Origin of the sequence: Actinomadura sp. NPDC047616, assembly GCF_040642915.1 — a bacterium.
GTDB classification, from domain to species: Bacteria; Actinomycetota; Actinomycetes; order Streptosporangiales; family Streptosporangiaceae; genus Spirillospora; species Spirillospora miaoliensis.
Map to the genome: position 1 here is coordinate 1 of NZ_JBEYTB010000016.1, position 112,143 is coordinate 112,143.

General features: G+C 73.3%; 106 protein-coding genes and 2 riboswitches (1 of these 108 only partly in view). Of the genes, 35 read left to right on the forward strand and 71 right to left on the reverse strand.

Annotated elements, in window-relative coordinates:
* The first annotated feature begins 650 nt into the window (after window positions 1-650).
* Both ABZ801_RS31400 and ABZ801_RS31405 read left to right on the forward strand, forming a co-directional pair.
* Complete coding sequence (locus ABZ801_RS31400) at window positions 651-944, forward strand: CD225/dispanin family protein (RefSeq protein WP_344943858.1); 294 nt, start codon at window positions 651-653, stop codon at window positions 942-944.
* 30 nt (window positions 945-974) lie between these two features.
* Window positions 975-1,412 carry a DUF2752 domain-containing protein gene (locus ABZ801_RS31405; protein ID WP_360704734.1) on the forward strand — a complete coding sequence of 146 codons (438 nt, stop codon included), beginning with the start codon at window positions 975-977 and terminating at the stop codon, window positions 1,410-1,412.
* 857 nt (window positions 1,413-2,269) lie between these two features.
* On the opposite strand, the gene ABZ801_RS31410 is transcribed toward ABZ801_RS31405, so the two are convergent.
* A complete protein-coding gene (locus ABZ801_RS31410) occupies window positions 2,270-2,659 on the reverse strand; it encodes a RidA family protein (protein WP_344943864.1) in 390 nt (129 codons plus the stop codon).
* 73 nt (window positions 2,660-2,732) lie between these two features.
* On the opposite strand from ABZ801_RS31410, the gene ABZ801_RS31415 reads away from it, so the two are divergent.
* The gene (locus tag ABZ801_RS31415) at window positions 2,733-3,683 is read left to right on the forward strand and encodes a LysR family transcriptional regulator (protein WP_360704738.1); all 951 of its coding nucleotides are present in this window, start codon (window positions 2,733-2,735) and stop codon (window positions 3,681-3,683) included.
* A gap of 15 nt (window positions 3,684-3,698) precedes the next feature.
* On the opposite strand, the gene ABZ801_RS31420 is transcribed toward ABZ801_RS31415, so the two are convergent.
* The 5 genes from ABZ801_RS31420 to ABZ801_RS31440 form a co-directional block, all read right to left on the reverse strand.
* Entirely contained in the window at window positions 3,699-5,093 is a 1,395-nt protein-coding gene (locus ABZ801_RS31420; protein ID WP_360704741.1) for a nucleobase:cation symporter-2 family protein, read from the reverse strand.
* 224 nt (window positions 5,094-5,317) lie between these two features.
* Window positions 5,318-5,809, reverse strand: coding sequence for a metallophosphoesterase family protein (locus ABZ801_RS31425; RefSeq protein ID WP_360704744.1), 492 nt, complete (start codon window positions 5,807-5,809; stop codon window positions 5,318-5,320).
* Window positions 5,806-7,017 (reverse strand): cytochrome P450, encoded by a 1,212-nt coding sequence (locus ABZ801_RS31430; protein ID WP_360704747.1) that lies wholly within the window; start codon window positions 7,015-7,017, stop codon window positions 5,806-5,808. Before ABZ801_RS31430 ends, ABZ801_RS31425 begins: the two co-directional genes overlap by 4 nt.
* Window positions 7,018-7,034: 17 nt before the next feature.
* Window positions 7,035-8,036 (reverse strand): PDR/VanB family oxidoreductase, encoded by a 1,002-nt coding sequence (locus tag ABZ801_RS31435; protein ID WP_360704750.1) that lies wholly within the window; start codon window positions 8,034-8,036, stop codon window positions 7,035-7,037.
* Window positions 8,037-8,137: 101 nt separating this feature from the next.
* The gene (locus tag ABZ801_RS31440; RefSeq protein WP_360704753.1) at window positions 8,138-8,899 is read right to left on the reverse strand and encodes an IclR family transcriptional regulator; all 762 of its coding nucleotides are present in this window, start codon (window positions 8,897-8,899) and stop codon (window positions 8,138-8,140) included.
* Between the two features lie 236 nt (window positions 8,900-9,135).
* On the opposite strand from ABZ801_RS31440, the gene ABZ801_RS31445 reads away from it, so the two are divergent.
* From ABZ801_RS31445 to ABZ801_RS31465, 5 genes are all read left to right on the forward strand, one after another.
* Window positions 9,136-9,579: a hypothetical protein gene (locus ABZ801_RS31445; RefSeq protein ID WP_360704756.1), complete on the forward strand. Its 444-nt coding sequence runs from the start codon at window positions 9,136-9,138 to the stop codon at window positions 9,577-9,579.
* 124 nt (window positions 9,580-9,703) lie between these two features.
* On the forward strand, window positions 9,704-10,435 hold the full coding sequence (locus ABZ801_RS31450) for a TetR/AcrR family transcriptional regulator (protein WP_360704759.1): 732 nt from the start codon (window positions 9,704-9,706) through the stop codon (window positions 10,433-10,435).
* Window positions 10,436-10,644: 209 nt separating this feature from the next.
* Window positions 10,645-11,562 carry an ABC transporter ATP-binding protein gene (locus tag ABZ801_RS31455; protein ID WP_344943892.1) on the forward strand — a complete coding sequence of 306 codons (918 nt, stop codon included), beginning with the start codon at window positions 10,645-10,647 and terminating at the stop codon, window positions 11,560-11,562.
* Complete coding sequence (locus ABZ801_RS31460) at window positions 11,559-13,190, forward strand: ABC transporter permease (RefSeq protein WP_360704762.1); 1,632 nt, start codon at window positions 11,559-11,561, stop codon at window positions 13,188-13,190. The genes ABZ801_RS31455 and ABZ801_RS31460 overlap by 4 nt, the downstream gene beginning before the upstream one ends.
* A 444-nt stretch (window positions 13,191-13,634) precedes the next feature.
* The gene (locus tag ABZ801_RS31465) at window positions 13,635-14,912 is read left to right on the forward strand and encodes an ArsB/NhaD family transporter (protein ID WP_360704765.1); all 1,278 of its coding nucleotides are present in this window, start codon (window positions 13,635-13,637) and stop codon (window positions 14,910-14,912) included.
* A 70-nt stretch (window positions 14,913-14,982) separates the two neighbouring features.
* Here the strand turns inward: ABZ801_RS31465 and ABZ801_RS31470 are convergent, their stop codons facing one another.
* From ABZ801_RS31470 to ABZ801_RS31480, 3 genes are all read right to left on the reverse strand, one after another.
* Window positions 14,983-15,645, reverse strand: a complete 663-nt coding sequence (locus ABZ801_RS31470; RefSeq protein ID WP_360704768.1) for a TrkA family potassium uptake protein — start codon at window positions 15,643-15,645, stop codon at window positions 14,983-14,985.
* Window positions 15,638-16,978, reverse strand: coding sequence for a potassium transporter TrkG (locus tag ABZ801_RS31475; RefSeq protein WP_360704770.1), 1,341 nt, complete (start codon window positions 16,976-16,978; stop codon window positions 15,638-15,640). Before ABZ801_RS31475 ends, ABZ801_RS31470 begins: the two co-directional genes overlap by 8 nt.
* 176 nt (window positions 16,979-17,154) lie before the next feature.
* Window positions 17,155-17,487, reverse strand: a complete 333-nt coding sequence (locus ABZ801_RS31480) for a YnfA family protein (protein ID WP_360704773.1) — start codon at window positions 17,485-17,487, stop codon at window positions 17,155-17,157.
* Window positions 17,488-17,580: 93 nt separating this feature from the next.
* Between ABZ801_RS31480 and ABZ801_RS31485 the strand changes: the two genes are divergently transcribed.
* Window positions 17,581-18,216, forward strand: a complete 636-nt coding sequence (locus ABZ801_RS31485) for a helix-turn-helix transcriptional regulator (RefSeq protein ID WP_344943910.1) — start codon at window positions 17,581-17,583, stop codon at window positions 18,214-18,216.
* Window positions 18,217-18,325: 109 nt separating this feature from the next.
* The gene (locus ABZ801_RS31490) at window positions 18,326-18,697 is read left to right on the forward strand and encodes a hypothetical protein (protein WP_344943913.1); all 372 of its coding nucleotides are present in this window, start codon (window positions 18,326-18,328) and stop codon (window positions 18,695-18,697) included.
* A 96-nt stretch (window positions 18,698-18,793) separates the two neighbouring features.
* Here the strand turns inward: ABZ801_RS31490 and ABZ801_RS31495 are convergent, their stop codons facing one another.
* Together ABZ801_RS31495 and ABZ801_RS31500 are read right to left on the reverse strand one after the other, a co-directional pair.
* Window positions 18,794-19,681 (reverse strand): phosphatase PAP2 family protein, encoded by an 888-nt coding sequence (locus ABZ801_RS31495; protein ID WP_360704777.1) that lies wholly within the window; start codon window positions 19,679-19,681, stop codon window positions 18,794-18,796.
* A 159-nt stretch (window positions 19,682-19,840) separates the two neighbouring features.
* Window positions 19,841-20,785 (reverse strand): glycoside hydrolase family 16 protein, encoded by a 945-nt coding sequence (locus ABZ801_RS31500; RefSeq protein WP_360704780.1) that lies wholly within the window; start codon window positions 20,783-20,785, stop codon window positions 19,841-19,843.
* Between the two features lie 414 nt (window positions 20,786-21,199).
* Here ABZ801_RS31500 and ABZ801_RS31505 point away from each other — a divergent pair, with 414 nt between their 5' ends.
* On the forward strand, window positions 21,200-22,195 hold the full coding sequence (locus ABZ801_RS31505) for a LacI family DNA-binding transcriptional regulator (protein ID WP_344943921.1): 996 nt from the start codon (window positions 21,200-21,202) through the stop codon (window positions 22,193-22,195).
* 16 nt (window positions 22,196-22,211) lie between these two features.
* On the opposite strand, the gene ABZ801_RS31510 is transcribed toward ABZ801_RS31505, so the two are convergent.
* The 18 genes from ABZ801_RS31510 to gcvP form a co-directional block, all read right to left on the reverse strand.
* The gene (locus ABZ801_RS31510; protein WP_360704783.1) at window positions 22,212-22,970 is read right to left on the reverse strand and encodes an HAD family phosphatase; all 759 of its coding nucleotides are present in this window, start codon (window positions 22,968-22,970) and stop codon (window positions 22,212-22,214) included.
* On the reverse strand, window positions 22,967-23,899 hold the full coding sequence (locus tag ABZ801_RS31515; RefSeq protein ID WP_360704786.1) for a hypothetical protein: 933 nt from the start codon (window positions 23,897-23,899) through the stop codon (window positions 22,967-22,969). The genes ABZ801_RS31510 and ABZ801_RS31515 overlap by 4 nt, the downstream gene beginning before the upstream one ends.
* Window positions 23,896-24,834: a hypothetical protein gene (locus tag ABZ801_RS31520; protein ID WP_360704788.1), complete on the reverse strand. Its 939-nt coding sequence runs from the start codon at window positions 24,832-24,834 to the stop codon at window positions 23,896-23,898. Before ABZ801_RS31520 ends, ABZ801_RS31515 begins: the two co-directional genes overlap by 4 nt.
* The gene (locus ABZ801_RS31525) at window positions 24,831-25,460 is read right to left on the reverse strand and encodes a bifunctional 4-hydroxy-2-oxoglutarate aldolase/2-dehydro-3-deoxy-phosphogluconate aldolase (RefSeq protein WP_360704791.1); all 630 of its coding nucleotides are present in this window, start codon (window positions 25,458-25,460) and stop codon (window positions 24,831-24,833) included. The genes ABZ801_RS31520 and ABZ801_RS31525 overlap by 4 nt, the downstream gene beginning before the upstream one ends.
* A 39-nt stretch (window positions 25,461-25,499) precedes the next feature.
* Entirely contained in the window at window positions 25,500-26,468 is a 969-nt protein-coding gene (locus tag ABZ801_RS31530; RefSeq protein WP_344943936.1) for an NAD(P)-dependent oxidoreductase, read from the reverse strand.
* Window positions 26,465-27,955 carry a xylulokinase gene (xylB, locus tag ABZ801_RS31535; RefSeq protein ID WP_360704794.1) on the reverse strand — a complete coding sequence of 497 codons (1,491 nt, stop codon included), beginning with the start codon at window positions 27,953-27,955 and terminating at the stop codon, window positions 26,465-26,467. Before xylB ends, ABZ801_RS31530 begins: the two co-directional genes overlap by 4 nt.
* Window positions 27,952-29,073 (reverse strand): ABC transporter permease, encoded by a 1,122-nt coding sequence (locus ABZ801_RS31540; protein ID WP_360704797.1) that lies wholly within the window; start codon window positions 29,071-29,073, stop codon window positions 27,952-27,954. Before ABZ801_RS31540 ends, xylB begins: the two co-directional genes overlap by 4 nt.
* Entirely contained in the window at window positions 29,070-30,671 is a 1,602-nt protein-coding gene (locus ABZ801_RS31545; RefSeq protein ID WP_360704800.1) for a sugar ABC transporter ATP-binding protein, read from the reverse strand. The genes ABZ801_RS31540 and ABZ801_RS31545 overlap by 4 nt, the downstream gene beginning before the upstream one ends.
* A complete protein-coding gene (locus ABZ801_RS31550) occupies window positions 30,668-31,708 on the reverse strand; it encodes an ABC transporter substrate-binding protein (protein ID WP_344943946.1) in 1,041 nt (346 codons plus the stop codon). The genes ABZ801_RS31545 and ABZ801_RS31550 overlap by 4 nt, the downstream gene beginning before the upstream one ends.
* A gap of 97 nt (window positions 31,709-31,805) precedes the next feature.
* On the reverse strand, window positions 31,806-32,363 hold the full coding sequence (locus ABZ801_RS31555; protein ID WP_344943949.1) for a glucose-6-phosphate isomerase family protein: 558 nt from the start codon (window positions 32,361-32,363) through the stop codon (window positions 31,806-31,808).
* A gap of 102 nt (window positions 32,364-32,465) precedes the next feature.
* On the reverse strand, window positions 32,466-33,275 hold the full coding sequence (locus ABZ801_RS31560) for a GntR family transcriptional regulator (RefSeq protein WP_360704803.1): 810 nt from the start codon (window positions 33,273-33,275) through the stop codon (window positions 32,466-32,468).
* A gap of 137 nt (window positions 33,276-33,412) precedes the next feature.
* The gene (locus ABZ801_RS31565; protein WP_360704806.1) at window positions 33,413-34,096 is read right to left on the reverse strand and encodes an alpha/beta fold hydrolase; all 684 of its coding nucleotides are present in this window, start codon (window positions 34,094-34,096) and stop codon (window positions 33,413-33,415) included.
* Window positions 34,093-35,055: an NADP-dependent oxidoreductase gene (locus ABZ801_RS31570; RefSeq protein WP_360704809.1), complete on the reverse strand. Its 963-nt coding sequence runs from the start codon at window positions 35,053-35,055 to the stop codon at window positions 34,093-34,095. The genes ABZ801_RS31565 and ABZ801_RS31570 overlap by 4 nt, the downstream gene beginning before the upstream one ends.
* A 55-nt stretch (window positions 35,056-35,110) precedes the next feature.
* Window positions 35,111-35,740 carry a helix-turn-helix domain-containing protein gene (locus tag ABZ801_RS31575; RefSeq protein WP_344943961.1) on the reverse strand — a complete coding sequence of 210 codons (630 nt, stop codon included), beginning with the start codon at window positions 35,738-35,740 and terminating at the stop codon, window positions 35,111-35,113.
* A 109-nt stretch (window positions 35,741-35,849) separates the two neighbouring features.
* Window positions 35,850-37,304, reverse strand: a complete 1,455-nt coding sequence (locus ABZ801_RS31580) for a M28 family peptidase (protein WP_360704812.1) — start codon at window positions 37,302-37,304, stop codon at window positions 35,850-35,852.
* A 407-nt stretch (window positions 37,305-37,711) separates the two neighbouring features.
* Window positions 37,712-38,557, reverse strand: a complete 846-nt coding sequence (locus tag ABZ801_RS31585) for an SMI1/KNR4 family protein (protein WP_360704815.1) — start codon at window positions 38,555-38,557, stop codon at window positions 37,712-37,714.
* A 225-nt stretch (window positions 38,558-38,782) separates the two neighbouring features.
* Complete coding sequence (locus ABZ801_RS31590; protein ID WP_344943970.1) at window positions 38,783-39,943, reverse strand: tetratricopeptide repeat protein; 1,161 nt, start codon at window positions 39,941-39,943, stop codon at window positions 38,783-38,785.
* A gap of 126 nt (window positions 39,944-40,069) precedes the next feature.
* Window positions 40,070-42,949, reverse strand: a complete 2,880-nt coding sequence (gcvP, locus tag ABZ801_RS31595; protein ID WP_360704819.1) for an aminomethyl-transferring glycine dehydrogenase — start codon at window positions 42,947-42,949, stop codon at window positions 40,070-40,072.
* 178 nt (window positions 42,950-43,127) lie between these two features.
* Window positions 43,128-43,224, reverse strand: a riboswitch (glycine riboswitch).
* A gap of 272 nt (window positions 43,225-43,496) precedes the next feature.
* Between gcvP and ABZ801_RS31600 the strand changes: the two genes are divergently transcribed.
* Window positions 43,497-45,989, forward strand: coding sequence for a flippase-like domain-containing protein (locus ABZ801_RS31600; protein WP_344943975.1), 2,493 nt, complete (start codon window positions 43,497-43,499; stop codon window positions 45,987-45,989).
* A 53-nt stretch (window positions 45,990-46,042) separates the two neighbouring features.
* On the opposite strand, the gene ABZ801_RS31605 is transcribed toward ABZ801_RS31600, so the two are convergent.
* The 10 genes from ABZ801_RS31605 to ABZ801_RS31650 all read right to left on the reverse strand — a co-directional run bounded on the left by ABZ801_RS31605 (window position 46,043) and on the right by ABZ801_RS31650 (window position 56,103).
* Window positions 46,043-46,642 carry a MerR family transcriptional regulator gene (locus ABZ801_RS31605; RefSeq protein WP_360704822.1) on the reverse strand — a complete coding sequence of 200 codons (600 nt, stop codon included), beginning with the start codon at window positions 46,640-46,642 and terminating at the stop codon, window positions 46,043-46,045.
* Window positions 46,643-47,588: 946 nt separating this feature from the next.
* The gene (locus tag ABZ801_RS31610) at window positions 47,589-48,059 is read right to left on the reverse strand and encodes a bifunctional nuclease family protein (RefSeq protein WP_285494683.1); all 471 of its coding nucleotides are present in this window, start codon (window positions 48,057-48,059) and stop codon (window positions 47,589-47,591) included.
* A 142-nt stretch (window positions 48,060-48,201) separates the two neighbouring features.
* Window positions 48,202-48,924 carry a MerR family transcriptional regulator gene (locus ABZ801_RS31615; RefSeq protein ID WP_344943983.1) on the reverse strand — a complete coding sequence of 241 codons (723 nt, stop codon included), beginning with the start codon at window positions 48,922-48,924 and terminating at the stop codon, window positions 48,202-48,204.
* Window positions 48,925-49,045: 121 nt separating this feature from the next.
* Window positions 49,046-49,585: an FHA domain-containing protein gene (locus ABZ801_RS31620; RefSeq protein ID WP_344943986.1), complete on the reverse strand. Its 540-nt coding sequence runs from the start codon at window positions 49,583-49,585 to the stop codon at window positions 49,046-49,048.
* A gap of 286 nt (window positions 49,586-49,871) precedes the next feature.
* Window positions 49,872-50,642, reverse strand: coding sequence for a DUF881 domain-containing protein (locus tag ABZ801_RS31625; protein WP_360704826.1), 771 nt, complete (start codon window positions 50,640-50,642; stop codon window positions 49,872-49,874).
* Entirely contained in the window at window positions 50,639-50,971 is a 333-nt protein-coding gene (locus ABZ801_RS31630) for a small basic family protein (RefSeq protein WP_344943991.1), read from the reverse strand. The genes ABZ801_RS31625 and ABZ801_RS31630 overlap by 4 nt, the downstream gene beginning before the upstream one ends.
* A 31-nt stretch (window positions 50,972-51,002) precedes the next feature.
* Complete coding sequence (locus tag ABZ801_RS31635; protein WP_360704829.1) at window positions 51,003-51,872, reverse strand: DUF881 domain-containing protein; 870 nt, start codon at window positions 51,870-51,872, stop codon at window positions 51,003-51,005.
* Window positions 51,873-52,040: 168 nt separating this feature from the next.
* The gene (locus tag ABZ801_RS31640) at window positions 52,041-52,691 is read right to left on the reverse strand and encodes a LysE family translocator (RefSeq protein ID WP_360704832.1); all 651 of its coding nucleotides are present in this window, start codon (window positions 52,689-52,691) and stop codon (window positions 52,041-52,043) included.
* A gap of 95 nt (window positions 52,692-52,786) precedes the next feature.
* On the reverse strand, window positions 52,787-55,285 hold the full coding sequence (locus ABZ801_RS31645) for a mannose-1-phosphate guanyltransferase (RefSeq protein WP_360704835.1): 2,499 nt from the start codon (window positions 55,283-55,285) through the stop codon (window positions 52,787-52,789).
* Window positions 55,282-56,103: a CDP-alcohol phosphatidyltransferase family protein gene (locus ABZ801_RS31650; RefSeq protein WP_360705172.1), complete on the reverse strand. Its 822-nt coding sequence runs from the start codon at window positions 56,101-56,103 to the stop codon at window positions 55,282-55,284. Before ABZ801_RS31650 ends, ABZ801_RS31645 begins: the two co-directional genes overlap by 4 nt.
* Before the next feature lie 208 nt (window positions 56,104-56,311).
* Here ABZ801_RS31650 and ABZ801_RS31655 point away from each other — a divergent pair, with 208 nt between their 5' ends.
* From ABZ801_RS31655 to ABZ801_RS31675, 5 genes are all read left to right on the forward strand, one after another.
* Entirely contained in the window at window positions 56,312-56,848 is a 537-nt protein-coding gene (locus ABZ801_RS31655; protein ID WP_360704838.1) for an NUDIX hydrolase, read from the forward strand.
* A 7-nt stretch (window positions 56,849-56,855) separates the two neighbouring features.
* Window positions 56,856-56,967, forward strand: a riboswitch (TPP riboswitch).
* Entirely contained in the window at window positions 56,965-58,716 is a 1,752-nt protein-coding gene (thiC, locus tag ABZ801_RS31660; RefSeq protein WP_360704841.1) for a phosphomethylpyrimidine synthase ThiC, read from the forward strand. It overlaps the preceding riboswitch by 3 nt.
* A gap of 134 nt (window positions 58,717-58,850) precedes the next feature.
* On the forward strand, window positions 58,851-59,957 hold the full coding sequence (locus ABZ801_RS31665; protein WP_360704844.1) for an FUSC family protein: 1,107 nt from the start codon (window positions 58,851-58,853) through the stop codon (window positions 59,955-59,957).
* 204 nt (window positions 59,958-60,161) lie between these two features.
* On the forward strand, window positions 60,162-61,148 hold the full coding sequence (locus tag ABZ801_RS31670; RefSeq protein ID WP_360704847.1) for an SDR family oxidoreductase: 987 nt from the start codon (window positions 60,162-60,164) through the stop codon (window positions 61,146-61,148).
* 16 nt (window positions 61,149-61,164) lie between these two features.
* A complete protein-coding gene (locus ABZ801_RS31675) occupies window positions 61,165-61,683 on the forward strand; it encodes an inorganic diphosphatase (protein WP_360704849.1) in 519 nt (172 codons plus the stop codon).
* A 72-nt stretch (window positions 61,684-61,755) separates the two neighbouring features.
* Here the strand turns inward: ABZ801_RS31675 and ABZ801_RS31680 are convergent, their stop codons facing one another.
* The 5 genes from ABZ801_RS31680 to nuoH form a co-directional block, all read right to left on the reverse strand.
* A complete protein-coding gene (locus ABZ801_RS31680) occupies window positions 61,756-62,721 on the reverse strand; it encodes a PDR/VanB family oxidoreductase (RefSeq protein ID WP_360704852.1) in 966 nt (321 codons plus the stop codon).
* Between the two features lie 130 nt (window positions 62,722-62,851).
* Window positions 62,852-63,442: a TIGR03086 family metal-binding protein gene (locus ABZ801_RS31685; RefSeq protein ID WP_360704855.1), complete on the reverse strand. Its 591-nt coding sequence runs from the start codon at window positions 63,440-63,442 to the stop codon at window positions 62,852-62,854.
* Between the two features lie 114 nt (window positions 63,443-63,556).
* Complete coding sequence (locus tag ABZ801_RS31690; RefSeq protein ID WP_360704858.1) at window positions 63,557-64,855, reverse strand: cation:proton antiporter; 1,299 nt, start codon at window positions 64,853-64,855, stop codon at window positions 63,557-63,559.
* Between the two features lie 7 nt (window positions 64,856-64,862).
* Window positions 64,863-65,345: a cation:proton antiporter regulatory subunit gene (locus ABZ801_RS31695; RefSeq protein WP_344944026.1), complete on the reverse strand. Its 483-nt coding sequence runs from the start codon at window positions 65,343-65,345 to the stop codon at window positions 64,863-64,865.
* A gap of 201 nt (window positions 65,346-65,546) precedes the next feature.
* A complete protein-coding gene (gene nuoH / locus ABZ801_RS31700; protein ID WP_360704861.1) occupies window positions 65,547-66,818 on the reverse strand; it encodes an NADH-quinone oxidoreductase subunit NuoH in 1,272 nt (423 codons plus the stop codon).
* Window positions 66,819-66,944: 126 nt separating this feature from the next.
* Between nuoH and ABZ801_RS31705 the strand changes: the two genes are divergently transcribed.
* Window positions 66,945-69,734, forward strand: a complete 2,790-nt coding sequence (locus tag ABZ801_RS31705) for a BTAD domain-containing putative transcriptional regulator (RefSeq protein ID WP_360704863.1) — start codon at window positions 66,945-66,947, stop codon at window positions 69,732-69,734.
* Here ABZ801_RS31705 and ABZ801_RS31710 read toward each other — a convergent pair.
* The 6 genes from ABZ801_RS31710 to ABZ801_RS31735 all read right to left on the reverse strand — a co-directional run bounded on the left by ABZ801_RS31710 (window position 69,710) and on the right by ABZ801_RS31735 (window position 75,577).
* On the reverse strand, window positions 69,710-70,213 hold the full coding sequence (locus ABZ801_RS31710) for an anthrone oxygenase family protein (RefSeq protein ID WP_360704866.1): 504 nt from the start codon (window positions 70,211-70,213) through the stop codon (window positions 69,710-69,712). The genes ABZ801_RS31705 and ABZ801_RS31710 overlap by 25 nt on opposite strands.
* A gap of 130 nt (window positions 70,214-70,343) precedes the next feature.
* A complete protein-coding gene (locus ABZ801_RS31715; protein WP_360704869.1) occupies window positions 70,344-71,336 on the reverse strand; it encodes an ABC transporter substrate-binding protein in 993 nt (330 codons plus the stop codon).
* Entirely contained in the window at window positions 71,333-72,208 is an 876-nt protein-coding gene (locus ABZ801_RS31720; protein WP_360704872.1) for an ABC transporter permease, read from the reverse strand. Before ABZ801_RS31720 ends, ABZ801_RS31715 begins: the two co-directional genes overlap by 4 nt.
* Window positions 72,192-73,004, reverse strand: coding sequence for an ABC transporter ATP-binding protein (locus tag ABZ801_RS31725; protein WP_360704874.1), 813 nt, complete (start codon window positions 73,002-73,004; stop codon window positions 72,192-72,194). The genes ABZ801_RS31720 and ABZ801_RS31725 overlap by 17 nt, the downstream gene beginning before the upstream one ends.
* Window positions 73,005-73,106: 102 nt before the next feature.
* Window positions 73,107-74,324 (reverse strand): threonine synthase, encoded by a 1,218-nt coding sequence (locus ABZ801_RS31730; protein ID WP_360704877.1) that lies wholly within the window; start codon window positions 74,322-74,324, stop codon window positions 73,107-73,109.
* Entirely contained in the window at window positions 74,321-75,577 is a 1,257-nt protein-coding gene (locus ABZ801_RS31735; RefSeq protein ID WP_360704880.1) for an amidohydrolase, read from the reverse strand. The genes ABZ801_RS31730 and ABZ801_RS31735 overlap by 4 nt, the downstream gene beginning before the upstream one ends.
* 142 nt (window positions 75,578-75,719) lie before the next feature.
* Between ABZ801_RS31735 and ABZ801_RS31740 the strand changes: the two genes are divergently transcribed.
* Window positions 75,720-76,661, forward strand: coding sequence for an AraC family transcriptional regulator (locus ABZ801_RS31740; protein ID WP_360704883.1), 942 nt, complete (start codon window positions 75,720-75,722; stop codon window positions 76,659-76,661).
* On the opposite strand, the gene ABZ801_RS31745 is transcribed toward ABZ801_RS31740, so the two are convergent.
* Entirely contained in the window at window positions 76,646-77,968 is a 1,323-nt protein-coding gene (locus ABZ801_RS31745) for a hypothetical protein (RefSeq protein WP_360704886.1), read from the reverse strand. The genes ABZ801_RS31740 and ABZ801_RS31745 overlap by 16 nt on opposite strands.
* A 104-nt stretch (window positions 77,969-78,072) precedes the next feature.
* Complete coding sequence (locus tag ABZ801_RS31750) at window positions 78,073-78,615, reverse strand: hypothetical protein (protein WP_344944056.1); 543 nt, start codon at window positions 78,613-78,615, stop codon at window positions 78,073-78,075.
* A gap of 138 nt (window positions 78,616-78,753) precedes the next feature.
* On the opposite strand from ABZ801_RS31750, the gene ABZ801_RS31755 reads away from it, so the two are divergent.
* Both ABZ801_RS31755 and ABZ801_RS31760 read left to right on the forward strand, forming a co-directional pair.
* Window positions 78,754-79,095, forward strand: coding sequence for a hypothetical protein (locus tag ABZ801_RS31755; RefSeq protein ID WP_360704888.1), 342 nt, complete (start codon window positions 78,754-78,756; stop codon window positions 79,093-79,095).
* Window positions 79,096-79,221: 126 nt separating this feature from the next.
* Window positions 79,222-79,473, forward strand: coding sequence for an EF-hand domain-containing protein (locus ABZ801_RS31760; RefSeq protein WP_344944062.1), 252 nt, complete (start codon window positions 79,222-79,224; stop codon window positions 79,471-79,473).
* Window positions 79,474-79,538: 65 nt separating this feature from the next.
* Here the strand turns inward: ABZ801_RS31760 and pgi are convergent, their stop codons facing one another.
* Both pgi and ABZ801_RS31770 read right to left on the reverse strand, forming a co-directional pair.
* Entirely contained in the window at window positions 79,539-81,185 is a 1,647-nt protein-coding gene (gene pgi / locus ABZ801_RS31765) for a glucose-6-phosphate isomerase (RefSeq protein ID WP_344944065.1), read from the reverse strand.
* Window positions 81,186-81,459: 274 nt separating this feature from the next.
* Entirely contained in the window at window positions 81,460-82,446 is a 987-nt protein-coding gene (locus tag ABZ801_RS31770; RefSeq protein WP_360704892.1) for a WYL domain-containing protein, read from the reverse strand.
* 167 nt (window positions 82,447-82,613) lie between these two features.
* Here ABZ801_RS31770 and ABZ801_RS31775 point away from each other — a divergent pair, with 167 nt between their 5' ends.
* From ABZ801_RS31775 to ABZ801_RS31790, 4 genes are all read left to right on the forward strand, one after another.
* A complete protein-coding gene (locus tag ABZ801_RS31775; protein WP_360704895.1) occupies window positions 82,614-83,036 on the forward strand; it encodes a VOC family protein in 423 nt (140 codons plus the stop codon).
* A gap of 89 nt (window positions 83,037-83,125) precedes the next feature.
* Window positions 83,126-84,676: an aldo/keto reductase gene (locus ABZ801_RS31780; RefSeq protein WP_360704897.1), complete on the forward strand. Its 1,551-nt coding sequence runs from the start codon at window positions 83,126-83,128 to the stop codon at window positions 84,674-84,676.
* 337 nt (window positions 84,677-85,013) lie between these two features.
* The gene (locus ABZ801_RS31785; protein ID WP_360704900.1) at window positions 85,014-85,436 is read left to right on the forward strand and encodes a PPOX class F420-dependent oxidoreductase; all 423 of its coding nucleotides are present in this window, start codon (window positions 85,014-85,016) and stop codon (window positions 85,434-85,436) included.
* A 646-nt stretch (window positions 85,437-86,082) separates the two neighbouring features.
* Entirely contained in the window at window positions 86,083-86,727 is a 645-nt protein-coding gene (locus tag ABZ801_RS31790) for a hypothetical protein (RefSeq protein WP_360704902.1), read from the forward strand.
* Between the two features lie 146 nt (window positions 86,728-86,873).
* Here ABZ801_RS31790 and ABZ801_RS31795 read toward each other — a convergent pair whose 3' ends face one another.
* Entirely contained in the window at window positions 86,874-87,257 is a 384-nt protein-coding gene (locus ABZ801_RS31795) for a cupin domain-containing protein (protein ID WP_360704905.1), read from the reverse strand.
* Window positions 87,258-87,347: 90 nt separating this feature from the next.
* On the opposite strand from ABZ801_RS31795, the gene ABZ801_RS31800 reads away from it, so the two are divergent.
* Complete coding sequence (locus ABZ801_RS31800; protein ID WP_360705174.1) at window positions 87,348-87,524, forward strand: hypothetical protein; 177 nt, start codon at window positions 87,348-87,350, stop codon at window positions 87,522-87,524.
* A 267-nt stretch (window positions 87,525-87,791) separates the two neighbouring features.
* Here the strand turns inward: ABZ801_RS31800 and ABZ801_RS31805 are convergent, their stop codons facing one another.
* The 3 genes from ABZ801_RS31805 to ABZ801_RS31815 all read right to left on the reverse strand — a co-directional run bounded on the left by ABZ801_RS31805 (window position 87,792) and on the right by ABZ801_RS31815 (window position 90,343).
* Window positions 87,792-88,421: an MBL fold metallo-hydrolase gene (locus tag ABZ801_RS31805; RefSeq protein WP_360704908.1), complete on the reverse strand. Its 630-nt coding sequence runs from the start codon at window positions 88,419-88,421 to the stop codon at window positions 87,792-87,794.
* Window positions 88,422-88,549: 128 nt separating this feature from the next.
* Window positions 88,550-88,876, reverse strand: coding sequence for a hypothetical protein (locus tag ABZ801_RS31810; RefSeq protein WP_360704910.1), 327 nt, complete (start codon window positions 88,874-88,876; stop codon window positions 88,550-88,552).
* Window positions 88,877-88,900: 24 nt separating this feature from the next.
* Window positions 88,901-90,343, reverse strand: a complete 1,443-nt coding sequence (locus tag ABZ801_RS31815; protein WP_360704913.1) for a hypothetical protein — start codon at window positions 90,341-90,343, stop codon at window positions 88,901-88,903.
* 289 nt (window positions 90,344-90,632) lie between these two features.
* On the opposite strand from ABZ801_RS31815, the gene ABZ801_RS31820 reads away from it, so the two are divergent.
* From ABZ801_RS31820 to ABZ801_RS31835, 4 genes are all read left to right on the forward strand, one after another.
* Complete coding sequence (locus ABZ801_RS31820; RefSeq protein WP_360704916.1) at window positions 90,633-91,367, forward strand: ATP-binding protein; 735 nt, start codon at window positions 90,633-90,635, stop codon at window positions 91,365-91,367.
* Between the two features lie 122 nt (window positions 91,368-91,489).
* Window positions 91,490-92,338 carry an LLM class F420-dependent oxidoreductase gene (locus ABZ801_RS31825; RefSeq protein WP_360704919.1) on the forward strand — a complete coding sequence of 283 codons (849 nt, stop codon included), beginning with the start codon at window positions 91,490-91,492 and terminating at the stop codon, window positions 92,336-92,338.
* A 101-nt stretch (window positions 92,339-92,439) separates the two neighbouring features.
* Entirely contained in the window at window positions 92,440-93,852 is a 1,413-nt protein-coding gene (locus ABZ801_RS31830) for an NADP-dependent succinic semialdehyde dehydrogenase (RefSeq protein WP_344956818.1), read from the forward strand.
* 22 nt (window positions 93,853-93,874) lie between these two features.
* Window positions 93,875-94,903, forward strand: coding sequence for a lactonase family protein (locus ABZ801_RS31835; RefSeq protein ID WP_360704922.1), 1,029 nt, complete (start codon window positions 93,875-93,877; stop codon window positions 94,901-94,903).
* Here the strand turns inward: ABZ801_RS31835 and ABZ801_RS31840 are convergent, their stop codons facing one another.
* Window positions 94,904-95,110 (reverse strand): hypothetical protein, encoded by a 207-nt coding sequence (locus ABZ801_RS31840; protein ID WP_360704924.1) that lies wholly within the window; start codon window positions 95,108-95,110, stop codon window positions 94,904-94,906.
* Between the two features lie 45 nt (window positions 95,111-95,155).
* Between ABZ801_RS31840 and ABZ801_RS31845 the strand changes: the two genes are divergently transcribed.
* Entirely contained in the window at window positions 95,156-95,728 is a 573-nt protein-coding gene (locus tag ABZ801_RS31845; RefSeq protein WP_360704927.1) for a helix-turn-helix domain-containing protein, read from the forward strand.
* A gap of 107 nt (window positions 95,729-95,835) precedes the next feature.
* Here the strand turns inward: ABZ801_RS31845 and ABZ801_RS31850 are convergent, their stop codons facing one another.
* The 8 genes from ABZ801_RS31850 to ABZ801_RS31885 form a co-directional block, all read right to left on the reverse strand.
* Entirely contained in the window at window positions 95,836-97,260 is a 1,425-nt protein-coding gene (locus tag ABZ801_RS31850; RefSeq protein ID WP_360704930.1) for an aldehyde dehydrogenase (NADP(+)), read from the reverse strand.
* Window positions 97,261-97,262: 2 nt separating this feature from the next.
* Entirely contained in the window at window positions 97,263-98,741 is a 1,479-nt protein-coding gene (locus tag ABZ801_RS31855) for an amino acid permease (RefSeq protein ID WP_360704933.1), read from the reverse strand.
* 109 nt (window positions 98,742-98,850) lie between these two features.
* A complete protein-coding gene (locus ABZ801_RS31860) occupies window positions 98,851-99,852 on the reverse strand; it encodes a proline racemase family protein (protein WP_360704936.1) in 1,002 nt (333 codons plus the stop codon).
* Between the two features lie 4 nt (window positions 99,853-99,856).
* Window positions 99,857-100,783, reverse strand: coding sequence for a dihydrodipicolinate synthase family protein (locus tag ABZ801_RS31865; RefSeq protein ID WP_344956807.1), 927 nt, complete (start codon window positions 100,781-100,783; stop codon window positions 99,857-99,859).
* A complete protein-coding gene (locus ABZ801_RS31870; RefSeq protein WP_360704938.1) occupies window positions 100,784-102,289 on the reverse strand; it encodes an FAD/NAD(P)-binding oxidoreductase in 1,506 nt (501 codons plus the stop codon).
* Complete coding sequence (locus tag ABZ801_RS31875; protein ID WP_344956803.1) at window positions 102,286-102,597, reverse strand: (2Fe-2S)-binding protein; 312 nt, start codon at window positions 102,595-102,597, stop codon at window positions 102,286-102,288. The genes ABZ801_RS31870 and ABZ801_RS31875 overlap by 4 nt, the downstream gene beginning before the upstream one ends.
* Window positions 102,594-103,775 carry an FAD-dependent oxidoreductase gene (locus tag ABZ801_RS31880; protein ID WP_360704941.1) on the reverse strand — a complete coding sequence of 394 codons (1,182 nt, stop codon included), beginning with the start codon at window positions 103,773-103,775 and terminating at the stop codon, window positions 102,594-102,596. The genes ABZ801_RS31875 and ABZ801_RS31880 overlap by 4 nt, the downstream gene beginning before the upstream one ends.
* Window positions 103,776-103,851: 76 nt before the next feature.
* The gene (locus ABZ801_RS31885) at window positions 103,852-104,475 is read right to left on the reverse strand and encodes an XRE family transcriptional regulator (RefSeq protein ID WP_360704943.1); all 624 of its coding nucleotides are present in this window, start codon (window positions 104,473-104,475) and stop codon (window positions 103,852-103,854) included.
* Between the two features lie 166 nt (window positions 104,476-104,641).
* Here ABZ801_RS31885 and ABZ801_RS31890 point away from each other — a divergent pair, with 166 nt between their 5' ends.
* The 3 genes from ABZ801_RS31890 to ABZ801_RS31900 are packed head-to-tail and all read left to right on the forward strand — an operon-like array spanning window position 104,642 to window position 105,816.
* Entirely contained in the window at window positions 104,642-105,061 is a 420-nt protein-coding gene (locus ABZ801_RS31890; RefSeq protein WP_360704945.1) for a hypothetical protein, read from the forward strand.
* A 48-nt stretch (window positions 105,062-105,109) separates the two neighbouring features.
* Window positions 105,110-105,562 (forward strand): YbhB/YbcL family Raf kinase inhibitor-like protein, encoded by a 453-nt coding sequence (locus ABZ801_RS31895; RefSeq protein ID WP_360704948.1) that lies wholly within the window; start codon window positions 105,110-105,112, stop codon window positions 105,560-105,562.
* A gap of 2 nt (window positions 105,563-105,564) precedes the next feature.
* Window positions 105,565-105,816: a DUF6343 family protein gene (locus tag ABZ801_RS31900; RefSeq protein ID WP_360704950.1), complete on the forward strand. Its 252-nt coding sequence runs from the start codon at window positions 105,565-105,567 to the stop codon at window positions 105,814-105,816.
* Between the two features lie 77 nt (window positions 105,817-105,893).
* Here the strand turns inward: ABZ801_RS31900 and ABZ801_RS31905 are convergent, their stop codons facing one another.
* Both ABZ801_RS31905 and ABZ801_RS31910 read right to left on the reverse strand, forming a co-directional pair.
* A complete protein-coding gene (locus ABZ801_RS31905; protein WP_360704953.1) occupies window positions 105,894-107,735 on the reverse strand; it encodes a transketolase in 1,842 nt (613 codons plus the stop codon).
* Between the two features lie 73 nt (window positions 107,736-107,808).
* On the reverse strand, window positions 107,809-108,717 hold the full coding sequence (locus ABZ801_RS31910; protein ID WP_360704956.1) for a helix-turn-helix transcriptional regulator: 909 nt from the start codon (window positions 108,715-108,717) through the stop codon (window positions 107,809-107,811).
* Between the two features lie 109 nt (window positions 108,718-108,826).
* On the opposite strand from ABZ801_RS31910, the gene ABZ801_RS31915 reads away from it, so the two are divergent.
* A complete protein-coding gene (locus ABZ801_RS31915) occupies window positions 108,827-110,275 on the forward strand; it encodes an MFS transporter (protein ID WP_360704959.1) in 1,449 nt (482 codons plus the stop codon).
* Between the two features lie 64 nt (window positions 110,276-110,339).
* Here ABZ801_RS31915 and ABZ801_RS31920 read toward each other — a convergent pair whose 3' ends face one another.
* Together ABZ801_RS31920 and ABZ801_RS31925 are read right to left on the reverse strand one after the other, a co-directional pair.
* Window positions 110,340-111,536, reverse strand: coding sequence for a zinc-dependent alcohol dehydrogenase (locus ABZ801_RS31920; RefSeq protein WP_360704962.1), 1,197 nt, complete (start codon window positions 111,534-111,536; stop codon window positions 110,340-110,342).
* A 157-nt stretch (window positions 111,537-111,693) separates the two neighbouring features.
* Window positions 111,694-112,143 carry the 3' portion of a hemerythrin domain-containing protein gene (locus tag ABZ801_RS31925; protein ID WP_360704965.1) on the reverse strand. Its footprint extends 114 nt past the window's final position, so only the last 450 of its 564 coding nucleotides appear in the window; the start codon falls outside the window, past its right edge; the stop codon is at window positions 111,694-111,696.

The window sequence follows — 112,143 nt, forward strand, 5'->3', positions numbered from 1 at the left end:
AACGGACACCCACCGCGCGGTTCCCGCTTTCGCGTTTCCCGCCCCCGGGGCGACTCTTCTAATTTACCAGATCCGATCGGGCTGTCAATTTCCCGTTCTTTTCCGGTATCCGTCCTTCCGGCGCCACTTTCGCGGCGACTTCCGGGCGGCCGTGCTATTTCATCAGATCCGGCTCGATTGTCAAATTCGGGCCGCTCCCGACAGTCCACCCACACGCGTGCGTGACACGCGTAGAAGGATCTTGCCAGGGAGAGATGGATGATGGTCCCCTTGGGACGGCCGCCGCACGTGGGCGTCTCGCTTCCCCTAGGGCCGAACGTACAAGTTACGTCGTCTGAGACCAGACGTCAAATCGACGCCCGCGCCGCCCTCAGCAAGTCCCCACCGTCCTCACGAGCACCAGGACGGCCGGCCTGCGAAGCCGGGGCATCCGGCCGTCTCACGCCCTGCGACCTGCGGCAACGTGCTCCCTCAGGTAACCGCGCGACGTCCCCCCGGAGGCACGGCGTCGCACGGAGGGGCCTCCCCACCAGGGCTGTGACAGTTACGGCCATGGCCGAGGACGGTCCGTTGTCTCTAGGATCAAGAACCGCGCAAAGTGCTCAACCATCTACAAGGGTGATCCATTCCCCGGGTACCGGAGGTGCTCCATGAGCTACTACGGGCAGCAGCCAGGCTACGGCGGCTACCAGCCGCCGTCCTCTCCGCCCCCCAACCACCTCGTGTGGGCGATCCTGACCACGATCCTCTGCTGCCTGCCCGCGGGCGTGGTGTCGATCGTCTACGCCGCCCAGGTCAACTCCAAGTGGCAGTCGGGCGACTACCAGGGCGCGCAGAGCGCCTCCAACAACGCCAGGACGTGGGCGATCGTTTCCGCGGTCGTCGGTGTCGTGGTGGGCGTCGTGTACTTCATCGTGACGCTCGCCGCCGCGAGCAACACCTGACGGCATCCCCCTCACACGGCACGTGTTCCGATGACGAACGATCGCTGGTCCGCTCTGCCGATGCCGGGCGGACTGGCCGGCCGACTCGCCGCTCCGATCGGTGTTCTGCTGCTCACCGGTGCGGTGGTGTCGTACGTGGCGGCCGTCGACCCCAACGAGGACGGCCACTACCCGACCTGTCCGTTTCTGGCCCTGACCGGGTACCAGTGCCCCGGCTGCGGTGCGCTGCGAACGGTGCACGCGCTGGCGCACGGGCAGCTCGGGCAGGCGCTCGGGCTCAACGTGTTCGTGGTGGCCATGTTGCCGGTGCTGGCGTTCTTCTGGCTCCGTTGGACGATCGCCCGCGCCGGTGACCGGCCGACCCGCACCAAGGCGGGGGATCCACGGCTCATCTGGGCTCTGTTCGCGCTTGTCATGGTCTTCTGGCTGGTGCGCAACCTGCCGTTCGGCGCGTTCCTCGCCGCCTGAGCCGCCCTCTGCCGAGCGGTACGACGGTCTCGACGATCCGCACCTCACCGATCCCCGCTCGTCCCCGCGAGGATGCCGGCACGCCCCTGCGCTCCTTCCGCGCCCTGGGGCTCGCAGGCAGAGGCGCCTTTCCGGGCAGAGATACCGTGCTTGCGAGTGCCGACCGCAAGCTCTCACTCCCCGTCGCATGGCGCCGACCTTCACCGCCTCATGCTTGCCGGACGGCCACAGTGCGCTTACCCCCCTGCTGACGTGCCGACCAGGCCGCCACGACGCTGAACGACACCTCGACAACCGGCGCAGCAGGAGGCCACGACCACCGCCCCGGCATGGGCACACAGCCCAGTCGACGCCGCCAACCCCCGCGGCAGCCCCACCTCACACCGCCAACCACTCATCCCGACAACCGTCGGCTCCCCGGCAACCACTGCGTCAGAGGCTTACACCAGCGCAACGGGACGCGACGGCTGTCGCCACCAGGGCGAGCACTGCACAGAGCTTGACGGCCGCCAGCGAGAACCAGTGCATCAAGCCCGGCCCAAGCGCAGCAGGGAGCGACACCGTCGGCTGGCGTTTCACCAGCCACGACGTCGCCCACGCCTGGGGCACCGACGGCCTGCGGTGCAGTCGTGCTGCAGTGGTGTGCGGTAGCGCTGGGGGGTGGTCGAGTGCGGCGACGGCGGCAGCCAGGCGGAGCGGACGGGGTGACGCTGCGGATGCTGGGGAGTGTCCAAGGGGGCAGGGTGTCGGCGACGACCGGCGAGGCCGCGGGACAGCCGTGCCGCTGGTCCGTGGCAGGGACGGAGTGTTTGTGCCGGGCGCTGCGGTGGGGCGGTGGCTGGTTTCTGCGGCGTGGGTCAGGGGTGGCGGCGGTGGGCTGTGACTTCTATCTCGATGCGCATCCGGGGGTCGGCGAGGCCGCAGACGATCATGGTGGCGGCGGGGCGGGCGGGGGCGAAGTGGTGGCGGAGGGTGGGCCAGCAGGGCTCGAAGTCGGTGCGGTCCGGGAGCATGTAGCGGACGCGGACGACGTCCTCGAAGCCGCAGCCCGCCTCCGCCAGCGCGGCGCCGATGTTCTTCAGGCACTGTTCGGCCTGTTCGACGACGTCGTCGGAGATGGTCATCGTCGTGTAGTCGAAGCCGGTGGTGCCCGACACGTGCACCCAGTCGCCGTCCACGACGGCGCGTGCGTAGCCGATGTTCTCCTCGAACGTCGATCCGGAGAGGATCGCCCTGCGTTCTGCCATGTCCGCGACCCTAGGGGCGGGCGTTCCGATACGTCCAATACTCCAGGAGCGGGCCGGTGATATCAGTTGGCGTATGACGCCGCCGCCACCGGAGCTGGATCTCCGTCAGTTGCGCGCGTTCGTGGTGGTGGCGGAGGTGCTGCACTTCGGACGGGCCGCGCAGGTTCTCGGCATCGCGCAGCCGCCGCTCAGCCAGCAGATCGGCCGGCTGGAGAGGCGGGTGGGGCACAAGCTGTTCGAGCGGCATGCCCGAGGGGTGACGCTGACCCCGGCCGGGCGGGAGCTGCTGCCGGCGGCCCGCGGCGCGCTGGAGCAGGTGTCGGGCGGGCTTGACGCGGCTCGGCGGGTGGCCGGTGGCAAGGCGGGGCGGCTGCGCGTCGGGTTCGCCGCGTCGCTGGCGTTCACCGTGCTGCCGGAGGCGATCCGCGGGTATCGGCGGCGGTGTCCGGACGTGGAGCTCGATCTCCGGGAGCTGACGAGCGCTCCGCAGGTCGACGCGCTGCGGGCGGGCGCGCTGGACGTCGGGCTCGTTCGCGAGGCGCCGGCCGGGCCGGATCTGGCCGTCGTCCCCGTACAGCGTGAGCCCTTCGTGGTGGTGTTGCCGGACGGCCATCCGCTGGGCCGCGACGAGGCCGTCGCGGTGGAGGCGCTGGCCGACGAGCCGTTCGTGTTGTTCCCCCGGGCGGCGGGTCCCGCCTTCCACGACCGGGTCACCGGGGTGTGCGGCGACGCGGGGTTCACGCCGAGGGTGGTCCAGCGGGCGGTGGAATGGCAGACGTTGGTGGCGTTCGTCGGGGCGGGGCTGGGGGTCACCATCGCCCCTGCCGGGGTGTCGCGGCTGCGGCTGGACGGGGTGGTCTACCGGCGGCTGACGCCTGAGCCCGCGCCCACGGTCGTCGCGCTGTGCTGGCGTGAGGGTGACACGCGGCCGTTGCTGCGCGGGTTCGTGGAGACCGTGCGGGCCTTGGGGTCGTGCGACGATCAGGCGCCGCCTCGGCGGCCTCACCGGCGCGGGGGCCGGTGAGGCGCCGGGCAGGGGTCAGGAGGCCGGGGCGGTCTCCGTGGCGCGGGGGCCGGAGCCGGGTTCGTCGGCCTGCCGCGGGGGCCTGCGGGTGAGCACGTTGAACACCAGGTTCAGGATGATGGCCGTCAGGCTGCCGAGGGTGATGCCGCTGTTGAGGATGGCGGCGACGTCGCGGGGCATGTTCTCGCCGAAGGCGGGGACGGTCGCGGGCAGCAGCGCGACGCCGATGCTGATGCCCACGACCAGGGCGTTGCGTTCGTCGCGCAGGTCGGCTTTGGCGAGGGTCTGGATGCCGACGACGGCGACCATGCCGAACATGGCGACGGCGGCGCCGCCGAGGACGTCGCTCGGGATGGACGCGACGTAGGCGGCGGCCTTGGGGAACAGGCCCAGCACCATCATGAAGATCCCGGCGGCGACCACGACGAAGCGGCTGCGGACGCCGGTGAGGCGGACGAGGCCGACGTTCTGGGCGAAGCAGGTGTAGGGGAAGGCGTTCAGCGTGCCGCCGAGGAAGGTGGACAGGCCGTCGGCGCGCAGGGCGCGGGTGATGTCGTCGTCGGTGACGCGCCGGCCGACGATCTCGCCGGTGGCCTTGGCGTCGCCCACGGTCTCCACCACCGTGACCAGCATGACCAGCAGCATCGCCACGATGGCGCCGATCTGGAAGGTGGGGGCGCCGTAGTGGAAGGGGGTGGTGACGCCGAACCAGTCGGAGCGGCCGACCTGGTCGAACCGGGTGTCGCCCAGCAGGTAGGACACGAGGGTGCCGCCCACCAGGCCGAGCAGGACGGCGATGCTGCTGAGGAACGGGCGGCGCAGCCGGTGGAGGAGCAGGATGAACAGCAGCGTGCCGCCGGCGTAGAGCAGGTGCTTCCAGCTGCCGAAGTCCTTGGTGACGGTCTTGGCCTCGGCGCCGCCCGCCGCGTCGGTGAGGGCGTTGGGCAGGAGCACGACGCCGATGACGGTCAGGACGGTGCCGGTGACCACGGGCGGGAAGAAGCGGACCAGGCGGCCGAGGAACGGGGCGGCCAGGAAGGTGGCGATTCCGGCCGTGATCGTGCCGCCGTAGATGGCCAGCAGCGCGGCGGTGGCGTTCTCGGCGCCCTGCCCGATGGCGATCATGGGGGCGACGGCGGTGAACGTCACGCCCTGCACGATGGGCAGCCGGATGCCGATCCGCCAGAAGCCCCAGGCCTGGATGATCGTGGCGATGCCGCAGGTGAACAGGTCGGCGTTGATCAGGTAGACGAGCTGCTCGTCGGACAGGCCGATCGCGCCCGCGACCAGGATGGGCACCACGACGGCACCGGCGTAGAACGCCAGGACGTGCTGGAAGCCGTAGAGCGCCAGCCTGGGGACGGGCAGCACCTCGTCGACGGGGTGCTTGCGGGGTTCGTCTTGGGCCATGTCCGTCTTGCCTTCCCGAAGGTAGAGCGCCCGCCGGCCCCTGGGGCACGCCGTGGGAGCGTGCCGGGCCCGCTCGGAAGGGGCTTGGAACGATCCGAACCGTGGGCGGAAACCGTCCGCTGTCCGGTGACGTGGAGCCGGTCGGCCGGGACTGTCCTGCCTGTACCGTCCGACATCGTAGAGAAGGCCGCCTATGTCCCAGGGCGCGCCCCACCCTCGAGGCGTCAGGTGACGGGGATGATCCTGGCTTCGATCAGGCGTCCGTCCTGGATGTCGAGTTCGCCGACGGTTCCGTGGGGCTGGCGGCGCCGGTCGGTGGGTGATCCGGGGTTGAAGACGCGGACGCCGTCGCCGGTCTGGTCCATGGGGATGTGGGAGTGGCCGAAGACGACCAGGTCGGCGTCGGGGAACCAGCGCCGCATGCGGGCGGTGCGGCCCTTGGCCTGGCCGCTGTCGTGGACCATGGCGACCCGCAGCCCGTCCAGGTCGAGTTCCAGGCGTTCCGGGGCGCCCCAGTCGGCCACGTCGGGGCCGTCGTTGTTGCCCAGGACGGCGTGGACGGGCCCGTAGGCGGACAGTTCGTCGAGGACGTCGGCCGTGCAGACGTCGCCGGCGTGCAGGATCATGTCGGCGCGGCGCAGGTGCTCGGCGACCCGGGGAGGGCAGGAGCGCCAGCGCCGCGGCGCGTGCGTGTCGGAGACGACCACCACCCTCACGGTCTCATTGTCTCAACGGGGTGGACGCGGACCGGCACGGACTCCCAGGCGCGCAGGGTGTTGTTGAGGTGCTGCCGTGGCGTTCCCAGCAGGTCGATGCGTTCGACGCGGCGGGCCAGGGCGGTGAGCAGGGCTTCGGCCTCCAGGCGTGCCACGTGCTGGCCGACGCACTGGTGGATGCCCATGCCGAAGCCCACATGCCCGGACGGGTCGCGGGACAGGTCGAACACGTCGGGGTCGTGCCAGTGCCGGGGGTCGCGGTTGGCGGCGCCCAGGAACATCAGCAGCTTCCTGCCGTCCGATACGAGGTGGCCGCCGATGACGACGTCGCGGGTGGCGGTCCGGAAGAACGTCTGCACGGGCGACTGCCAGCGCACCGCCTCGTCGAACGCGACGCGTGCGAGCGAGGGGTCTTCGCGTAGGCGGCGCCACTGGGCGGGGTGGGTGGCGAACGCGTACAGCACCGCGGCCAGACCGTGCACAGTAGTGTCCACCCCGGCGGTCAGCAGGGACCGGACGACGAGCGGCGCCTGGTCGTGGGTGAGGTCGCCGCGGTCGGCCGCCGCCCAGATCTGCGCGCCGAATCCTCCCGCGCTCAGCCGTTCACGGCGGCACTGCTCCCCCACCCAGCCGGCGAGTTCCGGCACGCGCGGCTCGCCCTTCTTCACCAGGGCGTTGGGCGGGCCGAAGGCGTTGAAGGCGTGGTCCCCGTACGGGAGGAGGTTGTCGCGTCCTTCCTTGGGCAGGCCCACGGCGTCGGGGAACACGCGCAGGGGGAACGCTTGGGCGAGGCGGGTGACGGCGTCGAACTCGTCGCCGTCCGCGAGCACCTCGTCCACGAGTTTTTCGGCGTCGGCGAACCACGCCTCCCGCAGGCGCCGGAGCGCGCGGGGGCCGAGGATCTTCGTCAGTACGGCGCGGGGGGCGTCGTGGCGGGGCGGGTCGGCCTCCAGGAGGAGGCTCGGGGGACGCCAGGGCTTTTCGTAGCGGAAGTTGCTCAGGCCCACCCCGGCCCCCGATTGCAGGGACTGCCAGTCGGTCAGCGCGGCGTGCACGTGTTCGTAGCGTCCCAGGGCGTAGACGTCGTAACGGGTCAGGTGCACGACGGGCCCGGCGTCCCGTAGGGCGGCGTGCAGGGGGAAGGGGTTCTCCAGAACGTCGGGGGCGAACGGGTCGGCGTCGATGGAGGGCAGGGTGACGGTGGTCATGGGGGGCTCCTCCAGGGTCACAGGTCGAGGACGAGGCGTTCGGAGCGGGCGCGGGACACGCAGATGAACATGCAGTCGCCCGCCGCGCGCTCGTCGTCGTCGAGGATCGAGTCGCGGTGGTCGGGGACGCCGTCCAGCACACCGGTCTCGCATGTGCCGCACAGCCCCTGCCGGCACGACGACAGCACGTTGACGCCGACGGCGCCGACGGCCTGGAGCACCGACTGGCCGGGGGCCACCGACAGCGACAGGCCCGAGCGGCGCAGTTCCACCTGGAACGCCCCGTCGCGGGCGGTGCCCTGGTCGACCGTGTTGCCGGCGACGAACCGTTCGGTGCGGAGCAGGCCGGGCGGCCAGGCGGCGCAGCGGCGTTCGACGGCGTCGAGCAGCGGGGCCGGGCCGCAGCAGTAGACCTTGGTGTCGGGCCTGGCCTCGGCGGGCAGCCAGGCGGGCAGGTCGAGCAGGCCCCGCTCGTCCTGCGGCACGACGGTGACCCCGTCGCCGTAGGGCGTCAGCTCGTCGAGGAAGGCCATGGACGCGCGGGACCGGCCGCCGTACAGCAGCCGCCAGTCGGCGCCGAGCATGGCGGCCTGGCGGATCATCGGCAGCAGGGGCGTGATGCCGATCCCGCCCGCGATGAACAGGTAGCGGTCGGACGGGACGAGCCGGAAGTTGTTGCGGGGGCCGCCGATGGCGACGGTGCCGCCCTCCTCCAGCATGTCGTGGACGTACGCCGAGCCGCCGCGTCCGTCGCGTTCGCGCAGCACGCCGATGCGGTAGGCGTACGCGTCCCAGCGGTCGCCGCACAGGGAGTACTGGCGGGTCAGGCCGCCCGGCAGCACCAGGTCGATGTGGGAGCCGGGCGTCCAGTCGGGCAGGCGGCGCCCGTCGGGCGCGGTCAGCGTCAACGCGACGACGCCGTCGGCCACGGGGGTCTTGGCGGCCACGCGCAGCCGGATCGTCGCGGGGCCGGACGGGACGCGCTCGGTTTCGGGGGCGGCGGGCAGGTCTGTCGCCATGGGTCCTCCTCGTCACCAGGGGCAGACCGAGCATGGTTCGGGTGTGGCGCGCGTCACCAGAGCCTTCTCGCTGAATGAGAGAGGCGAGGGGCGGGGTCCGGTCAGGGGCGGGGCATGCCGGGACGCATCGCGCGGGAGACTCCCCGCGCCGCGGCCTTGAGGGCGGGGATCTGCATGCGGGCGTTGTCGTCGTTGGGCACGACCACCGACAGCGCCGCCACCACCTCGCCGTCGGCGTCGCGCAGCGGGACGGCGATGCCGGTGGCGCGTTCGTCGACGAAGCCGCGGCAGAACGCCACGCCGCCGCGGCGGACGTCGGCGAGCACGGCGCGCAGCCGCCTGGGATCGGCGACCGTGTGCGGGGTGTAGACGGCGAGCGGCCCGGCCAGCACGCTCTCCTGCAGGTCGCGCGGGGCGTGCGCGAGCAGCACCAGCCCGCTGGACGACACGTGCGCGGGGAGCCGCCCGGCGATCCGGGTCAGGTTGACCACGGCCTCGGGTGTCGACAGCCGTTCGATGAACAGGACTTCCCGGCCCTCCAGCACGCCGAGCTGGGTGTGGTGGCCGACGACGGCGTGCAGATCCTCCATGTACGACATGGCGGCCTCGCGCAGGGTCAGCGCGGGGGACGCGCGGGACGCCAGTTCCCACATGCGCACGCCGATGCGGACCCTCCGGTCGGGGTCGCGCCGCAGCCAGCCGTGCCGCACCAGCTCGTCCACCAGCCGGGAGGCCGTGGCCACGTGCAGCCCGGCCCGCCGCGCGATCTGCGTCACGCCCAGGGCCTGGTCGTCGGGGCCGAACGCCTCGACGATCCGCACCACACGGGACAGGACGGACTCGCCCGCCGCCGACGTCCTCATGGGGCCATGGTGGGCGCACGGGGGGCCGTCCCGTCCACGCGCGTTTCCGCTGGGCGGAACGCGCGGTTGCTCACACGGGTGAGCGACGGCCGCCCGATCTTTGTCACGGCGTGAATTACCGCGGCGGACGCTCCTTGGCATCCTTGGACGGCGTCCCCGCGCGCGAGCGCTCGCACACCCCCGCTCGCGCACCCCCGTTCGCGCACGGCACGTCCATCGTCACGGGAGGATCACAGGTGACACGCACAGCGGTCCGACGTCACGCGATGGCGTTTCTGGTCGTCCCCGCGCTGGCCCTGACGGCCTGCGGTGGGGGTGACGACGACGGCGACGGCGGAGACGCGGCGCCGCCGCCCGCGGTGTCGGCCGCTCCCTCCGGGTCCACGTCGCCCGTCCCCGCGCCGGGTTCGCCGTCCGCCTCGGCGGAGACGACGACGCCGGAGGGCACGCCGCGAGGCGGGGCGGGCACCGAGGCTCCGCGTCGCCGCGCCACGCCCACGGTCACGCCGAGCGCGTACAAGACCCTCGCGGCCTGCCTGGAGAAACGGGGGGTGAATCTGCCGGAGCTCGGCCAGGCCACCGCCCCGCCGCCCGGATTCGACCCGGTCAAGGCGCAGGAGGCCCTCAAGAGCTGCATGGAGTTCCTGCAGAAGCCCGGCGGGGGGACGGCGCCGCGCTGAGCCGCTCCAGGCCGTCGCGTGGCCGCCCTCAGCGGCCGTGCCCGAGAATCCCCGGGCACGACCGGAAACCGATCGACGGTACAAGCGTATTGCGCATTGAACGTTCGTATTGGATGATGAGGGTGTGACAGTCAACGAGTCACGGGCGAGCGACGACCTGACGGCGCGCGCGCGGATCCGGGACGCGGCTCTGCGGGAGTTCGCCGAACACGGTGTGAGCGGCGCGACGATCCGCGGGATCGCCAAGGCCGCCGGGGTGTCCCCCGGGCTGGTGCAGCACCACTTCGGTTCGAAGGAGGCGCTGCGCCGGGCGTGCGACGAGTACGTCATGAAGGTCATCCGGGAGACCAAGCAGGAGGCCCTCAAGGGCGCCGTGGCCACCCCGGGGTTCCTGCCCGGTGCGATCACCCTGGCGCTGTCGGTGCAGCGTTACGTGGCCCGGGCCCTGGTGGACGGGTCGGAGGCGGCGGCGCGGCTGTTCGACGAGGCGGTGGCGTTCACGGAGGACCTCATCGTGAACGGCGCGGAGGGCCTGGCTCCGGCCAAGACCGCCGACCCGCACGCCTACGCGGCCGTCATGTGCGCGATGAGTCTTGGGACGGTCGTCCTGCACGAGCACATGACGCGGAACCTGGGAGCCGACCCGCTCACGCCGGCGGGCTACCCGCGCATGGCCCTGGCCTTGCTCGACATCCTCTCCGACGATCTGATGGATCCGGCACTGGTGGCACAGGGCCGCGCCGTGTTGGAGGAAATGCGGGCCTCCGCGCCGGGGGGCGCCGAGTCCGATCCGGACCAGCGCATCCCGACCTCGGACGCCGCCGCGCGCAAGGCCGACTCCGACCCGCCCGCCTGATCACCGGCGGCCTCGTGCCGCCCCGCGCCGGTCCCGCCGCGGATCGTCGCCGGCGTGCCCGCGGGCAGGCCGGGACCGGCCACGGCGACCGCCGTTCGCCGTGTCACGGACATCGTCCGTTGCTCCCCTTCACCGCCCGTCCCCGGTTTCACGCCCGCAGGACGCGGCGGCCGCATCCCCATACCCGCACACCCTTACGAGGTGTATTCATGACACAACAGACCACGTTTTCCATCGAGGTGTCCGGGCTGGTCAAGACGTTCGGCCGGACACGGGCGCTGGACGGGCTGGACCTGTCGGTCCGGACCGGCGAGGTGCACGGCTTCCTCGGCCCCAACGGCGCGGGCAAGTCCACCACCATCCGGATCCTGCTCGGCCTGCTGCGCGCCGACGAGGGCACCGCCCGGCTGCTGGGCGGCGACCCCTGGAAGGACGCCACCCGCCTGCACCGGCACCTGGCCTACGTCCCCGGCGACGTGACGCTGTGGCCGAACCTGTCCGGCGGCGAGGTGATCGACCTGCTCGGCCGCATGCGCGGCGGCCTGGACCGGCGGCGCCGCGACGAGCTGCTGGAGCGCTTCGAGCTGGACCCGAAGAAGAAGGGCCGCGCCTACTCCAAGGGCAACCGGCAGAAGGTCGGCCTGGTGGCCGCGCTGGCGTCGGACGTGGACCTGCTCATCCTGGACGAGCCGACCTCCGGCCTGGACCCCCTCATGGAGGAGGTCTTCCAGGAGTGCGTCCGCGAGGAGCGTGACCGGGGCCGCACCGTGCTGCTGTCCAGCCACATCCTGTCCGAGGTCGAGGCGCTGTGCGACCGGGTGACCATCATCCGCAAGGGCCGCGCCGTGGAGACCGGCACCCTGGCCGAGCTGCGGCACCTGACCCGCACGTCCATCGACGCCGAGCTGTCGGCGCCGCCCAACGGGCTGTCGAACCTGTCCGGCGTGCACGACCTGCGCGTCGACGGCCACCGCGTGCGCTGCGAGGTGGACACCGCCAGCCTGGACGAGGTGCTGCGGCAGCTGACGTCCATCGGGGTGCGCAGCCTGACCAGCCAGCCGCCCACCCTGGAGGAGCTGTTCCTGCGTCACTACCAGGACGAGCTGCCGCAGGAGGCCGTGCGATGAGCGGCGCCGAGAACCGGGGCGCGGGGCACGCGCTGGTGGGCACCGGCGCGATGGTCCGGCTGATCCTGCGCCGCGACCGGGCGATCCTGCCGATCTGGGTCCTGCTGATCGGTGTCATGCCGGCCAGTTTCGTCTCGAGCTTCAGCGGGCTGTTCCCGACCGAGGCGGACCGCCTGCAGTACGCCCGCACGTCCGGGACCAGCCCCACGTTCCTGGCCCTGTACGGGCCGCTGCACGGCACCGACCTGGGCGCCCTGGCCGCGCAGCGGGCCGGGTTCATCCCGGTGATCGTCGGGCTGATCTGCGCGCTGGTGGTGATCCGGCACACCCGGGTGGAGGAGGAGGCCGGGCGCCGCGAGCTGCTCGGCGCCACCGTGCTGGGCCGCGGCGCGGGGCTGGCCGCGGCGCTGCTGGTCGCCATGGGGGCGAGCGTGGTGCTGGGCGCGCTGGCCGCGGCCGGGACGGCGGCCCAGGACGTGTCCGCGGCCGGGGCGGTCGCGCTCGGCCTGCAGTTCACCATGGCCGGATGGGTGTTCGCCGCGGTCGCCGGGGTCGCCGCGCAGCTCACCGAGGGCTCGGGGGCGGCGCGCGGGCTCTCGGTCGCCGCGCTCGGCGCCGCGTTCGTCGTCCGCCTGGCCGCCGACGTCGGCGGGGAGGGCAACGGCCTGCAGTGGCTGTCGTGGCTGTCGCCGCTCGGCTGGGGCGTCCGGCTGGCCCCCTTCGGGGACGAGCGCTGGTGGGTCCTGCTGCTCGGCGTCGCGCTGGTCGCCGTGCTGGTCGCGGCGGCGGCGGCGCTGTCGGGACGCCGGGACGTCGCGGCGGGCATCCTGCCGCCGACGCTCGGCCCGGCCGAGGCGCCGGCCTCCCTGTCCGGCCCGTTCGGGCTGGCGTGGCGGCTGCACAGCCGTCCGCTGTACGGCTGGCTGGCCGGGTTCGCCGCCCTCGGCGTGGTCTTCGGCGGGGTGGCCGACGGGGTCGACGACCTGGTGAAGGACAACCCCGACCTGGAGGAGATCATGGCGCGGCTGGGCGGGCAGACCGCGATCGTCGACGCCTACTTCGCCTCGACGATGAGCCTGGTGGGGGTGTTCGCGGCGGGGTACGCGGTGTCGACGGTGATGCGGATGCGGGCCGAGGAGACGTCCCTGCGCGCCGAGCCGGTGCTGGCCACGGCCGTGGGACGGCTCCGCTGGGAGGCCGCGCACCTGCTGTTCCCCCTGGTGGGGCCGGCGATCGGGCTGGGCGTCGCGGGCGCCGCCGCCGGTCTCGTCCACGGCCTGAACTCCGGTGACGTGGGCGGCTGGCTGCCGCGCGTCACCGGCGCCGCGCTGGCGCAGCTGCCCGCGGTGTGGCTGGTCGCGGCCGTCGCGGTCGCGCTGTTCGGGCTGCTGCCGCGGCTGACGGCGGCGAGCTGGGGCGCGTTCGGCTTCGTCGTCCTGATCTCACTGTTCGGGCCGACGCTGCAGATGGACCAGTGGGTGCAGGACGTCTCGCCGTTCACTCACATCCCCAAGCTGCCGGGCGACGAGTTCACCGCCACGCCGCTGGTGTGGCTGGTGGCCGTCACCGCCGTGGTGGCGGCCGCCGGAATGGGCGGCTTCCGCCGCAGGGACGTGTCCCTGGGCTGACGTTCCCGGCTCCGACGCGCCCCTCCCCCGCAACCGGCCGCCCGCGGGAGGAGGGGCGTCCGCCTTCCCGGTGAGCTTTGGGACGGCGGGGCCCGGATGATCCCACCCGGAGCGGAAGAGTAAAGTGTCCCGCGGCGCGGGGCGGGTTCTGCACTCTCGCGGCGTGCCGCCCGCTCCGCCCCTCCGCCGTACGCGCGGAAGTGCCTGGTAGCACGGGCACCGAAATGGCGTTAGGGTCATGCGCGGTGTGCCGGGAAGTCTGGTCGGCGTCCGTTCCGACCTGCCCCGAAAGCCGGCCGCCGATGACCCCGCCACCTCTCCGGGCCCTCCGCCCGCTCGCACGGCCTCGGCGCCCTCCGGACGCCGCGTCCGACGGTGCCGGCCCCGTGCCGCGCCGTCCGCGCCGCAGTCCACGCCGCCGCGTCCGCTGAGCAGGAGGGTTCCTTGACCGCCGTCATCGCGATCGTGATCTTCGTCGGGGCGTACGTCCTGATCGCGACGGAGAAGATCCACCGCACCGCGGTGGCCCTCGGCGGTGCCGGGCTGATGCTACTGCTGCACGTCACCGACGCCCCCGCGGCGTTCTTCGCCGAGGACACCGGCATCGACTGGAACGTCGTGTTCCTGCTGCTGGGGATGATGGTCATCGTCTCGGTGCTGCGGCAGACCGGCGTGTTCGAGTACCTGGCGATCTGGGCCGCCAAACGCGCCCGGGGACGCCCCTACCGGCTGCTGGTCATGCTGGTGGTGATCACCGCGGGGGCGTCGGCGTTGCTGGACAACGTCACCACCGTGCTGCTCATCGCCCCCGTCACCTTCCTGGTGTGCGACCGGCTCGAACTGCGCCCCGAGCCGTACCTGATCGCCGAGGTCATGGCCTCCAACATCGGCGGCACCGCCACGCTGGTCGGCGACCCGCCCAACATCATCATCGCCAGCCGCGCCGGCCTGACCTTCAACGACTTCCTCGTCCATCTGGCGCCGTTCATCGTGGTGCTGACGGCGGTGTTCTGCGTGCTGTGCCGGTGGCTGTTCCGCTCGGCGTTCCGCTACGACCCGGACCGGGCCTCGGCGGTCATGGCCCTGGAGGAGAAGGAGGCCGTCACCGACCGGCGGCTCCTGGCCCAGAGCCTGGCGGTGCTGGCCGTCGTCATCGCCGCGTTCGTCCTGCATCCGGTCCTGCACTACGAGCCGTCGGTGGTGGCGCTGCTGGGCGCGGGGCTGCTGGTGGCCGCGACCCGCGTCACCACCGAGGACGCCCTGCGCGAGGTGGAGTGGCCGACGCTGGTGTTCTTCGCCGGGCTGTTCGTGATGGTCGGCGGGCTGGTGAAGACGGGCGTCATCGCCGACATCTCCAAGGCCGCCGCGGACGCGACCGACGGACGCCTGGCCGTCGCCACGATGATGCTGCTGTGGTGCTCGACGGCCCTGTCGGCGATCGTCGACAACATTCCCTACGTCGCCACGATGAGCCCGATCGTCGCCGACCTGGCCCAGCAGCACGGCGACGCCGGGCAGGTGCTGTGGTGGGCCCTGGCGCTGGGCGCGGACCTGGGCGGCAACGCCACCGCCGTCGGCGCCTCCGCCAACGTCGTCGTCCTCGGCATCGCCGCCCGCAACGGAACGCCCATCAGCTTCTGGCGCTTCACCCGGTACGGGCTGGTCGTCACCCTGGTCTCGGTGGCGCTGGCGACGCCGTACCTGTGGCTGCGCTACCTGTGACGAGGCCGCCCGTCGCTGCGCTGCCCGTCGCTGCGCCGCCCGTGCCCGCACCGCCCGTGACGGCGCGCGGTCACAGCCGTTCGGCGAAGCGCTCGGCCTTGCCGGCGGGCCCGGCGACCAGGACGACGTCGCCGTACTGCAGCACCGTGTCCGCGGTGGCGTAGGTGAACTGCTCGCCCTGGGGCTTGACCGCCACCACGGTCACGCCGTGCTTGCTGCGCAGCTTGGTCTCGCCGAGCGGCACCCCGACGAACTCCCTGGGCGGGTGCGTCTTGACCAGCGCGTAGTCCTCGTCCAGCTCGATGTAGTCGAGCATGCGGCCGCTGACCAGGTGGGCGACGCGTTCGCCCATGTCGTGCTCGGGCAGCACGATGTGGTGGGCGCCGATCCGCTCCAGGATGCGCTTGTGCTGGTGGGTGACGGCCTTGGCCCAGATGTCGTCGACGCCCAGCTCCACCAGCAGCGAGGTGACCAGGATGCTGGACTCCAGGTCGCCGCCGATGGCCACGACCGCGCTGTGGAACTCGCCCACGCCCAGCTCGCGCAGCGCCTGCAGGTCGGTGGCGTCGGCGCTGGCGATCTGGGTGATCCGCCCGGCCAGCCCCTGCACGATCTTGGGCCGGCGGTCGATGGCCAGCACCTCGGTGCCGCGCGCGGCCAGTTCCAGGGCCAGCGCCGAACCGAACCGGCCCAGCCCGATCACCACCACGGGGTCGTGTCGTGTGTCAGCCAACGATGGGTCGCTCCTCGGGTAGTTCGTAGCGCCGGACGCGCTCGCGCAGCGCCAGCGCGGTCGCCAACGTCAGCGGGCCGGTGCGGCCCACGAACATCAGCACGATGAGCAGGATCCGTCCGGCGGGCGGCAGCTCGGTGGTGATGCCGGTGCTCAGGCCCACGATGCCGAACGCGGAGGTGACCTCGAACAGCACCCGGTCCAGGCCGTGCGAGGTGAACGCCATGAGCGTGAACGTGGCGGCCACCACCAGCCCGACGCCGAGCAGGGCGATCGCCACGGCCTGCCGCTGGGTGCCTTCGGGCAGCCGCCGGTGCCCCACGTGGACCCGGGTGTCGCCGCGCATCTCCGCCCACACCACGAACGCCAGCAGCCCGAACGTGGTGACCTTGATCCCGCCCGCGGTGCCCGCGCTGCCGCCGCCGATGAACATCAGCACGTCGGTGGCCAGCCAGCTCTCGGCGCGCATCTGCGCCACGTCGACGCTGTTGAAGCCGCCCGAGCGGGGCATGACGGCGGCGGTGAACCCGGCCAGCCAGCGGGCGGGCTCGCTGAGGCGGCCGAAGGTGGCGGCGTTGTTCCACTCGGCGGCGGTCAGCACCAGGGTGCCGCCGGCCAGCAGCGCCCCGGTGACGGCGACGGTGACGCGGGTCAGCACCGACCAGCCGCGCGGGCGCCGCCAGGACCGCGCGAGCTCGAACACCACGGGGAAGCCGAGCCCGCCGACGATGACCGCGGCGCAGATCGGCAGGATGATCCACGGGTCGGCGGCGAACCGGACCAGGCTGTCGGGCCACAGCGCGAACCCGGCGTTGTTGAACGCCGTGATCGAGTGGTAGACGCCGTGGTAGGCGGCCCGGCCGAGGGAGTCGTCGTAGGCCACCGCGAACCGCGTCGTCAGCACCACGGCCACCGCGGTCTCGCAGGCCAGGCTGAACAGCACCACGTTGCGCAGCACCCGCCGCACGTCGGTGCTGCGCAACGTCTTGGTCTCCGCCTGCGCCACCAGCCGGGCGCGCAGGCCCAGCCGCCGCGACATCAGCAGCGCGAACACCGTGGCCAGGGTCATGATGCCCAGGCCGCCCGCCTGGATCAGCCCCAGGATGACCAGCTCGCCGAACAGCGACCAGTGCGTGCCGGTGTCGACGGTCACCAGGCCGGTGACGCAGACCGCCGAGGTGGCGGTGAACAGCGCGTCCAGGAACTGGGCCCGTCGGCCCTCCTCGGTCGCCACGGGGAGCGACAGCAGGAGGGTGCCGACCGTCATGGCGAGGCCGAACCCGGTGACGACCGCCTGCGCCGGATGCCGGAACCGGCCCAGCGGCGCGACCACCGGGCGCGCCGCCACCCGCCGGGTCGCCCGGCCGCGAACGGGGATGATGGAGCACCTCCGGAGAGACGCAGGTCAGCCGATGTGTCGCAGACAACGCTAGCGATCTCGCCATGACCAACGACCAGGAATGGCGGGATGTCCCCCGTGGCCCAGGTCACGTGAGGCGGTGACCGGTGTCAGCCGCGCGGGGCGTACATGATGATCCCCACTCCGGCGAGGCAGACGAGGGCGCCCGCGACGTCCCACCGGTCGGGGCGGAAACCGTCCATGACGACGCCCCACACCAGCGACCCGGCCACGAACACGCCTCCGTAGGCGGCCAGGACCCGCCCGAAGTGCGACTCCGGCTGGAACGTGGCGACGAACCCGTACGCGCCGAGCGCCACCACCCCGGCGCCCGCCCACAGCCAGCCGCGGTGCTCGCGCAGGCCCTGCCACACCAGCCACGCGCCGCCGATCTCCGCCACGGCGGCCAGCACGAACAAGACCAGGGAACGCAGCACCGTCATGATCCGCGAGGTTACCGGCCCCGCCGGGCGGCGCCCCGCACGCCCGCCGCCGGTCCGCGCGGGGCTAGGGTTGGGCGCGACCGAGAGGGGGCCATGACCGGAGAACGGAAGATCAGCAATCCGCTGGCGCTGGCGGTGCTGGTCCTGCTGCAGGAACGGCCGATGCACGCCTACGAGATGGTCACCACGCTGCGCGAGCGCGAGAAGCAGGACAGCATCAACATCAAGTACGGCTCGCTGTACACGGTCGTGCGCGCGCTGCACCGCGAGGGCCTGATCGAGGAGGCCGGGACGGCGCGGGCGGGGCGGCGGCCCGAGCGCACCGTGTACGCGCTGACCGACCGCGGGCGCCGGGAGATCCGCGACTGGCTCCGGGAACTCGTCGGCGAGCCCCACCACGAGTTCCCGCGTTTCGTGGCCGGGCTGTCGCTGTTGCCCGCCCTGCCTCCCGACGAGGCCGTGGAGCTGCTGGAGCGGCGCGCGGACCGGATCGCCGAACGCGTCGACGGCTACCGCACCCACATGGCCGAGACCAGGGCCCTGGGCGTGGCGGACATCCACCTGATCGAGGACGACTACCGGATCGCGATCGACCTGGCCGAGCTGGAGTGGATCCGCCGCCTGGTCGCCGCGCTGCGCTCGGGCGCGTTCGAGGGCATGGCCGAATGGCGGGCGTATCACCGGCGCCCCGCCGAGCGAACCGCCGGCCGTCCGGGCGAAGCCGAGTGAAAAGGCGCGGCCCGCACCCCTCCAAGGTTTGGTTTGTTCGCTTTTAACCGGAATTGTCCGGGGTAGGGGCGACCGCCGTACCGACCAGCGTGACCTGAGGAGGAGTGCCATGTCGGACTCGGGCCGCCCCGTCGAGGGAGAGCACCGGTACCAGCAGCACGTGACCTCGCCGGAGGAGCACGAGGACCGTCCCGGCCGCAGCCTGGTGACCACCGACCACGACGCCATCCGGCAGTGGGCCGAGGAGCGCGGCGCCAAGCCCGTCACGGTGCCGGGCAGCGAGTACGAGGGCAGGCCGGGCAGGCTGCTGCTCGACTTCCCCGGCTACCGGGGCGAGAACCTGGAGGAGATCTCCTGGGACGACTGGTTCCGCACCTTCGACGAGCGCAAGCTCAACTTCATCTACCAGGAGCACAAGGCGGACGGGACGCAGAGCAACTTCTTCCGCCTGGAGAACCCCGGCCGCGACGACGGCTCCTGAACCCGGCGGTCGCCCTTCCCGGCCCCGCGGGCCGGCACGGACGGGCCGCCGCGGCGGCGCGCCACGACCCCCGCTCCGGCGATCGCGTCGGCCGTCCTACGCGGCCACCGGGGCATGCGGCGCGGTGCTCTTGTCGGAGCCGGGGACGGCGGCGTCCGGATGATCGAGGCGTTCGCGGTCCCGTCCCGGGTGCCGGCGAGGGCGCGCGGGCGGCCGCAGCACGACCATGACGACGGCGAGGATCACCAGCGCGACGGCCGCGTCCAGCCAGTAATGGTTGGCGGTGCCGACGACCACGCCGAGCGTGACGACCGGATGCGCCAGCCACAGCCAGCGCCACCTGGTGCGGGTGGACAGGATGAGGCTGACGGCGACGAACACGGCCCACCCGACGTGCAGGGAGGGCATGGCGGCGAACTGGTTGGCCATGCCGTCGTCGTGCGCGGGGCCGTACACGCCCGGCCCGTACACCGCGGCCGTGTCGACGAACCCGAGGCCGCTCAGCATGCGCGGCGGGGCAAGCGGCACGGCGATGTGGACCGCGAGCGCCACGCCCGTCATCACCGCGAGCACCGTCCGCGCCCACCGGTAGTGCCAGGGACGCCGCGCGTACGTCCAGACCAGGAACAGCGCGGTGACCGGGAAGTGCGCGTACTTGTAGTAGACGTTGGCCGCCACGACCGCCGGGGGCAGTTTCAGCAGCCAGTCCTGCAGGTCCTCCTCGCTGGGGAGCCGCAGGGCGCGTTCGGCGTCCCACAGCCGCCCGGCGTTGGCGAACGCCTCCTCGACGTGATGGGCGCCGAGCAGGCGTCCCAGCTTGTAGGCGGCGAACAGCAGCACGACCAGCAGGAGTTCCCGCAGCGGGCGGCGCCATCGGCCCGGCGGCGGGAGGATGGCCCTCCACCTGGTCCCCCTGCGGGGTTCGCGGTCGGCACCGGGCCGGCCGCCGCGCGGCAGGGGGGTGGGGACGCGCACAGGCAGCACCGAAGACTCCACTTCATCGTGAAGGCCGCCCGAACCAAGGGTGTCGCGCCGGGGAAATAAAAGGAAGCGTCGTTTTATATGAGAATTGTCACAGGCTGACACTGGCATGCCTCGGGCCGCCGCGACGTGACGACGCGCGGCGGCCCGGGGAACGTGATCTCAGCGTTGCCAGACGGCGACGTAGTCGACGAGCATCGACCGGCCGGAGACGGTGTCGGCGGTGGGTGTGGCGCGCCCGGCGACCCCGTTGGGGAACGCGCCGCCCATCGCCAGGTTGAGCAGCAGGAAGTAGCCGCCGTGGCCGGTCATGGCCGCCCAGGCGTCCGCGCCGACCCGGCTCTCGGTGACGGTGTGGAACTGCTGGCCGTCGACGTACCAGCGCAGTTGCTCGGGGGTGACGGTGCGGTCCCACTCGAAGCGGTAGGTGTGCATGCCCGCCTGGCAGGGACTGCCGGGGCAGGCGCGGCTGGCACCGATGCCGTTGGTCTCGTTGCAGGGACCACCGGGATTGGTGCCGCAGTGCAGCACGCCCCACACCGAGTCGATGCCGTTGACGTTCTCCATGATGTCGAACTCGCCGATCGACGGCCAGTTCCAGTAGTTGCCCCGGTACGGGGAGCCCAGCGCCCAGAACGCTGGCCAGTAGCCCAGGGCCTGCACACCGGACACGTCCGGCATGCGGATGCGGCCCTCGATCCGCAGCACCCGCCCCTCGGCGGGCTTGAAGTCGGTGCGGCGGGTCTCGATGCGGGACGAGGTCCATTCGCCCGAGGACGACCGCAGCGCGGTGATGCGCAGTCGCCCGGAGCCGTCCAGGCCGACGTTGGCGGGATCGGCGGTGTAGCGCTGCACCTCGCCGGTGCCCCAGTTGGCGGGGCCGCCGGGGTAGCCGTGTCCGGTGCTGATGAGCCAGTTGGCGGACGAGGGAGGCGCACCGGCCGGGCCGTCGAAGTCGTCGCTCCAGACCAGGCTCCATCCCGCCGGCGGCGGGGGGACGGACGCCTGCGCGGGAAGCGGGGCGACGGCGAAGGCGAGAGCGGTGATGACGGCGAGCGCGGCCGTGAAGCGGCGGCGCGGACGCCTCGGCGGGGGTGGAAAGGACATGGCGGGGGGACCTTTCGCTGAGGCTGACGGGCGGCGCCGCGAGTGGTGCGCCGCCTGCCGGATCCGCGGCCAATGTCACCCCGCCCGCGGGCGCTGTCAAGGCCCAATGAGAGCGCTTCCCAAGGTCTCTTCGGCGCCCGGCATCTGTACGCATTCGGCGTTGTGCGACTTGAGAGACCCTTTTCATGGCGGCGCTTGACATGAGCGAGGGGAGCCCAGGAGGCTCAAGAGAGCGCTCTCAGCGCCTCGGCGGTCCGGGCCGCCTCCCCTCTCATCATCGTTTTCCGGCGGCCCGGACCGCCGCCGACGGACGGGCGCGCACCCGGCCACTACGCTGGCGCCGTGGGGGCCGGTTCGGTGCGGGATGGGCCGCGTCCGTCCCCCCGGGGAGGGCGGCATGGGCGGGGGCACGGCATGAGACGGCCGACGCTTGAGGCGGTGGCGGCGCGGGCGGGCGTGTCCCGCGCCACGGTGTCGCGGGTGGTCAACGGGTCGGCCACGGTCACGCCGGAGATCCGCGCCGCCGTGCTGCGGGCGATCGACCAGCTCGGGTACGTGCCCAATCCCGCCGCGCGCAGCCTGGTGACGCGGCGGACCGGCTCGATCGGGCTGGTGGTCTCCGAACCGCCCGCGCGCGTGTTCTCCGACGACCCGTTCTTCGCGGTCGTCGCGCGGGCCGTCAGCCAGGAGCTGGAGGGCGCCGACAAGCAGGTCGTGCTGCTGCCCGCGTCCTCCCCCGCCGGGCACGCCCGCGTCGAGCGCTACGTCGCCGGCGGGCACGTCGACGGGGTGATCCTGCTGTCCATGCACGGCTCGGACCCGCTGCCCGCCGCGCTGGCGCGCACCGACGTGCCGGTGGTGTCGCACGGCCGTCCCATCGCCACGGTGCCGCTGCCGTACTGCGACTGCGACAACGTCGGCGGAGCGCGGTCGGCCGTGCTCCACCTGCTGGAGCGGGGGCGGCGCCGCATCGCCGCCATCACCGGTCCGCCCGACATGAGCGCCGCGCTGGACCGCATGACCGGCTACCGGGAGATCCTGTCGGGCACCGACCGCCGCTCGCTGGCCGCCATCGGCGACTTCACCCGCGAGTCCGGGGCGGCGGCCATGCGGCAGCTGCTGGAGGACGACCCGGGCCTGGACGCGGTGTTCGCCGCCAGCGACCTCATGGCGATCGGCGCCATGCACGCGCTGCGCCAGGCGGGCCGCCGCGTCCCCGACGACGTCGCCGTGGTCGGGTTCGACGACATCGAGGCGGCCCGCTTCACCGACCCGCCGCTGACGACCGTGCGTCAGCCGGTCGCCGAGGTCGCCAGGGCGGTGGTGCGCAGGCTGCTGGCGCCGGAGGACGAGCGCGACGCCGAGCCGCTGATCCTGCCCACCGAGCTGGTCGTCCGCGACTCCACCTGACCGGTCCGCGGGCGCGTCACCGCGGCGCCGGGGGGCCGAGCAGCCAGCGGCGCAGCGCCGGCAGGTCCGGCAGCACGCGGTCGGCGTCGGCCAGGTGCGGACGGCCGGGCGCGGCGATGCCGGTGACCGGGCAGCCCGCCGCGCGCGCGGCGGCCACGCCGGTCGGCGAGTCCTCCACGGCGAGCATCCGCGCGGGCGGGAGGCCGAGGCGGCGCGCCGCCTCCAGGTAGGGGTGGGGGGCGGGTTTGGGCTCGGCGACCTGGTCGGCGGCGACCGTCGTGCGCACCAGGTCCAGGACGCCGATGGACGCCAGCAGCGGGCGCAGCACCTCGGCGGGCGAGTTGGACACGACCGCGACCGGCCAGTGCCGCGCCAGTTCCGCGACCGTCTCGACGGCGCCGGGCAGGGCGGCGGGCGCGCGGGCGACGCGCGCCGCCGCCTCGCGCAGCAGCTCCTCGCGCAGGGCCGCGTGGTCGACGGGCCCGGGCATGACGGTGGCCAGCAGTTCCACGGTCGCGGCGAGGCCGAGGCCGTGGGTGGCGTCGCGCAGCGCGTCGGTCATGCGCCCGCCGTGGCGTTCGACGACGGCGCGTTCGGCGTCGGCCCACGGCTCGTCGGTGTCGGCGAGCACGCCGTCGCAGTCGAACGCGATCCCGGCGAACGCGTGCCCGTCCGGCCCCGGGCCCTTCGGCTCCCGGTCGTCCAGCCCGGGATCGTCCAGCCCGGAATCGCTCGGCCGGGGTTCGTCCAGCCCGGGGTCGTTCAGCGCGGTCATGGCGTCCACTCCAGGAGCCGGGCCGGGTTGTCCACCAGGACGCGCCGGACGAGGTCGGGCCCCGCGGCGCGTTCCAGGCGCGGCACGAAGCGGGCGGGCAGGTACTCCAGGCCGGGCATGCCGCCGTAGGCGAGGTAGCGGGTGCGGCGGGCGACGTCGCCGCCGAGCAGGAGCCGGTCGGCGCCGCCGAGTTCGGCGGTGCGCAGCAGGCAGTCCAGGATCGTCGAGTCGGGCCAGGACTTGTGCCGCGCCATGCCGTCGTAGCCGAGGTACGCGCCCGCGGCGGCCAGTTCGGCGTGCAGGCCGGGGTCGGGGTTGCGGTCGACGTGGGCGAGGACGACGCGGTGCGCGGGCACGCCGCCGTCGGCGAGTTCGCCGAGCACCTCGAACGCCGCGCTGCCGTGCTCCAGGTGCACCATCACCGGGGCGCCGGTGGCGCGGTGCGCCTGCGCCACCCCCTCCAGCACACGCCGTTCGAACTCCCCGATCGACCAGTAGCCGATGCCGGCCTTGAGCAGCCCGGCCTTGGGCGCGTGCGGACGCGGCGTCGTCAACGCGGCGTCGTCGCGGACGCCCTCGGTCAGTTCGGCGGTGAACAGCCGGCCGAGCGTCGCGGCGTCCATGCCCAGCAGCGGATGGTCGTCGCGGTAGTGCGCGCGGCGGTGCGCACCGGTGGTGAGCACGACGCGCAGCCCGGTCGAGCGGGAGATCCGCGCGACCGCCTCGGCGTCGCGGCCGAGGCCGGCCGGTGTCGCGTCGACCATCGCGTCGATCCCGGCGGCGCGCAGCCGCGCCGCCTCCCGGCCGCTGCGCTCCTCGTCGTCGAGCTCGTCGCCCGGCAGCAGCGGGCTGATCTGGAACAGGTGCTCGTGGTAGTCGGTGCGGCCGAGGTCTGCGGCGGCGATGTCGCCCAGCGCGGTCCTGATCACCGCGCCTCCGCGGCGACGCGGGACAGCTCGTCCACCAGCGCCGGGGTCAGCGTCACGTCGAACACCTCGGCGACGACCTGCGACCAGCCGTGCACGAAGTACCGCCAGCCGTCCTCGACCCGCAGCCCGGCGCGTTCGCTCTGCTCGCGCGCGGCCCGCAGGAAGTCCAGCTCGCCGCGGTAGTTCAGCTCCCACACCACGGCTCCGCGGGGGAAGGCGGCGTCCGGGCCGAGCGGCGAGCCGGGCCGGTCCTTGCCCAGGCCGGTGGCGTTGACGACCAGGCTGCCCGGCGGCATGGCGGCCAGCAGGTCGTCGGCGGGGCCCTCGGCGCGGCGGGTCACCAGGCGGGAGCCGCCGCCGGCGGACACGACGTCGCGCAGCGCGTCCAGCCGCCCGGCGTCCACGTCGGTGCAGACGATCTCGGCGGGGGCGTCGGCGCGGTGCGCCAGGTACCAGGCGATGGCGGTGCCCGCCCCGCCCGCGCCGAGCAGCAGCACGTGCCCGCCCGTCCGCGCGAAGTGGTCCGGCGCCAGGAACTCCTCCAGGGCGAGCCCGGCGGTGATCGGGTCCTTGGCGTGCCCGATCAGCCGCCCGTCGCGCTTGGAGATCGAGGAGATCTCGCCGCACAGCGCGGCGAACTCGTCGACCTCGTCGAACAGGTCGGCGGCGGCCCGGTACAAGGCGATCTTGTGGGTGGTGACCAGGGCGCCGCGGCGGCGCGGGTCGTCGCGGATGGCGGTGACGGCCTCCCGGTAGCGGGCGGGGTCGTCGTCCAGCGCGATGTCCCGGCCGACCAGGCGCGCGCCGTCCAGGTCGAGCACCCGTGCCCACGCCGGGAACACCCGCATGATCGACGACTGGCCGGTGCTGACGCCGACGAACTCCATGACGGGCCCGTCCGCGCGGGACGGCGCGTCCTCGCTCGGCGCCGTCATGCCCGGGCCTCCCGGAGGGCGGCGGCGAACGCGCGCGCCCGCTTGATGATCTCGGCCCGGTCGCCGGAGGCGATCGCGGACGAGGGGGCCAGCTCTCCCCCGGCGCCCACGGCCAGCGCGCCGGCGGCGAGCCAGTCGGCCACGTTGCCGGCGGCGACGCCGCCGGTCGGCATGAGCGGCACGTCCGGGAACGGTCCGCGCAGCGCCCTGAGGTAGCCGGGGCCGCCCAGCGAGGCCGGGAAGATCTTCACCGCGTGGGCGCCGAGCGCGACGGCGCGCATCAGCTCGCTGGGCGTGAGAGCGCCCAGCAGGGTCGTCAGGCCGGTGTCGAGCATGGCGCGGGCGAGGTCGTCGTCCGTGCCGGGGCTGACGAGGAACCGCGCGCCGGCGTCGGCGGCCGCGCGGGCCTGCTCGGCGGTGCGGACCGTCCCGGCGCCGACGAGCGCCTCGGGGTGGGCGCGCCGCGCCTTGTCGATCACCGCGGCCGCGTCCGGCGTGCTGTAGGTGATCTCGATGCCGGTGATGCCGCCCTCCACCAGCGCCGACACGCATTCCAGCGCCGAGTCGGGAGTGGGCGCGCGCAGCACGGCGATCACACCGGTCGCGCGGAGATCGTCGATGGACATGCTTTCCTTTCCGGGGTGGCGGGGGTTGGGTACGGGGGGTCAGGCGGGGACGGGCACCACGTGGGCGGGGGTGCGTCCGGCGAGCGCGTCGAGGACGGCGTCGGTGGCGCCCTGGCCCATGCGGTCGACGGCCTCGACGGTCTGGGCGCCGATGTGCGGGGTGACGACCACGCGGTCGGCCAGGTCGGGCGCCAGCAGCGGGCCGCCCGCCCGGGAGTCGCCGTGCCGTCCCTCGCCCGCCAGGGTGTCGGCGGCGTAGGCGGCCAGGCGCCCGTCGCGCAGGGCCTCGGCAACGGCGGCCTCGTCCACCAGGTCGGCGCGGGCGGTGTTCACCAGCACCGCGCCGGGGCGGACCCGCGCCAGCCACGCGGCGTCGACGAGCGTGGTCCCGCCGGGCGCGTGCAGGGACACCGCGTCGCATCGTTCGGCCAGCTCGGCGACGCTTCCGGCCGGGCGCACGCCGTCCGCTCCGTCCGGGGACACGAACGGGTCGTAGGCCAGGACATCGGCGCCGAAGCCGTGCACGCGCCGGGCGACGCCGCGTCCGATGCGGCCGAGCCCGACCACGCCGACGGTCAGCGCGCCCAGTTCCCGGCCGCGCCGCGTGCGCCAGTCGCCGCCGCGCACGTCCCGGTCGCCGGCGACGACGCCGCGCAACGCCGCCAGCAGCAGCGCCACGGCCAGGTCGGCGACGGCCTCGCTGTTGGCGCCCGGCGTGTTGGTGACGGTGACGCCGCGGGCGGCGGCGGCCCGCAGGTCCACGTTGTCGACGCCGACGCCGTAGCGGGCGACGACGCGCAGCCCGGGGGCCGCCGCCAGGTGCTCGTCGGTGATCGGCGCGGTCCCGGCGATCCAGGCGGCCGCGTCCGCCAGGACGGGACGCAGCGCGTCCAGGTCGTGCTCCGTGGAGCCGCGCACCACGCGCAGGCCGGCGGCGGCCAGCCGCCGCTCGCAGTCCGCCCGTCCCCGGCCGAAGGACCGGGACGTGACCAGGACGGTGCCGTTCATCCGTTCTCCCGTTCGAACCACGATTCGAGCCGCTGGTAGGCGTCGAGGAAGGAGGCGTGGCGGCGCTGGTACTCGGCGTGCCGCGCCGGGTCGGGCGTGAACTCGGCGGTGATCTCCGACAGGTCCCGCGCCACCTCGAAGCCGGGCACCAGCCCGACGCCGACCGCCGCGGTGACGGCGGCGCCCAGGCTGTTGGCCTCCTCGCCGATGCGGCGCCGCCGCACGGTGGCGCCCCAGGTGTCGGCGAGGATCTGCAGCCACAGGTCGCTGGACGCGCCGCCGCCGATGGCGTCCACCCGGTCCACCGGGTGGCCGGCCTCGCGGAACGCCTGCACGCACGTGTGGAGGTTGAACGCCACGCCCTCCAGCACGGCCCGCGTCATCTCCGCCTGGCCGTGGTGGCGGGCCAGGCCGAGGAACACGCCCCGCGCCGAGGCGTTCCAGTACGGCGAACGCTCCCCGAGCAGGTGCGGCAGGAAGTACAGCCCGGTGGTGTCGGCGTCGGCGGCGGCGCGGGTCAGGTCGTCGAACCTGCCCTCGCCGCGGTCCGGGCGCAGCAGGTCGGCGACCCACTCCAGCGAGGCGCCGCCGGTCTGCATGGTGGCGGTCGGCACGTACCGGCCGGGCACCACGTGGTCGAACGTCATCGTCCGCATCGCCGGGTCGAGCAGCGGCTCGGCCGCCGACAGCGACACCCACGACGACGACCCGAGGTAGGTGTAGGCGCCGTCCTCGGGACCGATGACGCCCGCGCCGAGCGCCGCCAGCGGCCCGTCGCCGCCGCCGAGCACCACCGGGGTGCCGGGCCGCAGCCCGACCGCCTCGGCGGACGCGGCCGACAGCTCTCCCACCACGGTCGTCGCCGGGACGATCTCCGGGAACAGCGCGGGGTCGAGCCCGGCGGCGCCCAGCATCCGCTCCGACCAGCGGCCCGCCCGCTGGTCGTAGGCGTTGGTGCTGGACGCGTCGGACGGGTCGGTGACCAGCCGTCCGGTCAGCCGCTGGACGACGTAGTCCTTGGCCAGGCACACGTGCGCGACCCGGGCGAACGTCTCCGGCTCGTGCTCGCGCACCCACAGGATCTTCGTCAGCGAGTAGGTGGGGTGGATCTGGTGGCCCAGCAGCCGGTAGGCGGTCTCGGCGCCGATCTCGGCGGCCAGCCGCGCCGCCTGGGCGGAGCTGCGGTGGTCGGCCCAGATCAGCGCGGGGCGCACCGGGCGGTACGCCGCGTCCAGCAGCACCGCGCCCATCATCTGGCCGCTGAACGACACGGCGCGCACCGCGGCCGGGTCGGTGCCGGTGTCGGCCAGCAGCCGGCGGGTGGCGGTGGCGACCGCCCGTTCCCAGTCGGCCGGGTCCTGCTCGGCCACGCCGCCCGCGGCGAACCGGGTGCCGTACCGGACGGTGGCGGCGGCCACGAGGCGGCCGTCGTCGTGGTGCAGCGACGCCTTGTCGCCGGTGGTGCCGAGGTCGTGCGCGATGATCATGTCTGCCTCCCCGCGCCCGCGGCCTCCCGGTCGCCGTCCTCGGCGGGCTCCCGCGCCGCGTCGCCGGTCCCGGAGGCGCCGGCGTCGCGCGAGCGGGGGCCGCGCAGGTTGCGCAGGTGCTCGGCGGCGACGGCGGCCAGGATCAGCACGCCGGTCAGGATCTGCAGCCAGAACGGGTCGATGCCGAGCAGCGTGCCGCCGTTGTCCAGCAGGCCGACCACCAGCGCGCCGACCAGCGCGCCCAGCGCCGTGCCGCGCGCCCCGAACAGGCTGGCCCCGCCGATGACGCAGGCCGCGATGGCCTGCAGTTCGTACCCGGTGCCGGCGGTCGGCACGCCGTTGCCCAGCCGGGACGCCAGCAGCAGCCCGGCCAGCGCCGCCAGCGTGCCGCACAGCGTGTAGGCGGTGATCTGCACGGCGCGCACCGGCACGCCGGTGAGCCGGGCGGACTCGGCGTTGGACCCGATCGCGTACACGTACCGGCCCCAGACGGTGCGGCGCAGGAACAGCCCCACGATCACCGTGATGATCAGCATCAGCCAGGTCAGGTTGGCGATCCCGAACACGGTGCCGCCGGCGAGCTCGGAGAAGCCGTCCGGCAGCGGCTGGACGGTGCGTCCGCCGGTGAGCAGCAGGGTCGCGCCGCGCGCGATGCCCATCATGCCGAGCGTGACGATGAACGGGGGCAGCCGCACCACCGCCACCAGCACACCGTTGATCATTCCGGCGAGCGCGCCGACGGCCAGGGCCAGCAGCACGGCCCACAGCACGTGCGCGCCGCCGGTGGTGTCGAACACCGCCTTGGCGGCCACCACGCCGGACAGGCCGACCACCGACCCGACCGACAGGTCGATGCCCGCGGTGAGGATGACCAGCAGCTGCGCCACGGCGAGGATGGCGTAGATGGACACCTGGCGGCCGAGGTTGTCCATGTTGGTCCCGGTGAGGAACACGTCGGTGGACAGGCTCAGCGCGAAGCCCAGGACCAGCAGCATCCCGATGCCGCCGAACCCCTTGTTGAACAGCTGCCCCAGCCGCAGGATCTCGCTGTCGTCGGGCTCGCGGCGGGCGGCGCCGCGGCCGCGTCCCTGCCGGGGCGCCGTGGTGACATCGGTCATGAGGACTCCACAGTTCTGACGTCGTGCCGCTGCCGTGCCGCGGCGGATGGGGCGGACGGCGGAGCCGCGACGCGGTCGGCTCCGCGCGGGCTGGCCAGCGCCAGCACCTTCTCCTCGGTGGCCTCGGCGGCGGGCAGGTCGGCGACCAGGCGGCGTTCGCGGACGACCACCACGCGGTCGCACAGGCCCAGCAGCTCGGGCAGGTAGGACGAGACGACCACGATGGCCAGGCCGGCGGCGGCCAGGTCGGCGACGATGCGGTAGATGTCGGCCTTGGCGCCGACGTCCACGCCCTTGGTGGGCTCGTCCAGCAGCAGGACCCTGGCGCCCAGCGCCCGCCAGCGGGCGATCAGCACCTTCTGCTGGTTGCCGCCCGACAGGGAGGACACCGGGTCGCCCCAGTCGCCGAACCGCAGCCGCAGCCCGTCGACGGCCTGCTCGACGTGCCGCCGCACGCGCGGCCCGTACACCAGGCCGCGCACCCCGGCGGTGCGCCAGCTGGCGATCGCGATGTTCTCCTCGATGCTCAGCTCGGGCAGCAGCCCGGACTCCTTGCGGTCCTCGGTGAGCAGGCCGATGCCGCGCCGGGCCGCCTTGCGCGTGGACCCGCGGGGCACGGGCCGGCCGTCCAGCAGCACCCGCCCCTCGGTGACCGGGTCGGCGCCGAACACCGCGCGCAGCAGTTCGCTGCGGCCCGAGCCGAGCAGCCCGGCCAGGCCGACGATCTCGCCCGCGCGCACCGACAGGTCCACCGGCTCGGGGAAGTCCACGGGACGCAGCCCGCGCACCTCCAGCCGGGCCTCCCCCTCGCGCCGGGCGTCCTCGCGCGGCCCCGGGTACAGGTTGGTGATCGTGCGGCCGACCATCGCCGCGATCAGCGAGTCCTCGTCGAAGTCGGACATCGGCCGGGTGACCACGTGGGTGTCGTCGCGCAGCACCGTCACGGTGTCGCCGATGGCGAACATCTCCTCCATGCGGTGCGTGACGTACAGGACGGCGACGCCCTCGTCCCGCAGCGCCTTGACCCGTTCCAGCAGCGCGTGCCCCTCCTCGGCGGACAGCGCGGTGGTGGGCTCGTCGAAGATGACGACCTTGGCGTCCCGCGACAGCACCCGCGCGATCTCCACGAGCTGGCGGGTGGCGGTGGGCAGCTCCCCGACCGTGCGGGACAGGTCGAGGTCGGCCAGGCCGACGCGCTCCAGCATGGCCCGGGCGGCGTCGCGCTGGCGGCGCCGGTCGACGAACCCGGCGCGCGACGGGAACGTCCCCATGCACAGGTTGTCGGCGACCGTGAGGTCGTTGAGCAGGCTCAGTTCCTGGTAGACGACGCCGACGCCGGCGGTGCGCGCCTCGGCGGGGGTGATGCCGCGGCGCATGTCGCGGCCCTGGATGACGTAGTCGCCCGCGTCCCGCTGCACCGCACCGGTGAGGATCTTGATGAGCGTGGACTTGCCGGCACCGTTCTCCCCGGCCAGGCAGTGCACGGTGCCGGGGTGCAGGTCCAGGTGCACGCCGGACAGCGCGCGGACGGGCCCGTAGCTCTTGCTCACCCCGCGCAGGCTCAGCACCGGTGCGGTGCCGCCGCCGGGCTCGCTCACTGCCCGTCCCCCTTGGCCTTCGGCGGGTTGAGCAGCTGGGCGAACTCGGGCTTGTCGACCATGGACTTGTCGATGAGCACGGCGCCCGGGTCGAGGTTGACCGGCGGGGTGCTGCCGCGCACCGCCATCCCGGCCTCGACGACGCCCTGGTAGCCGAAGAAGAACGGGTTCTGCACGACGATCGCGCTGAGCGTGCCCGCGCGCACGCCGTCCACCTCGGCCGGGTCGGAGTCGAACGCGACCGACACCACGCGGCCCGCGGCGTTCTTCTCCTTGATGGCGCGGGCGGCGCCGGTGCCGGAGGTGTTGTTGTCGGCGAACACGCCGACCACGTCCGGTCGGCTGGTCAGCACGTTGCCGACCTGCCCGACGGCCTTGTTGAGGTCGTTGTCGTTGACGAGGGTCTGCACGACCTCGGCCTTGGGGCAGTCCTTGGCCAGCCCCTCCTTGAAGCCGGTGAACCGGTCGACCAGCACCTGCTGCCCCGACACCGAGCTCTCGTGCACGATCTTGCCGTCGGGCGCGCCCTTCTGCTTGATCAGCTCGCACATGCGCTCGCCGGCCTGCTGCCCGGCCTTGATGTTGTCGGTGCCGATGAACCCGTCGTTGGCGGCGGTGATCGCGTTGTCCACGGTGATCACCTTGATGCCCTGCTTGCGGGCCCGCTCCACCACGCCGTTCAGCGCGGTGGAGGAGTTGGAGGCCAGGACGATCGCGTCGGCGCCGCGGGAGATGGAGTTCTCCACCAGCTTGACCTGGCCGTCGATGTCGGTCTCGGACGTCGGCCCGAACAGGCCGAGCCGGATGCCGTGGTCCTGCCCGGCCTTCTTGGCTCCGGCCAGCATCGACTGCCAGAACTCCGAGTCGGTCGCCTTGGTGATGACGTCGATCTTGGTTCCGGCCACGGCGCTGGTCCCGGAACCCGGCCCGGCGTCCTCGCCGCCGAAGGCGACCTTCCCCGTGGTGACGCCCGCGCCGATCGCGACGACGGCGATCGCGGCGGCGACACCGGGGGACACATAGCGGATGCGCGCCATTTACGCTCCTCAGGGGTGGGATGGGGACGGGGCCGGGCGGCGCGTGGCCCGGCCCGGACGGCGGGGGCTGTGTTCGCGCGGCCCCGGATGGATCAGGTCAGAACGGGCGCAGGTCCGGGCCGTCGGCTCCGCCCAGGACGCGGTAGCCCATGCCGTTGCGCAGCACCCACTCGTAGTCGTGGCCCGCGTCACCGGGGTAGACGGCCAGGAAGCGGTACGGCTCGTCGCCGGTGTTGACGCTGCGGTGCGCCCAGCCCGGGGGGATGTAGCCGATGGAACCCGGCTCCATCGGGATCCACTCCGGCTTGTCGCCGTCGAACAGCAGCAGCCCGCCGACGCCGGAGAGCCCGAGGTAGATCTCGCCGCGCGGCCGCGGGTGGATGTGCCCCTTGGTCATGTGGAACTCGCCGCCGACCTTCCCGGGGTGGATGGTGGTGATCGACTGCGGCAGCTCGCCCTCGGCCTCGGGCACCGGCGACGAGGCGACCTCGTACACCACCGGGTCCTCGGCCAGGCTCGCCTCCCAGGCGGCGGTGTCGGCGAACAGCCCGCGCAGGTCCGACATGCGGCGGGTCAGCACCGGGCCGGACGGCTCCATCCGGGCGTCGAAGGTGATCCGCATCGGGGGGACGGGCGGGGTGACGAACGACGACAAGGACGACCTCCTTCGAATCGGTAGGGGATACTGTCGTCCTGTAATGACAGGATGTCAAGCGAAAGGCCCAGGTGAGACCCTGGGCGGGGTCTCGGAGAGGGGTCAGTGATCGTCGTGCACGAGCATGCTGGGCACGGCGCCCTGACGCTCGCGGTGCCGCCGCAGGCTCACCTGGAACCGGCTGCGGTCGCCGCGGTGGTAGGCGACGAAGAACTCCACGGGACGTCCCGTCACGTCCCACGCGGTGCTGTGCAGGAGCAGGACGGGATCGCGCGGACGCAGCCCCAGCGCCTCGGCGACGGCCGGAGACGCGGGCACGGCCTCGACGAATCGCCGCCCGTGGTCCAGCTCCACGCCGTACCGGCCCTCCAGTACGCCGTACAGCGACTGCTCGGCGAAGTCCTCCTCGAGCAGGCCCGGGGCGATGTCGGCGGGGAGGTAGGTGCGGGTCAGCACCCACGGCTCCCCGCCGACGTACCGCAGCCGCTCCAGGTGGATCACCGGGTCGCCCTCGTCCAGTTCCAGCGCGGCGGCGACCTCGGCGGGCGCGGGGATCGGGGCGAACGCCAGCACCCGGCTGCGCAGCACCTCACCGCGCGCCTGGACGTCCTCGTACAGCCCGGTCAGCGACTGGAACAGCGCCTCGTCGGTCTTGCGGGCGGCGGCGAACGTCCCCTGCCCCTTGCGGCGGACGATCCGTCCGTCGGCCTCCAGCTCGTCCAGGGCCTGCCGGACCACCGTCCGGGACACGCCGTACTCCTCGCACAGCGTCATCTCGCCCGGGAGCCTGCCCCCCGGCTCGATCTCGGTTTCCAGCCGCTCGACCAGCAACTGCTTGAGCTGCGCGTAGTACGGCAACGGCGAACGGCGATCGATGCGGCCCCCTAGCATGGCGCCCAGTATCGCACGCATGTCATGTCAGGATGACAGGCGGTCACCTCGCGGATCGGAGCCGGGCGACCCGCCGGGGCGCCGCCGGCCCGCCGCCGGCGATGCGGTCGACGGTGGCGACGGCGTGCGCGCTCTGCAGGGGATGCCGAGGCCGACCTTCACGCGTCCTCCAGGAGGACGCCGGCCAGTTCCTTCGGTGCGGTCACCATGGCGTCGTGCCCGACGTCCAGTTCGGTGGCGTCCCAACCGAACTCCCGGGGCAGCTGCGGGAAGGGCATCGGGCCGGCGGGGGTGCACACCACCGCGCGGCACGCGATCGCGTCGACCGCCCCCGTCAGGCGGGTCTTGTCGGAGAACGTCCGCCGGGGCTGGGGGGTCAGCCGCGGTTCCACCCACGCGACCTGGGCGGGATCGGTGACACCGGCGGTCGACGCGGACGTGAGGGGCACCAATCCGTTCACGGTCACCGAGTCGACCCAGTCGCGGAAGAACCGGGGCGCGCGGTCGTCCAGCGACTCGCCGTCGCGTGCCGCCCACGCGTCCACCATGACGAGCCGCCGCACGCGTTCCGGCATCCGGTCGGCCGCCTCCCGGACGACCAGTCCGGCATAGCTGTGCCCGACGAGCACCACGTCCCGCGCGTCCTCGTACCAGAGGGTCTTGAGGACGTCCTCCACATGCGTCTGCAGCCCGATCTCGGGGCTGCACAGATGGGCGCGCTCCCCGAGCCCGGTCAGCGTCGGCGTGAACACCTCGTGGCCCGCCGCCCGCAACCGCGCCGCCACGTCCCGCCAGCACCAGCCGCCATGCCAGGCACCGTGCACCAGTACGTACGTCGTCATCGCAGCTCCTCCTCGACCATCAGCACGACCTTGCCCGTCGTGCGCCCTCGGGCGACCAGACGATGCGCCTCCGCCGCGTCCTCCAGCGGGAACGTCCGGTCGACATGCACTTTCAGGGATCCCGCGCGCACCAGACCGGCCAGCGCCTCCAGGCCCGCCCCGTCGGGATCGACCAGGTAGCCGCGCGCCCTCACGCCGAGTTCGGCGGCGCGCTCGTACAGTCCCGGCGTCCAGGCCGCCTGCCCGCTGACCAGGATCCCGCCGGGCCGCAGGCATTCGAGCGCCGTCAGCCCCGCCTCTCCCCCGAACATCTGAATGACCACGTCGGCGCCGTCGATCCCCGGCACCTCGTCGTGGCCGACGATCTCGTCCGCCCCGAGCCCGCGGACGAACGCGCGTTTCTCCTCGCTCGCGCTGCCGATCACATGGGCGCCCCGCGCCTTCGCGATCTGAACGGCCAGGTGCCCCACTCCCCCGGCCGCTCCCACGACGACGACCCGTTGCCCCGCCGCCACGTCCGCCACCTCGGTGAGCATCTGCCAGGCCGTCAGTCCCGCCAGCGGCAACGCGGCCGCCTCGGCGAAGCCGATCTCGTCCGGCATCCGCGCGAAATGCCGTGCGGGCGCCGTGACGTACTCCGCGTACGCCCCCGCCGCACGCGGAAACCACGGCATCCCGAACACCCGATCGCCGACCTCGAAGCGGGTCGCCCCGTAACCGGCCTCCTCGACCACCCCGGCCACGTCCCATCCGTTCACGAAGGGCAGCTCCAGGACCCGGTTGTAGGCCAGCCCCCGCCGCGTGTACACGTCGACCGGGTTGACTCCCGCCGCCGCGACCCTGACCAGCACCTCCCCGAATACCGGCTCGGGCCGGTCCACCCGCGCCGGCTCCATGTCGCCATCCCACTCCGCCTGCCGTATCGCCAGCATCGTCGTCACGATCAGGAACACAAACATACATACAGCATGTATGTCAATGTCCTGAGGCGGCCCAGGGCCGGGCCTCGGCGAGTCAGTCTCGGTGCAGGCACCCGTCGACACGGCCCGCCACCCCGGCCAACATGAGCCTGAGCTGGCGCAACGTGTCGTCGGCCATGGCCTTCTGGTCGTCCGCGCGCGCGATGTCGAGGGCGGCCTCGCAGATGCCGCCGTACAGCAGCGACGTCAGCGCCTCCAGCGGCCGCTCGGGAATGCACCCGGCCTCGACCGCGATTCCCAGCCCCCTCCGCAACTGCTCCTTGCACCCGGCCTGGATGTCGCGCATGTCCGTCCAGCCCAGCGCCGCGGGCGCCTCCACCAGCGTGATCCGCCGCACCCCGGGTTCGAGGGTGGCCTCCAGCATGGCCGCGCAGCCCGCCAGGATGCCCTCCCACGCATCGGCCTCGGCGGAGAACGCCCTCCGCACCACGACCGCCAGCCGGCGCTGCTCCTCCGCGTACACCTCGCGGAAGATCTGCTCCTTGTTGCTGAAGTGGTGGTAGAACGCGCCCCGGGTCACCCCGGCCCGCTCGCAGATGGCTCCGAGCGACGTCGCCGCGAACCCCCCGTCCACGAACAGCTCCCGGGCGGCGGCCACCAGGGCCGCCGTCGTGGCCCTGGTCCGCTCCTCCTGAGTCCGCCGCACACCGGCCCTGGCGCCCACAATCCCTCCCCGAACTGGACCTCGCAAGCGACCCTACCGACCACTCCCCTCAAGCGCCCGAGCACGACCGCCGCTCGTCTCGCGAACAGCCGCGCCGTTCGCGTCGGGGTCAGGAGGAGCCGTCGCGCTCGGCGAGCACGTCGTCGACGTCGACGGCGAACCGCCCGATCGCCCACGCCATGGCGCGCGCGTTGCGGTCGAGTTCGGCGCGGTGAACGTTCCGCACGGTGTCGCAGGGCTGGTGGTAGCAGGGATCGAACATGTCGCCGGCTCGTCCTCCGAACAGGGCGGCCTGCTCGGCGGTCTTGGTCTGGTACGTGCCGCCGTCCAGGCCGCCGATGGGGATGCCCACGTCCCGGAACGACAGGTGGTCCGAGCCGATGCCGGCGATGTCCTGGGGCTGGAAGGCGAGCCCGCGGCTGCTGTAGTACCCGGTGAGCACCCGTTCGACGGCCCCGGAACCGGCCGGCCCCGGCCCGCTGCCCGTGTTCGGGTTGTCGCTGTCGTCCCCGTCGATGATGAACCGGCCGAAGTTGGGTCCGGCGATCAGCTCGTAGTTCAGGTACAGCGCGATGGCGCGCCGCTGCTCGGCGGTGAGGCCCGCGACGTAGTGCTCGGACCCGACGTCCAGCAGTTCTTCGGCGCCCCACCAGGCGAACCGGACCTTGTTGCGGACGGCGTGCTGCTGGGGCGCGAGCCGCAGCGCCGTCTCCAGCAGGGCGGCCGCGGCGGTGGCGTTGTCGTTGATGCCGGCCGTCTCACCCACGCTGTCGAGGTGGGCGCCCGCCATGACGACCCGGTCGTCCCGCCCGCCGCCCGTCTCGGCCAGGATGTTCTCGGTCACGCCGGTGATCCGGTGGCCGCGCAGGTCGAGCCGGATGCGGACCGGCGAGCGGCGGGTGCGCTCCGCGACCGTCTCCGCCCATCGCTGCGTCACCGAGGCGATCGGCAGGGGCACCGAGGCGGGGTCGAACACGTGGTTCCGGTAGATGTTGTCCGGCCGCGCGGTCGGCATGTACATCAGCACGGCGCGGGCCCCGGCCTCCGCGGCGACACGCACCTGCGTCACGAAACCGCACGACGAGCGGGGCATCACGACCACCGCTCCGTCCGCCGGAGTCGCGTCGTAGTCCTCGCGTTCGCATCCCACGCTGGAGTCGACGGGCGGCGCGACGAGCGGAGCGTCGATCCCGCCGGGCGGCGTCGACGGCGACCAGCGCCACATCAGCACCCGTACCGCCGCGTCGTCCGGGGACGTCACGGCGCGTTCGGCGTCCACGCGATGGTCCTGGTACGGCACCGGTTGGCGGACGACCCGGTACCCGGCCCCCCGCAGACGCTCGACCAGGTACCGGGCGGACGCGTCGAAGCCGGGGCTGCCGGTCGCCCTCGTGCCGCCGCCGATGTCGGCGGCGTGCTGCCAGGCCCGCAGGTGGACGAAGGCCGCTTCGCCCGAGACGGAGCGTTCCAGCTGTTCCGCCAGCCGGGACGAATGGCCGGCCGGCGCCACGGCGCCGACCCCGGCGACCACCGCGCAGAGCAGGGCGGGAAAAGCCGCGGTCATCGGATCACCTGCCGTCCCGACTGGTGACGGCCGCGATGCGCCCGCCGGTCGGCGATCACGCCCCTGCGCCGGTGCGGAACCTGCGGATCGAAGTCCATCGACGTCTCCCTAGCGCGGTGAATTTTCCCCGGAGGTGTCATCCGCCCCGACAGATCGCAACCTCGTCCGCTTTGTACCGCTTTCCCCATGGCCACGCAAGAGCGGAACAGCCTCCGGATTCCGCGTCGCCACAGAAGGCATGACGCCTATCGAGCACCAGAAGAAATCCGCCGGGGCGGAGCCCGGCCGGCCATTACGTGAACTGGCGGGCGAGGTACCTGTGGGCGCGCCGCGTGGGATTCGGTGCCGAGTGTTCGCGGCGTGTGTTGTGCACGTTGCCGGGATCGCACTGGCAGGACGCCGATTCGTCAGGTAGTGGTGGACCTTCCGGTGCGGCGCCAGGCCGTGCTGACGTCGAGGCCGAGCGCGGCATCCTCCAGCGGCAGGTCGCGCAGCGGCCCCAGGTCGGCGGCCGTCACACGGTTCAACGCCAGTGCGCGCAGCCGTGGGGCGGCGCGCAGGACGGCCAGGTCGGTTCGGCGCGCGTCGTTGACGGTGAGTTCCTGCCACGAGGGTTCCAATGCCGTCGCGTCCGGCAGGCTCTCCAGGACGCCGGAGGTCGGCGGTTCGGGGGCGCGCTCGATCCCCAGCTCCAGCCAGCCGTCCTCCTCGTCGACGTCGTACTCTCCTTCGTCGAGCAGGCGCAGGTAGCGGCCCAGCAGCGCGGTCACCGAATCGGCCTCGTAGGCGGGGCCTCGCTCGTAGTCGCGGCCGATCCGGATCACCTGGCCCGCACGGCCCTTCGCCGCCGGGCTCATGTCCACCGCGAGATAGTGGCCGCCTCCGTCGTGCGCGAACGGAATCCACCCGTCATGCCCGCTGCACCGCCGGACGGTCTCGACCGGATGGGCGTCCAGGACGACGGCGCTCCCACCCCTGCGCCTGCTCGGCGGACGCCCACAGTTCGTCCAGCACCCCCTCGGCCACGCCGAACGCCTTCGCCGACCGGGTCTGCCCCCCCGGGCATGTCGTAGGTGAGGCTGCAGCTGCTGCTCAATCGGCCCGCCCGCCCCGAGAACGTCGCCCGTGACCAGCCTTCCGGCGCCGAGTCCGCCACCCGCCGAACGACCCGCTCCACCACTGGTACGCCCTCGTCGCGCATTCCCGCCCCTTCCGTCGAGTCCGCCCCCGAACCTAGAACGGCCCGCCGACAAACCGTTCCGCCGAAGCCGATCGACGGCCGGCCATGCCGGTGGCCGCCGCTCGTCGGGGACGGATCGCCACGATCACGAGACGTCCTGCCCGCGCCGGGAGCCGTTTCCGTCGCCGGCGCCGCACCGGCGGCGTACCGCTTGTGCCGCGGCGTCTTGGCGTTCCGGCAGTCCCAGGTCAGCCGTCGGGGAGACCGGTGTTCCACACCCCCGCTCCTTGGGCCGGGGTCATACCGTGGCGTCGGGCCAGCCTGGGGGGAGCAGGGAGGCGGGGGTGCCCATGGCCAGGCGGAGGCGTTCGGCGAAGCTCTCGTGCAGCAGCGGGCCCCAGGCGTAGTCGCTGGGCACGCGGACGGCCTTGCCGATCAGCTCGTGGGTCTCGCCGGGCCGCTGCTCGGCCGGCTCGTCGGCGTACCGGACGGCCAGCAGCGCGTACATGTGGTCGAGGGCGCCGAACGCCTCACCGGCCACGGCGGGCAGCGTGCCGTCCGAGACCGCCTGCTCCAGCACCGGCTCCCACCACAGGTTCTCGGGGTCGGCGTCCTCGTCGTCGCCGCCGAAGTCGCGGCGCAGCCGGGCCCGGACCTGCGCGGCGACGCCCGGGTCGGCCAGGCCGCGCCGCCACACCTCCCGGCTCTCGGCCCCGCGCCCGCGCAGCGGCAGGGTACGGGCGAGCAGCTCTATCGCCAGCGGCCCGGCCTCGGCGTCGACGGTGGCGTCCTCGCCGTCGCCGAGGGCGGCGGTGAACGCGCCGATGGCCTGGTCGAGGTAGGCGATGCCGAGCGCCACCGCCAGCCGTGCGTAGGCGTGCGGCGCGGTGTCGCGGTCGACCAGGCGCAGGCCCGCGGTCAGGACGCGCTGGGCGCGGGCGGGCTCGCCGCGTTCCAGCAGCCGCTGCGCCAGGTCGTGGGCGGCCAGCGGGCCGTACTCGGCGTCGCCGGTGGCGATGGCCCGCTCCCAGCGTTCGCGGGCGGTGTCGAAGTCGCCCGCGTCGTCGGCCAGCCGCGCCAGCGCCACGTGCGCCGGGGGCAGGTAGGCGGGGTTGCCGAAGTCGACGACGACCTGCCAGGCGGGCCCGGCCAGCTCGTACTCCCCGGCGCGTTCGTGGGTGAGCGCCAGGTGGTAGGCGGCGCGCGGCCCGTACTCGGGGTCGCCGGTGGCGATGGCGGCACGGTCGGCCTCGCGGGCGCCGGCCACGTCTCCGGCGTCGTCGAGCACGACGGCCAGGCCGAGCGCGGCACGGGCGCGGACGGGGGTGTCGCCGAGCGCCAGGACCTGCTCGAACAGGTCGGCGGCGCGGTCGAGCTCGCCGTCCTCGGCGAGCCGCCGGGCCTCCTCGCACAGGTGCTCCGGGGTGTCACCGGGGGGCGGGGCCGAGGTGTCGCTCATAGGGTGCTCAGCCTATCGAGCCGCCGCCCGCCGGAGCCGGGACGACACGAAAACCGAAGGGCTTGATCATCGGTGTCCGTGCCGTCCCGCGGCGCGTGCCCCGCGCGTTTCTCGGGGCGGTGCGGGTCAGTCCTCGAACGCCTCCGGCGGCGGGCAGGAGCACACCAGGTTGCGGTCGCCGTACGCCTGGTCGATGCGGCGCACCGGCGGCCAGTACTTGCCCTCGCGCAGCGACGGCACCGGGTAGGCGGCCTCCTCACGCGAGTAGGAGTGCTTCCAGTCCTCGGTGATCAGGCAGGCGGCGGTGTGCGGGGCGTTCTTGAGCGGGTTGTCGTCGCGGTCGTAGGCGCCGTCGGCGACCCGCTGGATCTCCCGGCGGATCTCGATCATCGCGTCGCAGAACCGGTCCAGCTCGGCCAGGTCCTCGCTCTCGGTGGGCTCGATCATCAGCGTGCCGGCCACCGGGAACGCCAGGGTCGGGGCGTGGAACCCGTAGTCGATCAGGCGCTTGGCCACGTCCTCGGCGGTGATCCCGGTCTCCTTGGTGATCTTGCGGAGGTCGGCGATGCACTCGTGCGCGACCAGCCCGTTGCGGCCGGTGTACAGGATCGGGTAGTGCGGGGCCAGCCGCCTGGCCAGGTAGTTGGCGGCGATGATGGCGCCCTCGGTGGCGGCGCGCAGCCCGTCGGGGCCCATCATCGCGATGTAGGCCCAGGAGATCGGCAGGATGCCCGCCGAGCCCCACGGCGCCGCCGAGATCGGCCCCACGCCGGTGCCGGCGGGGCCCGCCTCGGGACGCAGCGGGTGGTTGGGCAGGAACGGCACCAGGTGCTCGCGCACGCCGACCGGGCCGACGCCCGGCCCTCCGCCGCCGTGCGGGATGCAGAACGTCTTGTGCAGGTTCAGGTGCGACACGTCGGAGCCGAACTCGCCGGGACGGGCCAGCCCGACCAGCGCGTTGAGGTTGGCGCCGTCGACGTACACCTGGCCGCCCGCCTCGTGCACGGCCGCGCAGACGTCGGTGATGGTCTCCTCGAACACCCCGTGGGTGGACGGGTAGGTCACCATGATCGCGGCCAGCTCGGCGCGGTGCTTGGCGATCTTGGCGTGCAGGTCGTCGAGGTCGATGTTGCCGTGGTCGTCGCACTTGACGACGACCACCCGCATCCCGGCCATGACGGCGCTGGCGGCGTTGGTGCCGTGGGCCGACGACGGGATCAGGCACACGGTGCGGTGCTCCTCGCCGCGGGAGGCGTGGTAGCCGCGGATGGCCAGCAGCCCGGCCAGCTCGCCCTGGGACCCGGCGTTGGGCTGCACCGACACCTTGGCGTACCCGGTGATCTCGGCGAGCCGGTCCTCCAGCTCGGCGATCAGCTCCAGGTAGCCGGCGGCCTGGTCGACCGGCGCGAACGGGTGGATGTTCGCGAACTCCGGCCAGGTGATCGGCTCCATCTCGGTGGTCGCGTTCAGCTTCATCGTGCAGGAGCCGAGCGGGATCATCGACCGGTCCAGCGCGATGTCCTTGTCCTGCAGGCGGCGCAGGTAGCGCAGCATCGCCGTCTCGGAGCGGTGCGCGTGGAACACCGGGTGGGTCAGGTACGGGCTCTCGCGGCGCAGCTCGCCGGGGAACGCCTCGGCCGGGTCCTCCTCGTGCACCGGGTTCACGCCGAAGGCGTCCAGGACGGCGGCGACGTGCTCGGGCAGCGTGGTCTCGTCGCAGGCGATCCCGACGTGGTCGGCGTCGGCGCGGCGCAGGTTGATCCCCCGGTCGCGGGCGGCGGCCACGACCTGGTCGGCGCGGCCGGGGACACGGGCCAGCACGGTGTCGAAGAACGCCTCGTGCACCACCTCGACGCCGCCGCGCCGCAGCCCGGCGGCGAGCTCGGCGGCGCGGCGGTGCACGCGCTGGGCGATCGCCGCCAGCCCCTCGGGCCCGTGGTACACCGCGTACATGCTGGCCATCACGGCCAGCAGCACCTGGGCGGTGCAGATGTTGCTGGTGGCCTTCTCGCGGCGGATGTGCTGCTCGCGGGTCTGCAGCGCCAGCCGGTAGGCGGTGGCGCCGTCGGCGTCCACCGACACCCCCACAAGGCGGCCGGGCAGCTGCCGCTGGAGCCCCTCGCGCACGGCCAGGTATCCGGCGTGCGGGCCGCCGAACCCGTACGGCACGCCGAACCGCTGCGCCGAGCCGACCGCGATGTCGGCGCCGGACTCGCCGGGCGGCCGCAGCAGCGTCAAGGCGAGCAGGTCCGCGGCCACCACGACCTGGGCGCCGCGCTCGTGGGCCTGCTCGGTGATCGGCGCCAGGTCCCGCACGGCGCCCGACGCGCCCGGGTACTGCAGCAGGACGCCGAAGAAGTCGCCGTCGGGCAGCCCGCCGGACAGGTCGGCGGTGACCACCTCGATGCCCAGCGGGATCGCGCGGGTGCGGATCACCTCGATGGTCTGCGGCAGCGCGTCGGCGTCCACCAGGAAGGTGCCGGGCTCCTTGCGCTTGGACGCGCGGTGCGCCAGGGCCATGGCCTCGGCGGCGGCGGTGCCCTCGTCCAGCATGGAGGCGTTCGCGACCGGCAGCCCCGTCAGGTCGGCGACCACCGTCTGGAAGTTCAGCAGCGCCTCCAGCCGGCCTTGGGAGATCTCCGGCTGGTAGGGCGTGTAGGCGGTGTACCAGCCGGGGTTCTCCAGCACGTTCCGCATGATCACGCCGGGGGTGACCGTGCCGTGGTAGCCCAGGCCGATCATGGAGGTGAGCACGGTGTTGCGGCTCGCCAGCTCGCGCAGCCGGGCCAGCGCCGCGGTCTCGCTGAGGGCGGGCGGCAGGTCCAGCGGGCGGGCGGTGCGGATCGCGGCGGGCACCGCGTCGTCGACCAGGGCCTCGGCCCCGGAGTAGCCGATGGCCGCCAGCATCCGGGCGTGCTCGTCGGGGGACGGCCCGATGTGCCGGTCGGCGAACCGGGTCGGGGGATGCTGCGGCGACGCCACCGGGGCGAAGAACTGGGCGGTCATTGGGGATCCTCCTGGGCTGCTGCGGTCGCTCAGGGCGGCCGCCCGCCGCGCTGGCGCGGTCCGGCGACCTGTCTCCCCCTCTGTCTCGGCACCTGAGAGCTTCACCCGCGGAACGGGGTTTCCCCTTCGGTGAGACGCCCCCGCCCATCGGAAGGCGGCGCCTGCTTTCCAGAGGTGCCTCGCCCGAGCGGTCCTTTTGCCTGAGAGGTTCCGGGGAGGGTTTGCCCCTTCGGCGCCCCACGCTGGCGGCGTGGGGTCTCTCCCGCACAGGGTCGACGGCGTCCTATATGGGAACTCTATCCAACAGATCCGTGACGATCGTCCGCCGGGGGACGGCCGTGGCGACGCCGACGGCGCGGAATCCGCGCGCTCGCGGCGTCCCGCGCGGCCGCCCCGGCACGTCGCCAGTACGATAACCACAGCTCACGGACGGGATGATCGCCGCGGGCGCAGGGCGACAACTGTTCCCGGCCGGGGGCGGACGGGGGCGCGGCACGGTGCACGCGCCTCTCGACGCGACGCCGCCGGTTCTGGAACGCTCATCATGATGACAGGTCCGGACGGCGGTGCGGCGGTGACGCAGACCCAGGAGGAGACGGCGCCTCCCGGCGTGGCGGCGACGGTCGGCGTGCCGGTGGAGGAGCCGGCCCGGCCCGACCGGATCCGGCGGCCCTCGGACGCCATCCGGTTCGCCGCCTCGGTGGCCGGGCTGGTCGGGATCATGCTGCTGGTGTCGTTCGCCCAGCAGACCACCCACGGCCTGCAGACCGACATCGCCGAGGGCACCGCGCACGCCCCCCGCTTCCTGCTCACCCTGGCCACGCTGGTGTCCAGCTTCGGGGTGCTGGCGGTGCCGGTGGCCTTCGCGGTCGAGCGGCTGTTCCACAAGGACGGGGTGCGGGTCGCGATCGCGCTGCTCGCCGCGGTGATCGCGTTCGTGCTCACCATCCTGCTGGACGACCTGGTCGTCCCGGCCGCGCCCGGCGGGGTGCTGGACTCCCTGATCTGGGGCGGCACCGACACCGCGCCCGTGCACACCGACATCACGCCGGTCATCGCGTTCGTCACCGCCGTCGGCATGGCGGGCCGAAGCCGCTGGCAGGCCGTCACCTGGACGATGATCGGGCTGGCCGCGCTGACCGGCCTCACCGCCGCGACCGCGTCGGTGGCGGCGCTGGCCGCCACCTACTGCCTCGGCAGCGCCATCGGCCACGGCACCCTGTACGCGGTCGGCACCCCCAACCCGCGGCCGCCGGGCACGGCCGTGCTGGCCGCGCTGGAACGGCTGGGGCTGCGTCCCACCCGCGGGCGGCAGGTGCCCGGCGCCGCCGACGATCCGCGCCACTACACCGTGGCGACCGCGCACTCCCCCGGCGACGCTCCCGCCGACGCCACCGGGCGGCCCCTGCCGGGCGGCGACTGGCAGCTGCGGGTCACCGTCCTGGACCGCGACCAGCAGACCGCCGGGCTGCTGTACCGGGTGTGGCGGCTGGTGCGGCTGCGCGGCGGCTCCACCCGGCGGGCGCTGCGCTCGCTGCGCCGCTCGCTGGAGCAGGAGTCGCTCATGGCCTACGCCATGGAGTCGGCGGGGGTGCGCACGCCGCGGCTGGTGGCCACCTGCGAGGTCGGCACCGAGGCCGCGCTGCTGGCCTACGAGCACGTGCCCGGGCGGCCGCTGGACGCCGTGCGCGACGCCGAGATCACCGACGAGCTGCTCGAGGACGTGTGGCAGCAGCTGCGGCGGCTGCAGGCCGCCCGGCTGGCGCACCGCCGCCTGGAGGGCGACGCGATCCTCGTCGGCGACGACGGCCGCGTCCGCGTCGTCGACCCCCGCTCGGGCGAGATCGCCGCGGGCGACGTGGCGCTGCGGATCGACCTGGCGCAGCTGCTCACCACGGTGGCGTTGCGGGTCGGGCCGGAACGCGCCGTCCGCTCCGCGGCGCGCGTCCTCGGCGACGGGCCGCTGGCCGGGGCGGTGCCGCTGCTGCAGCGGGTGGCGCTGTCGCGGTCCACCCGCGCGGCCGTCCGGCAGGACAGGGAGCTGCTGCCCCGCATCCGCGAGCAGATCCTGCGGCTCAAGCCGGAGACCGAGGCCGCACCGGTGCGGCTGGAGCGGTTCCGGCCGCGCACCATCCTGTCGATCATCGCGCTGACCGTCGCCGCCTACATCGTGGTGCCGCAGCTGTCGAGCGTGAACCTGCCCACCCTGATCTCGCAGGCCGAGTGGTGGTGGGCGGCGGTCGGGCTGGCCGCCTCGGCGGTCACCTACCTGGCGGCGGCGCTGATGCTGATGGGCTTCGTGCCCGAGCGGCTGCCGCTGGGCCGCACCGTGCTGGTGCAGCTCGCCGCGTCGTTCGTCAAGCTGGTCGCGCCCGCCGCGGTCACCGGCGTGGCGCTCAACACCCGGTACCTGCAGCGTTCGGGCGTGCGGCCCGGGCCCGCGGTCGCCAGCGTCGGCGCGTCCCAGCTGATGGGCATGGTGGCGCACATCCTGCTGCTGATCGTGTTCGGGTTCATCACCGGGTCGACCCACAACGCCACCAAGGACCTGGCCCCGTCGCGGACCGTGGTGATCGTGCTGCTGGGGCTGGCGGTGCTGGCCGGGATCGCGCTGACCATCCCGAAGGTGCGGCGGTTCGTGGCGGCCCGGCTGCGCGGCATGTTCTCCGGGGTGGTGCCGCGGCTGGTGGACGTCCTGCAGTCACCCAGCAAGATCGTCCAGGGGGCCGGCGGCACGCTGCTGCTGACCGTGGGGTTCATCGTGTGCCTGGACGCCTGCATCCGCGCGTTCGGCGGGTCGCTGCCCTGGACGGCCGTGGCGGTGGTGTTCCTCACCGGCAACGCCCTGGGCTCGGCCGCCCCCACGCCCGGCGGCCTGGGCGCCGTCGAGGGCGCCCTGACGCTGGCGCTGACGATCTCGGGGCTCACCGCCGACACCGCCACCTCGGCGGTGCTGCTGTTCCGTCTGCTGACCTTCTGGCTGCCCGTCCTGCCGGGCTGGGCCGCCTTCACCTACCTGCAACGCAAAGAAGCGATCTAGCCCCACTCCCCGCCGGGGCCACGGCGGCGGCCTCGTCCGGGCCGCCGCGGGCGTCAGCCCGTCCGGCGGGCGCGGCGGCGGTGCGCCAGCTCGTCGTGGGGATGCTGGGCGGGACCGTCGGCGGTGGCTCTCTCGCCGGGCAGCTCGGCGAGGCTGCCCTCGACCTCCTGCCACACCCGGCCCAGCGCGATCCCGAACACGCCCTGCCCGCCCTGCAGCAGGTCGACCACCTCGTCGGCCGAGGTGCACTCGTAGACGCTGACCCCGTCGCTCATCAAAGTGATCTGCGCCAGGTCCTGGACGCCGCGGTCGCGCAGGTGCGCCACGGCGGTACGGATCTGCTGCAGCGACACCCCCGTGTCCAGCAGCCGCTTGACCACTTTGAGCACCAGGATGTCGCGGAAGCTGTACAGGCGCTGGCTGCCCGACCCGTGCGCGGCCCGCACGCTGGGCTCCACCAGGCCGGTGCGCGCCCAGTAGTCGAGCTGACGGTAGGTGATCCCCGCGGCCGCACACGCCGTCGGGCCGCGGTAGCCGACATCCTCAGGCGGCGCCGACACCTCGGTGTCGAACAGCAGTCCCTGCTCTCCGGCACGCTGGGACGCCATCTGCCTGTCGGGGGTCGCCTTGCCCTCGCCGCTGCTCACCGCCACGCGGACCTCCGGCTTCTATCAGCCCGCGGCGTTCCGTCAAGGGGGTTTGACGAATGACGCCACGAGTGTTCCACCAGCACGGTAGGTGCCGGTCAGAGTGTGGTCAACGTTCGTCGTCGGCGCGTCGCATGCCCGGATGAACCGCCTTCACGTGGGCAAACTGCACACCTTCGCACTCATTCTCTCCTACCCCGCCGCCTCCGGAGCCGAACGACCGGCCGCCCGCGCCGCAAGTTCACACAGATCAGAGCATGATCTTGCATCCGCGGCGCACCCGCTCCCGGGACGCCGACCCCCCGGCGCCCCGTCATCGCACTCCTGTGCCGCACGTCACACGCCATACTCCCCCAGGAATCGGCGACCGCACATCCTCACGGGCCCAATGCCCTTACCCGGCGGCCACCTAACCGATACCGGCCACACTTTTTCTGGAGACCCGGCTCCACCGGCACGTTGGTGGGTCGAAGGCCGGCACGGACGCGGACCGTTCGGCGCCCATGGCCCGGCCACGCGTAGGTGACCAGGCGACCGCTCAGTCCGGACTGTGGTACCGGTTCCAGTCCGGCGGCCTTCGCGCCGCATCGATCTGTGCGCGCACTTCCTCCTTGCGCGCCTCCGAACGTTCCCGCAGCTCTCGGTCGGCCTCAGCACTCACGCGCTTCAACCAGCGCCGATACCTGTCCCGCAGAGAGTCCCCACCTCGACGCCCCATGCGCCCAATGTGCTCCCGATCCGACCGATCGACAAGCGAGACCGCAAATTCCAGGGGGCGGCCTTCTTGGGGAAACAGCGGGCCGGGTCTGCGGCGAAGGTGAGCGCAGCTCGCAAGGCGGGGGGCGCGCCTTGGGCGGGGGTTCCAGGGGGTCGTCCCCCTGGGAGAAACAGCGGGCCGGGCCTTCGGCGAAGGTGAGCGCAGCTCACCGAGCAGGGGAATCCGCCCGGCACGCTATCCGGCGCGGCCGAAGTCCTCGGGGGTGATGGTGTCGAGGAACTCCCGGAACTTCTCGACCTCGTCCTCCTGCTCGTCGGGGATGGCGACGCCGGCCTCCTCGAGCACGTCCTCGCTGGCGAAGATGGTCGCGCCGGTGCGCAGTGCCAGCGCGATCGAGTCGGACGGGCGGGCGCTGACCTCCACGCCGTTGGAGAAGACCAGGTCGGCGAAGAAGATGCCCTCGCGCAGGGCGGTGATGTTCACGGTGCGCAGCTGGACGCTCAGCGCGTCCAGCACGTCGCGGAAAAGGTCGTGGGTCAGCGGACGGGCCGGCAGCACCCCCTGCTGGGCGAAGGCGATCGCGGTCGCCTCGACCGCCCCGATCCAGATGGGCAGGTACCGGTCGCCGTCGCTCTCCTTCAACAGGACGATCGGCTGATTGGAGGGCATCTCGACCCGGACGCCGACGACCTCCATCTGCTTCACTGCGGCTCCCTGCTGGTCCTCGCTGTTTCGATCACCACGTGCCCGGATCGATGTCTGACCGAACCCTAAGGCCCAACGTACACCCAGCATCGGACGGTGGCCCCCGCCGACCGCGCGGCAATAACCTCCGTGCGGCCCATGATCAGGGGTCAAGGGTTTCGCGCAGCCCCGTGGAGACCAGCGCCTCGTGCAGCCGCACCCACAGCTCGGCGATCTCGCGGGCGGCCTCGGCGGCCTGCTCGTGGGCGCCCGGGCTGCGGCGGCGCAGCTGCGGGGCGACCACCTGCTCGATCAGCCCGACCTGCCGGTCGGCGGCGGCCTTGGCCGTGCGCAGGTGCCGCACCTGCACGCCGAACCGGCCGAGGGCGGCCGCGGTGCGGGCCACCGTCAGCGCCTCGGCGTCGTAGTACGCGCCGGTCCGGCGGACCAGGCCGTACTCCTCCAGTTCGGCCAGCAGGTCGTCGTCGATGCCCGCGCCGTCGAGCAGCTGGCGGCGGGTGAGCCGGACCGCCGGGACGGGCGCGGTGGCGTCGGCGGCGACCAGGGTGCGGGGGCGGCGCGCGGCGCCGTCGGCGCGGCGGGAGCCGAGCGCCGGGGCGGGCTCGCCGCGGTCCATGGCGTCCAGGTGCTGGCGGATCACCCGCAGCGGCAGGTAGTGGTCGCGCTGGGCGCTCAGGATGAACCGCAGCCGCTCCACGTCGGCCGGACTGAACTTGCGGTAGCCGGCCGGGCTGCGCGCGGGTTCGATCAGGCCCTCCGCCTCCAGGAAACGGATCTTGGAGATGGTGACGTCCGGGAAGTCCGGCCGCAGCAGCGCCAGGACGTCCCCGATCGTCATCAGGGTCCGGGCCGGTTGCGCGGTCATGGTGCCTCTCCTCCCGGCCGTGTGCCCGTGCCGTGCCCCCTCGCCGTCATGGTCGCCGTCGTGGTCGCCGCTGTGGTCGCCGTCATGGTGTCGTCCGCCCGCGCGCCGGATCGCCGCCCGGTCAGCCGTGCTGCGGGTTGGTCAGGAACACCAGCCGGAACTTGCCGATCTGGACCTCGTCGCCGCCCGACAGCCCCGCCTGGTCGATCCGCTGCCGGTTGACGTAGGTGCCGTTGAGGCTGCCCACGTCGCGCACCCAGAAGGCGCCGCCCTCGCGGGCGAACTCGGCGTGCCGGCGCGAGACGGTGACGTCGTCGAGGAAGATGTCGCTCTCGGGGTGGCGGCCGGCGGACGTGCGGTCCTTGTCCAGCAGGAAGCGGCTGCCCGCGTTGGGGCCCCGCTTGACCACCAGCAGCGCGGTGCCCGGCGGCAGCGCCTCCACCGTGACCTGGTCGGCGCCGAACGGCTCGGCCGCCTGGTCGGTGTCGTCGGCGAGCGCCTCGATCCCCGCGATCGAGATCGTCGAGGTGGACTCGCCCGGCGACTCTCGGGGAGGCAGGGGCGAGCCCGCGCCCCGCGTCAGCGGGGTGCCGCAATTGGAGCAGAAGCGGGCATCATCCGGGTTGGCGTGACCGCACTGCGTGCAGTAGACGCTCGGCATCGATCGGCTCGGCCTCCTACCATCGGCGTGCCGCACGCGAACGGCCCGCTGCCGCGGGTGCCGCCTGCGCCACGCGCATCCCTACTACCAACCCCACACCGGGGACCCGCCCGGCCACGGTCCAGCCCGCCGCCCGTTCAGGCGACGGTTGCCGCAACTTACGCGGGTGGGGCCCGAGGGGTCAACCGGAACGGCGAGCCGGCTGGCCCCCCAAGCTACCTTTCACAATGATCGCAGGTCTATGCCGCCGCGCGGGACGCGAATCGATCACCGTTTGCGGATACCCCTAACCAGACCGTATCGCGCTGACCGCCAGCCGTGCGCGCGAGGTGATCGTGACGGTGGCGCCGAGGCCGCGCAGGGTCCGCACGACGCCGCCGGGGATGTTGAGCGCGGTGGTCATGGTGTGGGCGTCGCCGATGGCCAGGAAGCGGTACGGGACGCTCAGCCGCCGCCCGTCGGCGAGCACGCCGCCGCCCGGGGCGTCCAGGAAGTAGGTGTCGGCCCCGGCCCGCACGTCGCCGACCTGGATGACCTCGGCGCCGGCGTCGCGCAGCTCCTGCAGGGCGTCCAGCAGGTTGAGGGCGCGCACGGCGCCGCGCGGGTCGTCGATGACCAGCTCGATGCCGGGTCCCTCGGCGGGCAGGGTGCCCGCCAGCAGGCCGTAGGTGCGGGCGCGTTCGCGGGCCTCGCGCAGTGCGGTCTCGCCCTGCGCGTCGCGTTCCAGCCCGGCCTTGGTGTCCTCCAGCTCCCGGATGTCGGCGCGCAGCCGCTCGGACCGCTGTGACAGATCCGACAGGATGCCCACGAGCTCGTCCTGGCGGGCCGTGGCGAACGCGCCGTCGTGCTTGGTGGCGCGCACCTGCGCCACGACGGCGAAGCCGAGCACCAGGCACAGCAGGCCGCCCAGGAACTGCCCGCGGGTGGAGCGCGGGCGCAGCAGGTCCAGCAGGAGCCGCGCGCCTCCGGGCCGCTCGCCGGACGCGGCGGTCGTGTCGCCGGACTCGCCGGACGTACCGACGGGCGCGGCGGTCGTGTCGTCGGGTGCGCCGCTCATGCGCCGAACAGCTTGCGGCGGATGGCGGCCGCGTTGGAGAAGATGCGGATGCCGAGCACGACCACCACGCCGGTGGACAGCTGCGAGCCCACCCCGAGCTGGTCGCCCAGGAAGACGATCAGCGCCGCGATCACGGTGTTGCTGACGAACGAGACGACGAACACCTTCTCGTCGAAGACGCCCTCCAGCCGGGCCCGCACGCCGCCGGACAGGGCGTCCAGCGCCGCCACGATCGCGATCGGCAGGTAGGGCTGCAGCCACAGCGGGACGGCCGGGTCCAGCAGCAGGCCGAGCGCCACCCCGATCACCAGGCCGATGAGCGCGATCACGACCGGGTCTCCTGTTCCACTGTCCTCCCCCTCACGAGCCGGCCGCGCGGGCGTGCCGCAGCCTCAGGACGCCCGCGGCGGGCAGCCGCAGCCCCTCCACGCGGCGGACCCGGTAGCGGATGCCGAAGCGGTCCTCCAGCGCGCGCAGCCGGCGGTCGGCGGCCGAGCCGCCGAAGGCGTCGAGCATCCGGCCGGGGTCGCCGACGGCGGTCACCCGGTAGGGGCCGCTGAGCGGACGGTAGTCCACCAGCACGGCCTCCCCCGCCGAGCGGATCGCGGTGGTCGGGGTGAGCCGCTGGCCGTTGACGGCGATGGCGACGGCCCCGGCCGCCCACAGCCCGTTGACCAGCACCTGAAGGTCCTGATCATAGACCCGGCCCTCGTCGCCGCGCCGGTCGCCCTGCTCGGCCCGGTCGGCGTCGTCGACGGTGACGACCAGGCCGTCCCCGGAGATGGGGGTGGCCGCGGCGGCGGCCGCGGCCGTGGACAGCTCGCCGCGCACGCGGCGTCCCTCGGCGCTGCGGGCCAGCGCCATGGCGCGGGCGCGCTCGGTCTCGTCGCGGGCCTGTTCCAGCCGCTGCTGCAGGGCGTCGTTGTCGCCGGTGCGGGCGCGGATCTGCGCGACGAGCCGGGACCGCTGCTCGGCGGCGACCGGCTGGCTGCGCCGCACCTCCGCGGACGCGGCGGCCAGCAGCACGCCGACCAGCACCAGGACCAGCAGCACGCCGGTGCCGCGCAGGCGCCCGCGCGGGGCGAGGTCGCCGGCGGCGGCGCGGCGGGCGGCGGCGTCGGCGTAGCCGGGGTCGAGCAGCCTGCCGGCGAACAGGTCGGCCAGCAGCGACATGGTGGCGTCCGGACGTTCCCGGCCGCTGCCGGGGGCGTCGGGTCTTCGGCTGATCACCGCCCCATCATGGCAAGGCCGCGGGGGACGACGCGCAGGTCAGCCGCTGTGACCTCCATCGCGGGAGGCGGACGTGCCGCCGCGCGGGCGCGGCGACCGCACGTGGAGGACGGCGCCGCCGCCGGGGCCGGCCGTCACGACCGCGCGTCAGGAAGTCACGCCCGCGCGTCAGGGCGTCACGGCGGCGGCGCGGGAGCGGTCGAGGCCCAGGTGCACCGCGAGGCCGGCCAGGACCGAGCCCATCACGTACCGCTGGACGCGCTGCCAGGCCGGGCGGCGGGCCAGGAACCGGGCGATCGAGCCCGCGCCCAGCACGATCAGGCCGTTGACGGTGATCGCGATGGCGATCTGGGTCAGGCCGAGCAGCAGGCTCTGCGCGGCGACGTGGCCGCGCGCGGGGTCGACGAACTGCGGCAGCAGCGACACGTACAGGATGGCGATCTTCGGGTTGAGCAGGTTGGTGACCAGGCCCATGACGAACAGGCGGCGCGGCGGGTCGGCGGGCAGGTCGCGCGGCGCGAACACCGCCGTTCCGCCGGGGCGCAGGGCCTGCCAGGCCAGCCACAGCAGGTAGGCGGCACCGGCCAGTTTGATCGCGGTGTAGACGGCGGGGACCAGCGTGAACACCGCGGTCAGACCGACGGTGGCGGCGACGACGTAGAGGACGAAGCCGGTCGCCACCCCGCCCAGCGAGATGAGCCCGGCCCGGCGGCCCTGAATGATCGACCTGGACACCAGGTAGATCATGTTCGGGCCGGGCGTCAGCACCAGGCCGAGCGCCACCGCCGCGATGCCGAGAAACGCACCGAAGGAAATCATCGAACCCCCCTGCCGGAAATGTCCCTCGATGCTAGCGGTTGCCGTGATCTTGGGGCCAGACGCCGGCGCGTTCCGGCGGGCAAGGTGCCGGCGGGCTAGGTGCCGGCGCGTTCGACGACGGCGGCCCACTCCTCCAGCAGGGCCTGTGTGGAGTCGGCGTCGGGGCCCTCGGCCCACAGGCGGGTGACGGGCTGGGCGGGGTCGGGCAGCACCAGAACCCAGCGGCCGTCGTCCTCGACGACGCGCACGCCGTCGGTGGTGTCGATCGTGCGGTCGCCCGCCGCCTCCACCACATGCCGCATCACGCCGCCCTTGGCCGCCCACGGGGTGGGCACCGAGCGGCTGAGCAGGTGCGCCTCGGGGATGCGCCGGTCGATCTGCGACAACGTCAGCCGGGTCCGCGCGACCAGGCCGACCAGGCGGACGAACGCGGCGATGCCGTCCACCGTGGTGCTGAACTCCGGCATGATGAAGCCGCCGCGGCCGTCCCCGGCGAAGATCACCCCGGGCTGGGCGGCGGCGCGGGTGAGCACGTCCTGGGCGGTGGAGGTCCACTCGACCTGCACGCCGTGGAAGCGGCAGACCTGCTCGGCGACGCGGGTGGTGGTGACCGGCAGCGCGACCCGTCCGCCGCGCCGTTCGGCGGCCACCAGGTCCAGCATGACCAGCAGGGCCCGGCCGTCGCCGATCAGCTCGCCGTTCTCGTCGACCAGCGAGATCCGCTCCCCCACCGGGTCGAACCGCACGCCGAACGCCGCGCGCGCCGAGGACACCAGTTCGCCCAGGCGCTGCAGGTCGCGCATGCGCTCGGCGAGCGTCTCTGTGGGGTTGGCCTCGTCCAGGGCGTTGTTGCGGGTCAGCACCTCCACCCCGACCCTGCCCAGCAGCGTCGGCAGCACCAGCGAGGTGGTGCCGCCCGCGCAGTCCAGCACGATCTTCAGCCCGGCCTCGCGCACCCCGGACATGTCGACGTCGCGCAGCAGCTCGTGGGTGTAGGTGCCGACGGTGCGGGCCGGATAGGTCAGCTCGGCGATCTCGCCGGGGAAGGCGCGCCGGTACTCCCGGCGGCCGAACACCCGCTCCAGCTTGCGCTGGGCGGCCTGGGACAGGTCGGCGCCGTCGGCGTCCATGAACAGCATGTCCACGCCCTGCGGGTCGCCGGGGGTGGTGCGGATGTAGATGCCGCCCGCGCACTCCTCGCGCGCGGTCTCGTGGCGGGCCATCGGCAGCGGGCACGCCTCCAGGTCGCGGACGTTGATGGCGCTGGAGGTCAGCGCGCTGATCACGGCGCGCTTGAGGGTGGTGGCGGCGCGGGAGGCGTCGCGGCCGGTGGTGACGGTGCTGCCCTTGGTGAGCGTGGTGGCGTAGGCGCTGGCCAGCCGCACCGCCAGCTCGGGGGTGATCTCCACGTTGACCAGGCCGGACACCCCGCGCGGGCCGAACAGGGTGCGCTGCCCGCGCGACTCCCAGATCACGCTGGTGTTGACCACCGCGCCGGCCTCGACGGTCTTGAACGGGTACACCTTGACCTGGTTGGACAGGTACGCCTCGGCCTCGATGACGCACTCGTCGCCGACCACCACGCCCTCCTCGACGCGGGCACCGGCCATGATGTCGGTGTTCTTGCCGATCACGCAGCCGCGCAGGGTGGCCGAGGGGCCGACGAACACGTTGTCGTGCACGATCGCGCGGTGCAGGAACGCGCCCTCCTTGACCACCACGTTGCTGCCGAGGACGGTGAACTCGCGCAGCTCCACCCCGGCCTCGACCTTGGCGTAGTCGCCGACGTACAGCGGGCCCTTCAGCACCGCCTCGGCGTCGACCTCGGCGCCCTCGGCCACGCGCACCCCGGGTGACAGCTCGAACCCGCCCAGATCGACGTCGACGAGCCCGGACAGCATGTCGGCCTGCGCCTTGAGGTAGCTGTCGTGGGTGCCGACGTCCTCCCAGTAGCAGTCGGCGATGTACCCGTAGATCGGCGCGCCGCGCGCGACGAGCTCGGGGAACACGTCGCCGGACCAGTCGACCGGCTCGCCGGCGGCGACGTGGTCGAGCACCTCCGGCTCCATGACGTAGATGCCGGTGTTGACGGTGTCGGAGAACACCTGGCCCCAGGTGGGCTTCTCCAGGAACCGCTGGACGCGGCCCTCGTCGTCCACGATGATGATGCCGAACTCCAGCGGGTCGGGCACCCGCTTGAGCCCGATGGTGACCAGGGCGCCGTTGCGCTCGTGCGCGCGGACCATGTCGGTCAGGTCGATGTCGGTGAGCGCGTCCCCGGAGATCACCAGGAAGCGGTCGTCGCGCAGCGCCTCCTGGGCGTTCTTGACGCTGCCGGCGGTGCCCAGCGGCACGTCCTCGGTGGCGTAGCTGAGCGCCATGCCCAGCTCCTCGCCGTCGCCGAAGTAGTTGCGGATCAGCGCGGCCAGGAACTGCACGGTCACCACGGTCTCGGTGAACCCGTGCCGTTTGAGCAGCCGCAGCACGTGTTCCATGATCGGCCGGTTGACGAGCGGGAGCAGGGGCTTGGGCTGGTTGGCGGTCATCGGGCGCAGCCGCGTCCCCTCACCGCCCGCCATCACGACGGCCTTCATCGGGGTTTATCCGCTCCCTCCTGTTCACCGGACGGGGGGCTCCCGTCCGCCGGAGGCGGCGCGCCGGACGCGTCGCCGTGCTGGTGCCGCCCGGGTGGTTCACCCGCGGGCGCCTCCCCCGTGGGTTCTTCCCCGTCCCGGCCGGTTCGTTCCCCGCCGGTTGGTTCTGCGCCGGTTCGTTCTCCACCGGTTCGTTCCCCGGCGGGGACGTCCCCGGCGGGCCCGGCCAGCATGAGCTGCCGCGTCTGCCACCAGTACAGGGCCGCGGCCCACCAGTACAGGCCCGTCCCCCAGATCGCGAAGCACCAGCCGACGATCTTGGCGGTGGTGGCCACGGCGCCGTCGTGGTCGCCCAGCAGCAGCAGCGGGAAGGCGTACAGCAGGCACAGCGTGGCGGCCTTGCCCACGAAGTGCACCGGCAGCGTCCCGCCGTATCCCAGGCGCCGCATCAGCGGCATGATCGGCGTGATCGCGACCTCCCGGCCGACGAGCAGGATCACCAGCCACAGCGGGATCACGTCGCGGACGGTCAGGCCGATCAGGGTGACCAGGATGTAGAGCCGGTCGGCGGCCGGGTCCAGCACCATGCCGAGCTTGCTGGTCTGGTTGAGGGCGCGCGCCAGGCGGCCGTCCAGCCAGTCCGACAGGCCGGCGAACACCAGCACGCCCAGCGCCCACCAGTCGGCGCCGACCAGTACCAGCCACAGGAACAGCGGCACGCCGAGCAGGCGCGCGAAGCTCAGGATGTTCGGTATCGTCCAGATCCGGCCGGACGCCGTCGCGAAGTCGTCCCTCTCGGGAGGCGGCTGCTCGCGCAGCGGCCCCCCGGCCCCCGGTGCACCGGGTGGCGACGCTCCACGTCCGGCTCGGGGCGTCACGCCCCCCGTCCCCCCGCCAACGACTGCCATCACTGACGCGCTCGCTCTCCTCGGTCCGGGCCCACCGGCCAGGCAGGACACGCATCTCTGTCCCCTAGATCCTGACCCTACCGGTCAGCTTGCGAAAGCCCCCGATAGCGTCCGGCCCATGCGGTGGACCCTGCACGGCGAGCGGACCGTCTACGACAGCCCCTTCATGTCCGTCCGGCTGGCCGACGTCGAGCTGCCCGACGGGCGGCGCTTCGACCACCATCTGCTGCGGGTGCGTCCGGCCGCCGGCGTCGCCGCGCTGGACGGACACGGCCGTGTGCTGCTGATCTGGCGGCACCGGGTCATCACCGACCGGTGGGGCTGGGAGATCCCCGGCGGGCGGGTCGAGCCGGGTGAGGACCCCGCCGACGCCGCCGCCCGCGAGCTGGTCGAGGAGACCGGGTGGCGCCCGGGCCCGCTGCGGCATCTGCTGGACGTCCACCCGTCGCCGGGCGTGCACGATGGCGTTCATCACATCTTCACCGCCGACGGCGCCGGCGATCCGGCCGACGTGGAGGCCGAGCGGATCGAGTGGGTCCCGCTGGCGTCCGCGCCGGAGCCGGCGGCCCGGGGCGAGATCGGCTCGGGGTCGACGGCGGCGGCGCTGCTTTACCTCATGTCCCGGGGTTGCGGCAACGGGGGTGCGGCGGGTTAGCGTCGGCGCGACAGATCGCGGGGGCCCGGCGAACCGGGCTGAGATCGCGGCTGAGACGGCCGCCGACCGCTGGAACCTGACCGGGTAATGCCGGCGTAGGGAGAGATCACGTCATCATGACCGACAGCGTGTCCACACCTGTCCACGACGCCCGTCCCGCCCGCAGGACGTATCTCGTCGGGTCGCGTCCCGACGTGCGCGTCCCCATGCGGGAGGTGGCGCTGACCAACGGCGCGACGGTGGTGCTGTACGACACCTCCGGGCCGTACACCGATCCGGGCCACGTCGTCGACGTGCGGCGCGGCCTGCCCGCCCTGCGGGCCGGGTGGATCGCCGAACGCGGCGACACCGCCGAGTACGAGGGGCGGCCCGTCCGTCTGGAGGACGATGGCCGCCGGTCCGCCGATCCGCTGCGTGACCAGGGGGCCTTCCCGCCGCGCCGGCCGCGCCGGGCCACCGGCGGGGCGGTGACGCAGCGGGCGTACGCGCGGCGCGGGGAGATCACACCGGAGATGGAGTTCGCGGCGCTGCGCGAGGGGGTGGCGCCCGAGGTGGTCCGCGCGGAACTGGCGGCGGGACGGGCGGTGCTGCCCGCCAACGTCAACCATCCCGAGTCCGAGCCGATGGTGATCGGCTCCCGCTTCCTCTGCAAGGTCAACGCGAACATCGGCAATTCCGCGGTGACCTCCTCCATCGAGGAGGAGGTGGAGAAGATGACCTGGGCGACGCGGTGGGGCGCCGACACGGTCATGGACCTGTCCACCGGACGCGACATCCACACCACGCGCGAGTGGATCCTGCGCAACTCGCCCGTCCCGGTGGGGACGGTGCCGCTGTACCAGGCGCTGGAGAAGGTCGGCGGCGACCCGGCCGAGCTGACCTACGAGATCTTCCGCGACACCGTCATCGAGCAGGCCGAGCAGGGCGTGGACTACATGACCGTGCACGCCGGGGTGCTGCTGCGGTACGTCCCGCTGACCGCGCGCCGCAAGACCGGCATCGTGTCGCGCGGCGGGTCGATCATGGCGGCGTGGTGCCTGGCGCACCACGAGGAGAACTTCCTCTACACCAACTTCCGCGAGCTGTGCGAGATCTTCGCCGCCTACGACATCACCTGGTCGCTGGGCGACGGGCTGCGCCCCGGGTCGATCGCCGACGCCAACGACGAGGCGCAGTTCGCCGAGCTGCGCACGCAGGGCGAGCTCACCCGGATCGCCGCCGAGTACGACAACCAGGTGATGAACGAGGGCCCGGGGCACGTCCCCATGCACAAGATCAAGGAGAACGTCGACCTGCAGCGGGAGCTGTGCGACGGGGCGCCGTTCTACACGCTGGGCCCGCTGACCACCGACATCGCGCCCGGCTACGACCACATCACCTCCGCGATCGGCGCGGCGATGATCGGCTGGTACGGCACCGCGATGCTGTGCTACGTCACGCCCAAGGAGCACCTGGGCCTGCCGGACCGCGACGACGTCAAGGCGGGCGTGATCGCCTACAAGATCGCCGCGCACGCCGCGGACCTGGCCAAGGGGCATCCGGGCGCGCAGGCGTGGGACGACGCGCTGTCGGACGCGCGGTTCGAGTTCCGCTGGGAGGACCAGTTCAACCTCTCCCTGGACCCCGACACCGCCCGCGCCTTCCACGACGAGACGCTCCCGGCCGAGCCCGCCAAGACCGCGCACTTCTGCTCGATGTGCGGGCCGCACTTCTGTGCGATGAAGATCACACAGGACGTGCGCCGGTACGCCGAGGAGCGGGCGCTGCCCGAGTCCGAGGCGCTGGCGGCGGGGATGCGTGAGAAGGCCGCCGAGTTCACCGCGTCCGGCGGCCGCGTCTACCTGCCGATCACCCCGTCGGACGCCTGACCCGCCGCCCGTCCGTCCCGTCCGTCCCGGGCGTCGCCGCGTCCGGGACGGACGGGACGCTCCGGATCACACTTCGTGCCCGGATAGGCGCGTTCCGGCCGGGTAATGGGCCTCGCGTGCTTGGAGCGGATCGTGTGACGGGTCGAGTGGACGAGGTGGTCCGGCGGGCGGCGGCGACGCCCGGCCGGTGGCACTACTGGCGGGGACGGCTGCACATCGTGGTCAAGGCCGTGCTGGCGTCCGTGCTGGCGTGGCTGGCGGCCCGGTACCTGATGGGGCATCGGCAGCCGTACTTCGCGCCGCTGGCGGCGTTGCTCGGCGTGTACCCGACGGTGGCGCGCTCGTTGCGCGAGAGCCTGGCGTACGCGGCCGGGTTCCTCGTCGGCGCGCTGCTGGCGATCCCTGTCGGGATGACGGTCGGGCCGAACCCGGCCGGCATCGCGGTGGTGGTGGCCGTCGCGCTGCTGGTGTCGAGCTGGCACGGGTTCGGGGACCAGGCGCCGCAGGTGCCGTTCACGGCGTTGTTCGCGCTGCTCGTCGGCGGGCACGAGGTCATGTCGTACGTGGTGCCGCGGCTGGGCGACGTGGGGGTGGGCCTGGCCGTGGGGCTGGCGGTCAACACGCTGGTCTTCCCGCCCCTGCACATCGGACGCGCCGACGCCGCCGTCCGGGACCTCAAGGAACAGCTGGCGTGCGCGCTGGAGGAGCTGGCGTCCCTGACCCGGCCGCCCGGCGCCGGCGACGCGGAGGACGGGTGGACCCGGTGGGGGGAACGCGAACGGCGGCTGCGCCACAGCCACCACGGCGCGTACCGGGCGTGCGAGCAGGGACGCGACAGCCTGCGCGCCAATCCCCGCGTCAAGCTGCGCCGGCGGCGGGCCGACGGGCACGGCGCCTGGCGGTCGCTGCGGCTGATGGACACCCTCGACCACACCGCCACGTACGTGCGCTCGATCGCCGACGCGCTGCGGGAGGCGTCGCGGACCGACCCGGACGGCGCGCTCCTCGACGCGCGTTTCCGGGACGGCTACGCCCGGCAGCTGGACATGCTGGCCGGGCTGGTGCGGAGCCTGCCCGACGGGTCGGGGGACGACGCGGCCGAGGCGCGCGGGCTGCAGCAGTGGCTGGAGCAGCCGTACCGCGGCGCGGGCACCGACGCGCCCGGCCTGTGGGACCCCCGCAAGGAGCTGCTGCGGCTGAGCGGCCTGCTGCTGGACAACGTCTGCACGCCTCCGACGTGACCCCGCGGCCGCGCCGGATGATCGCTCCGGACGGTCGGGCGTGGACGGCCAAATCACCATTGTTCGGACAACGCGCCGGGTACCCCGCGCGTGTCCGCATGTCACGCGCGGCCTCGGGTATGTGGCCGCACGGTCGGCCCCGGTCGGCCCCGGTCGGACCGGCACGGCCGGACCGGCCGGTGCGCCAGTGCGAAGGAGGTCCGTGTGAGAGCCAAGAACGCCGTCGTCGTGATCACCGGCGCGTCCAGCGGCATCGGCCGCGCCACCGCGCTGGCCTTCGCGGACAAGGGCGCGGCGGTGGTGCTGGCGGCCCGCCGCGGGCACGCGCTGGAGGAGGTCGCGGTCGAGTGCCGCCGGCGGGGCGGGCAGGCGCTGGTCGTGCCCACCGACGTCACCGACGACCGGTCGGTCGAGGAGCTGGCGCGGCGGGCCGCCGGCCGCTTCGGCCGCGTCGACATGTGGGTGAACGCGGCGGCGGTGTCGCTGTTCGGGCCGTTCGAGGACGTGCCGCTGGAGGACTTCCGCCGCGTCCTGGACGTCAACGTGATGGGCTACGTGCACGGTGCGCGGGCGGCGCTGCCGTACCTGCGCCGCGCCAGGCGGGGCGTGCTGGTGAACGTGTCGTCGGTGGCGGCGGTCGCGCCGCAGCCGTACTCGACCGCGTACACGATGTCCAAGGCCGCGGTGTCCGCACTGAGCGCCAGCATCCGCCAGGAGCTGCGGGTGCGGGGCGAGCACAAGGTGAAGGTGTGCACGGTGCTGCCCGCCACGATCGACACGCCGCTGTTCCAGCACGCGGCCAACTACACCGGCCGCCGGGTCGTGGCGATGCCGCCGGTGTACGCGCCCGAGAGCGTGGCGCGGGCGATCGTCGGGCTGCTGCGCTCGCCCGTCCCGGAGGTGGTGGTCGGCCGCGCCGGTCGCCTGGTGCGGCTGCAGGCCCGGCTGAACCGGCGGATGCTGGAGCGCGGCATGGCCCGGCAGGTGGACCGTCACCACCTGTCGCGCAAGGACCTGGCCCCGGCCACGTCGGGGATCGTGCACACGCCCACGGTCGACACCGGCTCGGTGCACGGCGGCTGGGACGGCGGCGGGCACGCGCTGCGCCGCGCCGCGGCCGTGACCGCCGTGGGCGCGGCCGCCGTGGCGGTGGCGGGACGGCTCGGGCAGGAGCGCGCGGGCACGCGGTAGAACCAAGGAGGCGGGGGTGGAGTTCGACATCGTCGTGGAGATCCCGAAGGGGTCGCGCAACAAGTACGAGATGGACCACGGGCTGGGACGCATCCGGCTCGACCGGCTGCTGTTCACCGCGACGCAGTATCCGGTCGACTACGGTTTCATCCCCGGCACGCGCGCCGAGGACGGGGACGCGCTGGACGCCATGGCGCTGCTGGAGGAGCCGACGTTCCCCGGCTGCCTGGTCTCGGTCCGGCCGCTCGGGGTGTTCTGGATGCTGGACGAGCAGGGACCGGACGCCAAGATCCTCACCGTGCCCGCGCGCGACCCCCGGTACGCGGAGCTGCGGGAGCTGGCCGACGTGCCCGCGCACGTGCTGGCCGAGATCGGCCACTTCTTCGACATCTACAAGGAGCTGGAGCCCTGCAAGGAGTCCGACGTGCGCGGCTGGCAGGACCGCGCGGCGGCCGAGCGGGAGGTCTCCGCGTCGTTCGACCGGGCGCACGCCCAGGACGGCCTGCGCGGCCGCACCGCCTCCGCGTCGTCGTGAGCGGCACGTCGGCGTGAGGGACGTGTGGTCCTGAGGGGCGGGTCGTCGTGGTGAGAAGGCGGGAGCGGGGGCTCACAGGTCGAGGGTGAGGCGGGCGCCGCGGGCGCGGGAGACGCAGATCATCATGATCTCGCCGGAGCGGCGTTCCTCGTCGGTGAGCACCGAGTCGCGGTGGTCCGGCTCGCCGTCGAGCACCTCGGTCTCGCAGGTGCCGCACGTGCCCTCCCGGCAGGACGACAGCACCTGGAGGCCCGCCTCCTCCACCACCTGCAGGATGGACTTGCCGGGCGGCACGGTCAGCGTCCTGCCGGAGCGCGCCAGCTCCACCTCGAACGACTCGCGCGGGCCGGTGTCGTCCTTGGGGGTGAAGCGTTCGACGTGCAGGGCGCCGGGCGGCCAGGCGGCGCAGCGCTCCTCCACCGCGGCCAGCAGCGGCTCGGGGCCGCAGCAGTACACCTTGGTGCGGTCGTCGGGCACGCCGAGCAGGGCGTCGAGATCGAGCAGGCCCGTCTCGTCCTGGGGACGGACGCTGACGCGGTCGCCGTACGCGCGTTCCAGGTCGGCGCGGAAGGCCATGGTCGCGCGCGTGCGGCCCCCGTACACGAGCCTCCAGTCGGCGCCGGACGCCTGGGCGGCGGCCAGCATCGGCACGATCGGCGTGATGCCGATGCCGCCCGCGATGAACAGGTAGCGGTCCGCCGCGACCAGCGGGAAGTGGTTGCGGGGGCCGCGGACCACCAGCCGGTCGCCTTCGGCCAGCCGTTCGTGCACGTGCCGGGAGCCGCCGCGGCCGTCCCGTTCCCGCAGCACCGCGATCCGCAGCACCGACCGGTCGGCGGGGTCGCCGCACAGCGAGTACTGGCGGACCAGGCCGGGGGCGAGCACCAGGTCGACGTGCGCGCCGGGTTCCCAGGAGGGGAACGGCTCGCCGTCCGGGCGGCGCAGCGTCAGCAGCACCACGTCGTCGGCGACGGGCCGCCTGCTCTCCAGGACGACGTCCAGGTCAACCTCGGTACGGGGAAGATCCTGCACGGGCATGCTCTGCTCTCCTTCGGCGCCGCCGGGGGCCGGGGGGACGGTCACCCGGAAGCTTCGGGCACGGCCCCCGGCGCGCAGAAGGCGCCTTTCCGGCGAACGGAAAGACACCGGACGAGCATGCGGCCCGTGGTCAGGCGGCCGAGGGCGTCCAGGCGGGGTCGCGTCCGGTGAGGCCGACGAGCCGGTCGAGCGGCGGGGCGGCGTCGGGCACGCGGACCGGCGGCCCGAAGGGGCTCTCGCCGTCGATCTGCCCGGCCATGCCGGTCAGCAGCGCCAGACAGGCCTCCACCTCGGCCGCCGCGGGCTCGTAGGGGCGGCCGATGGCGCGGGCCAGGTCCCAGCCGTGCACGACCAGCTCGTCCAGCGCGAACATGCCCGCCACCTCGCCGGGCAGCTTGACGCCCCCCGCCTGCGTCATGCCGGTCCAGGCGGCCGGGTCGCGCCAGGCGTCGGCGAGCGCGCCCAGCCGTTGGGGGATCTCGGTGCGCCAGGCGTCGCCGAGGCGGGAGGCGTCGCCGGACGGGCGGCCGTCGGTGCCCTCGCCGGCGCTCTTGGTCGCCGCGTAGGTGAATCCCAGCGCCAGCCCGCCGATGTGGTCGATCAGGTCGCCCACGGTGTACTCCGCGCAGGGCGTCGGGGCGGCGAGCCGGTCGTCGGGGGCGCCGGCGACCAGGTCGCCCAGGCGGCGGGCGGCCGGTCCGAGGTCGGGTGCGGCGTTCATGGGGATCGCTCCTCTGTTCGTTGCGGCGTCCGGGGCCGCCGTGACGCGCACGGCGCCCCCGGACCTCATCCTCACCGGAACAGACCTGGTGCGTCCCTGGAATTCATCGGCCGGTCAGCCGACGGTGCGCGCGGCCGGGCTGGGATCGTCGTCGTCGGCGTCGGAGCGCCCGGCGGAGCCTCCGTCAGAGCGCCCGTCCGAGCCTCCGTCGGAGCGTCCGAGGATGGGCGCGTCGTCGTCGATCGCCTTCTCGGGCCGGTGCTTGTGGCGCAGCTTGCGGGCGAGCGGCTCGGCGCCGCGGGCCAGCAGCGGCCCGGCGATCGCCAGGATCAGCACGTACGCGGCGGCCAGCGGCCCGAGCCGCGGGTTGATCCCGGCGGAGACGGCCAGCCCGGCGATGACGATGTTGAACTCGCCGCGCGGCACCAGCGCGGCCCCGGCGCGCAGCCGGCCGGTGGCGGCCACGCCCGCCTGGCGCGCGGCCAGCCAGCCGGTGGCCAGCTTGGTCGCGATCCCGGCCACGGCGAGCAGCGCGGCCACGCCGAGCACGGGCGGCAGCTCGGCCGGGTCGGTGTGCAGGCCGAAGAAGACGAAGAACACCGCGGCGAACAGGTCCCGCAGCGGCGTGAGCACCTCGCGCGCCGAGTGCGCCAGCGGCCCCGACAGTGCGATGCCCACCAGGAACGCGCCGACCGCCGCCGACACCTGCAGCTGCTGGGCCAGCCCGGCGACCAGCAGCGTCAGGCCGAGCACCTTCAGCAGCAGCACCTCGTCGGTGGGGCTGGCGACGAACCGCTCCACCAGGCGTCCCCAGCGCAGCGCGACGACCAGGATCACGGTGATGGTGGCGGCGGCGATCGCCAGAGTGGTGGCCCCGGCCACCAGCCCGGCCCCGGCCAGCAGCGTGGTGAGGATGGGCAGGTAGGCGGCCATCGCCAGGTCCTCGAAGACCAGCACCGACAGCACCCTGGGGGTCTCCCGGTTGCCCAGCCAGCCCAGGTCGCCCATCACCTTGGCGGTGATGCCGGAGGAGGTGACGTAGGTGACGCCGCCCATGACGACGGCCGCGACCGGGCCCCAGCCGAGCAGCAGCGCCGCCACCACGCCGGGCGCGGCGTTCAGCACCAGGTCGGCCAGCCCGACCGGCGCCGAGGTGCGCAGCGTGCCGACCAGCTCGCCGGCGGTGTACTCCAGGCCGAGGGTGAACAGCAGCAGGATCACCCCGACCTCGGCGCCGATGGAGACGAACTCCTCGCTGGTCGTCAGCGGCAGCACGCCGCCGGAGCCGAACGCCAGCCCGGCCACCAGGTACAGCGGGATCGCCGAGATCGAGAACCGCACGGCCACGGCGCCCAGCAGGCCGAGGGCCAGGATGATCGCACCGAGTTCGATGAGCTGAACGGCAGAGTGCATCCCCGCCTCACCCGCTCGCCAGGATCTCGGCGACGGCGGCGGTGCCCTCCGCGGTGCCGACCACGACGACGGTGTCGCCCTCGTGGAAGACGAAGTGGGGGCGGGGGCTGGCGTGCACGCGGCCCTCGCGCACCACGGCGACGATGGACGCGCCGGTGCGGGTGCGCGCCTGGGTGTCGGCGAGCGGGCGCCCGTCGAACGGCGAGCCCGCGGCGATCGGGAACTGCTCGGTGACCAGGCCCTCCACCTCGCGGTGCAGCTCGGCCAGGCGCTCCACGACCCGGCCCGAGCCGAGCAGCTCGGCCAGCGCGTTGGCCTCCTCGCCGGTCAGCGCGACCGACACCACGCAGGTGTCCGGGTCCTCCTTGTCGTAGATGACGAGGTCACGTCGGTCGGTGCGGTGCGTCACCACCCCGATCTGGCGGCCGCGGCTGGTGGTGAGCACGTGCCGCAACCCGATCCCCGGCAGTGTCGTCCGTTCGACGTCCATGACCTCTCCCTCTGCGCCCGTCCGCTCGGCCCCCGTCACGGGCCCGGACCTGCGGACATGTGCCCGCAATATGATCGTTTGACCCATGCGCATGGTAGTGCACCATGCGCACGGTCTGTAACGATCCGCCACCCTAGGGGGCGAAGAGACGCTCTAGAGGGATTGGTGTGCTCTAGGGGAGAAAGTCCGCTCTCGTCGTGCTCACCGGCGGCCGTGGTAGTGCGGCGCGTCCAGCGGCGGCACGGGGAAGCCGGCCGCGGCGGGCGGGACGAGTTCGGCGCCGGCGCGCGCCGGCGGCTCCCCGCGGCCCCGCAGCACCTCCCACACGAACGTGACGACCAGCACGGCTCCCGCGGCGAACGCCGTGATCAGCATGATCCGCCCGGTGTCGTAGCCCTCGTTGCGGAACGCCCGGATGGTCGCGACCACGAGGATCCACCCCAGGGAGAACGGCATCAGCACCTTCCAGCCGAGCTTCATCAGCTGGTCGTAGCGGACCCGAGGCAGGGTGCCGCGCAGCCAGATGAAGAAGAAGATGAACCCCCACACCTTGACCAGGAACCACAGCAGCGGCCACCAGCCCTGGTTGGCGCCCTCCCACACCGTGGAGATCGGCGCGGGCGCGCGCCAGCCGCCCAGGAACAGCGTGGTGCACAGCGCCGACAGCGTGGTCAGGCTGACGTACTCGGCGAGGAAGAACATCGCGAACTTCAGCGACGAGTACTCGGTGTGAACGCCGCCGACGATCTCCCCCTCGCCCTCGGGCAGGTCGAAGGGAATGCGTCCCGACTCGCCCATCATCGTGATCACGTAGACGGCGAACGAGGGGAACAGCAGCACCACGTACCAGGTGCCCGACTGCGCCGCCACGATCTCGGACGTGGACATCGTCCCGGCGAACAGGAACACCGCCACGAACGACAGCGCCATCGCGATCTCGTAGGAGATGACCTGGGCGGTGCTGCGCAGCCCGCCCAGCAGCGCGTACGGCGACATCGACGACCAGCCCATCAGCACCCCGCCGTACACGCCCAGCGAGGCGGTGGCCAGCACCAGCAGCACCGCCACCGGCAGGTCGGTGAGCTGCAGCGGCGTGCGGTGGCCGAAGACCGACACCATCGGCCCCAGCGGGATGACGGAGAACGCCACGAACGCCGGCGCGGTCACGATGACCGGCGCCAGCACGAACACCACCCGGTCGACGCGGCGCGGGACGATGTCCTCCTTGAGCGCCAGCTTCAACGCGTCGGCCAGGCCCTGCAGCAGGCCGAACGGCCCGGCGCGGTTCGGCCCGACGCGCAGCTGCATCCGGCCGATGACGCGCCGCTCGACCCACATCGTCAGCAGCACCGTCAGCAGGAGCAGCGCGAAGACGGCTACGGCCTTGCCGCCGACCAGCCACCACGGGTCCTTGCCGAAGTCGTTCAGTGTGGGGTCGGCCGCCAGTGCCGCCCCGCCGGTCAGTTCCCCCATATTCGCGCGCCCCCTGGGTTTCCGCTCGACGATGACGGCGGGTCAGTAGACCCGCGGGCGCCTACTCGCCGCCTACGTGTCGCCTAAGGGCTGCTTTCGCGGCGGATCTGGCGTAGAAAGAACCGCATGGAGTTCCGGGTGCTGGGGCCCCTGCAGGTCGTGCGCGACGGCCGGGAGATCCCGCTGACCTCGGGACGGCAGCGCACCGTGCTGGCCTGCCTGCTGCTGCGCGCCGGGCGGCTCGTCCCCGTCACGACGCTCATCGACCGGCTGTGGGGCGACGACCCGCCGTCGGACGCGCGCGGCACGCTGCAGGTGCACGTGCTGCGGCTGCGTCGCGCGCTGGACGACCCCACGGTCATCGGCACCAGGCCCGACGGCTACCTCATCACCGCCGGGCCGGACGACCTGCGGCGTTTCGACGAGCTGACCGCGCGGGCCGAGCGGGCGCGACGCGACGGCGATCCGGCGGCCGCGCTGAAGGCGCTGCGGGACGCGACGTCGCTGTGGCGCGGCCCGATCCTGGCGGACGTGGCGTCGGCGTCACTGCACACCGAGGACGTCCCGCAGCTCACCGAGCGTTGCATGAAGGCGGTCGAACGGCGCTACGAGCTGGAACTGCTGCTGGGCCAGCACGAGACGGCGGTCGCCGGGCTGCGGACGCTGACGGCGGCCAACCCCCATCGCGAACCGCTGCACGTGCTGCTGATGCGGGCGCTGTACCGGTCGGGACGCCAAGCCGAGGCGCTCGCGGTGTACGACCGGGCGGCGGCCGTCTTGCGCGACGACCTGGGCCTGGACCCCGGTGACGAACTGCAGCGGGCACGGCAGGCGATCCTCACCCGCACCGACACGCCCGCACGCACCGACACCGCGGCGCCGCCCGCCGTCGCGTGGCGCCGCCTGTGCCAGCTGCCCTCCCCCGCCGCTGACTTCGTGGGACGCGAGGGAGAGCTGGCCCGGCTGGGCGACCTGCTGGACGGCGACGGGCCCGGCGTGCCGGTGGTGACCGTGACGGGGCAGAGCGGCGTCGGCAAGACCGCCCTGGCCGTGCACGCCGCGCACCGGCTGCGGGACCGCTTCCCCGACGCCCAGCTCTACGCCTCGCTGACCGGCCGCGACGCCGCCGAGGCGGCCGGCGACCTCCTTCGCGCGCTGGGCGTCCCGGCCGCGGAAATGCCCGGCGGGCTGCAGGCACGGGCGGCGATGCTGCGGGGCCGACTCGCCGACCGGCGCGTCCTACTCGTGCTGGACGACGTCGCCGCAGCCGCGCAGGTGGAGGCGCTGCTGCCGGGTACGCGCGGGTCGGCGGTCCTGGTGACCAGCAGGCGCCTGCTGACGGGCCTGCCGGGCAACCGGATCGTGCGGCTCGGCCCGTTCACGGGGGACGAGGCGGACGCGCTGCTGCGCCGCCTGATCGGGGACGCCCGGGTGGCGGCCGAACCGCGGGCGGCCCGCCGCGTCGCCGCGGCCTGCGGGCATCTGCCGCTGGCGCTGCGGATCGCGGGTGCCCGGCTGGCGGTCCTGCCCTCGACGCGGCTGGACGCGTTCGCCCGCCGCCTGGAGGACCACCGCCGGCGCCTGGACGAGCTGGCCCTGGGCGGCCTGGAGGTGCGGGCCGGGCTGCGCGCCGGGCACGGCGCGCTGGACGCCCCGGCCCGCCGGGCGTTCGAACGGCTCGGGCTGCTCGCGAACGCGGACGTCCCCGGATGGCTGCTGCGGCTGCTGGTCGACGGCGACGAGCCGCGCGCCCTGGAGTCACTGGTCGACGCGAACCTGCTGCACTCCGGCGGAGCGGACCCGGCCGGCGAGCCCCGCTACCGCCTGCCCGCACTGACCGCCGACTTCGCCGCCGAGCTGGCCGGCCCCCCGCGCGCACCCGGCAACCGCGCCGCGCTCGCCAGGGTCGTGCGCGCCCTGGCGGGCACGGCGGCCGCCGCGCGCGACACGCGGGCGCGCTCCTCCAACGACCTTCCCGTCGACGACCCCGTGCCTCTCCCCCGTCGCGAGGCACCGATGACCGGCGACCCGATCGTGTGGCTGGCCGCGCACCGCGCGCTGCTGGGGCAGGTGGTGGAGCAGGCGTGCGCGGCCGGGCTGCTGGAGGAGGCGGCACGGCTGGTGGACCTGGTGGTGCCGCTGCTGCACCGGCAGGTCGCCGCCGCGTCCCTGCGGCGGCTGCGCGAGGCGGTGCGCGACGCCGCCCGCGCCGCGGGCCACGAACCGATCATGTGGCGGGAGGAGTACGGGCTGGGCATCCTCAGCCTGTACGCCGCGCCGCACGCGACGACGGCCGGGACGTGGGCCGCGTGCGCCGAGGCGTTCGAACGGCTCGGCATGACCCGCGAGCTCACCTACGCGCTCAGCACGTTCACCTTCGTGCGCGTCACCGCCCCCGCGCCGGGCGACGCGACGGCGCCCGAGCCGTCCGCCCTGGCTGCGCGGGCGCTGCGGCTGGCACGCGCGAGCGAGGACCATCACGCCGAGATCATCGCGCTCGCCGCCCGCGCCGACGCGCTGGCCGCGTCGGGACGCGACCGGGACGGGCTCACCACCGCCCGCACCGCGCTGCGGGTCGCGCGCACGCTGCGCGAACCTCATTTCGAGGCGACCGCGCTCAGCCGCGTGTCCCGGTGCTCGCTGACGCTCGGCGACGTGGACGGCGCGGCCGAGGCGTGCACGCGGGCCATGCGGCTGCTGGACGACCTGCACGACCGGCGCAGCGCGGCGTGGCTGCTCAGGGAGTCGGCGTGCATCGCGCAGGCGCGGGGACGGCGCGGCGAGGCGATCGGGCTGGCCGAGCGCGCGGCGGCGCAGTTCCTGGCCCTCGGCGACCGGCACGGCCACGCCGCCGCGTCCGCCACGCTGGCCGACCTGTCGTCGCGGCGCGGTCAGCGGTTCGCGCCCCACGCGTAGCAGCCCAGCGCCATCAGCAGGACACCGGCGCCGCTGAACACGGTGCGGACGGTGTTCCAGGTCGTCCAGCGCCCGGAGTAGTCCGCCCAGACCCGGGCGGCCTCGGCCGGATCGGAGGGGATCGTCGTGACGTCCAGGGCGTTGTTCATCGGCACGTTGACGACCACCGTCGGCAACAGCGCGCCCAGCACGTAGACGGCGGCGGCCGCCAGGAAGAGCAGGCCGGCCGAGCGCTGTCCGGCGGTCAGCAGCAGCACGCCCGCCGCCGCGGCCGCGACCGGCGCGAGCAGGAACGCCGCCAGGAACACCGGGTTCTGGATGCGCTGGTTGACGCCCTGCATCGCGTCGATCGCCGCGGACGCGCGCGCGGCGTCCAGCCCGGGCATCACCCCGACCGAGAAGCCGAAGAAGGTCCCGGCCGTCCCGGCGGTCATCAGGATCGACAGGGCCGCCGACACGGCCGCCAGGGTGGTCTTCACGATCTCGCTCCCCTCTGGCCGGCGGCCCCGCGCCGCCGTGCGTCACCGAGTCAACCGGCGCGGCGGGCGCGGCGACATCGCCGAGACGCTCGACGGCATACGCGCGCGTCCACGCGCGCCGGGACCGGCCTCAGGAGCCGTTCTCCTTCCTGACGGTGTCGAAGGCGAGATCACGCCAGTCGGCCGGCACCTTCTTGATGACGCCGATCTCCTTCATGAACGCGGCGATCTTCACCAGGCCGTGCGGGGTGGTGGTGAACTCGATGCCCTCGTGCGTCAGGTACTTCTCGTACCGGTCGGCGGTGATCCTGCCCTTCTCGGCGTCGGCGAGGATCTTCGCGGCCTCGGCGGGCTGCTCGGCGATGAAGGCGTTGGCGCGGGCGATGGTCTTGTGCACCGCGGCGAGGACGTCCGGGTTCTTCTCGGCGTACTCCTCCGTCGCGGCCATCACGTTGAAGCCGTGCGCACCGAAGAGGTCGTAGCTGTCCACCAGTTTGCGGGCCCCCTGTTCCACGGCCTGGAACTGGAACGGCGGCGAGGTGTAGGCGGCGGCGATCTGCCCGCCGAGCAGCGCCTCGAGCGCCTCGGGATGGGCCATGGTGGCGATGTTCTTGTCCAGCGCGTGCGGGTCGCCGAGCTGCTGCTGGGCGGCCTTCTGCAACATGACCGACTGGATGGAACCCGGTTGCACGGCGGCGATCTGGTCGCCCTGCCGGAAGTCGCGCAGGCTCCTGAACCGGGGGTTCTTGGCCACCAGCCAGAGCGGCATGTCGTTCAGGGAGGAGACGATCTTCCAGGGGACGCCCGCGTCCCAGCCGATGAGCAGCGGGCCGAGACCGGTCGAGCCGAGCTGGAGCTTGCCCGACAGCAGCGCGTCGCGGGTGGTCCCGCCCCCGGCGATGACCTTCCAGCTGATCGTGCGGCCGGGGAGTTCCTGTTCGAGCCACCGCTTGGCCTGGATGACGGTGAACGCGGCGTAGCTGATCCCGTTGCCGATCGCGATGCCGATCTCCTTGCCGGATCCGCCCGACCCGCCGCCGCACGCGGCCGACAGCGCCGCGGCGCCCGCGCCGAGGGCGCCGAGACGCAGGACCTGGCGGCGGCTGTAGATGTTCGAGGTCATATCGCTGCGCCTTCCTTCATGCCCCAGCGGGTCACCGTGCGCCGCTCGATCCAGCCGAAGACCAGGTCGAAGGCGATGCCGATGACGGCGATCGTCACCAGTCCGGCGAACACGTCCGGGATTCGTGCGAAGTAACGGGAGTTGTTGATGAAGAAACCGAGACCGCCGTGCGCGCCCGCGACGCCGAACACCAGCTCGGCGGCGATGATCGTGCGCCAGCCGAACGCCCAGCCGGTCTTGAGTCCGGCGATGGCGTGCGGCAGGGCGGCCGGCATCAGGACGTCGCGAGTGAGCCGCCAGCCGCGCAGGCCCAGGTTGCGGCCGACCATCGTGACCGTGGCGGGGACCGTGCGGAACCCCATGCTGACGTTGACGGTCATGGGCCACAGCACGGCGTTCGCAGTGACGAAGACCAGCGCCGAGTCCGTCAGCCCGAACCACAGGATCGCCAGCGGCAGGATCGCCACCGACGGCAGCGGGTTGATCATGGAGGTCAGCAGGGTCAGGACGTCGTCGCCGACCCTGGTGGTCGTCGCCAGCACGGTGAGGACGACGGTGAGCGCGATGCCGATGCCCATGCCGGTCAGCAGCAGCCGCATGGTCGTCGCGGTGGCCACGGCGAGGTCGCCGCTCGCCCAGCCGCGTGCGAACGCCTCCGCCACGTCCGCCGGGCCGGCGAACACGAACCGGCTGACTCCCGACAGGGACGCGTAGGCCTGCCAGATCGCGACCAGTGCCGCGAACAGGACGGCGCGCCGTGACCAGGTCGGCAGGCGCGACCAGGGCCCGCTGCCGCGGTCGGGGCCGGCGGGCCGCGCGCCGGCCGGCGTGTCGGTCGATGCGTCGGTCGATGTGTCAGTCGATGAAGGCACGGTCGAGGTCCTCTCCCTCCTCGGCGAGCAACGCGCGCAGGGTGCGCCGGGCGTCGGCGAAGCCGGGGGTGTCCGGCCGGTCCAGGTCGCCGACGTCGACGATGCGCTCGACGTGCGACGGGCGGCCCGCGAGCACGACCACACGGTCGCCGAGCAGGATCGCCTCGTCGATGCTGTGGGTGACGAACAGCAGGGTCACCTGGGTGCGCGCCGCGATGTCGGCCAGCTCGCGCTGCAGACGTCCCCGGGTCTGGGCGTCCAGCGCGCCGAACGGCTCGTCCATGAGCAGCATCAGCGGATCGATGGCCAGCGCCCGGGCGATGGCCACCCGTTGTTTCATCCCGCCGGAGAGCTGGTGCGGGTAGCTGTCGAGCACCGCCTGCAGTCCCATGAGCTCCAGGTGCTCGACGGCCTTGCGCCTGGCGCGGTCGCGGTCGACCCCCGTCACCCGCAACGGGTAGGCGACGTTGCCGAGGACGGTGCGCCAGGGGAACAACTGGTCGAACTCCTGGAACACGACGGCGCGGTCGGGACCCGGTTCCGGTGCCTCCCGGCCGTCGACGACGATGCGGCCCGCCGACGGACGCAGGAATCCGGCGATCGCCTTGAGGATCGTGGACTTCCCGCAGCCGGAGGGGCCGAGCAGCATCACCTTCTCGCCGCGCCGGACCTCGAAGCTCGCCTCCCCCACCGCGGGCAGGTACCGCCCCTGCCGCCGATAGCCGATCGCGACCCGGTCGACGAGCAGCAAGGCCGTGTCGTCGCGGACGCCGGCGGCTGTCGCGTCATCGCCCACCGCACTCCTCCCCATAAAAGCAACTAATCTCACTGGGAAAATAGGAAATCATCATGCCGCCTCCATGGCCCTCTCCATGCCGGCTGGACCCCGATCGCCCGGTCAGGCCGGTTCCGGGGACGGTGGAATGACCTCGGCGTCCACCGGCACCGTCTGCGGGTACTTCAGCCCCGCGCCGGTGTTCAGCACGACGACCTGGTCGTCCTCGGCGAGCCAGCCCGACTCGCGCAGCTTGCGGGCGGCCGTGAAGGCGGCCGCCCCCTCCGGGCACACGAAGGCGCCCTCCAGAGCCGCGACCGTGCGCAGATCGGCCAGCAGTTCGTCGTCGGTGACACTGATCGCGGTCCCCGAGGTCTCGGCCAGCGCGTCCAGGATGAGGAAGTCCCCCAGCGGCCGGGGCACGTTGATGCCGAACGCGACCGTGCGCGCACCGGACCAGAACTCGCTCTCCCGTTCGCCGCGCTCGAACGCGCGCACGATCGGCGCGCACCCGGCGGCCTGGACCGCGACCAGGCGAGGCGGCGCGCCGGTGATCCACCCCAGCTCCGCCAGCTCGGACAGCGCCTTGTGGATGCCGATCAGGCCCACGCCGCCGCCGGTCGGATAGATGATCACATCGGGCGGCCGCCAGCCGAGCTGCTCGACGATCTCCAGGCCCATGGTCTTCTTGCCCTCGATGCGGTACGGCTCCTTGAGGGTCGAGGCGTCGAAGACCTCCCCCTGCTCGCGCGCCACCAGCTCGCCGACCATCCGCCCGGCGTCGCTGATCAGGCCGTCCACCACGTGCAGGTCCGCCCCCGCGGCCACGCATTCGCGCCGGGTGATCCGCGGTGCGTCGGCCGGCATGACGACGGTGGTGGTCAGGCCGGCGCGGGCCCCGTACACCGACCAGGCGGCGCCGGCGTTGCCGTTGGTGGGCATCGCCAGCCGCTTGATGCCGAGCTCGGCCGCGCGCGAGACACCGACGGCGGCGCCCCTGGCCTTGAACGAACCGGTGGGGACCAGTCCCTCGTCCTTCATCAGCAGACCCGGCAGGCCGATGCGCTCGCCGTAGCGGGGCATCGGCAGCAACGGCGTCATGCCCTCGCCGAGCGTCACCACCGCGTCGGCGCGGCCGACGGGCAGCAGCTCGTGGTACCGCCACAGGTCGGGCGGCCGGCGGGCGAGATCCGCCGGACGCACCGCCGCCCGGACCGCGGCCAGGTCGTACCGGGCGAGCAGCGGCGATCCGCACGTCCGGCACAGGTTCTGCGGCCGGTCGGCGGCGTGGTCCGCGCCGCACCGCCCGCACTCCAGATGGGACAGCTGACTGAAGCTCACGGGCTCTCCTTCTCCGGCGCGCGGATGGCACGCTCCAATATGTCGGCGGCGATGCCGAGGCACGCCTCGTCGATGTCGAAGGCGGGGCTGTGGTGCGGCGCGGGACTGGAGGCCCCGGCCACCAGGAACGTCGCGCGGCCGCCCTGTTCCTGGACCGCCCGCATCAGGAACGTGGCGTCGTCGCTGGCACCGAACCGGTGATCGGTGTGGACGCGCGTGACCGCGGGCAGCGAACGGGCCGCCGCGGCGATCGCGCGCACCGCGGCCGGGTCGCAGGCCGCCGTCGTGGCGGCGCCGATCCGCTCGATCCGCACACCGACCTCGTGAGCGGCACCCGCGGCCGTCAGCACGGCGCGGGCTCGGCGTTCCAGCTCGTCGCAGACGTCCCCGGCGGTGGCCCGCAGTTCCAGCAGCAGTTCGGCGTCGGCCGCGACGATGTTGGGGGCCGTCCCGGCGCGCAGCATCCCGACGTTCACCCGCGTGTCGGCGGCGGCGAACCGGGGCAGCGCGTGCAGGCCCAATGCCGCCTGGGCGGCGGCGAGCAGGGCGTTGCGCCCCTCCTCGGGAGCGTGCGCGGCGTGGGCCTGACGTCCGGCGAAGGCCACCCGCAGCTTGGCGTTGGCGAAGAAGCCGGAGGTGCCCGCGGCGACCTCGCCGGCCGGCAGCCCGAGTCCGAGGTGCAACGCGTACAGGCGGTCGACTCCCGCGACGGCGCCCGCGCCGAGCATCGCGCGGGCTCCCCGCCCGCCCTCCTCGGCGGGCTGGAACAGCAACCGGACCCGCCCGGGGAAACCGCCCGTCGCCAACCGCCGCGCCAGTTCGAGGCCCACCGCGATGTGCCCGTCGTGGCCGCAGGCGTGCATGACCTCGGGGTCGCGTGAGGCGAACCCCTCCCGTGCCGGCGCGTGGCGGGGCTCGGCGGACTCCGCCAAGGGCAGCGCGTCGATGTCGACCCGTACGGCGGTCACCGGACCGGGGACACCGCCGTCGAGCTCGGCGACCACCGCGGTGTGCCCCTCGCGCACGACCCGCAGCTCATCGTCGTCCGCTCCCCACGCCCGCGCCCGCTCCACCGCACGCGCGAGCTCCCGCGGGCCGGGCAACGCCGGGACGCCGGACAGGTCGATGGCGTCCGCGCCGGTGAGCACCCGGTATCCCAGCCGGCGGAGCTCCGCCGCGATCGTGACCGACGTCCAGAACTCGGTGAACGCGGTCTCCGGATGCGCGTGGAAGAGGCGCCGCAGACCGACCACGTCCCGCCCCCCGACTGCTATCCCACCATTCATACCGGAAAAGCATATGATCTCTCCGGTGCCGTTCGCATCGGCGGCCCCCGCGGGCGACGAGTTCTTCGCCTGGCCGAGACCTTGTTCTCCGGCGTCTACGCTTGCCCGCATGGACGCGCTCACCGACCTGCTCGACGGCCCCCGGGCCAAGGGGGCCTTCATGCTGCGGGCCGTGCTGGACCCGCCGTGGTCGATGCGCGTTGAGGACCGGGCGCCGCTGTGCGCGGTGGCGGTGGTGCGGGGCGAGGCGTGGATCGCGTCCGACGACCGGCGGCCCCTGCGGGCGGGCCCCGGCGACGTGGTGATCGCCCGCGGCCCCGACCCGTACGTGGTGGCCGACGATCCCGCCACCCCGCCGCAGGTGATCATCCATCCCGGCGGGCGGTGCACGACCCTGTACGGGGAGCCTCTGCGCGAGACGATGGCGCTGGGCGTGCGCACGTGGGGCAACAGCGCGGACGGCGCCACGTCCATGCTGATCGGGACGTACCAGATGCGCGGCGAGATCACCGGGCGGCTGCTGGCCGCGCTGCCGCCGCTGCTGGTGTGGCCCGAGGGCGGCGCGCTGGTGCCGCTGCTCGGCGAGGAGATCGCCAGGGACGCGCCCGGCCAGGAGGTCGTCCTGGACCGGCTGCTGGACCTGCTGGTCATCGCGGTGCTGCGCGGCTGGTTCGCCCGTCCCGGCGCCGAGGCGCCGGGCTGGTACCGGGCGCACGGCGACCCCGTGGTGGGGCCCGCGCTGCGGCTGCTGCACGACGACCCCGCGCACCCGTGGACGGTGGCCGCGCTGGCCGCGAAGGTGGGGGTGTCGCGGGCGGCGCTGGCGGGACGGTTCACCCGGCTGGTCGGCGAGCCGCCCATGGCGTACCTGACCGGGCTGCGGCTGGCCGGCGCCGCCGACCTGCTGCGCGACACCGACGCGACGGTCGAGGCGATCGCCCGCCGCGTCGGCTACGGCACCGCGTTCGCGCTGAGCGCCGCGTTCAAGCGCGAACGCGGCGTCAGCCCGCAGGAGTTCCGCGCCCGCTCAGCCGATCACCTGGGGACGTAGAGGCGGACGTCGTCGACCTGCGCGCTGCCCTCGTAGAAGTTCATGTGCGGGTCGCCGATGATGAAGTGGTCGGGGTAGGCCGACCCGGCGGGCCAGGTGTCGCGGTCGACGTGCGTGCCGCCCGGGCCGGGCCAGGTCCATTCGCCGTCGAAGCGGCCGTCGTACTCCTCGGGCCGCTGGTTGTAGTGCCAGATCGGCTCGCCGTCCTGCACGAACGCGCGCGTGTAGCGGAACGTGGCCCGGCCGACGCGGGCGAACACTCCCGACATCTCCATGGTGTACGCGCCGTCGCGCCGTTCGATGGCGAAGCGGTAGCTCTCGTCCGGCAGCAGTTCGGGCCGCAGGTCCACCTGGGAGACGATGGCGCCGCCCTTGGCGAACCCGCACTCGCTGTGCATGAGGTACTCGGTGCCGGGCTGGTTGGTGTAGCGGCGGTCGTCGGTCATGAAGATGGCGTTGACGCCGTTGCCGGTGCCCGCCGGGTACGGCTCGTACTGGCCCGTGGCGGGGTTGCAGTAGCGCAGCCCGGACCCGGTGTACTTGTAGCGGTTGTAGGAGTCCATCGCCACCTTGCGGTGGACGTGGATGAAGATGTTGTTGTGCGGCGCCGGGCGGTCGTAGTCCATGATGCCCAGGTAGTAGAAACCGTTGGCGTCGCTGCGCACGTCCAGCCACGAGCATTCGGGCCGGGAGAAGTCGCCGCCCGACGCCCAGGGGAAGTTCGTCTTGCAGCCGTCGGGCGAGTACCCGTTGATGCGGCCGTCGGGATAGTCCCAGGAGCCGCCGCGCTGCCCGCCGAAGTCCAGGCCGCGCAGCGTCATCTCCACCCGGTACTCGGCGGGCAGGGCGCGGGACGAGCGGATGACGACGCCGCCCTTGTGGTTGGGCTCGCCCATGTGCGCCACGCCGTCGCGCGCGGTGAGGGTGGGTGCGCCGTCGGGGCGTCCGTCGCCGTCGTCGTCGCGGCCCGCCAGTTCGGCGGTGAGCCAGCCGCGCGTGCCGAACGCGAACGACTTGCGGTAGGTGCGGACCTTGGCCAGCTGCTCGCGGAACGCGGGGCCGCCCACGGCGTCGAAGAACGCGCCGTCGTTGTCGTACTCGTCGACGTCGTAGGGGCTGCCGGGGCCGTCGTCGTCGCGGAACCAGGCCGCTTTCCGGTCGTCGAGGGGACGGTTGAACCCCTCGGCCGCGACCAGCCGCCACCCGTCCCGCGCCACCGGCCCCTCAGCGGTCGCCGGTTGCGCCATCGTCGCCGTCACCATCAGCGGCAGCGTGATCGCCGCCGTCCTCCGCAGGACCGCCTTCATCGCCGTCCCCTCCCGCCCGTCCGGCCACTTTGGGCACGTGTCGCCAGGCCCGTGACGCTAGAACGGCGTTCTGCGGGATACAACGGCAAATGTCGCCGTAATCGCTATGCAGGGCTGCCGGACAGCCCCGCCTGGTCGGGCACGACGCGGGGCAGGCCGCGCAGCCAGCCCGCCACGTCCTCGGGCCACCAGCGTCCGGCGGCCAGGTGGCCGAGCGCGTCGGCGACCCGGGCGGCGGACGCGGGCGCGGGCACCACGCGGCTGGGCGCGGCCCCGGCGAGCACGCCGAGCCACCAGTGGCGGCGTGTGGCGGGCATGTCCTCGGGGTCGAGGACGACGTAGTAGTCGGGAAGTTCCAGGCGGCCGGCGCGCAGCGCGCCCAGCGCCTCCTCGATGGCGACCTCCAGCCGCCCGGTCGCCGAGACGCCGTCGAAGAACTCCACCCACGCGTCGCCGACCCCGGCCAGCGGGTCGGCGTCGTGCACGACGTAGGTCGTCTCGCCCCGCCTGACCAGGTCGGCGAACTCCTCGGGATCGCGGTCGTCCCGGGTCACGGCCCGCACGTTGTGCAGCCCGCCGAGCCCGGCCACCACGCGCCGGGCCTCCTCCCCCGCCACCACGACCATCGTGCTGCTCGATCGCCGCATATCTCCCAATCCTAGGCGTCTGCACCGTCACACGGCTTTCGTCGCATGGGGACGGGCTGAACGGGCACGTCACGGCACATGAGCGAGATGAACGAGGAGTCGCCGGCCCCCGGGCCTCGCCGTCCGCGGGGCCGGCGCATGGACGACGTGCCCGGCAGCGCGGGGTCGCCGACGGAGGCGTCCTCCCCTGCCAGTGAGGAGAACCCGGCCGAACGCGCCGAGGGCGTCGGGGCGTCGCTGCCCGCCGACGACATGGAGCGTCCCGCCGAACACCGCGACCGGCATGAGGACGACGAGGACACCGCGCCCGGGCGCGGCGGCCGCGGTTCGGACGAGGGCGGTTTCGACGGCGGGGACCTGGCGTTCGAGTTCCGTCCCGAGCCCGTCAAGCAGCGCCCGACCAGCGGTCAGCACGGCCCGATGGAGGGACCTTCCGTGCCGCCGGACGAACGCCAGGTGCGTCCGCCGGACGAATCCTGACGAAATCTCGACCGGCGCCGCCGCGGCCGTGGGAACCGGTCGCGGCCCGGCGGCGTTTCACCCCGTAACCCGCCCCGCCGCTGTGAGATCATGCGGGGCACATCGGACCCGACGACGAGGAGCGAGATGACCGCCAAGCCGACCGAGGTAGACCTGCACGACGTGTTCACACGGGCGGACCTCGGCGGTGACGACAGGCTCGACCTGATGGAGTTCGGCGTCTGTCTCGACAGCCTGGGGCTGTCGTGGACGCGGGCCGAGGTCCAGGACAGGTTCGAAACGGCCGACACCAACCGCGACGGCTTCATCTCCTACCCCGAGTTCCGCGACCTGCTCGAGACCCGTGGCTGGGTCCTGCGGAGGTCGGTGCAGAGCTGAGCCGCCGGCGCGGGCCGCGCGGGTGACCACCGCGCGGCCCGGCCCTCTGGCTCGGCCGGCCGGGTTCAGACGGCCCGGCCGCGCATGCGCCGGTACAGGCGCACCAGTTCGGCGGTGGACGCGTCCGGGGCGGCCTGCGGCGGCTCGGCGGAGGTCAGCGCGGGCGTCAGCTCGTTCGCCATCACCTTGCCCAGCTCCACGCCCCACTGGTCGAAGGAGTCGATCCCCCAGATCGTCCCCTCCACGAACACGATGTGCTCGTAGAGCGCGATGAGCTGCCCCAGCGTGGACGGGGTGAGCCGGGGCGCGAAGATCGTGTTGGTGGGCCGGTTGCCCGGCATGACCTTGTGCGGCACGATCGCGGCGGGCGTGCCCTCGGCGGCGATCTCCTCGGCGGTCTTCCCGAACGCCAGCGCGGAGGTCTGCGCCAGCATGTTGGCCACCAGCAGGTCGTGCATGCCCACGCCGTCGTCGGCCGGGACGTCCTCGTGCGGCTCGGCGAACCCGATGAAGTCGGACGGGACCAGCCGGGTGCCCTGGTGCAGCAGCTGGTAGAAGGCGTGCTGCCCGTTGGTGCCGGGCTCCCCCCAGAAGATCTCGCCGGTCTGCGCCACGACCGGGGCGCCGTCGGCGCGCACCGACTTGCCGTTGGACTCCATCGTGAGCTGCTGCAGGTACGCCGGGAAGCGCGCCAGCCGCTGGCTGTAGGGCAGCACGGCCCGGGTCTGCGCGCCGAAGAAGTCGGTGTACCACACGCCGAGCAGCGCCATCAGCACCGGCATGTTCGCCTCGAACGGGGCGGTGCGGAAGTGCTCGTCGACGGCGTGGAACCCGGCGAGCATCTCGCGGAACCGGTCCGGCCCGACGGCGATCATCAGGGACAGGCCGATCGCCGAGTCCATCGAGTAGCGGCCGCCGACCCAGTCCCAGAACCCGAACATGTTGGCGGTGTCGATGCCGAACTCGGCGACCCGTCCCGCGTTGGTGGACACCGCGACGAAGTGCCGCGACACCGCGTCGTCGGAGCCGAGCCGCTCCACCAGCCAGCGGCGGGCGGCGCGCGCGTTGGTCAGCGTCTCCAGCGTGCCGAACGTCTTGGAGCTGACCACGAACAGCGTGCGTTCGGGGTCGAGATCGGCCAGCGTCCCGGCGACGTCGGCCGGGTCCACGTTGGACACGAACCGGCAGGCGATGCCCGCGTCGGCGAAGTCGCGCAGCGCCTCGTAGGCCATGGCGGGCCCGAGGTCGGAACCGCCGATGCCGATGTTGACGACATGCGTGATCGACTTGCCGGTGAAGCCCGTCCACTTGCCGGAGCGGACCCGCTCGGCGAAGTCGGCCATGCGGTCCAGCACGGCGTGCACGTCGGCCACCACGTCCTGCCCGTCCACGGTCAGGCTCGCGTCGCGCGGCAGCCGCAGCGCGGTGTGCAGGACGGCGCGGTCCTCGCTGACGTTGATGTGCTCGCCGGTGAACATCGCCTCGATGCGCTCGCGCAGCCCGGCCCGTTCGGCGAGCGCCACCAGCAGGCGGATCGTCTCGTCGGTGGCACGGTGCTTGGAGTAGTCGAGGTGAAGGTCCCCCGCGGTCACCGTCATGCGGGTCGCGCGCCCGGGATCCTCCGCGAACAGCTCCCGCAGATGCCGTCCGGCCAGCGCGGTATGGTGCTCGGCCAGCTCCCGCCACTCGGCCGTCTCGGTGATATCAGCCATCGCTCCCACTCATCTCATCGGCAACGCCGGGCGGGGCGTCGGCACGCCCCCGGACGCCGGCCCCACCTGACATGGCGATCATAGGTTGACCGCCCGTCCCTCCACCGAAGCTCTCCCCTACCCACCCCACCCCCACCAATCTCCCCAGGCCCTGACGACTGTGGCGAGGATCGCAGCGTGACGCCCCGCCGGACCGCCCTCCCCGCTCCGGCACGCCGCACCCGTCGGCCGCGCGCGTCCGCGGGAACCGTGCATATGGCGAGACGACAGCGGGTCACGGAGCGGATGGGGATGTGGCCGCGGCCTTGGCGTAGCGCGCGGCGAGTTGGGCGAACGCGCTGGTCAGTTCTGGTGGGCCGATGACGTGGACATCGGTGTCGAAGCGGCCGATGGCGGCGGCGAGGCCGGTCCACGACCAGGAGCCGAGGGAGAGACGGCAGCGGTCGGGGCCGAGTTCTTCGACGATTCCGTCCTGTGCGAAGGGGGCCACGGCCTGGGCAGGGAGGTCGAGGACGACCTCGCCACGGCAGGGCCAGTCGGAGGCGGAGCCGTCGGTTCCCCGGAACCGGCCGATGATGAACGCGGCGACGTCCTCGCCGGGCAGGTCGCGTGGGGTGAAGCGAGGCCCGGTCGGGGTGCGGGGGCGTATGCGGTCGACACGGAAAACGCGCCAGTCGTCGCGGTCCAGGTCCCAGGCGATCAGGTACCAGTGGCCGCGCCAGGTGAGGAGGTGATGGGGCTGTGTCCGCCGAGGCGGACCGACGGGGCCGGTGGCGTCGTGCCCGTAGTCGAAGCGCAGTTCCTCACGGGCGTGGACGACGCGGCTCAACTCCACGAGGAGCGGTGTGCCGACCGCGGAGGATTCGCCGCTCTCGGGTGGCCGAACGGCGGTGATCTGCAGCAGGTCGATGCGCTGACGCAGACGCGGCGGCATGACCTGGCGGATGGTGGCCAGGGCCCGTGCGGCGTCTTCGCCGATCGTGCTGTCGGCGGCCGCGGACTGCAGGGCGAGGGCCAGGGCGACGGCCTGGCCGTCGTCGAACAGCAGCGGGGGCAGTTGGGAGCCGGCCGCCAGGCGGTAGCCGCCGGAGGGTCCCTTGAAGGCGAGGATGGGGTAGCCCAGTTCCCGTAGACGGTCGATGTCGCGGCGTACCGTGCGCGGGGTGACGCCGAGGCGCTGGGCAAGGTCGTCACCAGACCAGTCGCGATGCGTCTGAAGCAGCGACAGCAGTGACAGCAGCCGCGAGGACGTCTTCTGCACGTCCGCCATTCTGCCCGCATTACAGGACACAACCTGTCCGCTACCGGTGCGAGGGTGGGTGTCACGATCCGCCAGAGAGGCACAGCCCCCTGGCCACGAGGTCGCTGCCCGCGAGGTTTCGTCGCCACGGCGGTGCGCCTCGCCGAATCGCGAACAAGGAGAAGGCCATGTCCGTCACGACCACCACCCACCTGAACTTCCGGGGAGACGCACGAGCGGCGCTGGACTACTACCACTCCGTCTTCGGCGGGCGCGTCACCGCCGTCACGTACAAGGACTTGGGGAGCACACAGAACGAGAACGAGGCGGACTGGGTGGTGTGGGGCGAGGTGGCCGGTGACAACGGCTTCCACGTCATGGCCTACGACGTGCCGTCCCAACTGCCCTGGGACCAGGGCAGCAACCCGTTCTTCGTCTCCGTGCGCGGTGACGACGAGGACGAGATCAGCGTCCTGTGGCAGAAGCTGGCGGAGGGCTCGACAGTGGTGCAGCCCCTGGAACCGTCGCAGTGGGCACCGCTGTACGGCATGCTCACCGACCGCTTCGGCGTGACCTGGGTCCTGGACGTGGCGGCCCCGTACAACGGCTGATCCACATCCGGCCGGTGAACACGCACTCCTCCCGGGCCGCCGCGCGGCGGCCCAGGAGGAGCGAACCAGAGAAAGGAAGAAGGGGCACCATGCGAATGCGGCAGCTCGGGCGTACCGGCATCGAGGTCAGCGCCTACTGCCTGGGCACCATGATGTTCGGCAGGAACGGCAACCAGGACCGCGACGAGTGCACGCGCATGGTCCACCGCGCCTTGGACGCGGGCATCAACTTCGTGGACACCGCCGACGTGTACGGCTACAGCGAGACCGAGGAGATCGTCGGCAGGGCTCTCAAGGGGCGGCGCGACGAGGTGGTGCTGGCCACCAAGTTCAGTGGACCGATGGGCGATGGCCCCAACCGCAGCGGCGGCTCGCGCCGGTGGATCATGACGGCGGTCGAGGGCTCGCTGCGGCGGCTGCGGACCGACTACCTCGACCTTTACCAGCTCCACCATCCCGACCCGCACACGGACATCGAGGAGACGCTCTCCGCCCTCACCGACCTGGTACGTGCCGGGAAGGTCCGCGCGATCGGCTCCTCCAACCTGCCGGCCGCACAGATCGTCGAGGCGCAGTGGGTGTCGCGGGAACGCGCCCTCCACCGGCTGCGCACCGAGCAGCCCACCTACTCGATCCTCAACCGCGGCATCGAGCGCGAGGTCCTGCCGACCTGCCGCCGCTACGGCATGGGCGTCCTCGTGTGGAGCCCTCTGGCCATGGGCCTGCTCACCGGCCGCTACCGCAAGGGCGCCGCGCCGCGGAACAACGCGCGCATGCGGTGGGTCCCCCGGCATCTCACCGACGAGAGCAAGCTGAACGCCGTCGAGCGGCTCCTGCCCGTCGCCGCGGACGCCGGCATGTCCCTCACCCACCTGGCCATGGCCTTCGCCACCAGCCACCCGGACGTCACGTCCGCGATCATCGGACCGCGTACGGAGGAGCAACTGGACGACCTGCTCAGCGGCGCCACCCGCATGCTCGATGACGATGTCGCGCACCACCCTGGCCCGCCAGCACCTGCTCAAGCACGCCACCACGTCAGTCCAGGAAGGGGTGGCACGGCCTGTCGATGCTGCATCAGCGGGACGAGCTCCAGCAGGCATGTGCACGTGCTGCTCGGCCGGGGCGTCCAGCGCGCACACCGCCAGCCGGCGCGGCTACGCCGCCTGTGCTGCCTGTGCGCCGCGCTGGTGAGCGCCGCCGCCGTTCGGGCAGCGGCTAAGCGCCGCGTACAGAGTGGCGGCGCCGGTGGTAAGGCCTGGTCACCTGCCGCACGGCGGCGACGCTCCCGCCGCGCCGAAGCCCAAGCACCCCCGGGCCATCAGCGAACTCACCCAGGAACTCACCACCGCCGGCCCAGCTCGCATCCGGATCCGCGTGTCGAACGTTTGCGTGCCTTCGCGGCCGCACCAACCCTGCTCGCGATGTCATCGGGTCGTCCCCGCTCGGCACCGGTGAAGAATTTCGCCGAATTCACCGGACTTCGTCGCGGGGGTTCCGCGTCGCCTTGTTCTTGGTTGTGGCGACTCGGCGTCCATCATGAGATCGCCGTCACGTTCCTGGATCCCGGTGCCGCAACGCGGACAGCGGTGTGCCGATGGGCGCCCCGCCATGTCGCATCACGTGGTCGAGACGGGTGAACTCGCCGATCTCAACGCAGTGGAAACAACACCGCGACGGCATCCCGACGACCATGCGAACAGTCGCTGACCGCTGCGATTGATCGACATAGGCGAACAGTGTTTTGACGCAACGCCGACCTCACCCGCGTCGCTGACGAGGTGGATGAGGCCGCACATCACGTTGCCGTAGGACGCCCATCTCCAGCACATCAGCGGGCTGGGTGCGGGTCGCATGCGTCCCGGGCTGGTGGCGAAGCCCCTGCGTTTCCCGGGCAGCGTCCCCGCGCCGTCACCCAGGTGCTATAGCAGTATGGGAACCAGGTAGGTGGAGCACTCAAAAGAACCAGGGGGGATCATGTCGAAACCGCCGCTGCCCGAATCCGCGGTGGCCATGTTGCAGAAGCCGAATCCGGCGGTCATCACAACGCTGCGCCCCGATGGGCAGCCGGTGTCCACCGCAACGTGGTACCTCTGGGAGGACGGCCGGGTGCTGGTCAACATGGACGAAGGCCGCAAGCGCCTCGATCATCTGCGCAACGACCCTCGTGTCTCGCTGACCGTGCTGGACGAGTCCGACTGGTACACCCACGTCACCATCATCGGACGCGTCGTCGACATCAGCGAGGACGAGGGACTGGCCGGCATCGACCGGTTGTCCCGGCACTATGGCGGCCAGCCGTACCCGGTCCGGGACCGCGCCCGCTTCAACGCCTGGATCGAGATCGACCGCTGGCACGGCTGGGGCGCCCACCGGGACAGCGACCAGGTCAGCGGTTGAGCTGACGCCGAGTCGATGAGGTTCCGCTGGCGGCGGCGTGGCAGGCCGGGAGGGGCACCTCGGGGGCGTCCCGTCACCCGGTCGCCTGGCCCGCCGCTGCCGGCAGAGCCGGTCACCTTACCGTCCCGCCGCATTGAGCGTGAGGTGATCGCGACGTCAGAGGCCCTCGGCTCACGCGCCAGAGCAACCGTTGTGGCGCGGTGGCGATCTTCTCGGACAGAACCCGGATGGCGCGCGGCGGCCAGGACGTCAAACTGGACTGGCGACGGTGGAGGCGCGGGCACGCCCGGCCCAGCACCCGCGTTCGTCGGCCAGAGTCGGCGCGTTCAGCCGAGAGCACTCCCCGAAGCCGGACGGTGTGGTCCTGGAAGGCCAACGCCCGGTCCGGCAAACGGCGACAACCACCGGCGGGCGGAAGGCGCACGCCTGCCTGATGTGGCGTAACCGAGCAAGACGAGCGGTTCCGAAGGCCACAACAGACACTCATCGGCGCTAGCGAGCAGAAAGACCTCGTGCCGTACTGGCGGCACCGGCCGTTGCCGGGTGGCAGGCCACTCGCCGAACACGGCAACCTGAGCCGCAGAGCACAGCCGACAACGACGAACCGCCTTGGTGGAGAGGGATGCAGCCCGGACAGTATGTAGAGATGGCCGACTCCGCAGAGCTTGCGGCACGGCTGCGGCACGTTTACTGGATCGGCGGCGGGAGTGGTGCCGGCAAGTCGACGATCGCCCGCCGGCTCGCCGACCGCCACGGCTGGCGACTCTACGCGACCGACGACATGATGCCGGATCACGCCAGGCGGACCACCCCCGAGAATGCTCCTCTCCTGCACAGGTTCATCACCATGGACATGGACGAGCGATGGGTGAACCGGTCCCCCGAAGTCATGCTTGAGACATTCCATTGGTTTCGAGGCGAAGGCTTCGATCTGATCGTCGAAGATCTCCTGGACATGCCGCGGGAACCGTGCGTCATCGTCGAGGGCTTCCGGCTGCTGCCGCACCTGGTGAAACCTCTCCTCGCCGCTCCTGAGCAGGCCGTTTGGCTTCTGCCCACTCCTGATTTCCGTCAGGCCGCCTTCCGGAGTCGTGCCGAGCCAGGAGAGGGATTCGTTTGGAAGACCAGCGATCCGGCGAAGGCGGACCGCAACATCGCCGAACGCGACCACATGTTCACAATGCGCCTTCAGGAAGAAACCGAGCGCCTCGAATTGCGCACCATTCAGGTCGACACCACGATGACCGAGGATGATCTCAGTGCGCAGGTGACCAGAGCATTCGGACTCTGAAAGGCGTTGGCGCGCAGGCAGCTCTTTCGGCCGGGCAGCTCACCTTTGTGCGACGCTGGGCGGTCATGCCATAGCCCTTGGCCCACTGAGCCCGTACGGGTGCCGTATCCGGGTTGCGGATGATCCATCTCCGTCCGAAACGGCGGTCAGGCGGGGCCGGGCGGGAGGTGCACGGTCATGATGAGGTCGCAGGGGCCGGCGCCGGAGCCGCGGTAGGTGTGGGGTGAGTCGCCGTCGAAGGTGGCGGTCTGCCCTGCGGTGACCGTGTGTTCGGTGCCGTCGACGACGAGGGCCATCTGTCCGGCGGTGACGCTGATCGTCTCCACGACACCCGCCTGGTGGGGGTGGCTGGGGTATTCCTCGCCGGGGTGCAGCCGCCACCGCCATACCTCGACGGGTGCGGGGCCGGTGGTGACCAGCATGAGGCGGGCCTCACCGCCGTGCTCTCCCGTCCACAGCGGTGCGATCTCCTCGGCGGTGGTGACGCGGACGGTGCGGCCTTCGGGCGGGCCCTGCATCAGGGTGGGCACGGACGACCGATCGGGAGGGTGGTGATCAGATGACCGAGAACGACGCCGCGCTGTGGACCGTCCTCTTCCCTGGACTCGATCGCCAACCTGCTGTTCCTGCTCGCCGCCCGAAGCGGTGACCTGGCGATCGTCGCGGTGATCGTCGCCCTGTACCCGGCCGGGACGGTCCTGCTCGCCCGCGGGGTGCTGCGCGAGCGGATCGCCCGCGGCCAGCTCGCGTGCCTGGGCACCGCCGCCGCCGCGGTCAGCCTGCTGGCCCTCACCTGACCAGCCCACACCGCTTCCCACCGATCACACGAACTCGAAAGAGGGGCCCCGGAACGCGAGCCTGGACCGCGCCGAGCGGCAGACCTGGATCCCAGCGGCTTTCGGCCGGTGGCCTGGTCAGCCTCCGGAGGGAACGTCCCGCAGGCCGTCGACCATCGCGTCGTGGCTGCGGCGAAGCGCCGCCGTTCACGAACGCCTCGATGCGGTCTCGGAGTTCGGCCGCCGCCGCGCTGCCTCGGCGGCGCGGCGAGCCGACGCATGGTCGCCTCAGAGCCCGACGAGTTCGACGCTTTCGCCCGGCTTCAGGCGCCGGATGTCGGAGCCCGCCCGCTTGGCCTCCATGGCGAGGACGTCGTCCAGGACCTTCAGGCCCCACTCGTTGAGGAGTCCGTCGTGGACGGCGTACGCCCGGCGCGGCGCCATCTGGCGCAGGTAGCCGATCATGTCGGGCACCGTCAGCCATGGGGCTTGGCCCGGCAACAGCAGCGTGGGCGCGTCGACCACGGTCAGTGCGTCGCCCGGATGGAAGACCTCCCCGTCGACCAGGAACCCGACGTTGTCGACCGGGGGCGCGTCGGGGTGGCTGAAGTGGTGCTTGTCGCCGACCGCCGACACGTCGAATCCCGCGACCGAGAAGTCGTCGCCGTCGCGCACCACGTGCACCCGCTCACCGAGGCCGGTCAGGTGCCGGGCGACGCCGGGGCAGGTGTAGACGGTGAGATGCGGGTCTTGCAGTCGTTCGGGATCGAAGTGGTCGAAGTGTTCATGCGTGATGAGGACGGCCTCGGCTCCTGTCAGCGCGTCCGCCTCGGGGGTCATGACCCCCGGGTCGATGACGATCGCCCGCCCGTTCTTCTCCAGCCGCACGCAGGCATGCCCGAATTTCGTGATCTCCATGAACTCATGCTGGCAGCGGGCGCGTGCACGGCGACAAGGCCGTTCGCGACCAGCAGAGCGATCAACGACCCGCGTGCCCTCTGTGACGCCCCACCGCACCGCACCGGCGCCCGCCGCCGCGTTGATCGTCAGGTGAGGGGCGGCCGCCCGTTATTCGCCGCTGGCTTGGTCAGCCTCCAGAGCGAAGGTCGCGCAGGCAGTCGACCACCGCACCGTGGCTGCAGCGAAGCGCCACCGTTCGCATCGCGCGGCCAGATACGGCGCTCCAACGCGTCCGAGATCCTGCGCCGCACCGCGTACATCTCCCGGAACACCGAGAAGAGGTTGCCGACCATGTAATCGTGCAACAGCCTCACCACGTCGGCGCGGAACCGCTCAAGTCCATCCTCGCCGATCTCACGCCATTCGGTTTTTCCGGCGTGCTCGCTGGATTCGCGGGCCGCCTTGATCACCACCTCTGCCCAGCGTTTCGCCGGTGGTCACCCTCCGGAAGGGAGTTCGCGCAGGTCGTTGACGACGGTCTCGCGACCGAACGCCTCGATGCGGTCTCGAAGTTCGGCCGCCGTCGCGTTGCCTCGGTAGCGCGGTGCCGTCAATTCCCGATGGATGCTCTTAAGTACGTTGAGGAGCGCGTCGATCCGCTTGTCGGCCGGTAGCTCGAACACCGGCTCCAAGTCGACGGCGTCCAGGTCGCCGAGGCGGACATGGAGCCGTGAGAGGTTGACGCGCGTCATGGCCTCGGTGCCGTAGGAGCGTTCGGCGGCGGGCACCTCACCGTAGAGGCTTATGGCGCGTTGGAGCAGCGGTACGGCTTCTCGCTCGGTCTCGGGCACCTCCGCGAAGGCCGAGCCCGCAAGCGACGCCTGGTACGCGGGCGAGCAGGCGAACTCGCCGCCGATCTCATCGTGAAGGTCATCGGTGTACGGCCGTTCAGCCGCCGCGCGACCGGCTTGCACGCCACGGCGTACGGCTTCGGCGTCTCCCAGTCGTGCGGCCGCACGCGCGCCGAGCAGGTGCAGGTGAGCGGCGCCGGGGCCGTCGGGAAGGTACAACACCCCGTTGAACGCCAGGTCACGGGCATGGCCCGGCCGGGCGTCCCAGTAGGCGACCGAGGCAAGGGCGCCACGCAGGAACCCCATGAGGGGGCGATGGTCGATGCCCTGTGCGTAGACCCACCCGGCTCGGAGCAGCTCTTCGGCCGCGTTCGAATAACCAAGATCCTGGGCGGCGTTCGCCATCAGGGCGTGGAGCGCGCTGAGAAGGAAATACAGCTCGGCTTGGTCGCGCGGCCACAGTTGCTTGTCGAGCGCCGCATACATCCGGGTACGCACACGACGCATCTCCTGAAAAAGCGGAAGCGGAGGGCCGGTCAGGAACTCCCAGGCAAGTCGCGTGACGTCGGCGCGGAATTGTTCGAGGGTGGCCTCGCCGATGTCACGCCGTTCGGCCCCTTCCGCATGCTCGCTGGATTCATGGGCCGCCATGATCACCACCTCGTGCTGGGGGTCATCGTCGGTGGGTCCGTCAATTCGACCGTACGTGGGGGGCTGCTCGGATTGCACCTCGGGATCGGTGGAGCGGGCTTTGATCAATTCGAGGAGGGTCAGGCGGTGGGCCTCGGGGAGGTGGGAGAGATCGTCCTCGTCCACCAGGCGGGTGAGGTCGGTGCCGTAGACCTCGGCCAGGCCGCGCAGGAATTCCAGGCGGGGGCGTTCGCCGCCGTGGGGCCAGCGTTCGTAGGCGCCGATGCGGGTGCCGGACATGGGTGCCCGGCCGTGCTCGTCATGGAGGCGGTTGTAGCGGTCGGCAGCGGTGTCCTGGGACCAGCCGTGGGCGTGCCGCCACGCGGTGCGGGGGCGATATCCCCAGCGGCGCATCATCTCCTCGGCGATGGCCTGGCGGGTGCGGCCGTCGGCGAGCATGCGTTCCCGCAGGGCGTCACGCTGCCGTTTCCTGGCTCCCGAATGGGGCATTTCGGTTGCCTCCCTTCGCGCGTCCGATCTCTATTAAGCATGGTCTTTTGCAAGATCGCATTCGTGAATCGTGAAAAGGGGTGGGGATTGTCGCGGAAATGGGTTCGTGACGTCGCGTGATCGCAGGTCGGGCGGCGGGGGCGGGTCGTGGAAAGTCACCTCAGAGTCTCCCGTGTCGCGGAGCGTGGTCGTCAGTTGACTGAGCGTCCCCGTTCTGGCGATGTGGAGAGGTGAGGCGATGTGGCGGGCGGTGCGCGATCTCGCGGCGGGAGAGGTGGCGGCGTGGGCGTTGCCCGGCGACCGGACGTGCGCGGGGTTCGCCCGGTCCGCGGTCGGTGATCTGCTGGGCGGGCTGCGGATTCCGCTGGAGATCGTCCGGGACGCGCAGACGATGGTGAGCGAGGCGGCCACCAACGCCTACGAGCACGCGCACATCCCGCACGGCACGACAGGGGGGTGGGAGCTGTGGGCGTTCCGGGCCGGTCGAGGGGTCGTGTGCGGGGTGTTCGATCCGGTCCCGGACAAGCCGCTGCCCGCGCGTCCCGTGCGGCCGGATCCCTTGCTGGAGCACGGGCGCGGGCTGGCGATCCTGCACGAACTCTCCCGGGGCGCCTGGGGCGTGCACCGGACGCGGGGGCAGCTCGGCGGGCACGTGCCGGGCAAGGTCGTGTGGTTCCGCTGCCCGGTGACCGTGGACCTGCCCGTGCTGGTGCCGCGCGACGAGGTGGAGATGGCACGGGCCGTCCGGGACAGGCTCAGGGCGCGGGGCGTGGAGGGCACCATCCTGGCGTCGTGCTCGCGCATGGCGTGCGTGTCGGTGTGCCGGGGGCTGGACGTGTGGTGCCGGGACGGGCGGTTCTTCGTCCGTGAGGCGGCGCGGTCGATCGTGTGGGCGGGTGAGGAGCGGGCCGTGGTGGTCGAGCATGCCGTTCGCCGGTATGAGGAGACCCGCTGCCTTCCGGGCCGTTCCTGACCCTGGCAGTGGTACGACCACTGGTCGTCTGCAGAGCAGAGGTCTGGGAGACCGGGTTCGGCTGCGGCAGGCTCGGTGGCGGCGCGACGGGGCGCCTACCGCATGCTGGGGGAAGGATTTCGATGAAGTTCGGCGTGAGCACGTTCGTCACCGATGAGGGGTTGCAGCCGGCCAGGCTGGCGCGGGCCGTGGAGGAGCGCGGGCTGGATTCGCTCTTCGTCGCCGAGCACACCCACATTCCGGTGAGCGAGCAGCCCCCGGATCCCAGTGGGGACCTTCCCGCCCGGGACTACTACCGGACCCTCGATCCCTTCGTGGCGCTGGCGGCCGCGGCGGTCGTGACCGAGCGGATCGTCCTGGCCACCGGGATCTCGCTCGTCGTCCAGCGGGATCCGATCACCCTGGCGAAGGAGGCGGCGAGCCTGGACCATCTGTCGGGTGGCCGGTTCCAGCTCGGGGTGGGGGCGGGCTGGAACCGGCAGGAGATGCGCAACCACGGCACCGATCCGAGGAGGCGCATGGCGCTGATGCGCGAGCGGATGCTCGCGGTGAAGGAGATCTGGATCAGTGAGCAGGCCGAGTTCCATGGCGAGTTCGTGGATTTCGGGCCGGTGTTCTCCTGGCCGAAGCCGGTGCAGCGGCCCCACCTGCCGATTCTGGTCGGCGGCAACGGTCCGACCGTGATCGACCGGGTGCTGGAGTACGGCGACGGGTGGGCGCCGAACCTCGTCGGCACTCCGCAGGACCTGCTGGCGCAGGTGGCGGAGCTGCGGCGACGGGCCGCCGAGCGCGGGCGGGGGCCGGTTCCGGTGACGCTGATCGGGGCTCCGCTGGACGAGCGGGACCTCGCGACACTGGCCGAGGGCGGCATCGAGCACTTCGCGTTCTTCCGGGACGCCGGTGCCACGGAGACCGACGCCCTGCTCTTCTTGGACAGGCTGGCGGCGCTCGCCGAGAAGTTCCGCGGATAGCGGGGCTTCGCCGCCGGCGGCCCCGCGTTTTCGGGCGTTCCGGTCGGGCAGGACGGGACGGAAAACGCAGAGCAGCCGCCAGAGCAGGGGGACGACGCACAATGACGATCGCGACGACCAACCCGGCGACCGGCGAGGTGGAGCGCACCTTCGACCCGCTGCCGGAGGAGGAGATCGACCGGCGCATCGGGCACGCGGCCGACGCCTTCCGCTCGTACCGCCGGACGAGTGTCGCCGAGCGCGCGGGCTGGATGAACGCCGCCGCCGACATCCTGGACGCCGAACGCGACCGGGTGGCGGCCATGCTGACCCGCGAGATGGGCAAGACGATCGTGGCGGCGCGCGCCGAGGTGGCCAAGTGCGCGGCGGCCTGCCGGTACTACGCCGACAACGCCGCCGGGTTCCTGGCCGACCGGCCCGCCGACGCCGAGGCGGTCGGGGCGGCGCGCGCGTACGTGCGCTACCAGCCGATGGGCCCGGTGCTGGCGGTGATGCCGTGGAACTTCCCGTTGTGGCAGGTGATCCGGTTCGCCGCTCCCGGGCTGATGGCCGGCAACGTGGGTCTGCTCAAGCACGCGTCGAACGTCCCGCAGACGGCGCTGTTCCTGGAGGAGCTGTTCCGCCGCGCCGGGTTCCCCGAGGGCGTGTTCCAGACGCTGCTGATCGGGTCCGGGCAGGTGGAGCGGGTGCTGCGGGACCCGCGGGTGCGGGCGGCCACGCTGACCGGCAGCGAACCGGCGGGCCGGTCGGTCGGGGCGATCGCCGCCGACGAGGTCAAGCCGAGCGTGCTGGAGCTGGGCGGCAGCGACCCGTTCGTGGTGACGGCGGCGGCCGACATCGCGCGCGCCGCCGAGGCGGCGGCCACGTCGCGGTGCCTCAACAACGGGCAGAGCTGCATCTCCGCCAAGCGGTTCATCGTGGTGGAGGACGTGGCCGACGAGTTCGAGCGGGCGTTCGTCGAGCGGATGCGGGCGCTGAAGGTGGGCGACCCGATGGACGAGTCCACCGACGTGGGGCCGCTGGTCAGCGAGCAGGGCCGCGCCGACGTGGAGGACCTGGTGGCCGACGCGGTCAAGCAGGGCGCCAAGGTGCTGTGCGGCGGGGAACGGCCGGAGGGCAGGGGCTGGTACTACCCGCCGACCGTGGTGACCGGGGTGACCGCCGACATGCGGATGTTCCACGAGGAGGTGTTCGGGCCGGTCGCGTCGCTGTTCCGCGTCCGCGACCTGAACGAGGCGATCGAGCTGGCCAACGCGACCGGGTTCGGGCTCGGTTCCAACGCCTGGACGGACGACCCGGCCGAACGCGAACGCCTGGTCGCCGAGCTGGAGGCGGGGCAGGTGTTCGTCAACGGGATGACGACGTCCTACCCGCAGCTCCCGTTCGGCGGCGTCAAGCGGTCCGGTTACGGGCGTGAGCTGTCGCACGAGGGCATCCACGCGTTCTGCAACGTCAAGACGGTGTGGGTCGGTGACGAGGCGGGCCCCGCCGAGCCGGGCACCCCGACCGAGTGATCATGCGGGTAGCGTGCGGTCCGTGAGCGATCAACGGTTCTGGGTGGGCGCGTACACCGGCGACCAGGGTTCGGGGCGCGGGGTGTACCGCGCGCGGCGCGACTCCGGCAGCGGTGCGTTCGAGATCGTGGAGTGCGCGGCCGAGGTGGCGAACCCGTCCTACCTGGCGACGCATCCGGGGCGGGCGGTGCTGTACGCGGTGAGCGAGCTGACCGAGGGCGCCGCGGTCGTCGCGTACGCGGTCGGGGACGGCGGTGAGCTGCGCCGGCTCGGCTCCCGGCAAGTGCCCGCTGGGCCATGCCACGTGGCCGTGGCTCCCGGCGGGGAGTGCCTGGTGGTCGCCTGTTACGTGGCGGGCGCGTTCGCCGGCGTGCGCCTGGCCCCGGACGGGTCGTTCGACGGTGACGTGGCGGTGCTGCCCGGGCACGGGAGCGGGCCGCGCGAAGACCGCCAGGAGGGCCCGCACGCGCACGCGGCCGTGTTCGCCCCGGACGGCACCGTGCTCGGCACGGATCTCGGCGCCGATCTGGTGCGCGCGTTCCGCGTGGAGGCGGGCGTGCCGCGGCCGGTCGCCGACATCGCGGTGCCGCCCGGGTGCGGGCCGCGCCACCTCGCCGTCCATCCGTCCGGGACCGTGTTCCTGATCACGGAGCTGGCGAACACGGTCCTCGCGCTGCGGCCCGGCGACGGGTACGCGGACCTGGCCGTCATCGGGGAGTCGCCCGCCACGGCCGGGCCGGTGGCCGCCGACGCGACCAGCGCGGCGATCAAGCTCTCCCCCGACGGGCGGCGCGTCTACACCTCCACGCGCGGCGCCGACGTGATCACCGTGCACGAGGTGGCCGGCGACGGGACGGGGCTGCGGCCGGTCGCCGACGTCCCGTGCGGCGGGCACGGGCCCCGGGATCTGCACGTGGACGCGGACTGGCTGCACGCGGCCAACCAGGGTTCCGGCGACATCGCCGCGTTCCGCCTGGTGGACGGGGTGCCGCGGCCGCAGGGGCGGCCGGTGGAGGCGCCGACGCCGGTGTGCGTCATCCCGGCGGGCTGATCACAGCGTCCGGCGCAGCGCGGCGGCCAGCTCGATGGTGCGCGCCACCTCCTCGTCGGTGCCCATGGGGGCGACCATCAGCTCGGTGGCGCCCGCGTCCCGGTACGCGCGGACGGCGCGCTCGACCTCGGCCTCGTCGCCCGCCACGATCGTGTCGCCGGGGCCGTTCAGCCCCTGGCGTTCGAGGATCGCCTTGTAGGCCGGCATGTCGGCGACTCCGGCGAACTGTTCGGCGAGCGTGCGGCGCAGGCCGTGCGGGCCGACGCGCGGCGCAACCGCGAGCGGATCACCACGGCGGCGCTGAGCCTGTTCGCCGAGCGCGGGCCGGAGGTGTCCATGGAGGAGATCGCGCGGGCCGCCGGGCTGGGCGTCGGCACGCTCTACCGCCACTTCCCCGACCGGCGGGCGCTGGCCCAGGAGATCGCCGCGGTCACGCTGGAGGACCTGCTGGACGCCGCCCGCGCCGCCATCGCCCGCGACGCGCCGCGCTGGGACGTGCTCCGCGCGATGGTCGCGCAGGCCGCCGGGCGGCCGATGAGCCTGCTGAAGTCGCTGCTGGAGGCCGGGGACACCGAGACGCCCCGGCTGCGCGAACTGCAGGACGCCTACAACGCCTCGCTGACCGAGGTCGTCCGGGCGGCGCAGGACGAGGGCACGCTGCGCCGCGACCTGTCGCCGGACCAGGTGATGGGCCTGTTCAACCTGGCGCTGTGCCGTCCCGGCGCCCGCGCCGACGACGCCGTCGTCACCGTGGTCCTCGACGGCCTGCGCTCCCGCGAGGACACGGCCGCCGGGACCGGTCAGGTCCGGGTCGCGGGAAGGTGACGGCGCGCGCCGCGCAGGCGGTGGCGGGGCTTTGATTTCGAAACGGCCGAAGGGCCCTCACGGCGGAGCGGGAGGGCCCTTCGGCGTCGGGGTTCGGTCGTCGGGGGTCAGCTGATGCGCTGGGGGACGCCCCAGGGGTTGTCGTCGCGCAGGGGCGGCGGGAGCAGGTCCTGCGGCCACTGCTGGTAGCTGACGGGACGCAGGAACCGTTCGATCGCGGCCGTGCCGACGGACGTGGTCGACGGCGCGGTGGTCGCGGGGAACGGGCCGCCGTGCTGCATGGCGTGGCTGACGGCGACACCGGTGGGCCACTGGTTCCACAGCACCCGGCCGCTGCGGTCGGCCAGCACCCGGGCCAGCGCGGCCAGCTCGCCCGTCTCGCCGTCCTCACCGTGCAGGGACGCGGTGAGCTGGCCGGGCAGCGCGGCGACGGCGTCGGCGACGTCGGACAGCCGCTCGTAGGTGACCACCAGGCCGAGCGGGCCGAAGCACTCCTCGGCGGCGCCGGGGTCGCCGGCGAACGCGGCCAGGTCCATCGTGATCAGCCGGGGCGCGGCGGAGGCGTCGTCGGACGGCCACACCAGCCGCCGCACGCCGGGACGCCCGCCCAGCTCACGCGCCGTCGCCAGGAACCCGCTCAGGATCTTGTCGTTCAGCATCGGCGCCTCGGCGACCCCGCCGAGCAGCGCGGTGATGCGGTCGAGCAGGTCGCCGCCCGCCGGGACGAACATGATGCCGGGGTTGGTGCAGAACTGCCCGGCGCCCATGGTCAGCGACCCGACGTACCCCTTGGCGATCTCGTCGGCGCGGGCGGCCACCGCCCCGGGCGTCACCACGACCGGGTTGACGCTGCCCAGCTCACCGAAGAACGGGATGGGCACGTCGCGTTCGGCGGCGATGCGGGCCAGCGCCAGCCCGCCGCGCTGCGAGCCGGTGAACGCGGCCGCCGCGATCCCCGGGTGCCGCAGCGCCTCGACGCCCTCGGCCTCGCCCTCGATCAACCCGAACACCCCGTCGGGCGCCCCGGCGTCCGCCAGCGCCCGCGTGATGATCTCGCCGGTGCGGCGCGACAGCCGCGGGTGCCCCGGGTGGGCCTTGAGGACCACGGGGCAGCCCGCCGCCCACGCCGAGGCGGTGTCGCCGCCCGCGACGCTGAACGCGAACGGGAAGTTGCTGGCCGCGAACACCAGCACCGGGCCCAGCGCCGTGCGGAAGCGGCGCAGGTCGGGACGCGGGCCGGGGGGCCATTCGGGGTCGGGACGGTCGATGCGGACGTCGTAGAAGTCACCGGCCAGCACCACCTCGGCGAACAGCTGGAGCTGGAAGGTGGTGCGGGTCAGCTCGCCGTTCAGCCGGCCCGGGCCGAGGCGGGTCTCCTCGTCGGCCAGCGCCACCAGTTCCTCGCGCGCCGCCTCCAGGGCGTCGGCGACGGCGGTCAGCGCCGCGGCCCGTTCCTTGGGCGGGGCGGCGGCCCACGGCCCGGCGGCGGCCACGGCCGCCGACACAGCCTGGTCGGGCGTCAACACGCTCATGCTCACTCCAATCCTCGGCCTTGCGACTCCACGTTCGCGGGGCGCTCGGCCGAACGACGGTATCCGTAGCAGCCGTACACGACCAGGCCGAGCACCATCCACACCGCGAACCGCACCCAGGTGACCCAGTCCAGGTTGGCGATCAGCCAGATCGAGAACCCGATGCCGACCAGCGGCACGACCGGCACCCACGGCGTGCGGAACGAGCGGGGCAGCTCGGGCCGGCTGCGGCGCAGCACCATCACCGCGGCGGCGACCACGATGAACGCCATGAGGATGCCGATGTTGGTCAGGTCGGCCGCCTCCCGGATCGGCAGGAACCCGGCGATGATCGCCGAGCCGACGCCGACCAGCCAGATGACGCGGGTGGGGACGTGCCGGCGCGGGTGGTTGCGCGCGAACCAGGACGGCAGCAGCCCGTCACGGCTCATCGCGAACCACACCCGGGTGACCGCCAGCATGTTGGCCAGCGCGGAGGTGGCGATGCCCAGCACCGCGCCGACGGCCACGATCGTGCCGAGCCAGGCCAGGCCCACCGACGACAGCGCGCTGGAGAACGGGCTCTTGACGTCGATGTCGCGGTAGTCCTGCATGCCCAGCATCACCAGGCACACCAGCAGGTAGATCACGGCGGCGATGCCGAGGGAGATGATGATGGCCTTGGGCAGCACCCGCTTGGCCTCGGCGCTCTCCTCGGCGGCGGCGCTCATCGCGTCGTAGCCGTAGACGGCGAAGAACGCGGTGGCCGCGCCGGTGACGGCGCCGCCGAGCCCGTACGGCAGGAACGGGGTGTAGTTCCCACCGGAGATGTGGAACGCACCCGCGATGATCACCAGTGCCACGATACCGAGCTTGACGACGACCAGGATCGTCTCGAACCGGGCCGACTCCTTGGTGCCGCGCGACAGCACGAACGCCAGCAGCAGGCACAGCAGCGCGGCGAACAGGTCGACCTTGTGCCCGGCGCCGGTGCCGGGCGCGCCGAGGGCCCAGTCGGGCAGGCCGAGGCCGATCTGGTCGGTCAGGTACGACAGGTAGCCGGAGATCGCGATGGCCACCACCGCGACGATCGCGGTGTACTCCAGCAGCAGGTCCCAGCCGATGGCCCAGCCGACCAGCTCGCCGAGCGTGGCGTACGAATAGGTGTAGGCGGAACCGGCCTTGGGGATCAGGCCGGCGAACTCGGCGTAGCACAGCGCGGCGGCGCCGCTGGCCACGATGGCGATCAGGAACGAGATCATCACGCCGGGTCCGGCGTCGTCGTGCGCGACGACGCCGGCCAGCGAGAAGACGCCCGCGCCGACCAGGCCGCCGAGGCTGAGCGCGACGAGCTGCCACAGGCCCATGGTGCGGCGCAGCCCGCCGGCGGTCTCCTCCTCGGAGGAGTCGACGGGTTTGAGGCGGAACATGCCCGCCCTGGAGAACAGCCCCGTCCCGGAGGGGGCGGCGCTGGATCGAGTCGTTGGGGTGGATTGGGACATGACGGTCCCTCCCGACATGAACGCAGGGGTGATCGAGGGGCCGCCGGCGGTCGCCGGCGGAGGTGAGGCGCGCCGCGAGGGCACGTCGGGAAACGGCCGGGCCGTGCGGCTAGAGGACGAAGCCGTGCGGGAAGGGGTCGGCCGGGTCGAGCATGTACGTGGCGGTGCCGGTGATCCAGGCGCGGCCGGAGAACTCGGGGACGACGGCGGGCACGCCGCCGACCTCGGTGGCGCCGACCAGGCGGCCCACGAACCGGGTGCCGATGAAGGACTCGTTGACGAAGTCGGTGTGCAGGGCCAGTTCGCCGCGCGCGTGCAGCTGCGCCATGCGCGCGGAGGTGCCGGTGCCGCACGGCGACCGGTCGAACCAGCCGGGGTGGATGGCCATCGCGTTGCGCGAGTGCCGGGCGTCCGAGCCGGGCGCCAGGAACTGCACGTGCTTGCAGCCGCCGATCAGCGGGTCGGCCGGGTGGCGCGGCGGGTTCTGCTCGTTGATCGCCGCCATGACCGACAGCCCGGCGCGCAGGATGTCGTCCTTGCGGGAGCGGTCGAACGGCAGGCCGAGCGGCTCCAGCTCGGTGATGGCGTAGAAGTTGCCGCCGTAGGCCATGTCGTAGCGCACCTCGCCGAGGCCCGGGACCTTGACGACGGCGTCCCGCTCGACGGCGAACGCGGGCACGTTGCGCAGGGTGACCTGCTCGGCAACGCCGTCGCGCACCGCCACGCGCGCCTCCACCAGCCCGGCCGGGGTGTCGAGGCGCACCAGCGTCTCCGGCTCGGTCACCTCGACCATGCCCGTCTCCACCAGCACGGTCGCGACCCCGATCGTGCCGTGGCCGCACATCGGCAGGAACCCGCTGACCTCGATGTACAGGACGCCCCAGTCGGCGTCCGGGCGGGTGGGCGGCTGCAGGATCGCGCCGCTCATCGCCGCGTGGCCGCGCGGCTCGTCCATGAGGAAGCGGCGCAGCCCGTCGAGGTGGTCGATCGCGTGCCGGCGGCGTTCGGCCATGGTGTCGCCGGGGATGGGCGCCACGCCGCCGGTGACGACGCGCGTGGGCATGCCCTCGGTGTGCGAGTCGACGGCGGCGATGCTGCGCACCGACCTCATACGCCTACCTCCGTTCCCGCAGCGCCGCGATCGCCCGCTCCATGTCGGCGGTGACCCCGGCGCGGTGCTCGTCGACCAGCGGCCCGCGCGGCGGGCGGCAGGGGCCGCCGTACCGGCCGACCATGTCCATGCCGAGCTTGATGGCCTGGACGAACTCGGTGCGCGAGTCCCACCGGAACGCCGCGACGAGCGGCTCGTACAGCGCCCGCGCCTCCTCCAGTTTGCCCGCCGTGGCGAGCGCGAACAGCTCGGCGGACTCGGCGGGGAACACGTTGGGGAACCCGGCGAACCAGCCCGTGGCGCCCATGAGCAGGGCCTCCAGGGTGACGTCGTCGGCGCCCGCGACCACCTCCAGGCCGGGGGCCTTCTCGCGGATCTCCAGGACGCGGCGCACGTCGCCCGAGAACTCCTTGACCGCGACGACGTTGTCGATCTGCGCGATCTCGGCGAGCAGGTCGGGGGTCAGGTCGACCTTGGTGTCGATCGGGTTGTTGTAGACCATGACCGGCAGGCCGACGGAGGCGACCGCCTCGAAGTGGGCGATGACCTCGCCGCGGTTGGCCCGGTACATCGTGGGCGGCAGGCACAGCACGCCGTCCGCGCCGTCCTCGGCGGCGATCTCGGCCCAGTGGCGGGCCTGGTGGGAGCCGGGGCCGTGCACGCCGACGACGACCACGCCGTCGTCGCCGACGGCCTCGACGGCGGTGCGCGCGACGCGGCGGCGCTCCTCGTCGGTGAGCGAGGAGTACTCGCCGAGGGAACCGTTGGGGCCGACGCCGCGGCAGCCGCTGTCGACCAGCCAGCGGCAGTGCTCGGCGTACCGGTCGTAGTCGACCGCCAGCCCGGCGGGCGCGTTCGCGTCCTCCCGGTAGGGCAGCGCGGTCGCGACGATCACGCCGCCGAGGCCGTCGGCCTTGGTGCCGGTGCTCATTCAGTGCTCTCTTTCCTGATCGGTGATGGGTGGACGGGCCAGTTCACCGAGCCGGATCGGCTGGGCGAGCGGCCGGTGGTGCGGGGTCGCGGCGGGCAGCCCCTCGAACTGGGACTCGACAGGGGACGCACCCGGGGACGCCTCGGGCGTCCCGGCCAGGAGCTGCGCGACGGTGGGGCCGCAGACGCGGGCCTGGCAGGGGCCGAGCCCGGCGCGGGTGCCGAGCTTCAGGGCGCGGGCGGACGCTCCGGCGGGGTCGCCGGCGGCGCGGCGCAGCGCGCCGTAGGTGGTCTCCTCGCAGCGGCAGACGACGGTGTCGGAGCGCAGCCAGCCGGGCCAGGCGGCGCCGATCGGGTGGGCCGCGGCGAGGCGTGCGGCGAAGGCGCGGTCGCGGTCGCGGCGGCGCCGCAGCGGGGCCAGTTCCGGGGCGTCCGGCGCCCCTCCCCCGGCCAGCCATCCGGCGATGAGCCCCTCGGTGCGGGCGGCGGGCGCCCCGGCGATCCCGGTGATCTCGCCCGCCGCGTACACGCCCGGGCCGGTGGTGCGCTGGTCGCCGTCGACCTCGACGAACGCCTCGGCCGGGGACGCGGGGTCGGGCCGCCGCAGCGCGCAGCCCGCCGCGACGGGCAGCTCCAGCTGGGGCGTGAAGCCGTGCGAGACGCACACCGCGTCGACGGGGACGGCGCGTTCGCTGCCGGGCACGACCGACCAGTCGGGACGCAGCCGCGCGGTGACGACCTCCTCCACCCGGCCGTCGCCGCGCGCCTCGACGACGGCGCGGCCGAGCCGGTAGGGGACGGCGTGCCGCGCCAGCAACGCGGTGTACTCGGCCAGCTCGGCGGCCTTGCCCGCCTGGGCGGCGAGCTGCCAGGGGCGGCGCCCCCAGCCGCGCAGCACGGTCGCCGCGGGGTTGGCCTCCAGCACCTCCGCGACCCGCGATCCGGCCTCCAGCAGGGACGCGGCCACCGGCAGGAGGAACGGTCCGGAACCGGCGACCACGACCCGGTCGCCGACGACGAGGCGTTCGCCCTTGGCCAGCGCCTGCGCGGCGCCGGCGGTGAACACGCCCGGCAGGTCCCAGCCGGGGAACGGCAGCACGCGGTCGTGGGCACCCGGGGCCAGCACCAGCGCGTCCGGTTCCAGGACGTGGCGTTCGCGTCCGGCGCCGTCGGCCGGTCCGCGCAGCACGTGAACGCGCGGGGGACGCTCCTCCCCCGGGTCGGACCGTTCCAGCGACCACACGGCGCTCTCGGGCCACCAGTCGCACCGCGGATGCGTCAGCACGTGCCGCCGCACGCGGTCGAACGCCTGCCAGCCGTGGTGCAGCCGTTCGGGGTGCGCCGCAGCGTAGGCGTCGGGGAGCATCCGGTGGTACTGGCCACCGGGCCGCTCGGCCGCGTCGATGAGGGTGACGGCCGCCCCGGCCCGGAGCGCGGCCGACGCGGCGGCCAGGCCGGCCGGTCCGGCGCCGACCACGACGACGTGGTTGCTCGCGCCCGCGCTCACTGGTCCGCCTCCCGGGACTGGGTGTCGATCACGTCGCCGTCGCGGGCGCGGCGGCGGCAGGCGCGCACGTCGCGTTCGCCGTTGACCGTCAGCAGGCAGTCGAAGCACACCCCGATGCCGCAGAACACGCCGCGCGGGGCGCCGGACGGGCCGCGCCGCCACGCGCGGCGCCCGGCGGCCAGCAGCACGCCCGCGATGGTCTGGCCCGCCACGCCGGTGACGGGCTCGCCGTCCACGGTGATCCGCAGCGGCGTGTCGGGACGGCGGCCGGTGGAGTCGTCCCCGGCCGGGACGAGCCTGGGGCTCATGCGGCACCTCCTTGACCGAGCGCGGCCGGGCGGTCGGCGCGGAACGGGGCGGGATCGAGCGGCGGGTCCTGGCCGAGCAGCAGGCCGGCCAGCAGGCGGGCGGTGCCGGGCGCCAGCCCGATGCCCGCGCCCTCGTGGCCGGTGGCGTGCCACAGGCCGGGCAGCCGCGGGTCCGGGCCGATGATCGGCAGATGGTCGGGCACGTAGGGGCGGAAGCCGCCGTAGGCGCGCATCACCGGCACGCCCTCCAGGGACGGGAACAGCCGCAGCGCCTTGGCGGCGATCACCGACAGCACCTCGGGACGCAGGCGGTCGTCGAACCCGACGCGCCGCCGCGACGAGCCCAGCAGCACCGTCCCGGCGCGGGTGGACTCCACGACCGCCGACGCCTGCAGATCCTCGGCGCCGCTGCCGACGGCGCCCACGTAGTCGGCGTCGTAGACCTTGTGGAAGACGGTGGGCGGCAGCGGCGTGGTCACCAGCACCTCACCGCGCCGGGGCCGCACGTCCACCGGGGCGCCCAGCCGCGCGGCCAGGGCGCCCGACCAGGGGCCCGCCGCGTTGACGAACGCGTCGGCCTCGACCGTGCCCCGGGAGGTGCGGACGCCGGTGAGGCGGCCGCCCCGGGTGACGGGGCCGAGCACCTCGCAGTCGGTGCGGAGCACGGCGCCCGCGTCGAGGGCGTCGGCGAGCAGGGCGGCGGCCGCGGCGGCGGGCTGCACCTGGGCGTCCTGCGGGTAGTGGACGGCGGCGGCGACGTCGCGGGTCAGGTGCGGTTCGGCGGCGGCCAGGTCGGCCGCGTCGAGCGGCTCGGCGGTGACGCCCGCACCGCGCTGCCCGGCGGCGAACCTCTCCAGCTCGCGGGCGCCCGCGTCGGTGGTGGCGACGACGATGCCGCCCTTGGGGTCCCACTCGACGGCGTGCGCCGTCTCGGGGCGGCGGGCGGCGATCTCCTCCAGGATCCGCGGCCACAGCTCCAGCGACAGCCGCGCCAGGGTCAGCTCGGGCCCGGGGCCCTTGTCGGAGACGAGCACGTTGCCCTCGCCGTGCGCGGTGGTCGCCGCCGCGGGGCCGCCGCGCTCCAGCACGGTCACCGCCAGCCCGGCGCGGGCCAGCTCGCGGGCGCACGCCGCGCCGACGATCCCGGCGCCCAGCACCGCGACCCGGGTTCCGGCCATGGCCCCTCCCTGCCGTTCGGTAAATCGAACGTTGCAGAGGCTATGCCCGGCGTTCGGACGCTGTCAACGCCCTGTTTCAGTCTTTGCCGACGAGTCCGGGCGCGTGCGGGTCGGTGAGACGAAGCCGCTGGTCAGAGCCGTACTGCAGGAGAAGCACCGACCGCACGGGGCCGTCGAGGGCGACGTAGCTGTGCGGACGCAGCGCGTCGAACCCGATGTAGTCGCCCGGCCCGAGCTCGACCTCCTGGTCGTCGACCCGAACGCCGAGCCGGCCCGCCTGCACGATGGTGTGCTCGACGCCGACGTGGCCGAGCGAGTCCTGCCGCGCGCCCGGCCGTACCTGCTGGTCGTAGACCTCGACCATCCCGCCGTCGGCCTCGATGCCGTGCAGCGGCCGCAGGTCGACGGCCGCCCCGCTCAGCACCTCCACCTCGGCGCCGCGCACCACGGTCGGGCCGGACGGCAGCTGCTGGTCCAGCAGGTCGGAGATGGGCACCTCCAGCGCCCGCGACAGGCTGAACACCGTCTCGATGGTCGGGTTGCCCGCACCGGCCTCGAGCTGCGACAACGTGGCCTTGCCGATCTTCGATCGGCGGGACAGCTCCGACAGCGACAGCCCCCGGCCGAGCCGGGCGCGCCGGAGGTTGGCCGCCAGCACGTCCCGCACCGACTCCCCAGCACCGCCCACCGCGCGTCTCACCTCACCACTCATCGCCCTGGACAGGCCCCAGCGTACCGCTCGTTCGCTTTAACGAACGGCCCGCCTCCATCCGCCGGCTACCCGGCAGGTAATCGTCACGCCTCCCCGTCCGCCCCTAGCGTCGGGGACGTCGACGACGTTTGGCGACGACTCACAGGAGGCCACGATGACCACGCACCGCTCCATCTCCGCCGCCGGGCTCTTCGCCGACGGCCCGCGGCTGCTGAAGGCCGCGCTGCGGCTCGACTCCGTGATCACCGGCGTCAACGGCCTGGCCTACCTGGCGCTGGCCGGGCCGCTGGAGGACCTGCTGGGCCTGCACGCCGGTCCCGCCCGCGCGATCGGCGCCTTCCTGGTGGCCTACGCGCTGGCGGTGTGGGCGGTCTCCATGCCCGCCCGCGTGCGGCGCCTCGCGGCCACCGCCGTGATCGAGATGAACGTGCTGTGGGCGGTGCTCAGCGTGCTCGCGGTGATCACCGGGTGGCTGGACCTGAACGCGGCCGGGGCGGTGTGGGCGGTGCTCCAGGCGGCGGTGGTGGCGGGCTTCGCCGCCCTGCAGTACACCGGGCTGCGCCGCAGCCGATGATCGCCGATCCGCCGGAATCGGGGCGGTCTGAACGGGCAGGAGGGCGGTATGGACGAGATCAGACTGCGCAGCCCCGCGTTCAGCGACCACACCCTGATCCCGGCGGACCACTCGCACGCCCGGGGCGACGTCTCACCGCCCCTGGAGTGGTCGGACGTGCCCGACGCCGTGACCGAGCTCGTGCTGATCTGCGAGGACCCGGACGCGCCCGGCGGCACGTTCGTCCACTGGCTGCTGGCGGGCATCGACCCCGGCACCGAGAGCATCGCCGCCGGGGACGTCCCCACCGAGGCGGCCGTGGGACGCAACGACTTCGGCTCCCAGGGCTACGGCGGCCCGCACCCGCCCGTGGGCGACGAGCCGCACCGGTACTTCTTCCGGCTGTACGGGCTGTCGGAGGCGTCCGGGCTCAAGGACGGGTTCACCGGCGAGGACTTCCGCACGGCGGTCGAGGAGAAGGTCATCGCGTCCGGCACGCTGGTGGGGACCTACGGGCGGTAGCGATGGACGGTCCGCAGCCTCCTCACCGGCAGCCGCGGGGAGACGAGCCGCTGACGGCGCGCAGCCCGCTCGGGCTGCGCGCCGTCCTGTCCGGCGTCGCGCTGGTCGCGGGGGCGGTCGCGGCGGTGCTGTTCGGCCTGTCGGCCGCGCACGCGCGCGACGCCGGCCCCTGGGTCGCCACCGCGATCTGCGCGACCGTCGCGCTGATCGCGGCGATCGACCTGGTGGTCATCGCCCGCCGCGCCCGCACCTGAGCCCGCCGCGGCGGCCCGTGACGACGGCCGCGTAGTGACGCGGCCTGGCGCGGCGGGCGCGGCGGGGTCCGGCGTGCTCAGGCCGCCAGGTCGCGGGCGGCGACGGCGATCGCGTCGGCGTCGATCCCGGCGACGCGCAGCTGCTCCTCGGGCGTGGCGGAGGCGGGCATGTTCCGCACCGCGAGCCGCGTCAGGCGCGGCACGGGGCCGCCGTCGGCGAACGCCTCGGCGACCGCGTCGCCGAGGCCGCCCTCCGGCCAGTGGTCCTCGACGGTGACCAGGCATCCGGTCTGCTCGGCCGCCTCGCGCAGCGTGACGGCGTCCACCGGCTTGACCGAGTACAGGTCGATCACGCGGGCGGGAACGCCGTCGGCGGCCAGCCGGTCGGCGGCGGCCAGGGCCTCGTGCACCGTCACCCCGGCGGCCACGATCGTGACGCGGTCGTCGGCGGAGGACCGCAGCACCTTGCTGCCGCCGATCGGGAACCGCTCGTCGGGCCGGTAGATCACCGGGGTGGCGCCGCGCGTGGTGCGCAGGTAGCGGACGCCCTCGGCGTCGGCCATGGCCTCGACCAGCCGGGCGGTCTGGTTGGCGTCGCACGGGTACAGCACGGTGCTGCCGTGCACGGCGCGGAACGCCGCCAGGTCCTCCAGGCCCATCTGCGACGGCCCGTCCGGCCCGATGGCGACTCCGGCATGCGAGCCGACCAGGTTGACGTTCGCGCGGCTGACGGCGGCCATGCGCACGAAGTCGTAGGCGCGGGTGAGGAACGCGGCGAAGGTGGAGGCGAACGGGACCCAGCCGCGCGCCTGCATGCCGACGGCGGCGGCCACCATCTGCTGCTCGGCGATGTAGCACTCGAAGAACCGCTCCGGGTGCTCCTTGGCGAAGAACTCCGACCGGGTGGAGTCGCTCACCTCGCCGTCCAGCGCCACGACGTCGCCGCGGGCGGTGCCCAGGGCGCTCAGCGCCTGGCCGAAGGCGTTGCGGGTGGCGACCTCGTCGCCCACGTCGAAGCGGGGCAGTTCGACCGGTGCGTGGTCCAGGGGCCGCGCGCACCGCTCGGACCGCGGATGGCGCGGCTCGACGCGGATGTGGCTGCGGCCGCCCAGTTCGATGACGGCCTCCTCGGCGTCCGGCAGCGGCTTGCCGTGGTGGCCCTCGCGGTCCTCGACGGCGGCCACGCCCTTGCCCTTCCTGGTGCGGGCGATGACGGCGGTGGGACGGCCCGTGGTGCGCTCGGCCTCCCGGTAGGCGGCGTCGATCGCGTCGACGTCGTGGCCGTCGATCTCGACGGTGTGCCAGCCGAACGCCTCCAGCCGCCGCGCGTAGGCGCCGGTGTCCCACTCGTGCCGGGTGGGCCCGCGCTGGCCCAGCCGGTTGACGTCGATGACGGCGGTCAGGTTGTCCAGCCGCTCGTGGGAGGCGTGCTCGGCCGCCTCCCACATGGCACCCTCGGCCATCTCGCTGTCACCGCACAGCACCCACACCCGGTAGGGGACGCGGTCGAGCCGCTTGGACGCCAGCGCCATCCCCACGCCGTACGGCAGGCCCTGCCCGAGCGAGCCGGTGGCCGCCTTCACCCACGGCAGCCGGGGCGTGGGGTGGCCCTCCAGCTTGCTGCCGAGCCTGCGGAAGCTGAGCAGCTCCTCGTCCGACAGCGCGTCGGCGGCCGCGAACATCGCGTACAGCAGCGGCGACGCGTGCCCCTTGGAGAAGATCAGCTGGTCGTTGCACGGGTTGGACGGGGCGTTGAAGTCGTAGTGCAGGTGCCGTGCCAGCAGCACCGCCATCAGATCGGCCGCCGACATCGACGAGGTGGGGTGGCCCGACCCGGCCGCGTCGGCGGCGCGCACCGCGTCCACCCGCAGCTGCCGGCCCAGCTCACGCACCCGCTCCAGGTCCATGTCCTCGCGCATGTCTCTCCCTCCGGGGCGTCGGCACAGGTACGGACCGTCCCTGCGTACCCGGACGAAGGGGAGGAATGCGGGCTCAGTGCCGGTGGTCGGGAAGCGCGGCGGCGGCCTCGCGGGGGTGGGCGAGCAGGTGGGCGACGCGGTCGGCGTCCTGCTCGCCGACGGGGTTGAAGACGATCATGCGCAGCCCCGGCGCGGCCGTCAGGTCCAGGCCGGTGGAGCGCATGGCGATCTCGCCGACCGCCGGGTGCCGGAACACCTTGTCGCACGGACGCGGCGGCGCCACGTCCTGCGTGGCCCACAGCCGCGCGAACTGGGGGCTGGCCGCGCACAGCCGCTGGACGAACTCCTTCCACCCCGGGTCGTCCATGTGCCGGCTGTAGCGGTAACGGAAGATCGCGACGGACTCGTGCGCCTGCTCCTCGATGTTGGCGATGGGGTTGCAGCACGGCGGCCTGGTGAACGCCAGCCACATGGTGTTGCGCTCGCTCGGCGGGACCCGGGGGACGCACCAGAAGAGCGTCGCGTAGGCGCGGTTCCAGGCGATGATGTCCGACCGCGCCGACACCACGGCGGCGGGCATCGGGTCCAGGCGGTCCAGGATCGCGGGGACGTCCTCGGGCAGCCCCTCGGCGGGATCGACGGCGACCGGACGGCGCGTCACCCCCGCCAGCGCGTACAGATGCTCGCGCTCGGCCGGGTCGAGCCGCAGCGTGCGCGCCACCGCGTCCAGCACCTGGGGGCTGGCGTTGATGGGGCGGCCCTGCTCCAGCCACGTGTACCAGGTGACGCCGACGCCCGCGAGCTGGGCGACCTCCTCGCGGCGCAGCCCCGGGGTGCGGCGGCGCGGCCCCGGGGGCATGCCGACGTCCTCGGGTCCGATGCGCTCGCGGCGGGAGCGCAGGAACGCGGCGAGATCGGTGCGTCGCGCGCCGCGGCCGGGGGCGCGCCTTCCCCCGTCCGCGGACGCCCTGGTCTGCGTCATCGTCACGTTCCCCAGACTGCCCGCCGTCCGTCCCGCGTGCCAGGTGCTGTCAGTACCAGTATCAGGCGGCTCTCGTTACTGGTACCGCCGCCCCCGCACGCTGGTGCTCATGACACAGACAACCGATCTGTCCCGAGTTGTTCCCAGAGCGGGGACGGCGCGGGAGACCGGGCGGGGCGGCGCCGGGGGGCCGGCGTTGGCGCTGCTGCTGCTCGGGCAGTTCATGGCCATCCTCGACGCCAACATCGTCAACGTGGCGCTGCCGACCATGCGCGCCGACCTCGGCGCCTCCGGCGCGGGCCTGCAGCTGGTAGTGGCCGGATACGTCATCGCCTACGCGGTCGTGCTGATCACCGGGGCGCGGCTGGGCGACCTGGCCGGGCACCGCCGCATGTTCCTGCTGGGCCTGGCGGCGTTCTCGGCCACGTCGCTGGCGTGCGGGCTGGCGCCGTCGACCGGCTGGCTGGTGGCGTTCCGGTTCGCCCAGGGCGCGAGCGCGGCGCTGCTCACCCCGCAGGTGATGAGCATGATCCAGCGGGGCTTCACCGGCGCCGCGCGGGCCCGCGCCCTGGGCCTGTACTCGGCGGTGATCGCCGGCGGGGTGGTGGTCGGCCAGGTCGCGGGCGGGCTGCTGGTCAGCGCAGACCTGTTCGGCTCGGACTGGCGCTCGGTGTTCCTGGTGAACGTGCCGATCGGCGTGGCGCTGCTGGTCGCGGGGCCGCGCGTGCTGCCCGCCGACGGCGAGCGGCGCGGCGGCGGCCTGGACCCGGCGGGCCTGGCGGTGCTGACCCCGGCGGTGCTGCTGTTCGTCGTCCCGCTCATCCTCGGGCACGAGCTGGGCTGGCCGCTGTGGGGGTGGTTCGCGCTGGCCGCCAGCGCGGTGCTGTTCGCCGCGTTCGTCGGCGTGGAGCGGCGGGTGGTGCGGTGCGGCGGGCGCCCGCTGGTCTCCGGGCGGGTCCTGCGGGCGCCCGGGCTGGCCCCGGCCATGCTGACCATCGCGCTGGGGCCCGGCTCCTGGGGCGCGTTCCTGTTCACCACGACCCTGCACCTGCAGGGCGACCTGGCGCTCAGCCCGCTGGAGTCGGGGCTGGCGTTCGTCCCGTGCGTGGCCACGTTCGCGCTGGTCGGGCTGACGTGGCAGCGGATGCCCGCGCGCTGGCACCGACCGCTGGTGCCCATCGGGTTCGCCGTCGCGGGGGTCGGCTACCTGTTCGTCGGGCCGCTGGCGGGCGGCGGCGCGGCGTACGAGGCGCTGACCGCGGTCATCGGGCTCGGCCTCGGAGTGCTGCCGATCGGGATGACGGCGGCCCTGGAGGGGGTGCCGCCCGAGGACGCCGCCGACGGCAGCGGCCTGCTGCTGACGGTCATGCAGCTCGGCCAGGTCGTCGGCGTCGCGACGGTCGGCACGCTGTTCCTGACGCTGGCCCAGCACGACCAGTCCACCCGGCACGCCGAGTACGGCACCGGCTGGGCGCTGGCCGTGGTGGGGCTGCTCGCGGCGGGCTCGGCGCTGGCGCTGCTGCGCCGCCGGCCCGCCCCCGTCCGCGCCGCCGCCTGAGCGGTCACCGCGGGCGACGGGGTCACGAGTTCAACCGGAGCACGACATCCACGGGGGCACGGGGTCACGAGGTCGGGTGCAGGACGACCTTGATGGCCCCGTCCTGCTTCTTCTGGAAGATCTCGTACCCCTGCGGGGCCTGCTCCAGCGGCAGATGGTGGGTGGCCAGGTCCATCACGCCGAGCGGGTCGGCGTCGTCGGTGACCAGCGGCAGCAGGTCGTCGATCCACCGCTTGACGTGGGCCTGGCCCATCCGAACCGTGATGCCCTTGTCGAACATCTGCAGCATGGGCAGCGGGTCGGTCATGCCGCCGTACACGCCGATGATCGAGATGGTGCCGCCGCGCCGGACGATCTCGATGGCCTGGTGCAGCGCCGCCAGCCGGTCCACGCCCATCCGGCTCATCAGCGGCGCGGCGGCCCGGTCCGGCATCCACCCGGTGAGGGTGTGGGCCATCTTGGCGACGGGCGAGCCGTGCGCCTCCATGCCGACCGCGTCGATCACCGAGTCGGTGCCGCGGCCCTGGGTCTTCTCCCGGACCATCTCCACCACGTCGTGCGCGGTGTGCGGCGGCCCGGCGTCGACGATCTCGATGTCGTGCCGGCGGGCCATCTCCAGGCGTTCGGGCACCAGGTCCACGCCGATGACGCGGCGGCCCAGGTGGCGGGCGATGCGCGCGCACATCTGCCCGACCGGGCCGAGGCCCAGCACGGTGACGCTGCCGCCCTCGGGGATGTCGGCGAAGTCCACGGCCTGCCAGGCGGTGGGCAGCACGTCCGACAGGTACAGGAACCGCTCGTCCGGCGGCCCCTCGGGCACCTTGATCGGCCCGAACTGGGCCTGCGGCACCCGCAGGAACTCGGCCTGCGCGCCCGGGACGTGCCCGTAGAGCTTGGTGTAGCCGAACAGCGCGGCGCCGGTGCCGTACTCGCGCACCTGCGTGGTCTCGCACTGGGCGAACAGCTTCATGCCGCACATGGCGCAGTGCCCGCAGGAGATGTTGAACGGGATCACCACCCGGTCGCCGGGACGGATGTGGTCGACCTCGGCGCCGACCTCCTCCACGATGCCGATCGGCTCGTGGCCCATGATGTCGCCCTCGGTCATGAACGGGCCGAGCAACTCGTACAGGTGCAGGTCGGAACCGCAGATCGCGGTGCTGGTCAGCCGCACCACCGCGTCGGTCGGTTCCTTGATCGCTGGGTCGGGCACGGACTCCACGCGCACGTCGCGGCGACCGTGCCAGGTGAGCGCCTTCATTCGGTACCTCCCTGCGCCGTGGTCCCTGGTCGGGCCCTACCCCGCCCACCGGCGCGAAACGCGGGCGGCCGGCATGGACGTGGCGGCGGCGCGGGACGGGAGGACCCGGTGCGTCCCGCGCCGCCGCCGGCCGGTCGGCTCGCGCGGCCTGTGCGGCTCACTTGCCGCGGCCGGAGAGGCGGTCACGCGCCCGGTCGACCAGACCGGCGCCGGGCGCGAGGAGCTTCAGCAGCGTGGGCGAGTCGGGCGTGGACGGGTGCGGCCGGGTGGGGGCCTTGTCCTTGGCCTTCTGGATCTTCTCGCCCAGCTCGGCCAGCTCGGCGTGGTCGCAGTGCCGGGCCAGCTGCGGGAAGAGGTTCTCCTCCTCGTCGTGCACGTGCAGCCGGACCTCGGTCATCAGGCTGGCGAGCAGGTCGGAGAACTCCCGGCCCACCGCGTCGGTCTTCTCCAGGTCCTTCATGATCCGCTCGACCTTGTCGTGGTCGGCGAGCTCCTTGTCGGCGATCTCGTCGCCGTCCGGCAGGTGCCGCCGGGTCGCCGGGTACAGGTACATCTCCTCGGCGACCGAGTGCCGCACCAGCTCGATGATCACCTGGTCGGTCAGCCG

What these genes read in the sequence shown, in the direction of transcription:
- ABZ801_RS31400 (WP_344943858.1), top strand. Translation starts at nt 651, where the DNA reads ATGAGCTACTACGGGCAGCAGCCAGGCTACGGCGGCTACCAGCCGCCG.
- ABZ801_RS31405 (WP_360704734.1), top strand. Translation starts at nt 975, where the DNA reads ATGACGAACGATCGCTGGTCCGCTCTGCCGATGCCGGGCGGACTGGCC.
- ABZ801_RS31410 (WP_344943864.1), bottom strand. Translation starts at nt 2,659, where the DNA reads ATGGCAGAACGCAGGGCGATCCTCTCCGGATCGACGTTCGAGGAGAAC.
- ABZ801_RS31415 (WP_360704738.1), top strand. Translation starts at nt 2,733, where the DNA reads ATGACGCCGCCGCCACCGGAGCTGGATCTCCGTCAGTTGCGCGCGTTC.
- ABZ801_RS31420 (WP_360704741.1), bottom strand. Translation starts at nt 5,093, where the DNA reads ATGGCCCAAGACGAACCCCGCAAGCACCCCGTCGACGAGGTGCTGCCC.
- ABZ801_RS31430 (WP_360704747.1), bottom strand. Translation starts at nt 7,017, where the DNA reads ATGACCACCGTCACCCTGCCCTCCATCGACGCCGACCCGTTCGCCCCC.
- ABZ801_RS31435 (WP_360704750.1), bottom strand. Translation starts at nt 8,036, where the DNA reads ATGGCGACAGACCTGCCCGCCGCCCCCGAAACCGAGCGCGTCCCGTCC.
- ABZ801_RS31440 (WP_360704753.1), bottom strand. Translation starts at nt 8,899, where the DNA reads ATGAGGACGTCGGCGGCGGGCGAGTCCGTCCTGTCCCGTGTGGTGCGG.
- ABZ801_RS31455 (WP_344943892.1), top strand. Translation starts at nt 10,645, where the DNA reads ATGACACAACAGACCACGTTTTCCATCGAGGTGTCCGGGCTGGTCAAG.
- ABZ801_RS31460 (WP_360704762.1), top strand. Translation starts at nt 11,559, where the DNA reads ATGAGCGGCGCCGAGAACCGGGGCGCGGGGCACGCGCTGGTGGGCACC.
- ABZ801_RS31480 (WP_360704773.1), bottom strand. Translation starts at nt 17,487, where the DNA reads ATGACGGTGCTGCGTTCCCTGGTCTTGTTCGTGCTGGCCGCCGTGGCG.
- ABZ801_RS31485 (WP_344943910.1), top strand. Translation starts at nt 17,581, where the DNA reads ATGACCGGAGAACGGAAGATCAGCAATCCGCTGGCGCTGGCGGTGCTG.
- ABZ801_RS31490 (WP_344943913.1), top strand. Translation starts at nt 18,326, where the DNA reads ATGTCGGACTCGGGCCGCCCCGTCGAGGGAGAGCACCGGTACCAGCAG.
- ABZ801_RS31500 (WP_360704780.1), bottom strand. Translation starts at nt 20,785, where the DNA reads ATGTCCTTTCCACCCCCGCCGAGGCGTCCGCGCCGCCGCTTCACGGCC.
- ABZ801_RS31505 (WP_344943921.1), top strand. Translation starts at nt 21,200, where the DNA reads ATGAGACGGCCGACGCTTGAGGCGGTGGCGGCGCGGGCGGGCGTGTCC.
- ABZ801_RS31510 (WP_360704783.1), bottom strand. Translation starts at nt 22,970, where the DNA reads ATGACCGCGCTGAACGACCCCGGGCTGGACGAACCCCGGCCGAGCGAT.
- ABZ801_RS31520 (WP_360704788.1), bottom strand. Translation starts at nt 24,834, where the DNA reads ATGACGGCGCCGAGCGAGGACGCGCCGTCCCGCGCGGACGGGCCCGTC.
- ABZ801_RS31525 (WP_360704791.1), bottom strand. Translation starts at nt 25,460, where the DNA reads ATGTCCATCGACGATCTCCGCGCGACCGGTGTGATCGCCGTGCTGCGC.
- ABZ801_RS31530 (WP_344943936.1), bottom strand. Translation starts at nt 26,468, where the DNA reads ATGAACGGCACCGTCCTGGTCACGTCCCGGTCCTTCGGCCGGGGACGG.
- xylB (WP_360704794.1), bottom strand. Translation starts at nt 27,955, where the DNA reads ATGATCATCGCGCACGACCTCGGCACCACCGGCGACAAGGCGTCGCTG.
- ABZ801_RS31540 (WP_360704797.1), bottom strand. Translation starts at nt 29,073, where the DNA reads ATGACCGATGTCACCACGGCGCCCCGGCAGGGACGCGGCCGCGGCGCC.
- ABZ801_RS31550 (WP_344943946.1), bottom strand. Translation starts at nt 31,708, where the DNA reads ATGGCGCGCATCCGCTATGTGTCCCCCGGTGTCGCCGCCGCGATCGCC.
- ABZ801_RS31560 (WP_360704803.1), bottom strand. Translation starts at nt 33,275, where the DNA reads ATGCGTGCGATACTGGGCGCCATGCTAGGGGGCCGCATCGATCGCCGT.
- ABZ801_RS31565 (WP_360704806.1), bottom strand. Translation starts at nt 34,096, where the DNA reads ATGACGACGTACGTACTGGTGCACGGTGCCTGGCATGGCGGCTGGTGC.
- ABZ801_RS31570 (WP_360704809.1), bottom strand. Translation starts at nt 35,055, where the DNA reads ATGTTTGTGTTCCTGATCGTGACGACGATGCTGGCGATACGGCAGGCG.
- ABZ801_RS31580 (WP_360704812.1), bottom strand. Translation starts at nt 37,304, where the DNA reads ATGACCGCGGCTTTTCCCGCCCTGCTCTGCGCGGTGGTCGCCGGGGTC.
- ABZ801_RS31590 (WP_344943970.1), bottom strand. Translation starts at nt 39,943, where the DNA reads ATGAGCGACACCTCGGCCCCGCCCCCCGGTGACACCCCGGAGCACCTG.
- gcvP (WP_360704819.1), bottom strand. Translation starts at nt 42,949, where the DNA reads ATGACCGCCCAGTTCTTCGCCCCGGTGGCGTCGCCGCAGCATCCCCCG.
- ABZ801_RS31600 (WP_344943975.1), top strand. Translation starts at nt 43,497, where the DNA reads ATGACAGGTCCGGACGGCGGTGCGGCGGTGACGCAGACCCAGGAGGAG.
- ABZ801_RS31615 (WP_344943983.1), bottom strand. Translation starts at nt 48,924, where the DNA reads ATGACCGCGCAACCGGCCCGGACCCTGATGACGATCGGGGACGTCCTG.
- ABZ801_RS31620 (WP_344943986.1), bottom strand. Translation starts at nt 49,585, where the DNA reads ATGCCGAGCGTCTACTGCACGCAGTGCGGTCACGCCAACCCGGATGAT.
- ABZ801_RS31625 (WP_360704826.1), bottom strand. Translation starts at nt 50,642, where the DNA reads ATGAGCGGCGCACCCGACGACACGACCGCCGCGCCCGTCGGTACGTCC.
- ABZ801_RS31640 (WP_360704832.1), bottom strand. Translation starts at nt 52,691, where the DNA reads ATGATTTCCTTCGGTGCGTTTCTCGGCATCGCGGCGGTGGCGCTCGGC.
- ABZ801_RS31645 (WP_360704835.1), bottom strand. Translation starts at nt 55,285, where the DNA reads ATGAAGGCCGTCGTGATGGCGGGCGGTGAGGGGACGCGGCTGCGCCCG.
- ABZ801_RS31655 (WP_360704838.1), top strand. Translation starts at nt 56,312, where the DNA reads ATGCGGTGGACCCTGCACGGCGAGCGGACCGTCTACGACAGCCCCTTC.
- thiC (WP_360704841.1), top strand. Translation starts at nt 56,965, where the DNA reads ATGACCGACAGCGTGTCCACACCTGTCCACGACGCCCGTCCCGCCCGC.
- ABZ801_RS31680 (WP_360704852.1), bottom strand. Translation starts at nt 62,721, where the DNA reads ATGCCCGTGCAGGATCTTCCCCGTACCGAGGTTGACCTGGACGTCGTC.
- ABZ801_RS31685 (WP_360704855.1), bottom strand. Translation starts at nt 63,442, where the DNA reads ATGAACGCCGCACCCGACCTCGGACCGGCCGCCCGCCGCCTGGGCGAC.
- ABZ801_RS31690 (WP_360704858.1), bottom strand. Translation starts at nt 64,855, where the DNA reads ATGCACTCTGCCGTTCAGCTCATCGAACTCGGTGCGATCATCCTGGCC.
- ABZ801_RS31695 (WP_344944026.1), bottom strand. Translation starts at nt 65,345, where the DNA reads ATGGACGTCGAACGGACGACACTGCCGGGGATCGGGTTGCGGCACGTG.
- nuoH (WP_360704861.1), bottom strand. Translation starts at nt 66,818, where the DNA reads ATGGGGGAACTGACCGGCGGGGCGGCACTGGCGGCCGACCCCACACTG.
- ABZ801_RS31705 (WP_360704863.1), top strand. Translation starts at nt 66,945, where the DNA reads ATGGAGTTCCGGGTGCTGGGGCCCCTGCAGGTCGTGCGCGACGGCCGG.
- ABZ801_RS31715 (WP_360704869.1), bottom strand. Translation starts at nt 71,336, where the DNA reads ATGACCTCGAACATCTACAGCCGCCGCCAGGTCCTGCGTCTCGGCGCC.
- ABZ801_RS31740 (WP_360704883.1), top strand. Translation starts at nt 75,720, where the DNA reads ATGGACGCGCTCACCGACCTGCTCGACGGCCCCCGGGCCAAGGGGGCC.
- ABZ801_RS31745 (WP_360704886.1), bottom strand. Translation starts at nt 77,968, where the DNA reads ATGAAGGCGGTCCTGCGGAGGACGGCGGCGATCACGCTGCCGCTGATG.
- ABZ801_RS31750 (WP_344944056.1), bottom strand. Translation starts at nt 78,615, where the DNA reads ATGCGGCGATCGAGCAGCACGATGGTCGTGGTGGCGGGGGAGGAGGCC.
- ABZ801_RS31755 (WP_360704888.1), top strand. Translation starts at nt 78,754, where the DNA reads ATGGACGACGTGCCCGGCAGCGCGGGGTCGCCGACGGAGGCGTCCTCC.
- ABZ801_RS31760 (WP_344944062.1), top strand. Translation starts at nt 79,222, where the DNA reads ATGACCGCCAAGCCGACCGAGGTAGACCTGCACGACGTGTTCACACGG.
- pgi (WP_344944065.1), bottom strand. Translation starts at nt 81,185, where the DNA reads ATGGCTGATATCACCGAGACGGCCGAGTGGCGGGAGCTGGCCGAGCAC.
- ABZ801_RS31775 (WP_360704895.1), top strand. Translation starts at nt 82,614, where the DNA reads ATGTCCGTCACGACCACCACCCACCTGAACTTCCGGGGAGACGCACGA.
- ABZ801_RS31780 (WP_360704897.1), top strand. Translation starts at nt 83,126, where the DNA reads ATGCGAATGCGGCAGCTCGGGCGTACCGGCATCGAGGTCAGCGCCTAC.
- ABZ801_RS31785 (WP_360704900.1), top strand. Translation starts at nt 85,014, where the DNA reads ATGTCGAAACCGCCGCTGCCCGAATCCGCGGTGGCCATGTTGCAGAAG.
- ABZ801_RS31790 (WP_360704902.1), top strand. Translation starts at nt 86,083, where the DNA reads ATGGCCGACTCCGCAGAGCTTGCGGCACGGCTGCGGCACGTTTACTGG.
- ABZ801_RS31805 (WP_360704908.1), bottom strand. Translation starts at nt 88,421, where the DNA reads ATGGAGATCACGAAATTCGGGCATGCCTGCGTGCGGCTGGAGAAGAAC.
- ABZ801_RS31815 (WP_360704913.1), bottom strand. Translation starts at nt 90,343, where the DNA reads ATGCTCGCCGACGGCCGCACCCGCCAGGCCATCGCCGAGGAGATGATG.
- ABZ801_RS31820 (WP_360704916.1), top strand. Translation starts at nt 90,633, where the DNA reads ATGTGGCGGGCGGTGCGCGATCTCGCGGCGGGAGAGGTGGCGGCGTGG.
- ABZ801_RS31825 (WP_360704919.1), top strand. Translation starts at nt 91,490, where the DNA reads ATGAAGTTCGGCGTGAGCACGTTCGTCACCGATGAGGGGTTGCAGCCG.
- ABZ801_RS31830 (WP_344956818.1), top strand. Translation starts at nt 92,440, where the DNA reads ATGACGATCGCGACGACCAACCCGGCGACCGGCGAGGTGGAGCGCACC.
- ABZ801_RS31840 (WP_360704924.1), bottom strand. Translation starts at nt 95,110, where the DNA reads ATGCCGGCCTACAAGGCGATCCTCGAACGCCAGGGGCTGAACGGCCCC.
- ABZ801_RS31850 (WP_360704930.1), bottom strand. Translation starts at nt 97,260, where the DNA reads ATGAGCGTGTTGACGCCCGACCAGGCTGTGTCGGCGGCCGTGGCCGCC.
- ABZ801_RS31855 (WP_360704933.1), bottom strand. Translation starts at nt 98,741, where the DNA reads ATGTCCCAATCCACCCCAACGACTCGATCCAGCGCCGCCCCCTCCGGG.
- ABZ801_RS31860 (WP_360704936.1), bottom strand. Translation starts at nt 99,852, where the DNA reads ATGAGGTCGGTGCGCAGCATCGCCGCCGTCGACTCGCACACCGAGGGC.
- ABZ801_RS31865 (WP_344956807.1), bottom strand. Translation starts at nt 100,783, where the DNA reads ATGAGCACCGGCACCAAGGCCGACGGCCTCGGCGGCGTGATCGTCGCG.
- ABZ801_RS31875 (WP_344956803.1), bottom strand. Translation starts at nt 102,597, where the DNA reads ATGAGCCCCAGGCTCGTCCCGGCCGGGGACGACTCCACCGGCCGCCGT.
- ABZ801_RS31880 (WP_360704941.1), bottom strand. Translation starts at nt 103,775, where the DNA reads ATGGCCGGAACCCGGGTCGCGGTGCTGGGCGCCGGGATCGTCGGCGCG.
- ABZ801_RS31890 (WP_360704945.1), top strand. Translation starts at nt 104,642, where the DNA reads ATGACCACGCACCGCTCCATCTCCGCCGCCGGGCTCTTCGCCGACGGC.
- ABZ801_RS31895 (WP_360704948.1), top strand. Translation starts at nt 105,110, where the DNA reads ATGGACGAGATCAGACTGCGCAGCCCCGCGTTCAGCGACCACACCCTG.
- ABZ801_RS31900 (WP_360704950.1), top strand. Translation starts at nt 105,565, where the DNA reads ATGGACGGTCCGCAGCCTCCTCACCGGCAGCCGCGGGGAGACGAGCCG.
- ABZ801_RS31905 (WP_360704953.1), bottom strand. Translation starts at nt 107,735, where the DNA reads ATGCGCGAGGACATGGACCTGGAGCGGGTGCGTGAGCTGGGCCGGCAG.
- ABZ801_RS31910 (WP_360704956.1), bottom strand. Translation starts at nt 108,717, where the DNA reads ATGACGCAGACCAGGGCGTCCGCGGACGGGGGAAGGCGCGCCCCCGGC.
- ABZ801_RS31915 (WP_360704959.1), top strand. Translation starts at nt 108,827, where the DNA reads ATGACACAGACAACCGATCTGTCCCGAGTTGTTCCCAGAGCGGGGACG.
- ABZ801_RS31920 (WP_360704962.1), bottom strand. Translation starts at nt 111,536, where the DNA reads ATGAAGGCGCTCACCTGGCACGGTCGCCGCGACGTGCGCGTGGAGTCC.